75 protein-coding genes and 2 pseudogenes are annotated in these 83,378 nt (G+C 65.7%); 48 read left to right on the top strand and 29 right to left on the bottom strand.

Going from position 1 to position 83,378, the window contains the following annotated elements:
* Together NU1_RS33050 and NU1_RS33045 are read right to left on the bottom strand one after the other, a co-directional pair.
* The coding region (locus NU1_RS33050) for a hypothetical protein (protein WP_067527494.1) at positions 1–344 on the bottom strand (344 nt) is incomplete at its 3' end.
* Between the two features lie 57 nt (positions 345–401).
* Positions 402–1,244: an SDR family oxidoreductase gene (locus NU1_RS33045; RefSeq protein WP_067527522.1), complete on the bottom strand. Its 843-nt coding sequence runs from the start codon at positions 1,242–1,244 to the stop codon at positions 402–404.
* A gap of 247 nt (positions 1,245–1,491) precedes the next feature.
* On the opposite strand from NU1_RS33045, the gene NU1_RS33040 reads away from it, so the two are divergent.
* Together NU1_RS33040 and NU1_RS33035 are read left to right on the top strand one after the other, a co-directional pair.
* On the top strand, positions 1,492–2,412 hold the full coding sequence (locus NU1_RS33040; RefSeq protein ID WP_067527493.1) for a DUF2268 domain-containing putative Zn-dependent protease: 921 nt from the start codon (positions 1,492–1,494) through the stop codon (positions 2,410–2,412).
* A gap of 203 nt (positions 2,413–2,615) precedes the next feature.
* On the top strand, positions 2,616–2,813 hold the full coding sequence (locus NU1_RS33035; RefSeq protein ID WP_067527491.1) for a hypothetical protein: 198 nt from the start codon (positions 2,616–2,618) through the stop codon (positions 2,811–2,813).
* 166 nt (positions 2,814–2,979) lie between these two features.
* Here the strand turns inward: NU1_RS33035 and NU1_RS33030 are convergent, their stop codons facing one another.
* A complete protein-coding gene (locus NU1_RS33030) occupies positions 2,980–3,387 on the bottom strand; it encodes a hypothetical protein (protein WP_067527489.1) in 408 nt (135 codons plus the stop codon).
* A gap of 121 nt (positions 3,388–3,508) precedes the next feature.
* On the opposite strand from NU1_RS33030, the gene NU1_RS33025 reads away from it, so the two are divergent.
* The 11 genes from NU1_RS33025 to NU1_RS32975 all read left to right on the top strand — a co-directional run bounded on the left by NU1_RS33025 (position 3,509) and on the right by NU1_RS32975 (position 13,747).
* The gene (locus NU1_RS33025) at positions 3,509–4,195 is read left to right on the top strand and encodes a response regulator transcription factor (protein WP_067527487.1); all 687 of its coding nucleotides are present in this window, start codon (positions 3,509–3,511) and stop codon (positions 4,193–4,195) included.
* Entirely contained in the window at positions 4,188–5,528 is a 1,341-nt protein-coding gene (locus tag NU1_RS33020) for a sensor histidine kinase (protein WP_067527485.1), read from the top strand. The genes NU1_RS33025 and NU1_RS33020 overlap by 8 nt, the downstream gene beginning before the upstream one ends.
* Positions 5,529–5,908: 380 nt before the next feature.
* Positions 5,909–6,700: a helix-turn-helix transcriptional regulator gene (locus tag NU1_RS33015; protein ID WP_084522035.1), complete on the top strand. Its 792-nt coding sequence runs from the start codon at positions 5,909–5,911 to the stop codon at positions 6,698–6,700.
* Positions 6,697–8,157: a Fe-S cluster assembly protein SufB gene (gene sufB / locus NU1_RS33010; protein ID WP_067527483.1), complete on the top strand. Its 1,461-nt coding sequence runs from the start codon at positions 6,697–6,699 to the stop codon at positions 8,155–8,157. Before NU1_RS33015 ends, sufB begins: the two co-directional genes overlap by 4 nt.
* On the top strand, positions 8,157–9,335 hold the full coding sequence (sufD, locus tag NU1_RS33005; protein ID WP_067527481.1) for a Fe-S cluster assembly protein SufD: 1,179 nt from the start codon (positions 8,157–8,159) through the stop codon (positions 9,333–9,335). The genes sufB and sufD overlap by 1 nt, the downstream gene beginning before the upstream one ends.
* 85 nt (positions 9,336–9,420) lie before the next feature.
* Positions 9,421–10,194, top strand: coding sequence for a Fe-S cluster assembly ATPase SufC (gene sufC, locus NU1_RS33000; RefSeq protein WP_067527479.1), 774 nt, complete (start codon positions 9,421–9,423; stop codon positions 10,192–10,194).
* A gap of 5 nt (positions 10,195–10,199) precedes the next feature.
* A complete protein-coding gene (locus tag NU1_RS32995) occupies positions 10,200–11,453 on the top strand; it encodes a cysteine desulfurase (protein ID WP_067527473.1) in 1,254 nt (417 codons plus the stop codon).
* 3 nt (positions 11,454–11,456) lie between these two features.
* Positions 11,457–11,930, top strand: coding sequence for a Fe-S cluster assembly sulfur transfer protein SufU (gene sufU, locus NU1_RS32990; protein WP_067527471.1), 474 nt, complete (start codon positions 11,457–11,459; stop codon positions 11,928–11,930).
* Between the two features lie 2 nt (positions 11,931–11,932).
* Positions 11,933–12,385, top strand: coding sequence for a metal-sulfur cluster assembly factor (locus tag NU1_RS32985; protein WP_084522030.1), 453 nt, complete (start codon positions 11,933–11,935; stop codon positions 12,383–12,385).
* 141 nt (positions 12,386–12,526) lie between these two features.
* Positions 12,527–13,192, top strand: a complete 666-nt coding sequence (gene lexA, locus NU1_RS32980; RefSeq protein WP_067527469.1) for a transcriptional repressor LexA — start codon at positions 12,527–12,529, stop codon at positions 13,190–13,192.
* Positions 13,193–13,291: 99 nt separating this feature from the next.
* Positions 13,292–13,747 (top strand): DUF4189 domain-containing protein, encoded by a 456-nt coding sequence (locus tag NU1_RS32975; RefSeq protein ID WP_067527467.1) that lies wholly within the window; start codon positions 13,292–13,294, stop codon positions 13,745–13,747.
* Positions 13,748–13,750: 3 nt separating this feature from the next.
* Here the strand turns inward: NU1_RS32975 and NU1_RS32970 are convergent, their stop codons facing one another.
* The 4 genes from NU1_RS32970 to NU1_RS32955 form a co-directional block, all read right to left on the bottom strand.
* Positions 13,751–14,233 (bottom strand): hypothetical protein, encoded by a 483-nt coding sequence (locus NU1_RS32970; RefSeq protein ID WP_067527465.1) that lies wholly within the window; start codon positions 14,231–14,233, stop codon positions 13,751–13,753.
* 45 nt (positions 14,234–14,278) lie between these two features.
* Entirely contained in the window at positions 14,279–14,839 is a 561-nt protein-coding gene (locus NU1_RS32965) for a GNAT family N-acetyltransferase (RefSeq protein WP_067527463.1), read from the bottom strand.
* A 36-nt stretch (positions 14,840–14,875) separates the two neighbouring features.
* Positions 14,876–15,790, bottom strand: a complete 915-nt coding sequence (gene ku, locus NU1_RS32960) for a non-homologous end joining protein Ku (protein WP_170264155.1) — start codon at positions 15,788–15,790, stop codon at positions 14,876–14,878.
* Positions 15,791–16,095: 305 nt separating this feature from the next.
* Positions 16,096–17,193, bottom strand: a complete 1,098-nt coding sequence (locus NU1_RS32955; RefSeq protein ID WP_067527459.1) for a lycopene cyclase family protein — start codon at positions 17,191–17,193, stop codon at positions 16,096–16,098.
* Positions 17,194–17,291: 98 nt separating this feature from the next.
* On the opposite strand from NU1_RS32955, the gene NU1_RS43565 reads away from it, so the two are divergent.
* From NU1_RS43565 to NU1_RS32940, 3 genes are all read left to right on the top strand, one after another.
* Entirely contained in the window at positions 17,292–18,230 is a 939-nt protein-coding gene (locus NU1_RS43565; RefSeq protein ID WP_067527457.1) for a hypothetical protein, read from the top strand.
* 63 nt (positions 18,231–18,293) lie between these two features.
* Complete coding sequence (locus NU1_RS32945) at positions 18,294–18,860, top strand: TetR/AcrR family transcriptional regulator (RefSeq protein WP_067527455.1); 567 nt, start codon at positions 18,294–18,296, stop codon at positions 18,858–18,860.
* Positions 18,857–20,050 carry an NADH:flavin oxidoreductase gene (locus tag NU1_RS32940; protein WP_067527453.1) on the top strand — a complete coding sequence of 398 codons (1,194 nt, stop codon included), beginning with the start codon at positions 18,857–18,859 and terminating at the stop codon, positions 20,048–20,050. Before NU1_RS32945 ends, NU1_RS32940 begins: the two co-directional genes overlap by 4 nt.
* Positions 20,051–20,114: 64 nt before the next feature.
* On the opposite strand, the gene NU1_RS32935 is transcribed toward NU1_RS32940, so the two are convergent.
* Positions 20,115–20,879: an SDR family oxidoreductase gene (locus NU1_RS32935; RefSeq protein WP_067527451.1), complete on the bottom strand. Its 765-nt coding sequence runs from the start codon at positions 20,877–20,879 to the stop codon at positions 20,115–20,117.
* A 65-nt stretch (positions 20,880–20,944) separates the two neighbouring features.
* Positions 20,945–21,391 (bottom strand): NAD(P)-binding protein, encoded by a 447-nt coding sequence (locus NU1_RS32930; RefSeq protein ID WP_067527449.1) that lies wholly within the window; start codon positions 21,389–21,391, stop codon positions 20,945–20,947.
* Positions 21,392–21,599: 208 nt separating this feature from the next.
* On the opposite strand from NU1_RS32930, the gene NU1_RS32925 reads away from it, so the two are divergent.
* On the top strand, positions 21,600–21,833 hold the full coding sequence (locus NU1_RS32925) for a YtxH domain-containing protein (RefSeq protein ID WP_067527447.1): 234 nt from the start codon (positions 21,600–21,602) through the stop codon (positions 21,831–21,833).
* A gap of 506 nt (positions 21,834–22,339) precedes the next feature.
* Here NU1_RS32925 and NU1_RS32915 read toward each other — a convergent pair.
* Positions 22,340–23,515 (bottom strand): FAD-dependent monooxygenase, encoded by a 1,176-nt coding sequence (locus NU1_RS32915; RefSeq protein ID WP_067527443.1) that lies wholly within the window; start codon positions 23,513–23,515, stop codon positions 22,340–22,342.
* A gap of 119 nt (positions 23,516–23,634) precedes the next feature.
* Between NU1_RS32915 and NU1_RS32910 the strand changes: the two genes are divergently transcribed.
* Complete coding sequence (locus NU1_RS32910; protein ID WP_067527516.1) at positions 23,635–23,970, top strand: ArsR/SmtB family transcription factor; 336 nt, start codon at positions 23,635–23,637, stop codon at positions 23,968–23,970.
* Between the two features lie 771 nt (positions 23,971–24,741).
* Here NU1_RS32910 and NU1_RS32905 read toward each other — a convergent pair.
* The 3 genes from NU1_RS32905 to NU1_RS32895 form a co-directional block, all read right to left on the bottom strand.
* Positions 24,742–25,554, bottom strand: coding sequence for an alpha/beta fold hydrolase (locus NU1_RS32905; RefSeq protein WP_067527514.1), 813 nt, complete (start codon positions 25,552–25,554; stop codon positions 24,742–24,744).
* Positions 25,555–26,082: 528 nt separating this feature from the next.
* The gene (locus NU1_RS32900) at positions 26,083–27,510 is read right to left on the bottom strand and encodes an argonaute/piwi family protein (RefSeq protein WP_067527441.1); all 1,428 of its coding nucleotides are present in this window, start codon (positions 27,508–27,510) and stop codon (positions 26,083–26,085) included.
* Entirely contained in the window at positions 27,507–28,844 is a 1,338-nt protein-coding gene (locus NU1_RS32895) for a DUF4365 domain-containing protein (protein ID WP_067527439.1), read from the bottom strand. Before NU1_RS32895 ends, NU1_RS32900 begins: the two co-directional genes overlap by 4 nt.
* A 203-nt stretch (positions 28,845–29,047) precedes the next feature.
* Between NU1_RS32895 and NU1_RS32890 the strand changes: the two are divergent.
* A pseudogene (locus NU1_RS32890) lies at positions 29,048–29,556 on the top strand (GNAT family N-acetyltransferase); the annotation flags it as partial.
* Between the two features lie 668 nt (positions 29,557–30,224).
* Here NU1_RS32890 and NU1_RS42400 read toward each other — a convergent pair.
* The gene (locus tag NU1_RS42400; RefSeq protein WP_169815179.1) at positions 30,225–30,491 is read right to left on the bottom strand and encodes a hypothetical protein; all 267 of its coding nucleotides are present in this window, start codon (positions 30,489–30,491) and stop codon (positions 30,225–30,227) included.
* 109 nt (positions 30,492–30,600) lie between these two features.
* On the opposite strand from NU1_RS42400, the gene NU1_RS32875 reads away from it, so the two are divergent.
* Both NU1_RS32875 and NU1_RS32870 read left to right on the top strand, forming a co-directional pair.
* The gene (locus tag NU1_RS32875) at positions 30,601–32,139 is read left to right on the top strand and encodes a YiiX/YebB-like N1pC/P60 family cysteine hydrolase (protein WP_067527433.1); all 1,539 of its coding nucleotides are present in this window, start codon (positions 30,601–30,603) and stop codon (positions 32,137–32,139) included.
* Positions 32,136–33,329, top strand: coding sequence for a hypothetical protein (locus tag NU1_RS32870; RefSeq protein WP_067527431.1), 1,194 nt, complete (start codon positions 32,136–32,138; stop codon positions 33,327–33,329). The genes NU1_RS32875 and NU1_RS32870 overlap by 4 nt, the downstream gene beginning before the upstream one ends.
* Before the next feature lie 157 nt (positions 33,330–33,486).
* Here NU1_RS32870 and NU1_RS32865 read toward each other — a convergent pair whose 3' ends face one another.
* Both NU1_RS32865 and NU1_RS32860 read right to left on the bottom strand, forming a co-directional pair.
* Positions 33,487–34,893, bottom strand: coding sequence for an ABC1 kinase family protein (locus tag NU1_RS32865; protein WP_067527429.1), 1,407 nt, complete (start codon positions 34,891–34,893; stop codon positions 33,487–33,489).
* Positions 34,894–34,943: 50 nt separating this feature from the next.
* The gene (locus tag NU1_RS32860; RefSeq protein WP_169815178.1) at positions 34,944–35,615 is read right to left on the bottom strand and encodes a TetR/AcrR family transcriptional regulator; all 672 of its coding nucleotides are present in this window, start codon (positions 35,613–35,615) and stop codon (positions 34,944–34,946) included.
* 218 nt (positions 35,616–35,833) lie between these two features.
* Here NU1_RS32860 and NU1_RS32855 point away from each other — a divergent pair, with 218 nt between their 5' ends.
* The 8 genes from NU1_RS32855 to NU1_RS32820 all read left to right on the top strand — a co-directional run bounded on the left by NU1_RS32855 (position 35,834) and on the right by NU1_RS32820 (position 44,417).
* Positions 35,834–36,691: an SDR family NAD(P)-dependent oxidoreductase gene (locus NU1_RS32855; RefSeq protein ID WP_067527425.1), complete on the top strand. Its 858-nt coding sequence runs from the start codon at positions 35,834–35,836 to the stop codon at positions 36,689–36,691.
* A complete protein-coding gene (locus NU1_RS32850) occupies positions 36,688–37,548 on the top strand; it encodes an SDR family NAD(P)-dependent oxidoreductase (protein ID WP_067527423.1) in 861 nt (286 codons plus the stop codon). Before NU1_RS32855 ends, NU1_RS32850 begins: the two co-directional genes overlap by 4 nt.
* 7 nt (positions 37,549–37,555) lie before the next feature.
* Positions 37,556–39,100 carry a flavin-containing monooxygenase gene (locus tag NU1_RS32845; RefSeq protein WP_067527421.1) on the top strand — a complete coding sequence of 515 codons (1,545 nt, stop codon included), beginning with the start codon at positions 37,556–37,558 and terminating at the stop codon, positions 39,098–39,100.
* Positions 39,097–40,164, top strand: coding sequence for an alpha/beta hydrolase (locus NU1_RS32840; protein ID WP_067527419.1), 1,068 nt, complete (start codon positions 39,097–39,099; stop codon positions 40,162–40,164). Before NU1_RS32845 ends, NU1_RS32840 begins: the two co-directional genes overlap by 4 nt.
* 16 nt (positions 40,165–40,180) lie before the next feature.
* Positions 40,181–41,755, top strand: coding sequence for a flavin-containing monooxygenase (locus NU1_RS32835; RefSeq protein ID WP_067527417.1), 1,575 nt, complete (start codon positions 40,181–40,183; stop codon positions 41,753–41,755).
* 22 nt (positions 41,756–41,777) lie between these two features.
* On the top strand, positions 41,778–42,413 hold the full coding sequence (locus tag NU1_RS32830) for an SRPBCC family protein (protein WP_067527415.1): 636 nt from the start codon (positions 41,778–41,780) through the stop codon (positions 42,411–42,413).
* Complete coding sequence (locus tag NU1_RS32825; protein WP_067527413.1) at positions 42,410–44,017, top strand: flavin-containing monooxygenase; 1,608 nt, start codon at positions 42,410–42,412, stop codon at positions 44,015–44,017. The genes NU1_RS32830 and NU1_RS32825 overlap by 4 nt, the downstream gene beginning before the upstream one ends.
* A 199-nt stretch (positions 44,018–44,216) precedes the next feature.
* On the top strand, positions 44,217–44,417 hold the full coding sequence (locus NU1_RS32820) for a hypothetical protein (protein ID WP_067527410.1): 201 nt from the start codon (positions 44,217–44,219) through the stop codon (positions 44,415–44,417).
* Between the two features lie 79 nt (positions 44,418–44,496).
* On the opposite strand, the gene NU1_RS32815 is transcribed toward NU1_RS32820, so the two are convergent.
* From NU1_RS32815 to NU1_RS32800, 4 genes are all read right to left on the bottom strand, one after another.
* Positions 44,497–44,886, bottom strand: coding sequence for a hypothetical protein (locus NU1_RS32815; protein WP_067527408.1), 390 nt, complete (start codon positions 44,884–44,886; stop codon positions 44,497–44,499).
* 145 nt (positions 44,887–45,031) lie between these two features.
* On the bottom strand, positions 45,032–46,405 hold the full coding sequence (locus NU1_RS32810; RefSeq protein ID WP_084522025.1) for a glycosyltransferase 87 family protein: 1,374 nt from the start codon (positions 46,403–46,405) through the stop codon (positions 45,032–45,034).
* A gap of 47 nt (positions 46,406–46,452) precedes the next feature.
* The gene (locus NU1_RS32805) at positions 46,453–48,369 is read right to left on the bottom strand and encodes an arabinofuranosyltransferase AftB family protein (RefSeq protein ID WP_371859860.1); all 1,917 of its coding nucleotides are present in this window, start codon (positions 48,367–48,369) and stop codon (positions 46,453–46,455) included.
* A 434-nt stretch (positions 48,370–48,803) separates the two neighbouring features.
* Positions 48,804–49,553, bottom strand: coding sequence for a MerR family transcriptional regulator (locus tag NU1_RS32800; RefSeq protein ID WP_067527511.1), 750 nt, complete (start codon positions 49,551–49,553; stop codon positions 48,804–48,806).
* Positions 49,554–49,744: 191 nt separating this feature from the next.
* Between NU1_RS32800 and NU1_RS32795 the strand changes: the two genes are divergently transcribed.
* The 6 genes from NU1_RS32795 (at position 49,745) to NU1_RS32770 (ending at position 58,235) form a co-directional block, all read left to right on the top strand.
* Complete coding sequence (locus NU1_RS32795; RefSeq protein WP_067527404.1) at positions 49,745–51,643, top strand: S9 family peptidase; 1,899 nt, start codon at positions 49,745–49,747, stop codon at positions 51,641–51,643.
* Between the two features lie 298 nt (positions 51,644–51,941).
* On the top strand, positions 51,942–53,168 hold the full coding sequence (locus NU1_RS32790; protein WP_067527402.1) for an RsbRD N-terminal domain-containing protein: 1,227 nt from the start codon (positions 51,942–51,944) through the stop codon (positions 53,166–53,168).
* Positions 53,169–53,317: 149 nt separating this feature from the next.
* Entirely contained in the window at positions 53,318–54,775 is a 1,458-nt protein-coding gene (lpdA, locus tag NU1_RS32785) for a dihydrolipoyl dehydrogenase (protein WP_067527400.1), read from the top strand.
* Positions 54,776–54,786: 11 nt separating this feature from the next.
* Complete coding sequence (gene pdhA / locus NU1_RS32780; protein WP_084522024.1) at positions 54,787–55,914, top strand: pyruvate dehydrogenase (acetyl-transferring) E1 component subunit alpha; 1,128 nt, start codon at positions 54,787–54,789, stop codon at positions 55,912–55,914.
* A gap of 19 nt (positions 55,915–55,933) precedes the next feature.
* The gene (locus NU1_RS32775; protein ID WP_212761165.1) at positions 55,934–56,917 is read left to right on the top strand and encodes an alpha-ketoacid dehydrogenase subunit beta; all 984 of its coding nucleotides are present in this window, start codon (positions 55,934–55,936) and stop codon (positions 56,915–56,917) included.
* A gap of 16 nt (positions 56,918–56,933) precedes the next feature.
* On the top strand, positions 56,934–58,235 hold the full coding sequence (locus NU1_RS32770; RefSeq protein ID WP_170264156.1) for a dihydrolipoamide acetyltransferase family protein: 1,302 nt from the start codon (positions 56,934–56,936) through the stop codon (positions 58,233–58,235).
* 263 nt (positions 58,236–58,498) lie between these two features.
* Here the strand turns inward: NU1_RS32770 and NU1_RS32765 are convergent, their stop codons facing one another.
* Together NU1_RS32765 and NU1_RS32760 are read right to left on the bottom strand one after the other, a co-directional pair.
* Complete coding sequence (locus tag NU1_RS32765; protein ID WP_067527396.1) at positions 58,499–59,158, bottom strand: MspA family porin; 660 nt, start codon at positions 59,156–59,158, stop codon at positions 58,499–58,501.
* 85 nt (positions 59,159–59,243) lie between these two features.
* The gene (locus NU1_RS32760) at positions 59,244–59,912 is read right to left on the bottom strand and encodes an MspA family porin (protein ID WP_067527394.1); all 669 of its coding nucleotides are present in this window, start codon (positions 59,910–59,912) and stop codon (positions 59,244–59,246) included.
* A gap of 472 nt (positions 59,913–60,384) precedes the next feature.
* Between NU1_RS32760 and NU1_RS32755 the strand changes: the two genes are divergently transcribed.
* Positions 60,385–60,711, top strand: a complete 327-nt coding sequence (locus NU1_RS32755) for a YbjQ family protein (protein ID WP_218027872.1) — start codon at positions 60,385–60,387, stop codon at positions 60,709–60,711.
* Positions 60,712–60,833: 122 nt separating this feature from the next.
* On the opposite strand, the gene NU1_RS32750 is transcribed toward NU1_RS32755, so the two are convergent.
* The 7 genes from NU1_RS32750 to NU1_RS32720 are packed head-to-tail and all read right to left on the bottom strand — an operon-like array spanning position 60,834 to position 67,361.
* On the bottom strand, positions 60,834–61,274 hold the full coding sequence (locus tag NU1_RS32750) for a PaaI family thioesterase (RefSeq protein ID WP_067527392.1): 441 nt from the start codon (positions 61,272–61,274) through the stop codon (positions 60,834–60,836).
* A 2-nt stretch (positions 61,275–61,276) separates the two neighbouring features.
* Positions 61,277–62,977, bottom strand: coding sequence for a fatty acyl-AMP ligase (locus NU1_RS32745; protein WP_067527390.1), 1,701 nt, complete (start codon positions 62,975–62,977; stop codon positions 61,277–61,279).
* A 9-nt stretch (positions 62,978–62,986) separates the two neighbouring features.
* Positions 62,987–64,237 (bottom strand): cytochrome P450, encoded by a 1,251-nt coding sequence (locus NU1_RS32740; protein ID WP_067527388.1) that lies wholly within the window; start codon positions 64,235–64,237, stop codon positions 62,987–62,989.
* Complete coding sequence (locus NU1_RS32735; RefSeq protein ID WP_067527386.1) at positions 64,234–65,148, bottom strand: SAM-dependent methyltransferase; 915 nt, start codon at positions 65,146–65,148, stop codon at positions 64,234–64,236. The genes NU1_RS32740 and NU1_RS32735 overlap by 4 nt, the downstream gene beginning before the upstream one ends.
* Before the next feature lie 2 nt (positions 65,149–65,150).
* Positions 65,151–65,417 carry an acyl carrier protein gene (locus tag NU1_RS32730; protein WP_067527384.1) on the bottom strand — a complete coding sequence of 89 codons (267 nt, stop codon included), beginning with the start codon at positions 65,415–65,417 and terminating at the stop codon, positions 65,151–65,153.
* A gap of 25 nt (positions 65,418–65,442) precedes the next feature.
* The gene (locus NU1_RS32725; protein ID WP_067527382.1) at positions 65,443–66,393 is read right to left on the bottom strand and encodes an acyl-CoA desaturase; all 951 of its coding nucleotides are present in this window, start codon (positions 66,391–66,393) and stop codon (positions 65,443–65,445) included.
* A gap of 32 nt (positions 66,394–66,425) precedes the next feature.
* Positions 66,426–67,361, bottom strand: coding sequence for a PDR/VanB family oxidoreductase (locus NU1_RS32720; protein ID WP_067527381.1), 936 nt, complete (start codon positions 67,359–67,361; stop codon positions 66,426–66,428).
* A gap of 301 nt (positions 67,362–67,662) precedes the next feature.
* Here NU1_RS32720 and NU1_RS44490 point away from each other — a divergent pair.
* The 12 genes and pseudogenes from NU1_RS44490 to NU1_RS32665 all read left to right on the top strand — a co-directional run.
* Positions 67,663–67,986: pseudogene (locus NU1_RS44490) on the top strand (ATP-binding cassette domain-containing protein); the annotation flags it as partial.
* A gap of 18 nt (positions 67,987–68,004) precedes the next feature.
* Positions 68,005–68,730, top strand: coding sequence for an ABC transporter ATP-binding protein (locus tag NU1_RS44485; protein ID WP_443093788.1), 726 nt, complete (start codon positions 68,005–68,007; stop codon positions 68,728–68,730).
* Positions 68,731–68,757: 27 nt separating this feature from the next.
* Positions 68,758–70,122, top strand: coding sequence for an ABC transporter substrate-binding protein (locus NU1_RS32710; RefSeq protein WP_245720418.1), 1,365 nt, complete (start codon positions 68,758–68,760; stop codon positions 70,120–70,122).
* Positions 70,122–71,069, top strand: a complete 948-nt coding sequence (locus tag NU1_RS32705) for a carbohydrate ABC transporter permease (RefSeq protein ID WP_067527377.1) — start codon at positions 70,122–70,124, stop codon at positions 71,067–71,069. The genes NU1_RS32710 and NU1_RS32705 overlap by 1 nt, the downstream gene beginning before the upstream one ends.
* Positions 71,059–71,871 (top strand): carbohydrate ABC transporter permease, encoded by an 813-nt coding sequence (locus NU1_RS32700; protein ID WP_067527375.1) that lies wholly within the window; start codon positions 71,059–71,061, stop codon positions 71,869–71,871. The genes NU1_RS32705 and NU1_RS32700 overlap by 11 nt, the downstream gene beginning before the upstream one ends.
* Before the next feature lie 93 nt (positions 71,872–71,964).
* Positions 71,965–72,789: an MBL fold metallo-hydrolase gene (locus NU1_RS32695; protein ID WP_067527501.1), complete on the top strand. Its 825-nt coding sequence runs from the start codon at positions 71,965–71,967 to the stop codon at positions 72,787–72,789.
* 116 nt (positions 72,790–72,905) lie between these two features.
* The gene (locus NU1_RS32690; protein ID WP_067527373.1) at positions 72,906–73,838 is read left to right on the top strand and encodes a LysR family transcriptional regulator; all 933 of its coding nucleotides are present in this window, start codon (positions 72,906–72,908) and stop codon (positions 73,836–73,838) included.
* A gap of 67 nt (positions 73,839–73,905) precedes the next feature.
* Positions 73,906–74,541, top strand: a complete 636-nt coding sequence (locus tag NU1_RS32685) for an HAD-IA family hydrolase (RefSeq protein WP_084522033.1) — start codon at positions 73,906–73,908, stop codon at positions 74,539–74,541.
* Between the two features lie 45 nt (positions 74,542–74,586).
* Positions 74,587–76,374, top strand: coding sequence for an AMP-dependent synthetase/ligase (locus NU1_RS32680; protein WP_245720417.1), 1,788 nt, complete (start codon positions 74,587–74,589; stop codon positions 76,372–76,374).
* A 120-nt stretch (positions 76,375–76,494) separates the two neighbouring features.
* A complete protein-coding gene (locus NU1_RS32675; RefSeq protein ID WP_067527371.1) occupies positions 76,495–77,733 on the top strand; it encodes an NAD(P)/FAD-dependent oxidoreductase in 1,239 nt (412 codons plus the stop codon).
* Between the two features lie 32 nt (positions 77,734–77,765).
* Entirely contained in the window at positions 77,766–78,374 is a 609-nt protein-coding gene (locus NU1_RS32670; RefSeq protein WP_067527369.1) for an SGNH/GDSL hydrolase family protein, read from the top strand.
* Between the two features lie 25 nt (positions 78,375–78,399).
* On the top strand, positions 78,400–83,378 hold a 4,979-nt coding region (locus tag NU1_RS32665), incomplete at its 3' end, for a type I polyketide synthase (protein WP_067527367.1).

The raw sequence follows: 83,378 nt of genomic DNA, 5'->3' as shown, positions 1-83,378 counted from the left end.
CGGGGAACCTCGGTGAGGTCGGCCCCGGCGGGGAATGGCAGGGTGAACTCCTCCCCGACGTCGCCGATGGCGTCCGAGACCGCGGTGGTGACGATAATGTGGTCCGGATAGAGCTGCCGGATCCGCACGGTGTGGCCGCGGTAGTGGAATCGATTCAGCAGGAATCCCAGCCCCCGATGCTCGAGTGTCTCCTCGGCGGCGGACCAGTCGGAGACCGGGTCGAGAGGCGAGCCCAGGCGATCGACGGGGACCAGGTCGGGGGCCTGAGACTCCAGATCGATCCAACCGACAACTTCACCGTCCGCACGGCGGTGCGGGATCCAATGGCCGGGGATGTCAGTCATGATCAGGAGGCTATCCCGTCCGGTCGATACCCCTTCGCGTCGATCCTGCGCCCCGTGTCAGCGAGGCGTACCGAACGACTCCAGCATCGCCTCGGTCCGGTCGCGCGCGGCCAGCGCCATCTCGGGATGAGTTGTGGCGTACAACTTCCCGGACTCGACCGCCGCTATGATGACCTCCGCCGCCCGAGCCGCGGGCACGGTTTCCTTCGCCATCTCGGTAACCGCCTCCATCATGGGTGCCAATTTCGCCCTGATCTCCGGCGGTATCGCCTCCGACTCGGGTGCCGCATCGCCGGACGAATCGGCGAATTCGGCCAGACCACGGAACATCTGCGTATCCACCGGTCCCGGGCAGACCACCGTGACCCCGACGCCGGGCGCGATCAGCTCCAGCTCGCCCCGCAGCGATTCCGAGATCGAGATGACCGCCGCCTTACTCGCCGCGTAGGGCGCGCCGAACATGCCCACGGTCAGCCCCGCCAGCGACGCGGTATTGACGATATGGCCGCGGCCCGCGGCGATCAGGTGCGGAGTGAACACGTGCACTCCGTTGGTCACACCCCCGACGTTCACCGCCCACAGTCGGTCCCAGGTGGTGGGGTCGATCTCCCAGCTCGGACCCCCGGCACCCATACCCGCATTGTTGACGACCAGATCCACCCGGCCGAACGCGTCGAGGGTGCGGTCGGCGAGAGTGCGAACCTGGTCGATCTCGGCGACATCGGTGGGTACGGCGATTACCTTGTCGCCCAGCGAGATCGCGGTCTCCCGCAGCGACTCGGTATCGATGTCGGCGATCGCCACCCGCAGTCCCCGCGCCACCAGTGCCGCGGCGAGAGCCGCCCCGATCCCGTTCGCGGCGCCGGTGACGACGGCGACCTGTCCTGCCTCCAGTTCCATGAGTCCTCCGTTCGGCCGGACCACCCCGTTGGTGGGCGGCACCACCATCGTCGCGGTGCGGCGGGTCCCGATACATCGTCCTGTGGGGCGATCTCCTCTGGTACCGGAGAACTACAACGAGATGTCCTTCGGAGTCGACTCGGATCGAACCGCAGGTCGCACGCCGATCAGCCGAATACCATGCCGGACTTGTCCCGCAGCGTTACGACTTGCCCCTCACGCAACGTGAGGGTTTAGCTTCGGGCAGGTGACAATCACCGTTCTCGATTCCTACTCGGCCATGAAGCAAATCCTGCGGGCACCGGCCGGCGATCGCGAAGACATGCTGCGATCGATGCTCGACCCGATAGCCGGGATGTACCGATACTTCCCGGAAGAGGTCGACCTGGTGGCGTTCCATCGGCAGTCGGCCGGGTTTCCGCTAGACCGCGACGAACAGCGTTGCCTCGACGCGCTCGAAACACTCGCGGAGGCCGGAACCTGGGAGCGCGTGCAGCAGGCGCTCTATGCCGCAGCGGCCGAATTGCTCGCCGCGACACCAGGATTCCACGCCCCGGATATCACCGTGCTACTGCTGCTCGGCGATCCGGGTGACGCCAACTTCATGGGCCCCAGCCTGGGCGTCACCGGCTTCGGCGGCATCTCCGGCTACATCATGATCACGTTGTGGCCCTACCCGGAGAACCTGGAACGACTGGAGTGCACCGCGGTGCACGAACTCCACCACAATCTGCGCTACAGCCCCGGTGGTGTGGTGTGGGATCCGATGACGGTCACCGTCGGCGAGCATGTCGTGGGTGAGGGCCTGGCCGACGCGTTCGCCCGCCAACTCTATGGCGACGACCTCGGCTACGCCCGCCTCGGCGTACCCAGCCTGCACGACGACGCGGTATTCGCGAAAGTCGTTTCCGGACTGGATATCACCGGTATGCAGAACTTCACGGCCTGGGTGCACGGCGACACCATCGCCGAGCACCTCGGTGTGACTCCGGTCGGATTGCCGACGGGAGCGGGGTACTCCGCCGGCAACCGGCTGGTCGACACCTACCTCGCGGTCACCGGCAAAACCGCGGCACAGGCCCTGCACGCCGACAGCGCGGAAATCATCGCCACGGCGCTCGAGTGCACCGGTGGACGACCAGGGCGCGCTGCCCAATCCGCGACATAGACGGAACCACGGATTGCAGTGCGCGCCAGTGGAACGCCACCCAGATCGCCTCGCTATCGCGGTCGATAGCTGTCGGCCGTGCGGTGAAGGCATCGTCGGCAATGACAGGTACCTGGTTCGGGCACAACACAATTCGGTTGTGCGGCCCGATTCGATGTCGACTGTGTTCAGATCGGCTACTGAGCGACGTTCTAGGAGTTTGCATGTGCGCACTACGCGGAATCTTCGTCGGCGCCCTGATCGGCGCCGCGACCCTGATCGGCGGGGGTGCCGCCATGGCAGCCCCCCTTCCGCTCGAATCGCACACCGCGGCGGCTGAGTCCGTTGCCACGCCGGATTGTTCCGGGGTAATCCACCCGCTACAGCGAATGACCTGCCTGCTCAGCTCACTCTCGGGCTAGCGCCGGCACCTCGCCGACCGCTGCCGGGACCGGCCGCGGAACATCGCGCCGACCAGTTCGGGGTCGATCGATTCCCGGTCGGCGCAGGGGCCGGAACTCACACCGCCCCCGCTCGTAGGCAACGAGCGAGGGCGGGACAGTAAAAGGAGTCGTAGCCGCGGCCGTGTCAGCGAAGCGGAGCGGTCTGCGCGAATCCGGGCATACCCGGAGCGGGGAAGGCTCCCGCGTCCGAGCCCGGCAGCGTCGGCAACCCCGGGAGACCCGGGAGACCCGGTACGGCCGGACGCGCGGGTACGCCGACCACATCCGGGGCACCCTCGCGATGAATGATCACCCGATCGCCATCGCGCTCGATGGTCACCCGGCCGCCATCCAGCTGTTCGCCGTCGGGCCCCACAGTCACCGTCCGGCTCGGATCGTGGTCGCCATCGCGATGCACGACGATCCCTTGGCTGGGACCCAGATCCTGGGCCGGATGGGCCGAGGCCACGGCCATACTGCCGAGTCCGGCGGCGAGCACGGCGCCCGCGCCCACGGCAATGGCAGCGGTGCGGGCGGAAATCTTGGAACGCATATTTCTCCCTGGAATCGGTGCTCCGGACCATCCGGAACGTTCACGACTCTGGTCGGGCGCGGCTGAAGACTCCCTGAACGATCCTGAAGAAGTCTTCAGGTTGGCCTGTCAGGATCGGCGCGTGCGAGTACTGGTGGTGGAGGATGAGGCGCGGCTGGCCGGCGCCCTGCGGTCCGGTTTGGAGGCCGAGGGGTGGGCCGTCGATGTCGCATCGGACGGCCTGCGCGGACTGGAACTGGCGCAGACGTCGGACTACGACGTCATCGTGCTCGACATCATGCTGCCGGGCCTCAATGGCTATCGGGTGTGCTCGCTGCTACGGGAGGCGGGGGACTGGACGCCGATCCTCATGCTCACCGCCAAGGACGGCGAACACGACGAAGCCGAAGCCCTCGATTCCGGCGCCGACGACTATGTGACGAAACCATTCTCGTTCGTCGTGCTGCTGGCCCGGCTCCGCAACCTGGTGCGCCGCCGCCCCGCACCCCGCCCGACATTGCTGCGCGTCGGCGACCTGACCCTGGATCCGGCCACCCGCATCTGCACCCGCGCCGGCACGGATATCGCACTCACCAGCAAGGAGTTCTCGGTGCTGGAAATCCTGGCCCGCCGCCCCGGCGCACTGGTGTCCAAACGCGAATTGCTCAGCGGGGGATGGGATTTCGCCTTCGACGGTGATGTGAACGTCGTCGAGGTGCACATCAGCGCCCTGCGCCGCAAGATCGACGCACCCTTCGGGCGCAACAGTATTCGCACCGTGCGCGGCCACGGATACCGACTGATGGCCGAAGGCGGCGACCATGTCTGATCGAACCCGCGTGTGGCGCCCGCTCTCGGTCCGAGCTCGCACCACAGCCGCCGCGACTCTGGTCGTCGCCGTGGCACTCATCGCTGCCGGCTGGGTGATGATCCACCACTTGGAGAGCAACCTGACCCGTGGCGTGGACGAGGTTCTCAACCGGCAACTCGGTGTCGCCGCCACCGCACTCCAGGACGGCGCACCACTCCCGCTCGTCGACCGAGCCGTGACCATCCGAATCGCCTCACCGGACGGCGAACCCCTTTCCGCCCCATTGCCTCCGTTCGCACCGACAGCCGACCAGCCCGGTGAACCGCGCCGCATCGTCTTCGCCGCCCCGGTACAGCCGGCCCTACGCGAAGCGTCGACGACCGTCCCCGTCCCGGGCGAAGGCGCGGTCCTGATCACCGCCGACGCGGACACCCAATCCATCCGCGACGCCACCCGGGCCACCACCCACCTGCTCCTCCTGGCGGCACCCCCGCTGCTGCTTCTGGTCGCCGCCCTGACCTGGTTCGCCACCGGCCGCGCCCTGCGCCCCGTCGACTCCATCCGCGGCGAATTCGCCCGCCTCACCACCCAGAATCTCGGCCGCCGCATGCCCGTCCCCGCCACCGGCGACGAAATAGCCCGCCTCGCCACCACCCTCAACGACACCCTGGCCCGCCTGGAACAGTCGACCCGCCGCGAACGGCAATTCATCGCCGACGCCTCCCATGAACTGCGCAGCCCCCTGGCCAATGTGCGCACCCCGCTCGAGGTCGCCGCCCGCTACCCCGACCGCGCCGAGTGGCCCACCGTCGCTACCGGAGCCCTCGAAGACCTCGACCGCCTGGAAGCCCTCATCTCCGACCTGCTCACCCTGGCCCGCCTCGATACCGCCCCGGACCTGCCCCTGACCCCACTAGACCTCGGCACTCTCGTCCACGACGTTATCGACCGCAGACCCGCCACCGCGATCACCTGGACCGTCGAGGTCGCCGACGATGTCACGGTGGCCGGACATCGCACCCACCTCGCCCGCCTGATCACCAACCTGCTCGACAATGCCGAAGCTCATGCCGAATCCCAAGCGACAGTGCGGCTTTCCGCGACCGACGGCCACGCTGTCCTCGATATCGTCGACGACGGCCCCGGTATCGCGCCCGCCGACCGCGATCGCGTCTTCGAACGCTTCGCCCGCCTCGATACCGCGCGCACCCGCGCCCGCGGCGGCACCGGCCTCGGTCTCGCCCTGGCCCGAGATATCGCGACCCTCCATCACGCGACGCTGGCGGTCGCCGATTCACCGAAGGGCGCACATCTCGAGGCGCGGCTTCCGCTCCTCGGCGCACTTCCCTAGTGCAAACGGCCTGCGTGCGGGTACTTCTCTACCGGGTGGGGCCTCTTGTCCGGACAGCGAGGCTGCGAGGAATACCGCGCCGCCGCGACCCTCGACTGAGTGGTTCGACCCCCTCGAAACCTGGCTCGAGTGGGCCCGCGATGTCCGCGGCAAGCCGCTGCCCGGCGGCCATTTCCTCGCCGAGGAGAACTCGGAGGAGGTTGTCCGCGAACTACAGGCATTCTTCGATAACCCGCACAGCTGACCGCAGTTCTCTCGTTTACGCCCTCTACCGGGGCTGATGCAAGTGTGCAAAGTCTCACACTCCCAGGTCGGCCCAAGTCAGGTGACCCTTACTGGAACGGGGGAAGTAATTCCGTCACACTGGTGTTGTGAAAACCGTGGGTTTGCGGAATGTGGGAGCAGGCACCGGGCGCCAGGACGGCGCCCGGACTGTTGTCGTCGCCGAACCCGCAGGCGAGGGCCATACCCGCGAGGCCATCATCAAACTACTGCTGGAGGAAGGCCCGATCACCGCGACCGCTATCGGTAAGCGGCTCGGACTGACTCCGGCCGGGGTGCGCAGGCACCTCGACGCGCTCATCGAGTCGGGGGAGGCGCGTGCCGCCCACTCCGCCCCGTGGCAGCAGAAGGGTCGGGGTCGGCCCGCCAAGCAGTTCCAGCTGACGGCCCAGGGCCGGGGCAAGTTGGGGCATGCCTACGATGACCTGGCCGGTGCTGCCATGCGACAGCTGCGCGAGATCGGCGGCGACAAGGCCATTGTCGATTTCGCCCGCAAGCGAGTCGGCACCATTGTCACCGGAATCGACCGTCTCGCCCGGCATACGCCGGAGGAGACGAACGCCAAGGCCGAGGAGATCGCCGAGGCGTTCACCGGCGCCGGTTTCGCGGCCTCGACGCGCAAAGTCGGTGCGGGCGTGCAGATCTGCCAGCACCACTGCCCGGTATCGCATGTGGCCGAGGAATTTCCGGAGCTGTGCGCCGCCGAACTGGAGGCCTTCCGCGACCTGCTGGGCACCCATGTGCAGCGGTTGGCGACCATTGCCAACGGTGACTGCGCCTGCACCACCCATGTACCGCTTTTTATGCCAACCGTAAGAACCAATACCGCTGAACCAGTTGCACAGCCCGCAACGACATCTACACACGACTCCGGAAGGAGTGCCGAATGACGACGACCACCGCGGCGAGCCGCGCATCGGATCCAGCCCAGGTTCCGCCTCTCACCCAGGAGGAGACAATTGCCTCCATCGGGACGTACGGGTACGGCTGGGCTGACAAGGATGTCGCCGGTGCCAGTGCCAAGCGCGGCCTGTCCGAGGAGGTCGTGCGCGACATCTCGGCGAAGAAGAGCGAACCCGAGTGGATGCTCGACTTCCGTCTGAAGGCACTGCGTATCTTCGACAAGAAGCCGATGCCGAGCTGGGGTTCCGACCTCGAGGGCATTCACTTCGACAACATCAAGTACTTCGTGCGGTCGAGTGAGAAGCAGGCCGCCACGTGGGAAGACCTGCCCGAGGACATCAAGAACACCTACGACAAGCTGGGCATCCCGGAGGCGGAGAAGCAGCGCCTCGTATCCGGTGTCGCGGCGCAGTACGAGTCCGAGGTCGTCTACCACTCGATCCGTGAGGATCTCGAGAAGCAGGGCGTCATCTTCCTGGACACCGATACGGCGCTCAAGGAGCACCCGGAGCTGTTCCAGAAGTACTTCGGCACGGTTATCCCGTCGGGTGACAACAAGTTCTCCGCGCTGAACTCGGCCACGTGGTCGGGCGGTTCGTTCATCTACGTCCCGCCGGGCGTGCACGTGGATATCCCGCTGCAGGCGTACTTCCGCATCAATACCGAGAACATGGGTCAGTTCGAGCGCACCCTGATCATTGTCGACGAGGATGCCTACGTGCATTACGTCGAGGGTTGCACCGCGCCGATCTACTCCTCGGATTCGCTGCACTCCGCCGTCGTGGAGATCATTGTGAAGAAGGGTGGCCGCTGCCGGTACACCACCATTCAGAACTGGTCGAACAACGTCTACAACCTGGTCACCAAGCGGGCCAAGGCCGAGGCGGGCGCGACCATGGAATGGGTCGACGGCAATATCGGCTCCAAGGTCACCATGAAGTACCCGGCCGTGTGGATGACCGGCGAGTACGCCAAGGGCGAGGTGCTCTCCATCGCGTTCGCCGGTGCGGGCCAGCACCAGGACACCGGCGCGAAGATGCTGCATCTCGCACCGCACACCTCGTCGAACATCATCTCGAAGTCGGTGGCGCGTGGTGGCGGTCGTGCCTCCTACCGTGGCCTGGTCCAGGTCAACAAGGGCGCCTACGGCTCCAAGTCGACGGTGAAGTGTGACGCGCTGCTGGTGGACAACATCAGCCGCTCCGACACCTACCCCTACGTCGATATCCGCGAGGACGACGTGACCATGGGTCACGAGGCCACCGTGTCCAAGGTGTCCGAGGACCAGCTGTTCTACCTGATGAGCCGCGGTCTCACCGAGGACGAGGCCATGGCCATGGTGGTGCGCGGCTTCGTGGAGCCGATCGCCAAGGAACTGCCCATGGAATACGCCCTCGAGCTGAACCGCCTGATCGAGCTGCAAATGGAAGGAGCCGTCGGCTGATGACGGTAGAGAATGTCGCCGTTGCCGCCGAGGCTCGCGTCCCGGCCGTGAACAAGGGCGAGGCGTTCGCCTCGTTCGACGTCAACGCGTTCGAGGTGCCCTCGGCCCACGACGAGGCGTGGCGGTTCACCCCGCTGCGCCGACTGCGTGGCCTGCACGACGGCACCGCCGTGCGTGACGGCCGGGTGGTCGTCGAGACGAACACCGTCGAAGGCGTCACCGTCGAAACCGTGGATCGCACCGACTCGCGCCTCGGCGCGGGCGGTGTGCCCACCGATCGCGTTGCCGCACAGGCATATTCGGGTTTCGAGCAGGCGACCATCGTATCCGTCGGCGCGGAATCCGAGATCGCCGAACCGGTCGTGGTGACCATTACCGGTCCCGGCGAGGGCAAGACCGCGTACAACCACACCCAGATCCGCCTGGGCAAATTCGCGTCCGCGCACCTGGTCATCGACCAGCGCGGCAGCGGAACCTACGCGGAGAACGTGGAGTTCGTCCTCGACGACAGCGCCAAGCTCGATGTCATCGTCATCCAGGACTGGGCCGACGACGCCGTGCATGCCAGCGCGCAGCACGCCAAGCTCGGTCGCGACGCCACGCTGCGGCACACCAACGTCACCCTCGGTGGCGATCTGGTGCGGCTGACCGCGACCGTGCGCTACGACGGTCCCGGCGGCGACGCCGAACTGCTCGGCCTGTACTTCGCCGATGACGGTCAGCACTTCGAACAGCGGCTGCTGGTCGACCACTCGGCGCCGCACTGCAAGTCGAATGTGCTGTACAAGGGTGCGCTGCAGGGCGATCCGTCCTCGAAGAAGCCCGATGCCCGGACTGTGTGGGTGGGCGATGTGCTCATTCGCGCCGCCGCCGAGGGCACCGAAACCTACGAGGCCAACCGCAACCTGGTGCTCACCGATGGCGCACGCGCCGACTCGGTGCCGAACCTGGAGATCGAGACCGGCGAGATCGTCGGTGCCGGACATGCCTCGGCCACCGGTCGTTTCGACGACGAGCAGCTGTTCTACCTGCGTGCTCGCGGTATCCCCGAGGAAGTGGCGCGACGCCTGGTCGTGCGCGGCTTCTTCCACGAGATCATTCAGAAGATCGCGGTCCCCGAGGTCCGGGAGCGGCTCGAGTCGGCCATCGAGTCCGAACTCGCCGCCGTCGGCATCTAGCGGTTCGCCGCTGGTGGAATCTAGCGGCTCGCCGCTGGCGGCATCTGACACCACACTTACCCACCTGCAAAGGAATTCGAATTCGATGACCACCCTGGAAATCAAGGACCTGCACGTCGAGGTCGCGAACCCGGACGAAGCCGGCGAGCCCATCAAGATCCTCAAGGGCGTCAACCTGACGGTGAAGTCGGGCGAGACCCACGCGATCATGGGCCCCAACGGCTCCGGCAAGTCGACCCTGTCCTACGCCATCGCCGGCCACCCCAAGTACACGGTGACCTCGGGCTCCATCACCCTCGACGGTGAGGACGTCCTGGAGATGTCGGTGGACGAGCGGGCCCGCGCGGGCCTGTTCCTGGCCATGCAGTATCCGGTCGAGGTTCCGGGTGTCTCGGTCTCGAACTTCCTGCGCACCGCCGCCACCGCCGTCCGCGGCGAGGCCCCCAAGCTGCGTACCTGGGTGAAGGAAGTCAAGGAGACGATGTCGGCGCTGGAGATCGATCCGGCCTTCGTCGAGCGCTCGGTCAACGAGGGCTTCTCCGGCGGTGAGAAGAAGCGCCAGGAGATCCTGCAGCTGAGCCTGCTCAAGCCGAAGATCGCCGTCCTCGACGAGACCGACTCCGGCCTCGACGTCGATGCGCTGCGCATCGTCTCCAACGGCGTCAACGGGTACAAGGAGAGGGAGAACGGTGGGGTCCTGCTGATCACCCACTACACCCGCATCCTGCGCTACATCCAGCCCGACTTCGTGCACGTGTTCATCGGCGGCCGCATTGTCGCCGAGGGTGGCCCGGAGCTGGCCGAGGAACTCGACGCCAACGGCTACGTGCGCTTCACCTCTGCTGCGGTAGGAGCCTAGAAACTATGACCATCACGGTGCCCGCCTTGGATGTCGCCCGGATTCGGGCCGACTTTCCGATTCTGAGCCGTACGGTGCGCGACGGTAAACCCCTGGTCTACTTGGACTCGGGTGCCACCTCGCAGCGGCCGACGGCGGTGCTCGACGCGGAACGGGAATTCCTCGTCCAGCACAATGCGGCGGTGCATCGTGGTGCTCATCAGCTGGCCGAGGAGGCCACCGACGCCTACGAGGACGCGCGCGCCGATATCGCGCGGTTCGTGGGCGTGGCCGCCGACGAGATCGTGTTCACCAAGAACGCGACCGAATCGCTGAACCTGGTGACGTACTCCTTCGCTGACAGCCGGTTCCCGTTCCATGTCGGTCCGGGCGACGAAATCGTCATCACCGAACTCGAGCATCACGCGAATCTGGTTCCGTGGCAGGAGCTCGCGCGTCGTACGGGTGCCACGCTCAAGTGGTACGGCATCACCGACGACGGGCGTATCGACCTCGATTCGCTCGAATTGTCGCCCGCCACCAAGGTGGTCGCGTTCATCCACCAGTCGAATGTCACGGGCGCGATTTCCGATGTCGCCGAAATGGTGCGTCGTGCGAAGGAAGTCGGCGCGCTGACGGTCCTCGACGCGTGCCAATCGGTGCCACATATGCCGGTGAACTTCCGCGAACTCGGCGTCGACTACGCCGCGTTCTCCGGACACAAGATGCTCGGCCCGTCCGGTGTGGGCGTGCTCTACGGCCGTCGCGAAATCCTCGCTGACACACCGCCGTTCATTACCGGCGGCTCCATGATCGAGACCGTCACCATGGAGGCGAGCACCTTCGCGCCGCCGCCGCAGCGCTTCGAGGCCGGTGTGCCGATGACCTCGCAGGTCGTCGGATTGGGCGCGGCCGTGCGGTATCTGGAAGCGATCGGCATGGATGCCGTTGCGGCGCACGAGCATCGGCTCGTCGGCGCGACCCTGGAGGGGCTTGCCAAGATCGATGGCGTGCGCATTGTCGGTCCGACCGAGAATGTGAATCGCGGTGGCGCGGTGTCCTTTGTGGTCGAGGGCATTCACGCTCACGATGTCGGCCAGATTCTCGATGACGAGGGCGTCGCCATCCGGGTCGGCCACCACTGCGCGTGGCCATTGATGCGGCGCTTGGGAATTCCCGCCACCGCCCGCGCCTCCTTCGCCGTCTACAACACCCTCGACGAGGTGGATGCGTTGCTTGCCGCGGTGCGGAAGGCCAAGAGCTTCTTCGGAGTTGCATAGATCATGCGTATGGAGCAGATGTACCAGGAAGTCATCCTGGACCACTACAAGCACCCGCACCACCGCGGCCTGCGGGAGCCGTTCGGCGCGGAAGTACACCACGTCAACCCCACCTGCGGTGACGAGGTGACGCTGCGCGTACACATCGACGACAATGGTGATGTCGCCGATGTCTCCTACGACGGCCAGGGCTGTTCCATCAGCCAGGCATCGACCTCGGTGCTCACCGATCAGGTGATCGGTATGCCGGTGCAGCAGGCCCTGAAGGTGGTCGACTCGTTCAACGAGATGATCTCCAGCCGCGGCACCCTCGAGGGTGACGAGGACATGATCGGCGATGGCATTGCCTTCGCGGGCGTCTCCAAGTACCCGGCGCGCGTGAAATGCGCACTGCTGGGCTGGATGGCGTTCAAAGACGCGGTCGTGCGGATATCCTCCGCACAGGAGGCCACCAAGACTATGGGCAACGGGGAGTAGAGATGAGCGACACCGAACAGCAGGCCCCCGCCGCCGAGGCGCAGCCGGACAGCGCTGTGGCGCGGCCGGAGAACGCCGCAGCGCAGCCGACGGACGCCGCGGCACCGATTTCCGAGGCGGAAGTACAGCTGACGCCGGAGGAGGTCCAGCACCTGGAGGACCTCGAGGAGGCGATGCGTGACGTCGTCGACCCCGAACTCGGCATCAATGTCGTCGACCTCGGCCTGGTCTACGGCCTGAAGGTCGAGGAGAGCATCTGCAAGCTCGATATGACCCTCACCTCGCCCGCCTGTCCGCTGACCGATGTCATCGAGGATCAGGCCCGCAACGCCCTGGTCCGCAGCGGACTCGTGGAGGACCTGCACATCAACTGGGTGTGGATGCCGCCGTGGGGCCCGGACAAGATCACCGATGACGGCCGGGAACAACTGCGCGCCTTGGGATTCACCGTTTAGCACACTCTCCGGTCCTGCGGATCGAGAGGAAACGCCACCTGACAGCTGTCAGGTGGCGTTTTTCGTCAGCGTGGCACACGAAATCGCGGACGCGCCCGTACGACGGACCGCGCAGCCGCCGTCGGCCATTACGATGCCCCGGTGACCGGATACGACTACTCCGACGCGTTCGAGCATCTCGACACCTCGACGCTGCCGCCGCGCCAGCACCACATCCTCTCCGTGATTCGCGACCACGTGGTGCGGTACGGGTATGCGCCCAATACCCGGCAGATCGGGGAGCAGGTCGGGCTGAAATCCGCCTCGACGGTGTCCAAGCACCTGAACAGTCTCGAGGACAAGGGTTTCCTGCGGCGCAGCGATTCCATGTCGCGGCCCATCGATGTGCGCATGTTCCTACAGTCCGCCGCACCCGCACGCGAGACCTCCGAGGAGCAGGTGACGGTGCCGGTGGTCGGCGATATCGCGGCGGGCACCCCGATTCTCGCCGAGGAACACACCGACGATGTGCTGTCGCTACCGCGGGAGCTGGTCGGGCGGGGGACGGTCTTCGGTTTGCGGGTGCGCGGTGACTCCATGATCGACGCGGCCATCTGTGACGGCGATATCGTGGTCGTGCGCAAGGAGCACGAGGCGCATTCGGGCGAGATCGTGGCCGCCATGATCGACGGGGAGGCCACCGTCAAGGTCTATCGCCGCAGCGGAGGACATGTTTACCTGGAACCACGCAACCCCGCCTACGACGTGATCGACGGCGATGAGGCCGTGGTGCTGGGCAAGGTCGTCTCGGTAATGCGTAGGGTTTGAGACCAGGCACAATGGTGTGCGGAGCCGAAGGACTGGACATGTCGGTCCGGCTCGGCAATGATTCCGCTTGGGTTGTTACTTCTGTCACGGGAGAGTTGAATGTCGTTGCTGCGCAAGGCCGGTATCGGTTTCGCCGGTTCATCGCTCGCGGCGCTCAGTGTCGTCGCGGCGGGTCCTGCCGCCGCGGTGGAGAGCGGTTACACCGTGCACGGCGGATTCGTCGCCACCGGCGGTGATCTCTACGGCGCGATGGCGGTATCGCAGAGCGTCGGAAAAGTTACCTACGCGCTGAATTACACCGACTGGAACGGTGCGGACGCCGCGGCGGTCGAGGCCTGCGCCGCTGGTGACTGCCGCATCGTCGTGCACTTCTCCAATGCCTGCGGTGCGGTGGCACGCAGCGATGACGGCCGCTTCGCGGGCGGCTGGGGACCCACCAAGGTGGAGGCGGAGTCGGCGGCAGTCAGTGCGCTCGGCTCACAGGGCCCGAACCTGGGCTCCTCGCAGGCCGGTGGAAAGGTCGTCATGGCCGAGTGCACCGAGAACGCGCGCTGATTTCTAGTGCGTTGCCAGGCGCTGCGTCGATCCCTCGGCCAGCGCCTTCTCGACGTGGTCGATGCCGGCGATGACGCCTAGTCCGTAGGCGTCATCGCCGAGCGCGTCGAGGCGCTTCCGGGCGGCCGCGAGATGGGCGTGCGCGGTATCGAAGGCGCCCAGTCGCCGGTAGTTGTCGGCGAGATTCAGGTGCAGCGACGGATAGAAGCCGCGCACGCTCAGCGACGAGTCGTGCTGTCGCGCCCGATCGTCGGTGAGCGAGTCGGCGGCGTCCAGGGCTCGAATATCCCAGGTCAACGCATCAGCGGCATGATCGTGCAGATCGGCCAGATAGTGGGCGATGGTGCAGCGGTGTAGCGGATCGCCGGTGACTCCGACCGAATCCCACAGCGCGGCAAGCGCTTGTCTGGCCTCGGCGGAATCACCTTTGCGCCCAACGGTTACCGCATCATTGATGGCCATCATGGTCTGGTCTGCGACAGTCATGGGGGACACCGTAGGGGAGGGGGCCGACAGGATTCGTCCCGCTCGCTAGGCCTTCGCGCGACCGTGCCGGCCGTCGCCGGTAATGCGGCCACGGCGAATGAGATCGCGTTTGGTGCCGGGGCTGAGGCTGATCTGGTCGTCGCCTTCGGTGAGCGCCTCATCGGGATTCGGCCGCACGAACAGGGTGACGGTGGTGCCTTCGGTGAAGCCGTTCTTCCGCATCATGGCGGCCGAAGCATTGTTGTGCAGCTCCACATCGGTGACGATCCGGCGCGCACCGTGCTCGAAGAGGGTGTCGCAGCACGCGGTCATCAATTTGCCCGCCACACCGCGCCCCTGCATATCCGGCGCGACCGCGATCCACTCCAGGTAGGCCCAGTCATCGCGCAGTTCGAATTCCATGGACGCCAACACGAAGCCGACCACGCGATCGGAATCCACCGCCACCCAGCACGACCGCCCCGCACTGTCGAGGTGCTCGGCCACCGAGGTCAACGACCATGATGTGTAAGGCTTGGCGGAGGTGTCGAACACCTGATAACCCAGGTCGATGACCTGACGCAGATGTCCGAGTCCCATCGAGACGATGGCTATGTCGGATTCCATGCCGATCAGTTTGCCAGGTGGATGCCCGGTATTCGGTCACGCGCCCTTGCGTGCCTGCTTGGCCGGTGCCTTCTTCGCGGCCTTCTTGGTGGTCTTCTTCGCGGCGGCTTTCGAGGTGGCCTTCGCGGGATTCTGCTCGGCCGCGGGCGTGGCGGACTTGCTCGCCTTGCCTCCCGATGCCTCCAAACTCCGCTGCAATGCCGCGACCAGGTCTACGACCTCGGCGTCCATCTCCGGCGCGGTCTCTTCCGGAGCCCGGGTCACCTTGCTACTGCCATTGGCGATCGCCTCATCGAGCAGCCGCTTGAGTTCGATCTGGTACTCGTCGGTGTAGAGGCTCGGATCGAAATCGTCGGACATGGTGTCGACCAGTGTCTCCGCCATGGCGAGCTCCTGCTTCTTCGGCGCGGCCACCCCATCGAGCGATTCGAACTCCACCGACCGCACTTCATCGGGCCACAGCAGCGTCTGCAACAGCAGCACCCCGTCCAAGACCCGCAAGGCCGCCAGCCGGGTCTTCTGTCGCAGCGTGAAGTGCACCAGCGCGACCCGATTCACGTCTTCGAGGGTTTTGGCCAGCAGGACATACGCCTTCGGCGTACTCGAATCCGGTTCCAGGTAGTAGCTCTTCTCGTACAGAATCGGATCGATCTGCTCGACCGGCACGAACTGCAGAACCGGAATCTCGTGCTTCTCGGCCGCGGGCAGTTTCGAGAAGTCCTCATCGGTCAAGATCACCCGATCCCCGTCGGGTGACTCATAGGCCTTGTCGATATCCGCGAACTGCACCGACTTCCCGCAGACGCTGCACACGCGGTCGTACTTGATCCGCCCACCATCGACCGCGTGTACCTGATGGAACCGAATGTCGTGGTCCTCGGTAGCGGTGTAGACCTTCACGGGGACATTGACAAGTCCGAACGCGATGGAGCCCTTCCAAATGGACCGCATGTTCTCCACTGTACGGTTCGTCGCATTCGGTGTCGGGGCGAATCGCCGCCGATCAGGGGAGTCGCACCGACTTCTGACTCGGATCCGGGGCGACACTATCAATGCCGATACGTGAGTATGCGCATTTAACTATGTAATCCCGGCATTTTGTGACGCGAAGTCGCGGCGCAACCCCGAACAGAAGAAGGACGCACTTACCAAGTGAAATGTCGAGGAGGCCGACCGAACAGCCGCAAGAGCTGTCGGCTCGTCCGTCGGCGTGTGACGAGGGGACATAGGCAGCCCCGGTCGCGCGCGATGTCGCGTCAGCGCGACGCTCGGGTCCCGAGGGTCGCGAGTGCCAGCGTGCGGCGCAGCCGCCAGGGCAGGGCGGTGAACAGGGTGGTCATGGCGGCGGCGGTGGCTCGCAGGTCGTCTCGGCCGGAGAGGTAGGCGCGCTGCTGTTCGGCGGGGAGGGTGAAGAAGGTGTCGAAGAAGAGCGGGAGATCTCGTGGAGGTAGGGCCAGGAGTGCGCGGAGTCCAGCCAGGCGGAGGGCGTGGACGGCTCGGGCGGCGGGCGGCCAGATCGATTCTCCGGCCGCGACCGCATCGGCGGTGCGGAGGGAGGTGGCGACGCTGTAACCGGTGGCCGGGTGGGTGAGTGCGCCTGCCGCGCCGAAGGTTCGGCGGCCAGGGGTGCCGCCCTGGACCGGGAAGCGAACTCGTTCGACCCGGTCGTGGTCGGTGAATTCGATTCCACGGGAACGCAATCGGTGGTGCAGGCGGGTGCGGAGTTCGGCGGGATCGAGGGCGGGGCGGCCCGCGAGACAGGTTTCCTCGAGGAGCACGGTGTCGGGGGTCAGGGGCACCGCGTAGAGAAAGGAGCGGGGGGCGGCGGGGGATGCGCCATTGTCGAGGCGCCAGTCCATGAAGAGGGTTTCGGTGTCCGCGCAGCGGTCGCGGCCGACAATGAGGCCGTAGGCGGTTTGTTCGGCGTGGGCGGGGGAGCGGGGGAGACCGCGGGCGTCTATGACGCGGGAAGCGGTCAGTGTCGTGCCGGTTAACAGGCGTGCCGATTGCGGGCGATTACGTTGCGGGCGGGGGATTTCCGCCACTCGGTCCGCGATGATCCGGGCACCGGAGAGGGGGAGTGCGTGTTGGAGGGCGGGTGTGTCGAGGACGGCGTAGGGGCGGCGCAATTCGATGCGGCGCTCGGCCCACGCGGTCGGATTGTCGGTGGTGGTCGCAATGACGTTGGGCGGCAACCAGGTCGGGAGCTCATCGGCCCAGGCGGCGTAGGTCGCCGTCCAGGCACGGTCGGGGTTCGGGTCGACGACCGTGACCGAGAGCCCTCGGGCGAGGGCACGGTGTGCCAGGGCCCGACCTGCGGGCCCGAGCCCGCAGACGAGGAGATCGGAGCTCACCGGGTGATTGCATCACGTGCCGTGCGGACCGTTCGGTTGGGGAGTGTTTCCGCCGTTTGGGTAGGGTCAGGCGCACAGTTGGGAGAGGGAGTGCCGCGATGACGTATCCACCTGGTCAGGGGTTCGGTGGGGACCCGCACGGGTATGGGCAGCAGCCGCCCCCGCAGGATCAGGGCGGATGGGGACAGCAACCGCAGCAGCCGCAGCAGCCGCCGCAGGACCCGGCGGGTTGGGGTCAGCAGCCCGCCCCCGGATACGGCGCACAACCCGGCTGGGATCAGCAGCAGGGATATGGGCAGCAGCCGGGTTGGGAGCAGCAAGGTTTCGGCCAGCAGCAACCCGGTTGGGAGCAGCAGGGCTATCCGCCGCCGCAGGCTCCCAAGCCCAATACCGGTTTGATTGTCGGCCTGGTGGTCGCCGTGGTCGCCGCGCTGGTGCTCGTGGTCGGCGCGGTCGTGGTCGTCAACCGCAAGGACGACTCCAATCAGGCCGCTGACGCCTCCACGACCACGGAGACGACCACCGCCACGACGACCACGACCGCCGAGACGACTACGGCACCACGCACGACCACGCCGGCGGCCTCGGCCAAGCTCGGCTACGCCGAATACAGCGGCGACTGGGACTTCCGGGTGGGTGATGTCGCGTTGCAGGCGCAGTGGGTGTCGGGCAATGACGAAACCAGTTGCGCTCCCATCGAAGAGGGCGGCAAGCTCACCAGCCTGGGTTGCGAGTACGCGGCACGGCTGACCTGGAGTGCCGAGGGCGGCGAAGTTATTCTCACCCAGTTCATCGTCGGTATGGGCGATGCGGCGCACGCCTCCGCGGCGGTCGACGCGTTCGAGGACGCCGACGTGAAACTGGGTCCCGGTATGTATGTCGATCATTGGGAAACGGGTAAGTGGCGCAATGGCGCCGAGAAGGAGTTCCTCGTGATCACCTTCGCCACCGCGACGGCCACCGTCGCCACGGAGACCGTCGAGAAGTACCTGAGGTACCGGCACAACGACACCACCGGGGCGCTGCTCTTCCGCTGACCGTCGCAGCACCCGTTTCAATCAATGATTGAAACGCCGATTGAAACGTGTTTCACTTCTCCCATGGTCGAGAAGACGTCCACGCGCACGGCTACCCGCGATCGGCTGCTGACCGCCGCCGAGACACTGCTGCTCACCGAGCGCTACGACGATGTCTCGGTGCGCGGCATCTGTACCGCCGCGGGCGTGAATCCGGCTGCGGTGCACTATCACTTCGGCTCCAAGGAAGCACTGGTCGCGGCGCTCATAGAGGACCGCCTCGGACCGGTATGGGCCGACCGATTGGCCGTGGTGGACGACAACGCCTCGGTATCGGAGGTCGTCGACGCGGTGATCGAACCGTTCGTCGAACTGGCGGCCGATCCGGTGGGCCGCATGCATCTGCGTCTACTCGCTCAACTGGTGCTCGGCCGTCACCCGCTGACCTGGAATCTGCATTGGTTCCATATGGATTCATGGGTCGGGCTACTCCCGGACCTGAGTGTGGAGGACAGTCGTCGCCGTTGGAAGCTGGCCTTCGACCTGATCATCAGCCGCTTCGGCACCGGCGAGGAAATATCCGACCGATCCGCCGCCGCCCTCCGCGACTTCATGGTCGCCGGACTCACCGCGCCGAAAGTTCAGCAATGACAGACATTTTCGCCCCCGCTCAACTCGGCCCCCTCACACTGCGCAACCGCGTGATCAAGGCCGCGACCTTCGAGGGACGCACCCCCGACGCCCTCGTCACCGACGATCTGATCGATTTCCACCGCGAAATCGCCGAGGGCGGAGTGGGACTCACGACGGTGGCCTACTGCGCCACCGCGCCGGGCGGCCGCACCGACCGGCACCAGATCTGGATGCGGCCGGAGGCGGTGCCCGGTCTGCGGCGGCTGACCGACGTCGTCCACGCGGCCGGTGCTGCTGCCAGCGCGCAGATCGGGCACGCGGGTCCGGTCGCCAATGCCGCGTCCAATCGCGCCCCGGCGCTCGCGCCCAGCCGCCTGTTCAGTCCATTGGGTATGCGCTTCATGTGGGTTCCCGACGAGTCCGAGATCGCCCGCGTCATCGCCGATTACGCCACGGCCGCACGGCTGGCCGAGGAGTCCGGCTTCGACGCCGTCGAAATCCATTTCGGCCACAACTATCTGGTGAGTGCCTTCCTCAGCCCGCTACTCAACCGCCGCACCGACGGCTACGGCGGTTCGGCGGCCAACCGCGCCCGTCTGGCGCGCGAAATCGCCTACGTCGTCAGGGAAGCCGTCGGCGACCGGCTGGCGGTGATCGCCAAACTGAATATGGAGGACGGCGTCCGCGGCGGACTCGATCTGCCCGAATCACTGCGGGTGGCCGCCTGGCTGGAAGCCGACGGCGCGCTCGACGCCCTCGAACTGACCGCCGGCAGTTCCCTGCTCAACCCCATGCTCCTGTTTCACGGCGACGCTCCCCGCCGCGAATTCGCCAAGGTCCTTCCCGGACCGGCTCGTTGGGGGTTCCGCCTCGTCGGTCGCGGGTTCCTGAAGGAATACCCCTACCGCGAGGCCTACCTCCTCGACCGCGCGCGCCAGTTCCGCCGCGAACTCGCCATGCCCCTGATCCTGTTGGGCGGCATCACCAGTCACGACACCATGCGCCAGGCGATGTCGGAGGGCTTCGACTTCGTAGCCATGGGACGCGCCCTGCTCCGCGAGCCAGACCTGTTGCGTCGCATCCAATCCGACCTGTCGACCAGATCGGCCTGCATCCACTGCAACCAGTGCATGCCGACCATCTACACCGGTACCCGCTGCGTCCTGCGACTGGACCAGCCGGGCACACCGGCCGCCACCACGACATAGCGACCGCGGAGACGGCAACGCCCGCCGCTTCGAACGCGAAGTGGCGGGCGTGGGTGCTCGTCGTTCAGATACCGCCGGTGGACAGCAGCCCGCCGTCGACGCGCACCGTCTCGCCGGTAATCCACGAAGCCCCGTCGGAGACCAGGAAGGCCACCAGTGCCGCAACGTCTTCCGGCTTCCCGAGCCGCTTCATCGGGTACACGTTCGCGGCAGCCTCTTCATCGGCCGAGTACAGCGCGTCGGCGAACTTGGTCTTCACCACGCCCGGCGCGACCGCGTTCACCCGAATATTCGGCCCGAGCTGCCACGCCAACTCCTCGGTCAGGCGAATGAGCGCCGCCTTCGACGCGCCGTAAGCCGCGATCACGCCCGTGGACCGAATCCCCGCCACACTGGCGAGATTCACCACCGCACCACCGTTCTCACTCATCCACGCCTTGTACGCCTCCTGGATGTACCCCAGCGCCGCAACGACATTGATGTCGAAGATCTTCCGCACAGCATCCAGGTCGGCCTCCATCAGCGACCCGTACACCGGATTGATCCCCGTGTTGTTGATCAGAATGTCCAGCGATCCGAATTCGGCAACAGCGGTAGCGACCTGCTCCGCCCGCGCCGCGGCATCCCCGGAGTTTCCGGCCACCGCGACAACCTTGCCCGGGTGCCCCAGCCCGCGCAGCTGCTCGGCCGCCTCTTCCAATGGCCCCTGCTTCCGCGCCGTGATCAGCACATTGGCCCCACGCCCCAGCAGCTCCGCCGCCACCGCGAACCCGATCCCCCGGCTCGCCCCACTGACCAGCGCGCCCTTGCCCTTCAGATCATCACTCATGTGCTGGCACGTTACGTCAGTCACAAGATCTGATCGAATTTGCCCCATGTTAGGGGTTCATGCCGTCACACGATACCGGGTGCCGGTTCCGTCTGCGGCGGGATGGTGGTCGCAGTTGCTGCTCGTTGTGGGTTGCGGGCCAGTGGGGGTGTTTGTCCTGTAGTTGCTGAAAGTGCTTCGGTCACGCTGTCGCCGTCGGCCAGTGTGAGCCGCCGCAGATGGTGGGATTCGTCGAATTCGGCCGCACGAACCTCCGTGCCGAGGCGCAGGTGGCGGCGCAACCGATGACGGTCGGCGATGTCGTGCGCGTACTTCTGCAGTTCGGCCCCGGGGGCGAATATCCGCGACCAGTGCGGGTTCTGGGCAAAGCGAGAGGAGTAGGTGAACGACGGAATATCCACGGCCACACCGGGGTAGGTGTTGTCGCGCCAGGTGCCTCCGACATCGTCGCGGCGTTCGAGGACCACGAAGTCGTCGATGCCGAGTCGCTGGAGTTCGATCGCTGCGGCCATCCCGCAACGATCTGCTCGCGGCCGTGTTCGACCATGCACTGCAGAGCGCCACCGCCACGATGCTGGCAGCAGTCGAACTCGATGCCGATCCATCCCGCTTGACCCGGAGCGTCGTGACCGCCACGCTCGATCTCGCGGCGGACGGGCCGGGCATAGTCCGAATACTGTTCGTCGACGGTCCCAGCGACCGGTCCTGCGCGCGGAAGCCATGGCCCTTCAACTCACCCTGGAAGGCATGGTCAAACAGGTGTCGAGCGGCCCCGGCGCACCCGAGGGCATTGCCGCTGATCCTTCGCTGCTCGCCACCGGGGTCGTCGGCGCGGCCATAGCGCTCCTGGCCGCCTGGACCACTGGGCGCCTGGACACCACCCGAGACCGCATCGTGGACCTCGTCGTCGATTCGCTCGAAAACCTCACCCGGCGGGCACAACACCCGCGCTAGGCATGTCTCCCCATTGCTCGAGCCATTCGGCGGCGCAGCTCATGAGGAAGCTGGCGCGATAGACGACGGATCGCCATCGTTCGACCTTGTCGAAGGCGCATTCGACGACGTTGCGGGGGAGCTGCTGCGTAGGGTGCCACCCCAGAGCCTGGTGGCACGGATACCGTCGAGCGTCGCAGGAAATATTGGACTGTCGCCGGGGCCGATGAACGCACTCAACTGCCGATGAGCGAGCACGTCGAACTCGTCGGCGTTACCGTGCATTTGGGGATCACGACCGGCGCCCGGGTGAAGGTGCCGCACCTGCGGCACGCTATGACCGATCTGGTCCCCACCGCCAAGGCCCAACGCTGGGACCCCGCCGAAGTAGTGCGGGTGCTGCCAGCCGAAGAAAACGCCGGCCGGGACGCAGCCAACCTGCGCGCCCGCCGCGTTCCTCAGATGAGCCTGCAAACACATGCATTGGCACGTTGTAGCGCCGCTCGACCAGTTGCGATGCGCCGCCGTCATCCGTCATGGGTTCCAGCTGCAACACGGTCTTTCCCGTTTGCGGTTTCGCGAGAGGTGATCCGGTTTGTGCGACCGACCGCGCGGCCCACCGTGTTGCGTACCACGAGGCCTGGTCGGGTGCTGGGCACCATGAGTCTGGAGAGCACGCCGACGCGTCGCTGCCGCGGTCGCACTTCGCGGCGGAGCCGCGACTCGTAGGTGGCGAAGGCGCGGGCGTGATCGCCGTGGTGGGAGGCGAGTTCTTCCGCGAGGGCATACGCTCCTGCCATCGCCATGCTGGACCCGTCGCCCAGCAGGGCTGTGGCCGCCGCCGCGTCCCCGAGTAGTACGACCCGTCCGCGGGACCACGAGGGCATCCGGACGGTCGTCAGGGGGTCGAAGAACGGGGCTGGGTGGTCGAGGTACGCCGCCACGAGTTCCGGCGCCCGCCACCGCACGTCGGCGTACGTGTCGGCCACGGTTTGCTTGTGGAGAGCGATGTTTTTGCGGTCGTGGGCCGCCAGCGGTGCGGCCCGGAAGGTGAAGATCGCGAGCGGCGTGGTGCGCGAGGGGTGGACGACCAGCATCCGGTTCGGCACGGTCAGCATCGTCAGCTCGCTCGGGTCGTCGATGGCGTCGGGTTCCAGCGGGACGGTCGCGCCGTATAGACCCAGGTCGCTCACGAACTGCCGCTCGGGCCCGAACACCAGACGCCGTATGGTGGAGTGCATCCCATCGGTACCGACCACCAAGTCGAAACGCCGTGGCGGGGACCGTCGAAAGGTGACGTCGACCCCGCCTTCGTCCTGATCGAGTGCGGTGACCGTGTCGTCGAACACGAACTCAGCATCGCCCCGCGCCGACCGGTGGAGTACCTCGGACAGGTCGGCCCGGGTCACCTCGACCGTCGGCGACCCTCCCGAGGAGGCGGGAAGTCGCAGGACTCGTTTGCCGGCCGGGTCGAGCAGGGTCAGCGACCGATTGCGGGTGGCGAGCTCGCGCAGCTGCGGAAGGATGCCCATACGCTCGGCGACCGGTATCGCGGGCCCCTTCACGACGATCGCGCTGCCACCGGAGCGCAGCTGCCGGGCATGCTCGACGACAGTCGGCCGGTATCCGTTCCGGGCGAGCCAGTACGCGAGCGCGGGCCCGGCGATTCCGGCACCGACTATCAGCACCTCGGGCTTCTTCATGACAACACCTCTCGGAGCGTCGGCGGCCACATTTCCGGCCGTGTAGGTACGATTGATTTCGTACTCGAGTAGAGCACGTCCCTGAGGTACGATGCAAGACGTACCTGAAAGGGGTGTTCGTGGCCGGAACGAACCTGGTCGGTCCAGAGGTCGACGCGCTAGAGCTGGGCGTGGTGCTTCGCGCTCTCGCTGACGAGCACCGGCGTTCGGTGATGACGAAGTTGGCCGCCGACCGCACCGACAGCGAGCGAGGCTGTAACTCGTTCGATCTCCCGATCTCGAAGCAGACCCAGACCCACCACTTCCGAGTCCTGCGCGAAGCAGGCCTCATCGACGAGATCGACTACGGCAACCGCAAGGGCATCCGCCTACGACGCACGGACGTCGAGAGCAGGTTTCCCGGACTGCTCGCACTCCTGGAAGCCGAACACCAGGACGGTACTGTTCCTTGCTGAACGGAGCCCCTCGTCTCGCGGCCGGTGCTGGCTGAGCTCGGTCGTTCCACCACGAGCGTTGTTGCCGGTGGGCTGTGAAGACGTGGCCAAGCCCTTCGGGGCGATACAGCTGGAACATCTACGACGCCGCGGTGATGAGGTCGCTGTCGTTCACATTCAGTTGGAAGACAACGACATTCAAGGTCATATCCTGCGCCACGTGCGGTGACTGCATTCCCGGCGAATATTCAGCTTCTCGACGCCGACGGCAACGCAGTCGTCGACTATCAACCACAACATGAATGCCATCAACACCAATCGCCGTGTCGAGGCATCAGTCGAAGCGCAGGGACAGTAAGCGGTCATCTCGTCAGTGCCGTTCAACCCGTCCGTAGAGCGCTCCCGGAGACATGGTTCCGGGAGCGATCTGGTTTGCCTCGACAAGCGAAGCGCTGAGAGGTTCCCCGAGCCGAAGCCTGCTGGCTACGTCCGGTAATGGCACATGTCGCGCTGACCGAACCGGCCAGATTCGGATGTCAAGCTGAACCCCTGACGTCAGATTCCACCGATACGACATCCCGCCGGTCGGGGGTGACGTCAGGATTCACCGATCAACGTCGTCCGGATTCGCCGATGTAGCCACCCCGTTCTTCCTCAGCGGGCAATGCCGGAAAATGGTGTGTTGGGGCCGCAGCCCGCATGACATGCGTGTTGGCCGGTTCGGTCAGCGCAGATGGCGGCAACAGCGGGTGTTCACTCGGCTCAGACCAGAAACCCTTGCACTGCCATCAGTCAGCGGTCGGGTTGGTCTATGTGTGCCATATGACCTGCATTGTCGAGGACAACCGCTTCCGCATTCGGGAGCAGGCCGGCTGTCTGCTCCGCCAACGTCGCAGGGAAGGCCATGTCGTAGCGGCCGTGTAGTAGGAGAGTCGGTATCCCTGTCTCCGACAGGCGACGAAGGGGGTTATCGATCCGCGCCGAGGGCAGCGCTCCCGCACGTCGCGCACGGTCCCAGTCGGCGGAAAAACGCACTGCCCCTACGCGTCTGCGGTATTCGGGCAGGGCTTCTGATCTCCAGATGTTGGCGCGCGCACCAGCGAAGGCCGCCGCGCGCGTTCGTTCGGCCTCGGGCGCGCTCGGGCTCGCCCATACTTCGCGTTCGGGTGCGCACGCCAAGGCCCGCTCCGGCCAGTTCTGGTACGAATCGGCGGGAACGGGAAGGACGCTGCTGGAGGCGATGATCATCCTCCGTATCCGCAGTGGCGCGGTGATGGCCAAGCGTTGTGCCAACAGCCCACCGTAGGAGAAGCCCAGCACGTCTGCGGTAGCACCGTCGAAGCTGTCGAGGATGGTCAGGAGATCATCTACGACGGCATCCGGATGGTAATTCACGAGCGGCAGGCCACGTGCGGAACGGCCACAACCGCGCAGGTCCGGAAGCAATAGGCGATGTGTGCCAATCATTTTCGCCAGTGGTTCACGAAGGTAACTGTGGTCCCAGTCGGGTCCACCGTGGATGACGAGTAACCAGGGCAGATCACCACTCCCCGCATATGCGACGAACAACTCGACCTGCCCGCCCACTACGCACTCTTCCCACATCCGAATCATCTCCCACACACGATATTCGGCGTGATGACCAATTCGGCGTCGACAGACTGCCCTTGGGATTGCCTCCACCATCCCGGATTCTCCGGGATCAGCTAGTTAACCAACCCCTCGGCGTGCCGAACACTTGCCTCCCGCAACGCAATTGCTTTGTCGGTCAGCTCAGCGACGTTACCGGGACACCTGACACTCCTCGACTCACTCAACCACGCGGCTGCCTGGATACCGGCGACCAGCCAGAAGGTAGTCGTTCATGTTGGCCAAGATTCCGGCGATTCGTCCTGGTCCCCATCTCGCGACAGCGTCGTTGACGGTCAAGCTGGAGGCGACGAAGTTGAGGACCTGTATATCGCGCAGTACCAGGTACGGCTCGAGCAGTTCTGAGAAGTTGTCTGGCAGGTCTCGAACGCTGCTGTAGCCCCGCAGGAACTCCCTGGCGAACCCCTCGTAGGCGTGGTCGGTTTCGGTGATCCGGTGGAGGTGGAGGTAGCGCTGTCGTCAAAGGGGTTTGAGAGTGCCGCTCTACATGTAGAAGGCATATCGGCCCTGCGGCCGGTCCTGTGGACTCAAGTGGCGGAGGATCTGCCCGACCCTGTCTGCAGTTCGAAGCGTGATGGGTAGTCGTCCATCGAGCTGAGTCTGGTTCCAGTTCATCTTGGTCAGCGCGAGCAGTTCCTCGGCGAGTTGTTCTGGGCTGGATTCGGTTTCGACCATTCGGAACGGCAGTGGTGTGGGGATATACATGCCGGGGTAGGTGCCGTAGAAGGGCACGCTCCCTCGGGTGTACAGGACGTGCTGGCGTGCGCCGAGGCTTAGTAGTGTGCCGCGTAATGGCGGGTGTTCGGCAGACCGGAACATCCGCACGGGCTCCTGAGCGGGGAACCAGAGCAGTTCGATGGCATCGATGTCCGCGCCGTCGGCTGCGGTGCGGAATCCGTCCGTCTCCTCTGATGTGTACGACGAGGTCTTGTGTAGGACGACGCGCGCGGGCAGGTGCCGGTGTTCCTTGCGATACCGGCTGAGTGCGTCTTTGAGCAAGGCGTGGGCATCGGCTTGGGAGAGATGGGGTTGGCGATCGTGGTGAGAGACCTTGGCTGCTGCACCGCGAACTATGACTCCGTCACCGCGCTGGTTGAACACCTGGGCGACGCTGGTCTCCAACGTGGCGCTGTCGCCGCTGCGGTAGAAGGTGACTCCCACATAGCAGCTGTCCAAATCGGTCGACTGCCGTGGCAAACGCCATGGCACTCCTCCCGCTTTGTAGTACAAGGCGGTATGCAGGTTCCACGCGCGTGTGGCTTCGTCCTGGAGGCGGGGCTTATCTCCGGGCGGTGTGAAATTCGGATCCCAGGTGCTACGGCGGATGATCTGTATGGGGCGGCTGTAGCGCATAGCTCTGGCCTTCAGCAAGGCTCGGAAGTCCTCAACAGGCTCAGTGGGCGGGGCCTTCTTCCAGGGCGCTTCTGGGTCGACTTGGAGTGCTGGTCGTTCGGGGAGGTGTTCCGGCCGGGCAATCAGCACGACGTCGCAACCGGGCTCTTCGTCGAGAACATCGAGTTCGGAGGCGTACATTTCGACGGCGGCTTGGACCGCGTCCTGGGGCGTCAGGTCGGCTAGCTGTTGTAGGTCGCGGTCGCGGATCGGACGTTCCAGGCGTGTGTCCCATACCAGGGTCGAGCGGAAGCCAGCGCTCGTATCGAATCCGGGGAACGGTACGAACAGGCGACCGAGTCGGCTGCTTTTGGCGGCTATCGGTTGACGACAGGTATCGAGCCAGCATCGCAGGCCATGAATCGAAGCGGGGGTACCAATGATGCCGACCCGGATGGCGCGCACGGCGGTGTTGGTGGCGTCGGCGGGGCCATAGTCGGTGATGCCGTGACGCGGATCGATATGTGGTGCACCGCCGCCAAACTCGAGTGAGGGCTCGTCCAGGACAGTCAGTTTCACAGCTCCACCTCGAAGAGGGCCAGTTCATCGGTGGTTAGGGGGTCGAACTCTGAGTCGGTGTCGGTGTCGTTCTTCCGTGGGTCGGATAGCCAGTCAGCATCGTCGATTGCGCGGTTGGCCGTGAAGTTCACTAACTTGCCGTAGGTCAAGATCGTTTCTCTGGGCTCGAACACGCCTTCTTCCCCGTGTAGGTAGGTGGCCCACATCCGGGCGTGGCCGAGAACGGCCAAGTTTCGGTCGAGACGTTTGATACCTGTCAGATAGTCCGACAGGAATAGCGAGTCACGATGCCCGTCGCGTGTGTAGTGGTAGGTCGGCGTCAGTGCACAGAACCACTCGTCCTCGAGCCGCAGGAACTGCCATTGAAGCGCCGCGTGTTTGCAGTAACTGATTTCGCCAGGTGTCTTCTTCTTGAATTTCGGCTTGAAGACTTCCCTTTGCCGTCCACTGGCGCCGCGGATATTACGAGGCTTCAGGTCCGGAGTGGGACGGAAGAAGACAACTTTGCGACCTCCGTGCCAGGCGCAGTCAATGCTCACATCACGTTGCAATGCGTAGTTGAGTAGCTGCACTAGCCAGCGCTGCCTGGTCGGGTCGTCGCTCCATTCCGCAGTTTCCACCACATCGGTAGGACCGTTTGTGATGCGGCGGAGCGCGCTCTCCTCCGGAGGCAGCCAGCTGTAGACATGTCCGCGTCTCAGGATGTAGTCGTGCCGCACATCCTCATCCGCGCGTTCGCGTTGCCGAGCGATCACCTGGCGAGGGTCGGTGTACTCGGTCGGGGCACTGTAAAGAAGAGCTGGGATGGCGACTGGCAGAAGATTTGAGGTGAGGTCCTCGTTGCGGTGCTCGGCTACCGCGACATGTGCGCGTCCATGCGGGTCCGCGAGATTGAGCAGCCGTTGTGCTGCACCCTCGTCGAGGCGTTGAGTGCTCTTATCGAAGTCGACTCGGCCAGAGGCACGATGCCCGGGGTCGGCGAACCAGGGTTGAACGTGCACCCACCATGCCTCGCCGGTCTGGGGATGGGAGCAGACCAGCAGGACTGGATTGTCTGCGCTCATCCAGTAGTCAACGTCGGCACGCTTACACAGATAGTGGAACCCGCGGTCCGTCTCTCCAGGGAATAGTCGGTCACTGGCTTTGCTCTGCACGAACAGCACCCTGTTGGAGACTTCGCCGGTGGACGGATCTCGTAGTTCAATCTCTCCGTCGATACCGGCATCGAGTGCGCCGGCACGTTCGTGCCACACGTACCCCATCTTGTTGGTCATTTGGTGGATGAGGGCGATGCCACTGTCGCCGATGTGTGCACTCGTGCCGATCTTCTTCATTGACCCCTCCATCTCTGGTTTCGGACCGGGCGTCTCGTGCGCCTGAATAGAAGGAGCTTCGTGGGGAAGCGGGATCAACCATCTGCGCCATTGCCGTCGCGAGGAACGCTACGCCGAGGGACCGACAACGACTGCAGGGCAAAGACGGAACGATCCGGACCTGCCTTGGTTCGCCACTGTGGCCGTCGGGTGGATAGCAGCGCACCGTCGTCGCGGTCAATCCCTCCGGCTGCACCGTCTGCCCCACGCGGCCGACGCGGTGATGGGGGTACTCCCACCGCAGCCGTTCTGCCCCGAGGACATCCCCGGCGACGTCACCGTCCGCGCGATGACCAACGACGACTGGGATGCCGTACTCCCCATCTACGGCGAGGGAATCGCCACGCGCAACGCCACTTTCGAGACCGAGGTTCCCGCCCATGCGGACCTCGACGCGACATGGCTTGCCAGACACCGCTGGGTCGCCGAGCTCGACGGCGAGGTCGTTGGCTGGGCCGCGCTCGCCTCCGTCTCTACCCGCGACTACTACGGCGGTGTCGCCGAAACCTCCGTCTATGTAGAGGACGGCATGTGCGGCCGAGGAGTCGGCAAGGCGCTGGCCCGTACCCAGATCATCGCCGCTGATCAGGATGGCCTCTGGACTCTGCAGACCTCGGCCTTCCCCGAGAACCGCGCCAGCATTGCCCTGTATCGAGGGCTGGTGGACCGAACCGCCCTCCGTCGATGACCAGATCGTCACCGCCTTGCTCGCCTTCTCTCCGGGACTTTCCATGCCGTTCATCGCCGAGTGGATCAGCCGGGTCCCTAGTTGGATCGATTGGCGACGCGCCGGTGATCCTGTGCTCTTCCATCCCGATGACGTCATGACGTTACGGCGTACCTTCGAATCCCTTACCGGGAGCGCGGAAACAGTCGCTCGGGTACGGATTCGGGCGTTCACCGAGACCGGATGGCAATCTGTCACTGTCACCTCCCGGCGCTACCTCGGTGGCATCGGTGACCGTCTGCACGTTATCCGGATCGCCAAACCTGAAGGCTGATTGCAGTCAGCGACCTCATCCGTGGGTGCGAGTGCGGCTTGCGGATACCAGTTTTCGATTTCAGCTACTTGGGCCGTGTTCCATGTCGCAGCCCCAACTTCATACGCTCGTCACGCACCGTCTCCTGCATAACTGCTGAGTTGCCGAGGCGGCTGCCGACGGGATGCCTCAACGCTTCCGGAATCGTTTGTCTTGTTTGCCGGAGTGTCGCCACTGGTTTGGAATGGTCGGTTCGATACTGTTCGGACGCACATCCCGCCTGTTAACTGTCGGGGGCGGCGGGCCTGCTTGTCTGGGATGTGCCCTGATGAAGGTTATGAGGAGGGGATTTGAGATCTGTTCAGCGCCATCGAATTTCGGTGCGGCGCGCCCGACTGGTCCGTGCCGCCGCCGTTCTCGCGATGGTCACCGCGGTCGGCGCGGGCGCCATCGCGGCCAACGCCCAGCCCGGCACGACTGCGCCATCGACCACGTCCGGTGCACCGATGCCGTCCACGACCGCCTCAGCGCTGACCACTGTGCCGGTGACGACCGCACCGGCACCGGCCACGCGCACGACCGCACCGTCGACGACCGCAGCGCCCTCGACCACTGCTCGAGGAGACAAGCCGGCGACCACGCCACCGACGTCAACGACGACGACTTCCGTTCCAGCTCAACAGAGTTCGTGTCCAAACGGCCCGCGTAACGGCCGCAAGGATAGGCCGGACAAATGGGTGCCGACCAAGAACCCCAATCGCAAGGTCGATCCGGGCAAGATGCGCTCGGACTGCGAGGAGATCCCGGACGGATTCAGTAAGGAAGACGCCGACAAGGCCGAGACCATGGAGGCCGAACTCCAGGCCAATGGCGGGCAACGGTTGGCCGGGCAACGTCTCATGCAGCAGCGTGATCCGCAGTTCATCGCCGAGGGCGACTGCTCGGTGTACTGGCCCGCCCCGTACTACGTGTGTGGCGCGATCCGTGACAAGTACAACGAACTCGGCGGCCCGAACAGCTTCCTGTTGTGGCCCACCACCAACGAGTTGGCCAATCCCGACGGTGTCGGTGCGCGTTCGGTGTTCCAGAACGGCCCCATCTATTGGTCGCCGTGGGGCGGTGCGCATCCTGTGGCGAACCATTTCTTCGCCGCCTGGCAGCGCAACGGCTGGGAAGGCGGTGTGCTCGGCTATCCGACTTCCGATGAGTTCGTCAATTCCGACAACTTCGGTCGTCGCCAGTACTTCGATGGCGGCACCATCTACTGGAAGGCCAACGACGCCTACTATGTCGCCGGCGCGGTCCGCGCCCGGTGGGGTGAAATCGGCTGGGAGCAGGGGCTTCTCGGGTACCCGCTCAGCGATGAGACCGTCACTGCGGACGGCGTGGGACGGTTCAACCGGTTCGAGCGCGGCGTCATCTACTGGCACCCCGGCACTGGTGCCCACGAGGTCACCGGGCAGATCCGCGACAAGTGGGCCGCCGAAGGGCATGAAACCGGACCGCACGGGTATCCCGTCGACGCTCCACGCCCGGTGGATGGGACGGTGCGCTTCACGCAGCAGTTCCAACACGGAGAACTATCCGGGTATTCGGATGTGATAGCTCAAATCGCTGATCTCCTGCAGATACCTGATCTCGACGAGATCTACCGGACGGGTAAAGAGGTGATCGAGGAAGCCGCCCTCGCCACCGACGCTGGGTTCCAGTCGGTGCTGGACCGTGTGCAGGGTTCCTACGACGAGGTTCAGGAGATCTCCGACGGTGGCAACAGCACGAACTGCGATTTCATGCCTCCGGGGAACGACCGAACCAACCGTGGCGACGTCTTCTTCTCCGACGCGACCTCCTACCGGGTTGCGAATCATGGGCACAATGGAATATTCGTCAGGAATGATCACACCGGAGGCTCTGACGATATCTGGACGGTTGAAGCCGTGAACGCCGACCTGGGTGTCCGGCTGCTCAAAGGCGATGCCAGGAAGGGCGTATGCCGCCCGATCTACCTGTCGGTCAACACCGACAACGCGACGCGTGATGCTGCGGCGGCGTTCGCGGAGCAACAGGTCGGGAAGGGGTACAGCGGCAACTTCCTGGTCACTCGGACGAAGGTGTACGCGGATTCGTACAACTGCTCGCAACTGGTGTGGGCGGCATTCAAGCACGCCTCCGGCGGCGGCCTCGACATCGGCGAGCGATACGCGTACCAGCCACCCAACTTCGGCGTGTACCCGATCGACATCCTCAAGTCGCACAACACCCGGAGGTTCGAGTGAAGGCCTCCACCCGAATCAAGGTCGCGGCCGGCACGGCCGCAGCAGTCATGGCGATCGCCGCGGCCGGAACATACGTCTATCTCGAATACCGAGGTGACGATGGCCCCCCGTACACCGGACCACGGGATTGGGCCGGGATCTCCGCTGAGCTGAATCCGCCGATCGATCAACACGATCAGATCAGCCTGCTCACTGTCTCCGGACAAGGCCAGACCACCCTCGCGGGCAAGTACCCGATCGCCTTCGAACCGACGATGGAGCGCCTCGGCAGCGGATTCGCATTCCCCGCCGGAGACCGAATCGTCGTCGTGGACGAGTCGCTCCATGAGGTCTGGAACACCGAACTCGGCAGCGTCGCGGTCTTGACAAGGTCTGCGTCCTCGCCGGACGGGAACGACGCGGTGTTCGCTTTCAACGTTGGCATGAACAACAACGAGGTTCGACATCTACTGGTGAAAGTGTCATCGTCCGGTCAGGTTTCGCAGGAATACGTCGACGGGGATATCTCCGGGCTCTCGATCTGCCGAGCCGGTGAAGTTCAATGGCTTGCCGCGTCGTACGCCGCGAACCCTTCGACGGTCCGATTGAATCGCTGGACCGAAGAAGGTGGAGTTCAGGTCGGCCACCAATACGAGACAGGGGCGACGATGGCCCGGTCACAGAGTTCGGTGCTGTGTGGTGATACGCCGGATTCAGACCGCGGGTACGCGATCGTGATATCCGATTCCAAGGCGGACTACCGCATTGTCGAGATATCGCGTGACGGTGGAACACAGGCTGACTCCGAAAGGAATGTTCCCCGGCTTCCCGGTGATACCCAATCGCAGGCATGGGGGGTACACGACGGGGTGCTGTATTGGATTACCAGGGAGGGCAGCCTCAACTCGATGAGTTTGACAGGTGATTCCCGACCCAGCTCTGTCAGTCTTCCGATCGATGGTGACGTACCGATATCGGCAACCTTCGAAGGCAACGCCGTCTATATCATCCACTATCCCAACGATGATCGATCAGTGCTCAGACTGAGCGAGTTCGATCTGAGCCGTGGAATATGTAAGGGAGACACGCTCGAATTAGTCAACTGGAGATATCAGTCAACAATGGCCAACTTGAAGCGGGGAGGAGCTAGCTTCATCACCATCACCAGCATACTTCCGATAGACCGAGCCCATACCGTGCGATGCAGATAGCATCGCTGCACAGGGTACTGGCCAGCGCCCAACACGCGGAGGCTGTTGAATTGGCTTCCGGTTCCGTTGGCGGCTGAAGCCCGGCGGCGGCGCGGGTAGTTGCACCCCGCGCCCGTCATTCCGCCGCCTTTGGCCGGAATGATGAGGGCGCCGTCTATCAGCCGGTGGGATTCGCGTGGTTCGCCAGCCAATCCTGTTCCAGCACGCCCAGTTCGGTGCGCGGCGGCTCGCCGTAGCACCATTCGCGCCCGATGCGGTACCAGTTGCCGCTGGCGCGGAGTTTGCCGAGCAGGGCGAGGGTGCCGTACTCCACGCGCCGGGCGAAAGCGTGTTCGGCCGGCGCGTATTCGCGGCGCCAGCTGTCGAAGTAGCCGCGGCGCGGGTCGACGAAGGCGAGCAGGGCGTGCGCGGCGGCATCCTCGGCGACCCGGATCTCGGCATCGGTGAGCATCCAGCCCGAGACCTCGTGGATCAGCCGCAGGCACTGCTCGGCGGTGGCCGGTGAGCCCTGTTCCAGCAGGCCGTAATTCACGAAGAGAGCGCGCAGATCGGTGGCGCGGTACTCCGCGGCCATGCGCACGGCGTCGAGTTCGAACTCCACGGCGGCATCATCCATATGCTTGACCAGCCCGAAGTCGAGGAAGGCGACTTTCCCGTCATCCGCGAGCAGGATATTGCCGGGATGCGGATCTCCGGTGAAGCGCCGTTCCCGAATCATGGTCCCCATATAGAAGCGCATGAGGATCTCACCGATACGGTCGCGCTCGGCATCGGGCAGCGCCGCGATCTCCGGGAATCGCAGTCCGTCGACCAGTTCGGTGACGAGCACCCGTGCCGTGCACAGCTCGGTCACCACGCCGGGGATGCGAATGAACGGGTGGCCATGGAACATCTCGGCTATGAGCTCGTGGTTCGCGGCTTCGGTGCGGTAGTCGATCTCCTCGGCGAAATGGGTGGCGAGCTCGCGCAGAATCGCATTGTCGGCGATCGCCGGCGCGATCGTGCGCATCATCCGCATAACCAGCGCGAGGTTCTTGATATCGGCCCGGATAGCGATATCGATCCCGGGGTACTGGACCTTGACCGCCACCCGCCGGCCATCGTGCAGGCGGGCGCGATACACCTGACCGATGGACGCCGCACCGAGCGGTGCTGCGTCGAATTCGGCGAACACCTCATCGAGCGGGCGGCCGTAATCGCGCTCGATCACCCCGCGCATCTGCGCGAACGGCACCTGCGCGGACCGGTCGTAGAGTTCGGCCAGCTTGTTCTGGAATCGCTCGCGCTGGCCCGGGGGCAGGCGTTCGGCGGCGAAGATTCCGAGCACATCGAACATGGACAGCAGCTGGCCGGCCTTCATGGCCAGGCCCTTCATGCTGCCGAGCACGGTGACCAGGTCTTCGGCCGCCGCGGTGAGTGCCCGTTCGGTCCGGGCGATGTGTTCTTCATCGGTATCGCGAACCACCGCCAGCGTGACACCCGCGCCGCGAACAGCTTGTCCGGCAATGAGTTTGCCCATTTGCGCACCGCGCCGGGCCCGGGAGACAGGAATGTCCTTCGCCATCGACGACCTCTCTGCAGCGATCACCCGAGATTAGCAGACGTACCCGTCGACTAATTGGGTGTGAGCAGGGGGCGTAGCCCGGGAGTGAGCACGGCGACGGCGGTGTTGACGTAACGCTGCCGATCGGCGGCACCGCCGCCCTGCAGGGCGCGCATGACCGGCGGAATTGTCAGCGCCAACAGCATCCAGCCGACATCCTCGGTGTTCACGTCATCGCGCAGTACCCCGGAATCGACCGCGCGGGAAAGGAAGCGGCCGACAGTGGCGGACAGGATGCCACCCAGGCCGAGAATGCGGGTGTTGAGTTCCTCGTCGATGCCGGGCAATTCGAACAGCATCGCGTTCATCAGCGCCGGATCGGACTCGGCGATCCGGCACATTCGCTCGACCGCGCCGGACCAGGTTTCGATGAGTTCCTCGACGGTGAACTCGTGGTCCAGGGACGCGGGTTCGAAGACGCCACCGGCGATCTCGCTGAGCAGCCGGTCGATTCCGTAGTCCACGACATCGTCGAGAATCGCGCGTTTGCTGTCGAAGTACCGGTAGAACGTGCCGTAACCGACCCCCAGTTCGGCGACGATATCCGCGGCCGAGGCCGCGGCGTAGCCCTTGGTGGTGAACACCGTGTAGGCCGCCTCGATGAGTTCGCGGCGGCGGCGCTCGGTGTTGCGTTCGTCGCGCGGGCGGCCGGGTCCGCGAGTGCGCTTGGCTGGTTCGGTCATCGAGCACATCGTATGCGCCCGCACGGCCGTTGCCGCCGACCGCGGGTCTCGAATCACCCCTTGCGCTTCTGTCTGAGACGCCCTAGTTTAATGACATAGACGTCCGCTAATTGAGTGCAGATCAAGCTGGCATTCCGTCTGTGCGGACGTCCACGACAAGGGAGTCGATTCATGACGCATTCGAATCTGTCCACTATTCCGCGACAGGAGCGTCGACCATGACGGTGACGGTGGTGACCGGCGCGGGCAGCGGCATCGGGCGGGCGAGCGCACTGCGCTTCGCGGCCAAGGGTGCGACCGTGATCGTGGCCGATATCGACGAGCGCGGTGGTAACGAGACCGTGACGCGCATCCGCGCCGCGGGCGGGCGGGCCGAATTCCGGCAACTCGATGTGGCCGATGCTGCCGCCTGGGAGGAGTTCGCCGAGCGGATCGTGCAGGACCACGGCGTCCCGGACGTGGTGGTCAACAATGCCGGAATCCTGATCTCCGGCGGCTTTCTGGAGCAGAGCGGCGACGACTGGCGTCGCATGATCGCCATCAACATGATGGGACCGCTGTTCGGCTCGCGAGTGTTCGTGCAGCGCATGGTCGATGCGGGCAAGCGCGGTGCGATCGTCAATATCTGTTCGGTCGGCGCGTTCCTGCCCACGCCCTTGGCCCCGTCGTACGTGACCGCCAAGGCCGGTGCCTGGATGGGCACCCAGGCCCTGCGCGCCGAATACGCGGGTCAGGGCATTCGGGTGAGCGCGGTCTGCCCGGGGTTGATCAACACCGAACTCTCGGCCAATGGCACCCGCGCGGGTGCGGACACGTCGTCCGCAGCCGATTGGGCCGCGAAACTCGCTCGGGGACAACAGGTCTTCGGCCGTTCGCCGGACCGGGTCGCCGCCGCGGTCGATCGCGCGATTCGCTGGAATCTCGCGACCGTGCCGGTGGGTGTCGAGGCATGGGCCGGGTGGTACCTGTCTCGGCTCGCGCCCGGGGTGATGCGCGGGGTCACCGGGCTGGCGCAGATGCCGTTGGCGGAGAAAGTCGTTCAGATGTCGGGTCGGGTATTGGGTGGTCAGCGATGAGAACAGCGATCGTGACCGGCGGCGGGGCCGGTATCGGCCGGGAGATCTCCCGGCTGCTCGCCGAGGCCGGGTACCGGGTGGTTATCGCCGATATCGACGAGGCGGCCGCGCAGGGGGCGGCCGACGAGATCACCGCCGCCGGTGGGCGCGCGCATTCCTACCGGCTCGACGTGGCCGATGAAGCGCAGTGGGACAAATGCGCGGAGTGGGTGCGCGGGGAATTCGGCCCGGCGCATGTGCTGGTCAACAACGCCGGAATCATGGATACCGGCGGATTCGTCGAAACCGGTGCGGCGCAGTGGCAGCGCACCATCGACATCGACCTGATGAGCGTCATCTACGGCTCCAAGGTGTTCGCCACGCAGATGATCGACGCCGGCATTCGTGGCCATATCGTCAATCTGTCCTCCGGTGCGGCCTTCTTCCCGGCGCGATACATTCCCGCGTATGCCGCGGCCAAGGCCGCGGTGCTCATGGCCAGCCAGGCGCTGCGGGTGGAGTTGCGGGCCAAGGGAATCGGCGTCACCGCGATCTGTCCCGGTGCCATTCGCACCGACCTGCTCGCCCACGGCGAGCGCGCCGGTCTCGATGCCGAGGAGCAGGCCACCTGGCAGGCTCAGCTCGGCCAGGTGCAATCGATGGCCTTCGCCGGTCCGGACAAGGTCGCGCGCGTTGTCGAGCGCGCGATTCGCCGCAACTCGGCGGTCGTGCCGGTCAATCCCGAAGCCTGGCTCGGCTACGTCCTGTTCCGGCTCTCGCCCGGTCTGGTGCGCGCGGTCGGCAGCGTGGGTTCCTTCGATCTCGCCGACCGCCTGCTGCCTCGTATTCAGCCGCTGCTGAACCGAATCACGAAGTGAGACACCTATGACCAAACCTGACAATCCCGAGTACGAAGTCGCCGTCATCGGTGCCGGGCCGGGCGGTATCGCCGCCGCGGTGAAGCTGCGCAAGGCCGGAATCGACGATTTCGTCGTCCTCGAACGCGCCGACGAGGTCGGCGGCAGCTGGCACGAGAACCACTATCCCGGTCTGGGCGTGGATATTCCGGCGCTGGCGTATCAGTACTCGTTCGCGCGCAAGGCCGACTGGAGTCGGGTCTTCCCGCTCGGTCCGGAGGTCAAGCGGTACCACGTGGAGGTCGCGCACAAGTTCGGTGTGCACGAACGGGTGCGGTTCGGCGTGGAGGTCGAGCGCGAGCAATGGGACGAGGACGCCGGATACTGGAAGCTGCACCTGGTGGGCGGTGCGACGGTGACGGCCCGATTCGTCATCAGTGCGGTCGGGGCGTTCGTGCGTCCCAAGGCCGACGTCGGCATTCCCGGTGCGCGCACCTTCAAGGGCAAGGTGTTGCGCCCGAGCAGTTGGGACGACGAGTACGACCTCACCGGTAAGCGCGTGGGCATCATCGGCACCGGAGCCAGTGCGGTGCAGATCATTCCGACGATCGCCCCGCAGGTGGAGCAGCTGACCGTCTTCCAGCGCACCCCCGTGTGGTCGCTGCCCAAGCCCGATTTCCCAGTGCCCGTCGCGCTGCAACGCGTGCTGTCGCTTCCCGGTGTTCAGCCGCTGCTGCACGGCAGCGCGCTGGTGGTTGTGGATCTAGCCCTGCGCGCCATTGTCGGGGTGCCCGGCACCGTCGTGCACCCGGTGATGGACCGATTCGATTCCGTCTGCCAGGCCCTGTACCGGCGGTACCTGGCACGGGTCGTTACCGATCCCGAGACCCGGGCGGGATTGACGCCCGACTTCGGTCTCGTAGCCAAACGCCCCACGATGTCGAACGGCTATCTGCGCGCCTACAACCGGGACAATGTCGCACTGGTAACGACCCCGATCGAGAAAGTCACCCCCACCGGTGTCCGTACCGGCGATTCCACGCTGCACCGCTTCGACACGCTGATTCTGGCGACCGGCTACGAGGTGTTCTCGGACCCGGAGACCTATCGCCCGGGAACGGTGCTGGGTCGCGCCGGATTCGACCTGGCCAAGTTCTACAACGAGGAGGGTTTGCAGGCATACCAGAGCGTTTCGGTACCTGGCTTGCCCAACCGCTGGACCCTGGTCGGCCCATATTCCTGGACCGGGTCGGGCTGGCACGCCTTCGTCGAGATGACCGCCGATCACGCGGTGCGGGCCATCGGCGAGACCCGCCGCCGAGGGGCGGGTTGGTGCGAGGTGCGCAAGGAAGTCGCAGACGCCTACCACCGCGAGGTGTATCAGCGCGGCGAGTCGCTGCGGTACTACCTGGCCGACCTCAATGGCCACGTCCCGACCTATTACCGGAACTCGCAGGGCGACAGCACCTATGTGCGCCCTTCGGGATTCTTCGAAGCGCGCCGGGGTAATCGACGCTTCCCACTCGAGGATTACGAGTACGGGAACCGCGCGAAGGCGACGGTGCCGGCATGACGGGGCTCGCCGTCGATAGGCAGAGCGGCACAACAATTCCCGCGGTATCGGCGCGGGTCAATGTCGAACTCGCCAGCCGTGCCAGTGCGCGACTGCGAGTGGCGAACGCGGTGCTGCGCCGGATCCTACGGCCCGCGCTGTACTGCGTGTGCGTGCTGGGGGAGAGTGCCCCGCTGCGTGGTGACCGTGCCTTCCGCATCGCGAATCGCGTCGACGTGCTTGCCGCCCCCTTGCGGCCGGCGCGCGGCACCCGCAGGGAAATGGTGCGCTTCGCGGACTTCCGGGCCGAATGGCTCTGGCACCGAGACGATCCCGGACCGGACGCGGCCGAGCGGGGTGCGATTCTGTACTTCCACGGCGGCGGATTCGTAGCCGGTGGCCTGCACAGCCACCGCAGGCACGCCGCACGCATCGGGCGCGCCGCGAGACTGCCCGTCCTGAATGTGGACTATCGGCAACTGCCGAAGGGGCACATCACCGATTCGGTCGATGACGCCCTGACCGCCTACCGGTATTTGCTGGAACGCGGCAGAGCGGCCGAAAGCGTTGTCTTCGCCGGTGATTCGGCTGGCGGCGGTCTGGCCTTCATGGCGGTGCTCGCCGCCAGGGCGCGCGCGATCGCGCTGCCTGCCGCCGTGGTGGCGATCGCACCCTTCGCCGATCTCGATCCCAGCATTCGCAATGCCCATCCGAATGATCGCAGCGATTCGATGCTGTCGGCCCGGGCGCTCGCCATTCCGGCGATGATCGGTTTCGCCCGGGACGGCGTGCTCGATCCGGCGTGGTCGCCGGTGAATCACGATTTCACCGGCTTGCCGCCGGTGCTGATCCAAGTGAGCGATATCGAAGTGCTGTTGCCGGATTCGGAAGCGCTCGCCCGCCGCTGTGCCGAGGCCGGCGTCCCGCACACCTTGCAGATCTGGAACAACGCGATCCACGTCTTCCAGGCGGGCGCGGATCTGCTGCCCGACGCGCGGGCGGCCGTGGCCGAGATCGGGGCCTTCATACGCCGCGTGATCGACAGCCGGGCAAGCGAATTCGCGGACCGGACCACGGCCGCATGACCAGGGGCAGATTCCTATGAGTTCGAACAACATTCCCACCGTCGAGGTTCTCGTCATCGGCGCCGGTTTCGGCGGCATCGGTACCGGGACGGCGCTGCGCCGCGCGGGCATCGAGAACTTCCTGATTATCGACAAGTGGCACCAGGTCGGCGGCACGTGGAATGCCAACACCTATCCCGGTGTCGCGGTCGACGTGCCCTCGCCGATCTACAATTTCTCCTTTCAGCAGCGTTCGCGCTGGTCGCGATTCTTCGCACCTGGCAATGAGATTCAGCGCTATGCCGAGGAAGTGGTCGATCGGCAGGGTCTGCGGGGCAAACTCCGGCTGGGCTGCGGAGCGGCCGAGGCCCGGTTCGATGAGTCCGCGGATCTGTGGCGGGTACTCACCACCGACGGTGACGAGATCACCGCCCGTTTCCTGGTGAGCGCCGTCGGAGCGCTGGAACAGCCGAAGCCGCCCGCGATCGCGGGGATCGACAGCTACTCCGGCCGGCTCATGCACACCGCTCGCTGGGATCATTCCTACGATTACAGCGGTAAGCGGGTCGCGGTCATCGGCACCGGAGCCACGGCGCTACAGGTGATTCCGCAGCTGGCCGCGAAAGTCGAGCACCTGACGGTTTTCCAGCGCACCGCCATCTGGGTCGCGCCCAAGCCAGATTTCGCCATGGGCGCGCTGAGCAATAGAGCCCTGGACTTCCCGCCCGCCCAGCAGGCGGTGCGGTTCATCGGCAATGTCGCGGTCAACGCCTTCCTGGGTGTGGGGCTCGCGCTCTCGGACTATCCGCGCCTGACCTCGGCAGTACTCGGCACCGGAGAGGCGGCACTGAAGGCCTACCTGTTCACCCAGATTCGCGACTCCGAACTACGCCGCGCGCTCACCCCGACCTATCGGCTCGGCTGCAAGCGGCCCTCCATCTCCAACACCTACTTCCAGACCTACACCCAGCCACACGTCGACCTGGTGACCGACCCCATCGAGAAGTTCACCGCGGACGGCATCGCCACCGCGGACGGCACGGTGCGCGAATTCGACATGGTGGTCACCGCCACCGGCTTTCAGGTCATGGACAAGGGGGCGACTCCGCCCTATCCCGTATACGGCTGCGGTGGAATCGAATTGGGCGAATTCTGGGACCAGAACAAGTACCAGGCCTACGAGGGTGTCTCGGTCCCGGCGTTCCCGAATATGTTCCACATCTTCGGTCCCTACGGTTACGCGCCCGGCTCGGTCATCCCGCTCATCGAGGCGACCGCCGCGCACAGTGCCCGGGCCATCGGGGAGACGCTGCGTCGCGGGGCCACCCGCGCGGAAATCCGCCAGGAACCACACGACGAATACTTCGCCCGCATGTACGCCCGCAACAAGAACACCTACCTGTTCAAACAGGGCTGCGCCGACTCACGCACGTACTACATCAACTACCAGGGCGACGGTCCAGCCTTCCGTGCCACCACTCAGGCCGGAATGTACTGGAGTAACCGGCATTTCCCGCTGGACCACTACCGGTACACCGCCACCCGGCCGGTCGTATCCGACCCTCTGACTGCTAACGGTCGATCGACTCGGCGGCTCGCCGAACAGCCCTGACTTTCCACGGATTGGATGAGCAATGAGTATCACGTCGTTCCTGCATACCCAACACCCCGCCTCCCAACCGGCGGTCGATGACACCCTGTTCGACACCGCGGCGCTGGTGTTCACCATCGAGAAGACCTTCGACGCACCGGTGCACGCGGTGTGGACCGCGATAGACGACGAGCACGCGTGGAAGTGGCTGCCGTTCCCCGGTACCGGAGTGAAATACGATTCGGCCGCGCGTGGGGCCGGGATCGTGCGCGAGATGGGTTCGGTATTCGGGCCGTTCCGCGTGCTGTGGGTCGAGAAGGAGAAGTTCTGGCGGTATGAGCCGAACCAGCGCATCACCTTCGGTGTGGTGAGCGGGAATTGGATGCAGTACCTGCTGGTGCGCCAGTACGGCGAGGACAAGTTCTTCACCGATCTCGGCGACGGTCGGACCAAGGTCGTTTGGAAGGTCGCGGTCACGCCCCGGCTGCTGCTGCGTTTCTCCACCTGGTTCCCGCCCGTGTGGCGGGCCGCGTACCTGATCGGTGGCCTCGGGCCGCTGTTCAACCGCCGCGTGGCCGAGGTCGCGCGGACCACGAGACCGCAACCACGGTCGATGGATACCAATGGAATCGCTTCGGCCGAGCCGAGCAATCACCGGGCCGAGGAAGGCGCCAAATGAGCAGTAGGAATGGATCGGGCACCAAGCGGGTCAGCCCCCTGGCACAGCCGCAGCACGAGGTCGTCGTGATCGGCGCGGGTATCGGCGGCATCTGCGCCGGGGTCAAGCTGCAGGAGATCGGGATCGAGGATTTCCTGATCGTCGATCGCATCGCCGGACTCGGCGGCACCTGGTACAGCCACAGTTATCCCGATGCCGGCTGCGATATTCCGAGCACCACCTACCAGTTCTCCTTCGCCCGCAAACCCGACTGGGATCGGCTCTTCGCCAAGCGGGATCAGATCCTGGAGTATCTGGAGGAAGTCGCGGCCGACTACGACCTGCCGCGTCGAATGCGGTTCAACACCACCATCGTTCGCGAGGAGTGGGACGAGGACCACGCGCTGTGGCGACTGCATGTCGATACGGGGGAGGTCATCACCGCGCGCTTCGTCATCAGTGCGGTCGGTGCGTACATCAATGCCAAGACCACGCCGAACATCCCCGGATTGGATTCCTACACAGGTGTTTCCATGCACCCGGCGCAGTGGAATCACGACTACGACTTCACCGGTAAGCGGGTCGGCATCATCGGCGTCGGTGCGAGCACCATGCAGATCGCGCCCAAACTCGCCGCACAGGTCGAGCGGCTCGACATCTACCAGCGCACGCCACAGGTGTACCTGCCCAAGCCGGATTTCGTGCTGAAGCCGTGGATGCAGAAGCTGCTGGCGCTGCCCGGTGGATCGGCGGTCGCCAACGGCATTGCCCAGGCCGTGATCGACTCGCTGCTGCGGGTCGCGATCTACACCCCCGCGCCGCTGTGGCGGGGCGGGGCGCGCATCATCGACTTCGCCGGACGCAACGCCTACCGCGGGTGGGTGCGATACAAGGTGAAGGACAAGGAGATTCGCAAGCACCTACGTCCCGACTTCGGCATCGTATGCATTCGAGGCGGCGCGGGCGGGGACTACCTCCCCACACTCAACCGGAGCAATGTCGAACTCGTCACCGCCGGAATCGCCGAGATCACCCCGACCGGCATCCGCAGTGCCGACGGTGTCGAACGCGAGATCGACGCGCTGGTGGTGTCCACCGGCTACGAGGTCTTCTCCGACCCGGAGAGCTACAAGGTCGGAACCGTCCTCGGCCGTGATGGATTCGACCTCGGCGTCTTCTACAACACCGAGGAGTTGAAGGCCTACTTCAGCACCTCGGTGGCCGGCCTGCCGAACCGCTTCATCATGATCGGCCCGTACTCCTGGACCGGCACGGCCTTCCACTATTTCGTGGAGAACGCGATGCGTCACATCGCCACCGTCATCGACGAAACCCGTCGCCGCGGCGCCACCATCGTGGAGGTGCGCCCCGAAGCCCAGGAACGTTTCCATCAGGACATGCTGCGCAGCGGCCGAAACCTGGCCTATTACCTGGAAACTCGCTGCGAAGGCTCCAACAGCTACTTCGTCAACTCACAGGGCAAGTCACCGTACATCCGCGCCTGGTCGTTACTGAAGACCTACCGCAAGTCCGTCCGGTTCGACCGCGACGACTACAGCTACCGCAGTCCCGTGGAAATCGACGCCATCGTGGAATCGCTGACGGCGGAGCCAGCGCGCGGGTGACGCGGCGGCCGGTGGTGAAGCTCGGCCCCCGCAAGAACCCCCGGTCCCGGCGCGCTAGCGCGATCCAGTGAACGCGCGTATCCTCGACCGTCGTCGACATACTCGCAGTTGGAATGGACTTTGAGGGGTAATTGGCCATGTACGCACGCGAATTCGGTGAACGATCGTTCGCTGGCATTCTCTCGAATGTTCACGTCCGATGAGCACGATCAGCGAACTCGCGCGAGAACTGGGTCGCGCTGGGCGACGCAGTGGCCGCAGAATCTCCCGCGTCGGTACCGACGCCGTGCAGCGGACAGCCGCCGAAATTCAGGATCTCATGGCGGAGAGCGGTCACCTGGTTCTCGGCGCGGTACGCGCCAAGGCCGACGAACTGGGGCTGCGCGACAAACGATTCTGAGGTGTGGACGCCGAATCGGGCCGGTTGGCCCGGCGTCCCGATGAATGGTGACGAAGGTGGGCTGACGATCTGGGTTCGGTCAGCCCGGCCCGTGGGGATGAGCGAGATCGTAGGCGCGGGAGAGTTTCTCGGGAACGACCATGCGCCAAGCATCGACGACGAATTCACGAGCCTCGGTCGGATCCAGGGCTGCGAGGTCGGAGTGGATCCAGTTGAAGCGCATGCCCGAGTTCGCGGGGTGACCGGCGAAGTTCCACGCCATCATCGGGCCGGTCATGAACGCGCCGAGCGAGTGCCCGCCGCAGCACATCCTGGTGCGCTGCCCGGGCTCGGGAAGCAGATGCTCGATGACCACCCGCCAGCCCGTATTCGCCGAGGAAGTCCAGGTCTTGCGGGGTCTGATACCGGTAGCCGCGACCGTCGACCTGTCCGCCGCGGACGGCGAAGAGAATTCCGCCTGCGCCGACATCACCGACGCGGTCGTGATCGGTGTGCCCGATGCCGAGTTCGGTAGGTCATCGATGCCGAGATTCCACGCAACGCCAGCGGCAAGGTTCTGCGGGCGAAACTACACGCCCCGACCGGATCGTCCTGAACCCTCGAGGTCGTCGAGATCAATTTCCCTGCGTGGCAACAGTTTGCTGTCCAACCGGCGCGTGACGCACCGTTGCATTGACCTGCCGGACCGCATAGATGGCGGTCGCGAGGAAGAGCAGCAGGTAGCAACCCGAGTAGAACGGCACGGCGATATTGGCCCACCAGGTGGGCAGGTCATCGCGGGGCAGCATGAACAATCCGGTGCCGATCGGATGGGGTGCACCCTCGAGGGGTTCGCGGTTCGGATAGTTCCACCACCAGCAGAAGCTGATCAGAAGAACGATCGTGACCGGCAGCCGGCGGTAGCGGGTGTGGGCGGTGTGCGCGTGGTGCAGGGCGAGTATGAACAGGGGTACGAACCAGACCCAGTGGTGGCCCCAGGAGAAGGGGGACGCACATGCCGCGGACATTCCGGCCACGGTGACCGACAGCAGGATTCGGCCGGATCGATAGGCGCGCGTCGCGGCGTAGAGTCCGAACAGGACGAGCGGGGTGGCGACGGCCAGCCACAGCCAAGTCGGCGTGACGTACACCGTCGAGTTCGGACCGTGAACGGCGTAGCGATCCACCTCGTAGAAGCGCAGCAGTTGCGCGAGGAACCCGTTGACGGACTGGTTGGCCGGTGAATCCACCGCGCCGACTCGTGCGGGGGCGTCGAACTGCCGACCCCAGTAGGTGGTGGAATCCGTCGGCCGGATCAGGAAACCGATCCCGATCGTCGCGGCGAAGGTGGCTGTGGCGGCCCAGAATGTCCGCCACTGCCGGGTGCAGGCGAGATACACCAGGAAGAACGCGGGCGTGAGTTTGATGCCCGCCGCGATGCCGACCCCCGCACCGCGCAGCGTGGCGGTGTCGCGTCGGGTCAGATCCCAGACCACCAGCAGCACCAGGAGGATATTGATCTGGCCGAGCCATATGGTGGAACGCACCGGTTCGAACGCGGTGCACACCACCGCCAGCGCGAGCGCGAAAAGCCATGTGCGCGCGGTGTTCCGGTAGTTCAGCGCGCGCAGGCAGACCGCGACGAGTGCGATCAACGCGGCTATGATCGCCGCCCACCACAGCACCTTGGCCACCGCCGGGACGGCCAATGTGAACACCACGAAGAGCAGGGCGGCGAACGGCGTATAGGTGAATTCCATCTCGAAGAAGACCGGCGCGTCGTACAGGCTCGCCCCGTAGCGGATGGCCTCACCGCCGGCGGTGTAGACGTACTGGTCGACGTCATTGTTGAACAGGCCGTAGTAGGGGTTGTCGATCGGAATGGCGTAGACGTGCCACACCAGCGCGGACAGGGCACCGAGGATCGATACCGTCAGCATGGCGGTGGAGATGTCGTGCTGCTCGGGCGTTGCCGCGGTCGTCGTCATGTCGTGGGTTGTCGTCGTCATTGCCGATCTCGGTCCTCGCCTGTGTCGAGTGAGCGGTGCGGAACGGGTCAGTTCGGTGGTGGCTGGAGTCGGCAGCGCGCGATCTCGTAGGCGGGAATGCGATCGATGCGGGTTTCCGCGAAGGTGAGGGCCTGCACGATATTGCGCCGGAATCGAGTGACGGTCAGCGGCGCGCGCGAGGAGGCCAGCAGATCCTGAATCGCCGGGCAGGACATGGCCGTTCGCGCCTGCCGCACCGATCGCTCGTCGATGTGCGCGGCCAGCCAGGGATGCCGATCGACCACCCCGGCGTCGGCCACCACCCAGCTGATTCCCAGGTTCTTATCGTGTCCGATACGCCCGTCGGTCAGTCGATCGGAGTGCGCCGCCAACGGATAGGCCAATCCCACCGGATCGATGACGCGCACATCCAACGGCAGGTTCATACTCGTCATTCCGAGGTTCAGGAAGAACACCGTGTGCCCGGCCCCGTCCTCGTGGACGGGCTCGGGCGGCGGCACGACATACCAGTACGTCTGGTCGGGCAGGCTGACCAGCAATCCGCCGCGAGGGGTGTCGGCGATATCCCGGAGCATGGGCCGCATACGCGGAAAGTCCAGGTAGTCCTCGGCGCGGATGGGGTGATCGTGACCGGTGCCGAGCACGTAGTAGATGCGTTCGTCGACAATGCCGTTCGCGCGGATATCGGTGCCCTCGGTAATGGCGGTGATATGCGCGGCGGTCACCGCCCACCCCGCGATGCCGAGCAGGGCCGCGATCGTCACCAGGGAAACCCCTGGGACGGCGCGTATTCCGGACTTTCCGGACAGTCTTGCGGAGCTGGGCAGCCGCACCGGCAGCACCATCACCGGAAGCAACAGGCAGAACAATGGCGGCAGCAGCATGCGGCCGTGCATGAAATCCCCGCCGACGCGGATCTCGTACACGGTGAGTACCAGGCCGCCGCCGACCATGACCGCGACCACAGCAGCCGGGGACCGTAACCTACTGCGGCGTAGACAGATTCGCTGCCCAGCTCGGTCATCTGGTCTGTCCGCATCGATCAGCCGGTCGCGCCGATGCCGGATCAGCACCGCGGCGGCGGCCACTATCAGCAGCGGCACCCACAGCCGATACGGCCCCACCAGATCCCACAGGTAGATCCAGCCCTGCTGCCACTTCGCGCCACCGGCATCCTTGGCGACCGCGGTATTCGGGTAGGGGAGACCGTAGTACCCCATCCGCCAAATCTGATATCCGAGCGGAGCCACACCGGCGGCAGTGCCCGCGGATAGTCGGAAGACCCATGGGCGCAATCGAGTTCGCGGCACCGGCGCACAAATAAGTACGAGCAGGGCCGCCCCGCAGATCACCGTGAGCTCCGGGCGTACGAGCGGGGCCAACCCGGCCCACACCAGCAGCGCGACAAACCATCCCGGCCGTACCCGGTCGGCCTGTGACCATCGGATGAGTGAGTACCACAGCACGGCGAGCCAGCAGATGACCAGGCCGTTCTCCAAGCCGGAGGTGACGTAGTCCGCCGCGGGTGGCAGCGCGACGTAGACGACCGCTCCGGCGGGAAGCAACAGTGACGCCACCGGGCCGCCCCATAGTCGCGCCGCCCCCAGCATCGCGACGGCTATCGCCACCACGGACAGGCTCAGCGTCAGCCCGAGCACGACATACTCCAGCCGTGCCTGGGTCGCCCAGCCGAAGAACCACACCAGATAAGTCCACGCGGCGCTGGTATTGGTTTCGACACGCTCGTCAGCGTTGAATACCGGCCCATTGCCCGCCAACAGGTTTCGCACCGTACGCAGCACGATCAACCCGTCATCGGAGACCCAGCGCCGCTGCCACCCACCCACCGCGAATGCCGCCGCGGTCACCGTGATCGAGCCGAGCAGCACGGCATTCCGCGCTCGTCCGAGTCGAAACGCGGCAGCGCCGATATCGGCATCCGATCCCGCAACCGGCAGCGACAGCGAAACACTGACGCCGCGGTCGTGCCCCGCCGCAGGCGGCAATAACGATAACGACAACCGAGCCTCCATCCGTATACAGCGAGACGGCACCGGCCACAGCGCCCACGAGCTGGCTTTGGACAAAAGAATTCACCGGGTCCTCCCGGGCTGCCGCAGCTTCCCGAACCCCTGCCTGCGACCGCACCCGACGATAGCGGTTGGTTTGCCACTGCCTGGGATTGCATCGTGGGTGTCAGCTATTTGATCGGCCGACGGGCTCGATCAATACCCAGCCCTGGACTGCACCCGACGGCCCGACGGGTCCGGAAATACAGTGCGCTTCGGCTTTCGAACCTATGTGAGGCGCGGCTACGGCTGTCGGTCACCGGGCCTGAACCCGGTGGTGCGGCGGATCTGCGAGCGAAGTCGAAGCCCTGCTGTCGCGTGGGATGGTGTCACGGCCGCGCGTCGGGGTCGTCCTGCGACTCCTGGAACCTGCGGCCTATACGCCGCATGACGTCGAGCTGTGCCGGATTGTAGAGTTCCGCCGCCGCCAGTGCCATGGTCTGATTCGCGCGTCGCGCGCTGCCGGATGTATCACCGCGATCCGACAGACCGGGATGTTCGGCGAACTGATCGCGTATCTGGGGAAACAGGCGGTCGGCCAATTCGGCGCGGGTGCGTTCGTCGGCATCAGCGGGCAGGCGGTCCAACTCCGAGCCCGCCGGTATCGCGTCGGGATCCCGCAGCAGTTCGGTATAGGCGTCGAGTGCGGTGGGGCTGAGCACCCTGGTCGCGACGGTGAGAAACGCGCGGTCGGCGTCGGAGAGATCGGTCGCCGCGGTGGCCAGAGCCATCTCGGGCGGTAGGTCGGTCGGTGTCGCGTGATGTTGTAGGAGCAGCGCGATATCGGCGCGGGCCCGTTGCAACCGTTCGATGGTGGCGACCAACTCGGCGTCCAGCTCACGCAACGCCTGTTCCGGATGTTCGTCGGCGGCCCCCATGGCGGCGATCTGGGACAGCGAAAATCCCAGATGTGTCAGTCGTTTGATGTGCAGCAACCGCAGCAGGTGAGCCACGCCGTAGCGCTTGTACCCGTTGGCGGCCCGCTCGGGTTCGGTGAGCAGGCCGACCTCGTGGTAATGCCGGACCGTCCGCAGGCTGGTGCCCGCGAGTTCGGCGAGCTCACGGGTACTCCACGCCATGACGATCACTCCTCGGGGGCGGTGGCGTCGGCGCGGGTCGCGCCGACTCGATTGTCAGTCTCAGGTGTGCCGTTACGGCACAGTCAACTGTGGCGCGGCTGGCGTGTCGACATTTGACTGTGCCGTTACGGCACACGATGTCGTGGCGTCCGACGCGCGCACCCGGACGCGCGCACAGAGGGAGGATTTTCATGGCACTGCCGAAATACATATCCGTCGAGGAGTTCTTCCGAGCGCCGGACCGTACGGGTGCGGCCATTTCACCGGACGGCACCCGGATCGCCTACCTGGCCCCCTGGCGCAACCGGCTCAACGTGTGGATCGAGGACATCGATTCGGGGGCGGAACCGCGGTGCGTGACCGCCGATCACCACCGCGGCGTACACAGCTTCCATTGGACCGACGATCCGCGCTGGCTCCTCTACACCCAGGACAGCGACGGTGACGAGCAATGGCATCTGTACCGGGTCGATCTGGACGACCCGGCCGCGACGGTGGTCGATCTGACGCCGTTCCCCGGATCGACGACGATGCAGCTCGAGCTACCCGCGTATCGGCCCGGAAAAGCGCTGGTGCACTTGAACAATCGGCAGGTGGAGGCCTTCGACCTGTGCGAAATCGACATCGCGACCGGCGATATTGCCGTACTCGCCGAGAACCCCGGTCGGGTCACCTACTGGATGTGCGGTCCCGACGGCCGGATATTCACGCGCGGTTTGACCGACAACGGCGATATCGAGATCTCGCGGTGGGACGGCGGCGCACCACATCCCGTCGCGGTATTCGATGGCAGCGACTACCCGGTCGGCGTGCTGCCGGTTCAGCTCACACCCGATGGGGCCGGTGTGTGGATCGGCTCCAATCGCGGCACCGACCGCACCCGGCTGGCCCGGCTCGATCTGACCACCGGCGCGGAGTCCGAGGTCGACAGCCACCCCACCTTCGACCTCGACACCCGCGGCGCTGTCTCACCCGCCATCCCCGCACCATTGATCCTCGACCCGCGCACCGGGAATCTACTCGGGGCACGCTATCTCGGTGAACGCCAGGTAATCCACGCTCTGGACCCGCATTTCGCCCTGGTTCTGCAGAAGCTGGAACAGCTGTCCGACGGTGACCTGGGAGCTATTTCCTGCGATGGCAGCGGGCAGCGCTGGGTCGTCACCTTCACTCATGACCGCGACCCCGACGTCGCCTACTACTACGACCACCGCACCGGCGAGAGCCGACTGCTGTTCCGGCCGTACCGGCATCTGGATCCGGAATCGATGGCCCCGATGCGACCGGTATCGATCACCGCCCGAGACGGCCTGCGGATACCGGCGTATCTGACCTTGCCCGTCGGTATCGAAGCGAGCGGGCTACCGCTGGTCGTGATCCTGCACGGTGGGCCGTGGTACCGCGACAGCTGGGATTTCTACCCCGCCACCCAGCTACTCGCCAACCGCGGATACGCGGTGCTACATGTGAACTTTCGCGGTTCGACGGGGTACGGCAAGGCATTCGTCAAAGCCGCCATCGGTGAATTCGCCGCAGCGATGCACGACGACATTGTCGACGCCGTGGCCTGGGCCATCGACATGGGTTATGCCGATCGGGACCGCGTCGCCATCTTCGGTGGCTCCTACGGCGGGTACGCCGCCCTCGTCGGGGTCACCTTCACCCCCGATCTCTTCGCCGCCGCGGTCGACTACTGCGGAATGTCGAACCTCGTCACCTATCTGCGAACCATCCCCGCATACTCGAAACCGCACGTCGCCAATAACTGGCACCTGTTCGTCGGTGACCCCGCCGACCCCGAGCAGGAGGCCGATATGTTCGCGCGTTCCCCGATCTCGCGAGTGGATCAGATCCGTACCCCGCTGCTTGTGATCCAGGGATCCAACGATATTCGCGTGGTGCGCGCCGAATCCGACAATCTCGTCGAAGCTCTCCGAGATCGAGATGTCGAGGTCGAGTACCTGCTGAAGGACAACGAAGGCCATGGATTCGTGAACCCGGAAAATCAGGTCGATATGTTCGGTACGGTCGAGCGCTTCCTCGCCCGGCACCTGGGTGGGCGGGACGACCACAGCGGAGGGACCGACTGACCGGTTCGGATCGACGCGCCGGTCGATGCAGGGTTCGGCCCCGACACATGGACTGTTCGCTTGCACCTTGCCGCTGCGGAAGATGATCCGATGCCGTTGAGGTCGTTCGGCGTGGAATCGCGTTCGGCGATGATTTGGCGCGGTTCCTTGTCCGCGGTTTTGGTCTTGCGGTCGATGGCTTCCAGCTCGCCGATCAACCCGAGGACCAGGCGCCGCGGGCCGCGACCGTGCCCACGCCGCAGTCGCGGATCGTCGGCGTTGTGAGAGCCCTGGCACGCCCGGCGTAACGTGGGCCGATGTGGCGGCACCGCAGAACGGCGAGCCCGTGGCCAACTCACCGGAACTGGCCACGGCGCTCCGGAATGAGATTCCCGAACTGACCCAGCGGTTGATGGCGGCCGTCTTCACCGATAACCCGGAATGGACCGACTACTCGGCGGTGACCCGCGCGGACCTGCGGGATGGCTGCCAGCGGTTCCTCACGCGGGTCGTGGAGCTGCTGGGTGCGCAGGGTGTGGGGGCCGAGCGCGATGATGTGGCCGCGTCGATCGGTGAGTTGCGCGCGGAGCAGGGGGTGCCCCTGGAAGCCATGTTGCGGACCTTCCGGCTCGGTGGGCGGATTGTGTGGGAGGCACTGCTCGACAAGGCCGAGGACGCGCCGCCCGCGGCGTTCCGGGAGACCGGGACGACCATGTGGGCGGTCATCGACGGGATGTCGTCGGCGCTGGTCACCTCGTATCGCAATACCGAACTGGATCGGGTGCGGCGAGACGAACGACGTCGGCACGGGCTGATCGAGGATGTCCTTGCCGGGCGGGCGCACGACGCGCTGTTCGCGGCGCGGGCGGCGCGGGAGTTGAATCTGCCGGTGCACGGGGGCTATCTCGTGGTGGTGGCGCGCGGTGTGGCGCATCCGATGCACACGGGATCGGAAACGGTATTGGCTGCCATGGGCATTCGGTCGGCGTGGCACGATCGAGCGGACTCGACGGTCGGGCTGGTGGCGCTGGAACATCGAAAGGCCGAACCTGCCCTGCGACGGCTGCGGCCGCAGGTGCGTGGGCGGGCGGCGGTCTCACCCGTCGCCGCTGGACTGGCGGAGATCGATACCGCACATACTCTGGCGCTGCTCGCGCTCGATACGGTGCCGGATGATGCTGTAGGGGTGCTGGTTTCGCTCGACGACTGCTATCCCGAAGCGCTATTGCTGCGGTCGACCGACCTGACCCAACTCCTGGTGACGCACGCTCTCGGGCCGGTCCTCGAACTGCCGATCAAAGAGCGCGACGTTCTGCTGCGCACCCTGAGCGTGTGGCTGGCCGAGAACTGCTCGGCGGCCAATGCCGCGCCGCGCCTGCACTGCCATCGCAATACCGTCATCAATCGGTTGCAGCGCATCAGCACCCTGCTCGGTCGTCCGCTGGAGGGGCAGCGCTCCTATCTGGAGCTCTCCCTCGCGTTGGCCGCACTCGAACTCGGTCGATCAGCCCACGACCGACACGACCGGGAACCGGGTCCCGCCTGACCGGGATTGGGCGCAGCGCCCAGTTTGTGGCCTGGACTACTGGACTTCGAGGTCATTGTTTGTGCATCAGGTCGCCACAAAACTCGAATGCATGACCCGCACTCCAACCGAGGTGGGTTGGTTTCATTCGAGGATGAGGAGCACCACGAGTGCCGGATTTCGATCTTCTGGTGGTGGGCGGTGGACCCGGCGGGTACGTCGCGGCCATTCGCGCCGCCCAGCGTGGGCTGCGGGTCGGCCTGGTCGAGAAGGAGCGACCCGGTGGGGTCTGCCTGAATTGGGGCTGCATTCCGACCAAGGCCATGCTGCGGTCCGCCGAGATCTTCCAGACCGTCAAGGACGCAGCTGATTTCGGTATCCACGCCGAGAGCGTCCGCTTCGACTTCGCCGCGGTGCGTCAACGCAAGGACGGCATCGTCAAGGAACTCACCGATGGCGTCGCGGGCCTGCTGAAGGCCAATGGCGTCACCGTGGTCGAGGGACATGCGCGGTTCACCGGTCCGACCACCGTCGAGGTGTTCGAAGCGGGCACGTCACCGATCTTCCCCGGTGGGCCCCGCTATGCCGCGGCACCGACCGCCGTCGCCACCCGCACGATCAGTGCGACCGACGTGATTGTCGCGACCGGATCGGTCCCTGCCGTGCTGCCCGTTCCAGGCGCGGATCTACCAGGGGTCGTCACCTCCGATGGCGCGTTCGGCCTGACCGAGGTGCCCAAGCGACTGGTAGTGATCGGCGGCAGCGCGGTCGGTGCGGAATGGGCCAGCCTATTCGCCACCTTCGGTAGCGAGGTTACCGTCGTCGAGATGCAGGATCGCCTGGTTCCCTTGGAGGACAAGGAGATCGGCGTCGCCCTGGGTCGCTCGTTCGGCACGCACGGGATCACCGTGCTGACCGGTTCGACCGTCACCGGCATCGCGCGGGCCGACGATGGCCTACGGGTGAGCGTCGGCGGACCGAAGGCGCGCGGGCTCGATGCCGATGTGGTGCTGGTCGGTGTGGGCCGCCGCCCGAACACTGCCGACCTCGGCTTGGACGCCGCCGGAATCGGCGCGGACGCACGAGGTTTCATCCCCGTCGATGACCAACTGCGCACCAATGTCGAACACGTCTACGCCATCGGTGATGTCACCGGTAAAGCACTGCTCGCGCATGTGGCTTCGCATCAGGGCCTGACCGCTGCCGATGTCATCGCCGGTCATGAGGCCCACATCGACTACGCCGTGATCCCGGCCGCGACCTTCACGCACCCTGAAATCGCCAGTGTCGGCCTCACCGAGGACGCCGCCCGCGCCGCCGGACACCAGGTGATCACCGCCAAGTTCCCGTTCGCGGCCCTGGGTCGCGCGAAGTCCTTCGGCGCTCCCGAGGGATTCATGAAGATCGTCGCGGGACAAAAGCATAAAGAGGTGCTCGGCGTGCACATCATCGGCCCGTCGGCGAGTGACCTGATTACCGAAGGCGCACTGGCGATTTCCCTCGAGGCGACCCTCGAGGAGCTCGCCGACACGATCCACGCCCACCCCACCCTCGGCGAGATCGGCATGGAGGCGGCCCTGACCGGGCTCGGCCTGCCGGTACACATCGCCCCGCCCCGGAAGCGTTGAGGAGACCCCTCGTGACCACCAGCACCGCACCCCGCAAGTCCGCCCGCAAGGCGACACGCCCGGCCCGGACCATCGAGACCCCGGGCAGCGACCCGATCGCTGCCGACTCCATCGAAACCCGGATCGCCGCGGAAGATCCCGACACCCTGCGCGGCCTGTACCGCGACATGCTGTTCGTGCGCCGCTTCGAGGAGCGGACCGCGCAGAGCTACCAGCAGGCCAAGATCGGCGGCTACTGCCACCTCAACCTCGGCGAGGAGGCGACCGTCATCGGCATGGGCGCGGCCATGCGACCCACCGACTACCTGTTCACCAACTACCGCGAACACGGCTACGCGCTCGCCAAGGGTATCGAGCCCGGCCGCGTCATGGCCGAACTGTACGGACGCTCCACGGGCACCTCCAAGGGCTGGGGCGGCTCGATGCACATGTACGACACCGCGACTCGCATGCTCGGCGGATACGCCATTGTCGGTGGGCAGGTTCCCCTCGCGGTCGGTGCGGCACTGGCCATCGACTACCGCGGCGGTGACGAGGTGGTGATCTGCCAGATGGGGGAGGGCACCACCAATATCGGCGCTTTCCACGAATCGCTGAATATCGCCGCGCTGTGGAACCTGCCGATCGTATTCCTGGTGATCAACAACCAGACCGGCATGGGAACGACGGTCGAAAAGTCCTCCGCCGAACCGGATCTGTGGAAGCGCGCCTCCTCCTACCGCATGCGCGGGGAACGGGTCGACGGCACCGATGTGCTGGCCGTGCGCGATATGGCGAGCGAACTCATCGAGACCGCCCGGCGCGAGGGTCGGCCCGCGCTGCTGGAGGCGGTCAGCTACCGGCTCAAGGGTCACTCCGTGGTGGATCCGGCGAAATACCGCACCAGTGAGGCGGTTTCGGTCGCCCGTGAGAACGATCCGATCGTGCGCTGGCATACCGCCCTGCTGGAGGCCGGTGTGCTGAACGAGGATTCGGCCGCCGACATCGACAAGGATGTGGCCTCCGAGGTCGCCGCCGCCGTCGAATTCGCGGATGCCAGCCCGCATCCCGAACCCTCGAGCCTGTTCGACTTCAACTACGCGACGCCGGTCGCGGGCGATTCCCGCCGCCTGCCCGCCGATCCGCTCTTCACCCACTGAGGACATCACCGTGGCTGTCATGACCTATCGCGAAGCGCTGCGCGAAACCCTCCGCGAGGAGATGCGGCGTGATGACGACATCCTTCTGATCGGGGAGGAAATCGGCATATTCGAGGGCTCCTACAAGATCACCGCCGGGCTGCTCGACGAATTCGGTGAGAAACGGGTGCGCGACACCCCCATTGCCGAAGAGGGATTCGTCGGTGCCGCCATCGGCGCGGCCATGTTGGGTCTACGCCCCGTGGTCGAGATCATGACGATCAACTTCTCCCTACTGGCGCTGGATCAGATCGTCAATCACGCCGCCAAGATCTACGGCATGTTCGGCGGACAGACCAGCGTGCCGATGGTCATCCGCACCCCGGGCGGCGGCGGCCAGCAGTTGGGTGCGACCCACTCGCAGAATATCGAGCTGTACTACGCGTTCGTCCCCGGCCTGAAGGTGGTCGCGCCCAGCACGCCCGCCGATGCTCGCGCGCTGCTCAAGGCCGCGATCGAAGACGACGATCCGGTGCTGTTCCTGGAGAACCTGTCGCTCTACAACACCAAGGGCGAAGTGCCCGAGGACCTTCCGGCCATCGAGATCGGCAAGGCCGCGGTCACCCGCGAAGGTGCCGATATCACCCTGGTCGGATACTCCCGCATGGCGACGATCTGTACCCAGGTCGCCGAAAAGCTGGCCGCCGAGGGTATTTCGGCCGAGGTGATCGATCTGCGCAGCCTGCGGCCGCTGGACCGCGACACCCTGGTGCGGTCGGTGAAGAAGACCGGTTGCGCCGTGATCGGCGAGGACGACTGGCTCACCTACGGCATCGGCGCGGAGGTGGCGGCGTCCATCTCCGACGGCGCGTTCGACTACCTGGACGCGCCGGTACGCCGCGTGGCCATGGCGGAGGTGCCGCTGCCCTACGCCAAGCCCCTGGAGAAGCTGGCCCTGCCGTCCGTCGACTCGCTCTATACAGCCGCGCTGGAAACCCTTGCGGCCGTGGGCAAGCGACGCTGAGACCGGAGTATACGAAATGCCTGAAATCACCATGCCCCGGCTCTCCGACACCATGGAGGACGGCGTTGTCTCGGCCTGGCTCAAGAAGGTGGGCGACCAGGTCGCGCGGGGAGAGGTCGTCGCCGAGATCGAAACCGATAAGGCGCTCATGGAGCTCGAGGCCTATGACGACGGGGTGCTCGAACAGATCATCGTCGAGGCAGGTACCCGAGTGCCGATCGGCGAGCCGATCGCCATTGTCGGCGACGGTAGCGGATCGGCCGCGGCGGCGAACGGCTCGGTGCAGCCCGTTGCCTCGAACATCAGCAACGGCGATACGGCGAACGCAAGCGCTGCCACCGTTTCGGCCGGAGCTTCGAGGGCCCCTGCGGCTCCCACACCCGCTGCGAGTTCAGCACCCGCCGATTCCGGCGAGCGAAAGCGGTCGTCGCCGCTGGCTCGCAAGATCGCGCGGGAGCTCGGCGTCGACTACACCACCGTGGTCGGCACCGGTCCTGGCGGCCGGGTAACCAAGCAGGATGTCGAATCCGCTCACGCGGCGACCGAACTCGCCGCAGCGGACTCGGCACCAGCTGCCCCGCAGGTAGAAGTATCGGCCGGATTCCTCTCTCCGACACCGGCTTCGGGTGACTACGAGGAAGTTCCGCTGACGAATATTCAGCGAGTCTCGGCGGGCAGGCTGACCGAGAGCAAGCAGCAGGCTCCGCACATCTACCTGACCAGCGCCATCGACGTGACCGACCTGTTCGGTTTCCGCGCCCAGGTGAACGCCACGCTCGCCGAATCCGGTACCGGCAAGGTCAGCGTCAACGACCTGCTGGTCAAGGCTGTCGCTGTAGCCCTGCGAGCGAACCCGACGGTGAACGTGTCCTTCGCCGGAGACAAACTGCTCCAGCACAACGGCATTCACCTCGGCATCGCGGTCGCCACCCCGTCCGGGCTGCTGGTCCCGGTACTCCGCGACGCCGACCGCAAGAGCGTCTCCGCCATCGCCGCCGAAATTCGCGACAAGGCCGAACGCGCCCGCGACCGCAAACTGCGCGCCGACGAAATGAGCGGCGGCACCTTCACCATCTCCAACCTGGGCATGTTCGGCATCGAACACTTCACGGCCGTCATCAACCCGCCGGAAGCCGCGATCCTCGCCGTCGGCGCGGCCACCGACGAACTGCGATTGCAAGACGGTCAGGTGGTAAGCCGAAAGATCCTGCGCGTCACCATGTCCGCCGATCACCGCGCCATCGATGGAGCGGTGGCGGCCAAGTTCCTGGCACAGCTGAAGGAGCTGCTGGAACACCCCCTACGGATCCTCACGTAGACCATAGGTAGGAGGGCCAGACCGCACAGATTGGGTGCTGGTGCGGCTCCGAGACCGCGCACGTACTTCAGTCACCTCAGAGCGTCGAATACGCCCCAGTTGGGGCGCATCTACTACCGCTGAGCAGGTGCGACACCTCGCGAGCAGCGGAAACGTCGAGGCTATGTCCGTGGTGGTGGGACCCGTTGGGAAACGGTCGGGTCCCACCGACGGTCGGGTCCCACCGATCGTCGTGGCTGATATCAGGGGGTGGGGTTCGGAGGTCAGCCCAGGCTGAAGGGCTGGCCCCACAGGGTCACCGTGGTTTTGACGGTCTCGGTCTGTACCTTGACCTTGACGAACGCGCGGGCTTGCGCGTATCCGCCGCAGCCGGTGAGGCCGATCGTGGAATCGGACCAGGTCACACTGCCGTCGGTGCCTTTGAATGGATTGCGCGGACTGTGCGCCTCCTCGCCGAACCTATTGGCCACTTCCCGGTCGAGGATGACAAACGACGTCGCCTGTCCCGGACCGAGGCTCAGGTTCGCGCCGCTGGTGAGGCCCCCGGAGGCGTTGCCCTCCCAGTCGGACTTGCCTGACGCCCCACCATTGACGCCGCCGCCGGAGATATTGACCTGGCAGCCCACCACGTACCCGGGCTGGATCTCACCCTTCTGCACCGAACCCGACACCCGCGCCTCGGCGCGGCCCGACACCCAGGCATTGCGGTGCACCGGAGTCGAGCCCATGGACGGGCTGATGGTGGCCGACTCACTCACCAGCCGGACTGTCACGACGGTACCGTCGGTGAGGGTGCGGCTGATCTCGCCACCCGGCAATGGCACGAAAGTATCGGCCTGCGCGGGCGCCGCTGACAGCAGACCCAGTGTTGTTGCCGCGGTGCCGAAACCGGCCAGCCACGGCGAAACTTTGCGATTGATCACGGAAGATTTCCTTCAGTATTTCGCCCGCGCGTCAGCGCGGCACGAGGTGGAACTCGAGAGCGGAGAATGCGCGAGAAATGTCGTCTCAGCCGATGCTGAACGGCGCCCCGTACAGGGTGGTTTTGGAATAGTGGTCGCCGATAATCTCGACGACGCTGTAGGACCGCGCCTGGGCGTACCCCGCGCAGCCCTGGATCTGCATCTCGACGTCCTGGTACTCCAGCGAAACCACCCCGGGCTTCATAATGTCCATGAAATCGATCGCAACGAACTTCACGTCACCGGGACCGAGTTTCAGCCCGACGGAACCACCGGCCGACACCCCACCGGTACTGACTCCGCCTGAGATGCCGGCGGAGATGGCATTGTCGGCGATGCTGACCTGGCAGCCGACGATATAGCCGGTATTGACCTGCGAGGCACCGTGTGTCGACGAATTGTTCGTTCCAGGCTTGTTATTCGGATCGGTGTACGGACCGAGGTCGCCCTCCGGGGTCGCGGTCACATTCGCGGTGACCGTCCCCGACACCCACACGGACCGACCGGCACCATTGGCCGCCAGCGACGGCGACACCAGCGCGCTCTCCGCGGTACGCGTCAGTGTGACGCCGGGTGCGGACTTCTCACCGTCGGGTAGCGGCACGAAGGTGTCGGCATGGGCCGCGCCGGGTGAGAACAGGCCGAATGCCACGGCCGTGGCGGCACCCACGCCGACGGTCCGAGCTCCGCGGCCGACAGCACAATTGCTATTCATATATCCCTCATCAGATTTCAGTCATCGCCTCGATCACCGAGGACGGAGTGCTGGCCAACTCGGCCATATCCGCCCCTCGGAATCATTGAAACCAGATCGTCTCGACACCACCTTCACCGAAGGGCGGCCGGACCGCACGGCCGTGGTGGCGGCTTGATACGACCAATTGGCGTTGACTATCGCCGGGGTCGAAATGCGCTGATCTGGTCGAAACTGACCGCGTGATTTGTGCCGACAGTGGTCGACCAGAGCCGAAGGAGCAGTGGTGGCGCGGTTACGGATGATCGCCGACGTCAGTCGGGGATGGGTGTACGTCGGCGACGCCGACGCCGTACGCTCCGCAGCTGTGAGTTATCCGATGCCGCCACAGCAGCCATTCCCGCACCAATCGCAGCCGCAGCAATTCCCGCAGCAGCCCTACGCGCAGCAACCGCCGCAGGGTCCACAACCGCCGCCGGGTCCGCAGTTTCCGATCCTGGTGTCCACCATGAACGATATTCCCGGTCAGGAGATTGTTCAGGTGTTCGGGGAGGTCGCTGGGTTGACCGTGCGCAGCCGCAGTATCGGTACGAATATCGGTGCGAGCTTCCGATCGCTCGGCGGCGGCGAGATTCCGGAGTACACGCAGCTGCTCTATCAATCGCGCCACGAGGCGATTATGCGGATGTGCCAGCACGCCATGGCCTTTGGTGCGAATGCGATTGTCGCGATGCGTTTCGACTGCAATGAGATCGCGGGCACCATGAGCGAGGTGGCCGCGTACGGCACCGCTGTCCGCACCAAACCCGCCCAGGGCTGATTTCGAAGCCTGAAATCGCGGAACTCCCCGCTGAGTGACCAGGCCGAGTCACGCGCGCTGGTATTGGCGATGGAATCGCTTACGCCCGCTTCGTTATCGCTGCGGGCGGAGGAGGCGTTTGATCAGCCCAGCTCCACGTTGCGCATGGTGACAAGGGCAGTGGCGCAGAGAGTTTCGGTGTCGTCGTCGATGGAGAAGATGTCGGCGGCGGCGATCGTGATGAGGGCGCCCGGCTTGAGTACTCGGCCGCGAGCCAGAACGTGGGTGCCCTTGGCGGGGGCGAGAATCTTTACCGTGTAGTCGATGGTCATATTGACCCAACCTGGCCGGAGGAGGGTGCCTGCGGCGGAGCCGGCGGCGAAGTCGGCGAGGGAGCCGAGTACGCCGCCTTGGAAGTAGCCGTTGTGCTGGGTGAGTTCGGGGCGGTACGGCTGGCGGATGTCGACTTCGCCGGGAGCTACACGGGCGAATTCGAAGCCCAGGTGCTGGGCGGCGGGCATGGTGAGTACTACGGCGGGGACGACCTGTGCGAAATCCGGGTTCGGTGTCTGCCAGTTCTGCATGTTCAGCTCCTGTGCGTCTCGGTGAGTTCCTGTGGCGTCCACAGCACGAATTGGTTTGCGAGATAGCGGGTTCGGGCGGCGGTTCGCATGATCTTGCCGCTGCTGGTGCGTTGCACCTGACCGGGTGCGGTGAGTATGACGGCGGCCGGGGCGATTTCGTGTTCGGCGATGATGGCTGCCTTGATCGCGGCGGTCAGATCTGCAGTATCCGCGGCGTCGGCGTGCCGGAGCTCGTGCACCATCACCAGTTGCTCACCGTCGCGCCCGGGCACGGCGAATGCCGCACACGCACCTGACTGCAGGACCGGATGCGCGGACTGCGCGGTCTGCTCCAGGTCCTGGGGGTAGAAGTTGCGGCCGCGAATGATGATCATGTCCTTAGTGCGGCCCACCACATAGAGTTCCCCGTCCACCAGCATGCCGAGGTCACCGGTGCGCAGGTAGCGCCCCTCGATACCGAAGGTGTGCGCGGTGGCGGCGGGGTTGTGCCAATATCCCGAGGCGATATGGCCACCCGATACCCAGATCTCGCCAACTCGATCCGGCGGAGCTGGGTCGCCGGAGTCGGGGTGGACGATCCGGACGTCCTCGTCCGCCAGGACCCGCCCCGAAGACACCAGGGTTTTGGCCCGCTCCCCGATGGGCCGCACATACCGGCGCTCCCGCAGGGCCGCCGTGTCCACCTCGAGAAATCGCGGTCCCTCGCCCGGTGTGCTCCCCGTGACCAGCAGTGTCGCCTCGGCCAGCCCGTAACAGGGATACCACGCCCCGGGCTGGAATCCGTACGGGGCGAAGGCTTCCGCGAAACGGCGCAGCGTATCCGCTCGAATCGGTTCGGCACCGTTGAACGCCACCCGCCAGCTGCTCAGATCCAGATCGAGATCCGCTGCGGCGGCGCCGCGGGCGGTGCAGGCGTCGAAAGCGAAATTGGGGCCACCGCTGGTGTGCGCGCGATACCGGGAGATCGCCGACAGCCACAGCAGTGGGCGGCGAATGAACGCGGACGGCGACATGAGCACGCTGGTCGCGCCGACATAAAGCGGTTGCAGCACATTGCCGATCAGGCCCTGATCATGAAAGAAGGGAGCCCAGCCCACCACGGTGGACTCGCGGTTGTGACCGAAGCCCCGGCGAATCATCTCCTGATTTGCCACCAGATTTCCATGGGTAACCATGACGCCCTTGGGCGCGGCGGTGGAGCCCGAAGTGTATTGCAGGAACGCCACGTCGGCGGCGGAACTTCGCACCGGTTCGAATCCCGCCGCGGGCGTGGACATCCGATCGACAGCCAGCCAGTGCGCACCTGGGCACAGCTGGTCCAATGCCGCCGATAACGGCTCCACGAACAGCTCGAGGCTCAGTACCGCCGCGGGGTCGCAATCCCGCACGATGGACCGGGTGGCATCTTTAATCTGGTTGCGGCGCGGCGGATTCAACGGCACCGCGAGCATCCCGGCGTACAGGCAACCGAAGTAGGCGACAATGAACTCCGGGCACTGCGGAAACACCAGCAGCGCGCGATCGCCCGGCGCGCATCGCGATCCGAGTTCTGCGGCCACGGCGAGCGCCCGGGCGTGCAGTTCGCCATAGCTGAGTACGGCGGTCTCCGCGCCGTGGTCGTCGAGGAAGATGTAGGCGGTGCGGTCCGGTTCGGTGGCGGCGCGCTGCCGCAGGATCTCCGGAAGCAAAGTCGTTTGCGGCATATCGGTTCCCTACCGTGCGCCCTGCGCACCGCGGACCGCCGCCGGTAGGTGTGCGAGTCCGCGCACGATGAAACTGTGATCCTGCCATTCGAATTCGTCGGTCAGCGGTGTCAGCTCGAGTTCACGCAATTGCACGAAGGCGACCTCCGCCAGCAATTCGGCGAGCTGCCCGCCGAGGCAGCCGTGCAGACCGTGGCCGAACGCGAGATGGCCGAGGCCCCCACGCACCAGGTCGAATTCGTCCGGCCGCTCGAATACCTCGGGATCGCGGTTCGCCGCGCCCAGGCATACCAGCACCTGATCACCCGCGCGGATGCGCTGACCGCCGACCTCCACATCGCGGGTGGCGACCCGTTTGGTCAGCTGCAGCGGAGCATCGTATCGGAGTGCCTCCGTCACAGCGGCTTTCACCGTCACGTGACCGTGGCGTAGTGCGTGCGCCTGCTCCGGATGTCGAATGAGCGCCAGCACGCCATTGCCTATCAGCGATGTGGTGGTCTCATTGCCCGCGACGAAGGACATGATGCAGACGAAGACCAGTTCCTCCTCGCTGAGCGCATCCCCGCCGGCGGTCCGAGCGGCGAGCAGGCGGCTGATCAGGTCGTCGCCCGGCTCGCGCCGCCGCTGCTCCAACACCTCGGTGAGCGCGGCCGCGAATTCCTCGACGACCTCGCGCACCCGGATGAAATCGGCCTCCTGCATCAGGCCGGGCTCCAGCAGGAATCGAATATCGTGCGTCCACGGTCTGACTTGCTCGCGTAATGCGGCGGGCAATGCCATCCATTCGCAGAGCACCGAAACCGGCAGTGGGGCAGCGAGGTCGGCGATCACATCCATCTCGCAGTCGTTCCGCGCCCGGGCGATCCATCGAGCGGTGAGCTCGGTGGCCACCGGCCGCAGCCCATCCACCGCGGCCGCGGTGAAGACTCGATTCACCAGCCCGCGCAACCGTGCGTGATCCGGATTGTCGGTGAATACCAGCGACTTCCGGCCCAGCCGGGCAATGCGGTCCACATCGGTCTGCCTGAACCGCTCGGCCTGTTCGGCGACCAGTCGCGGGATCAGTCCGGCGCTGAAGCTGCGATCGCCGAGTACGGCTCGCACATCCTCGTGCCGAGTCAGCACCCACATGCCGAGGGTCTTGTGGACCGGCCGATGTTCGCGCAGCTCGCGATACATCGGGTAGGGGTCGCGCCGGAACTCGGCGCTGAACGGGTTGAATCGGATACGGGCCACCGCACCCGAGGCCGGGAGCGTCATTCGATCGCACGCCCCCGCGCGCCGAAGAATCCACTCGGGTACGGCCGCAGCACCAGCCGCAGCAGGGTGAGCTTGCCCATCCGGAAACCCATGGCCGACAGCGTGAGGTAGCGCAGATAGCGGGCCACCACCTCGGGTCCGACGAGCTCGGTGGCCGCTGCCTGATTGGCTCGCAGACGTCGAGCCCATTCGCTACAGGTCCAGGCGTAGTCGAGGCGGCCATTGGTGACCGCGCTGATCTCGAACAGCCCCTCGGTCGCCGTCGCGATTTCGGCCAGCATGGGGAGTTCAGCGTCCGGGAACACGTCCTGCTGCATGAAGGAATCAGCTTGAGCGGCAGTCATATTCGCGTAGGCAATAGTCTGAAGTGAAAGCGTGCCGGCCGGGTTCAGCCACTCGCGGCAACGGGTGAAGAATTCGCGGTAGACCCCGATCTTCTGTTCGACCGAGTCGTCGGGCCGGGCGAAGTGCTCGAATGCGCCGATGCTGATGATCCCGTCGAACGGCTCGTCCGGCTCGTACTTCAGCCAATCCTCGACTCGCACCTCGACACTGGAATACTCCTGTGCACGAACGTATTCCGCCTGCTCAGTACTCAGCGTCAAGCCGACCGAACAACCCACGCCCCGCGCCTGCGACAACTCGCGCAGGATCGCTCCCCACCCGCACCCGATGTCCAGTACGGCGCGGGCATTTCGGGCATCGACGGCGTCGAGGTGATGACGAAGCTTGTTGGCCTGCGCGACTTCCAAAGTGTCGCTCGGCGTTTCCCGCAGGCCGCAAGAGTAGCTGAGTGACGGGTCGAGCCAGAGCCGATAGAAGTCGTTGCCGACATCGTAGTGGTGGCGGATGGCCGCCGCCGCGGCATCGGACCGCTCGGTCACGGTCCGGCGGCTATCGATCGCGGCCATGCTCAGGCCACATTCGCACTGACCTGCTGGTGCAGGTGGGTGGCAACGGCGTCGAGGGTGGGGTGCTGGAAGAGATCCTCCGGCGAGATATCGACGCCGTAGCGCTCCTCGACCTCGATCAACAGCGCGACGGCCAGCGCCGAGTCCACGCCGAGCCGATCGAAATCCGCAGTGGGGTCGATCGAGTCCGCGGGCACCCCCAGTTGGGTGGCCAGATACTCCTGGCACCACGTGACAATGGCTTCTCTGCTCGTGACCTGCGTATCCATGGGTAAGCCTCTCTCGGTCAATGCTTCAGGCGGCAATGCGTTTGGCGGACATCCGTGTCTGCGACGGCACTTTGAGATCCCAGGCCAGCCCCGCCGCGGCCAGCGTGCGGATCAGCCAGTACCCGGGGTCGAGCCGATACCAGTTCAGGCCGAACGACGGGGATTCCGGGAAGGCATGGTGATTGTTGTGCCAGGATTCGCCCAATGTCACCAGGGCGAAGATGCCGCCATTGTGACTGTTCTCCCGGGATTCGTAGGGCCTCGTACCGAACATGTGCAGGAACGAATTGATCGCCCACACAATGTGTTCGAGCACGAAGATGCGGGCGAGGCCGCCCCAGAGCAGCCCGCTCACCGCGCCGGTCCAGCTCATGGTGACGAGCCCGCCGGTCACGGTGGGAATGAACAGCCCCAGCGCGACCCACCAGTAGTACAACCGGGCGACGCGCACCAGGCGGCGATCTTTGATCAGGTCGGGAGCGTAGTGCACGATATTGGGGTATTCGTGCCGCCGCATCCACAGGAAATGTGAATGTGCCAGGCCACGTAGGGCTCCCGCGAAGCCACTACCGGAGAGGTTGGGCGAGTGCGGATCTCCCTCGCGGTCACTGCATTCGTGGTGACGGCGATGCAGTGCCACCCAGGAGATCACGCCGCCCTGCCCGGCCATCGACCCGAGGACGGCGAGCACCGCGGCCACCGAGGGCGCGGCCTGGAAGGTGCGATGGGTGAACAGCCGGTGGTAGCCGACGGTTACCCCGAGACCGGTGAGCAGCCACATCGAGAAGAGCAGGGCGAATTCGAGCATGCCGAAGGGACGAACCCAGACGAACGCCAGGGCCGCTCCGGTTCCGGCGATGGGAAGAACGTCGAACAGCAGGAAATGCCGGCGTTGGAGACGATGGATGTAGGGATTGCTGATCGTTTTCTTGCGTGGTTCGGGTGTCCCGGTCGGGGTGCTCGAGTCGATGGCCATGAGCCGATCCGTCCTTCGAAAACTACGTGGGGTCAGAGGTCCAGGACCAATGTGTCGGAGTGGGCGCGGGAGACGCAGAGCATCATGGTGTTGCCGCGCGCGCGTTCTTCGGCGGTGAGGATCTCGTCGCGATGGTCGATGTCGCCGCGCAGGACCGCGGTTTCGCAACTGCCGCAGGTGCCTTCGCGGCAGGACGTGATGATGTCGATGCCCGCGGCCTCCAGCACATCGGCGATCGACCGGCGATCATCGATGCGATAGGTGACGCCGGTGCTGTCCAGTCGCACGTCGAAAGCACGGTTCTCCGTGGTGGCGGCGACGGGGCGGGCCGCGAAACGCTCGGTGCGGATCGTCGATCCCCTTGTCGCGGCCTGCTGTTCGATGGACGCGAGCATGGGTTCGGGGCCACAGCAGTAGATCTCCGCCTGCCCGGCCTCCTCGAGGATGTGAGGCAGGGGCAGTAGCCCGTCCACATCCTGCGGCACCAGCGTGACTTCCCGATAGCGCGCGCCGAGGTGATCGGCGAAGGCCATGTGGGCACGGCTGCGAGCTCCGTAATACAGCCGCCATCGGGCACCCGCCGCCTGTGCGGCCGCGATCATGGGCAGGATCGGTGTGATGCCGATCCCGCCCGCGATGAACACATACGACGATCGTGGTGTCAGCGCGAAATTATTGCGGGGCAGCGAGACCCGGAGCTCCGTGTCCGGAGTAGCCGTGCGATGGAGATGGGCCGAGCCGCCGCGGCCGTTTCGCTCGTACAGTACGGCGATCTGCCACAGCTGCCTGTCGGCCGGATCGCCGCATAGCGAATACTGGCGCACTCCGGCGTCTCCGGCGCGCACATCGATGTGCGCGCCGGGCGACCACGCCGGTAACGGGCTACCATCGGCGGCCGCCAGCACCAGCGAGAAAATATTCTCGGCCTCGTCACGGCGGCCGACCACTCGCACGGGAAATTCGGTCATGTCCGGCCCCTGTCGAATATCGAAACCCGATCGTCGTCGCCACAACTCTCACCGAGGTACGCCCGGCGCGCAGGGCCGCGGTGGTGACTCGATTCGTCCGATTGGCGTTCGCTATCGCCACCCTCGCAATGCCGACATCTGTTCCAGACTGACCCCGTGACTTGTATGCCGGCAGTGGTCGACCAGGCCTGAAGGAGCAGTGGTGGCGCGGTTATACCTGGATGCGATCTCCAAGCGATTCGCGGGGACCGATGCGGTGCGGGCGGTGACGCTGGATATCGCCCACGGCGAATTCCTGGTCCTGCTGGGTCCGAGCGGTTGCGGGAAATCGACGCTGTTGCGGCTGATCGCGGGGTTGGAAGAACCGACGGCGGGTCGAATCCTGCTGGACGGCAACGATATTTCCGATGAACCGCCACAGCGCCGAGATTTGGCCATGGTGTTTCAGAGTTATGCGCTGTATCCGCATTTGACGGTGGAGAAGAATATCGGGTTTCCGCTGCGGTCGCGACGGCAGCCGCGGCGCCAGATCGCCGACCGGGTAGCGGAAGTCGCCACGGTGCTCGGGCTCGGCGAACTGCTCGACCGGCGTCCGGCAGCGCTGTCGGGCGGCCAGCGGCAGCGAGTCGCCCTGGCCCGCGCCATGGTTCGCGACCCTGGCGCATTCCTGATGGACGAGCCCCTGTCGAATCTGGACGCCAAACTGCGCAGCGCCACCCGCGCGGAATTGATCGCCCTGCATCGGCGACTCGGCGCGACCTTCGTCTATGTCACCCACGATCAGGTCGAGGCGATGACCATGGCCACCCGGATCGCCCTGCTCAATGGCGGCCGGATCGAACAGGTCGGCACGCCGGAGGAACTCTACGACCGCCCCCGGTCCACCTTTGTCGCCGGCTTCCTCGGATCCCCGCCGATGAACCTCTTCGACGCCGAGGTCCGTCCGCATATCGACGGCCTGCGCGTGACGGCCGAAGGTATAGACGCCGCGCTGGGCATCGACGTCGACAGTGCCATCGACAGCGCCACCTCGACCCACGTCATTGCCGGAATCCGTCCCGAGCGACTGCGAATCACAAGCGATATCAGCGCGATTCGCGGCCAGGTGACCATGGTGGAGAACTTGGGCAGCGAGGAGCTCGTCCACGTGCAGATCGGTGACGCCGCCCCGACCGCGGCGAATCGAACCGTGGTCGCCCGGGCCCCGCGTCCGGCTGGAGTCCGCGTCGGCGACGCGATCGGCTTCGCCGTGGATCCGACCGATATCCACCTCTTCGACCCGGCTACCGGTCTGCGCCTGACCTGGCAGCGGCCGCCTTCGGACGTCCCACTCGGGGCCCACGCCACCGCGGCCGTCCCCGTCCCCTGATTTCACCACCCGATGAGGAGAAATACCGTGAAACGCACCGTGCCCATGCTGGGCCTGGTGGCCGCGTCCCTGGTCGCATTCACCGCCTGCGGCCTCGGCGCTACCAGCGAAACCGAGTCCACGACAGCCGTGCGGGTCCCGGAACTGGCTGCGGACCAGCAGGTCTCGATCGTGTTCGAGTCCTACAACTACGGCCTGGCCGGAGCTTGGACCGACACCTTCGACGCGCTGATCGCCCAGTTCCGGGCGGAACATCCGAATATCGAGGTCACCGCGCAAAAGCCGCAGGGCAATAGCCCCAACCCGACTACCGACACCATCTCCAGCATTCAGAGCCAGATCGTGGCGGGCACACCCCCGGATGTGGCCCAGCTCGGTTTCAGCGACCTGGATTTCACCATTCACCAGCTCGGCGCGAAGCCCCTGGACACCTTGGTGGGCGAGGCGGAGGTGCAGCGCAACTTCGATGGCGCGCAGCACCCATACGCTCCCACGGCGCGCACCTTGAGCGATTGGGACGGCCACACCTACGGGGTGCCGTTCGTGCTGTCCACGCCCGTGCTCTACTACAACGCTTCGCTTTTCGAGCAGTCGGGCCTGGACCCGGCAACTCCGCCGACGTCCTGGGCGCAGGTGGCCGATGCGGGCAAAGCGATCGCCGAGCGCACAGGTAAGGGCGGGGTCTACATCGACTGCCTCACCAAGTCCGCCAAGGACTGGTGCTTCCAATCGCTGGTGCGCTCCAATGGCGGACGCGTCATCTCCGAGGACCGTGGCAAACTGACCTACGCCGATCGGCCTGCGGTCGAGGTAGCCGAGATGGGGCAGCAGTTGGTCTCCACCGGTGCGATGCCCAAGCTCGATCAGAAGCAGGGGTACGAGGCGTTCACCCGCGGTGAGATCGGCATGATCCTGGAGTCCAGCGCCATTCAGGGCACCTTCATGACCGGTGCGAAGGGCAAGTGGGACCTGCGATCGGCCGCCATGCCCAGTTTCGACGGCAGGCCCACGATCCCCACGAATTCCGGTGCCGGACTGCACATCCTGTCCAACGACCCGGTCAAGCAGCGCGCGGCGTGGGAGCTGATCACCTTCCTCACCAGCGAGGCCGCCTACACCAAGATCTCGCAGGGGATCGGCTACCTGCCGCTGCGCACCGGCCTCCTCGACGATGCCAACGGTCTGGCGACCTGGTCGAAGGCGAACCCGCTGCTGGCTCCGAATGTGGCGCAGCTCGAGCGCATGGAGCCGTGGATCTCCATGCCGGGCAATAGTTATCTGCAGATCCGTGACGGCATGATGGAGGCGGTCGAATCCATCGTGTTCCAGGGCAGGGACCCGCAGTCAACTCTCACCGCCGCCCACGAGGCCGGCGCGCGACTGCTTCCGTGATGTTCGTCCTCGAAGCCCCGCAGGAGAGCGGTACCGCTGTCCCCGAACACGTTTCGGTGCGACGTCCCGCGCGTCTCCGCCTCCTGCGTCGTGTCGTGCCATACCTGTATCTGGCACCCGCGCTGGTTCTGTTGATCGTGTGGACCTATCGGCCACTGGCACAGGCCTTCGAACTGTCCACCTTGTCGTGGAACCTGCTGCCCACCTCGCCGATGCGGTCGGTGGGCACCGCCAACTATGAACGGCTGCTGGAACTCCCGTCCTTCAGTGCGTCGATCTGGCGGACCGTGCTGCTCATCATCGGTCTGCTGCCGTTCACCGTGCTCCTGCCGCTGCTGATCGCGCTCGCCAGTCGCCGGGTGTCGACACGGGCCCGAACCGCGTACCAGGCCTTCGCTTTCGCGCCGTTCCTGGTGGCTCCGGTCGCGGCGGCGGCGGTCTGGCGGTGGCTGCTGCATCCGGGTTCCGGTGCGGTGGACCGGGTGCTGGGCACCGACCGGAACTGGGTCTACGACGCCGAGACCGCGCCGTGGGTGATCATTGTCATCACCGGCTGGCACCTGCTCGGCTTCGCCATGCTGGTGGTGTGGGCCGGATTGGCCGGTATCAGCAATGACTACGACGAGGCGGCCCGCGTCGACGGTGCCGGTCCGCGTCAGATCTTCCGGTGGATCACGCTACCGCTGCTGTCGCCGACCCTGCTTTTCCTGGTGCTCACCACCTTCCTGCTCAGTCCGACACTCACTTTCCCGCTCATCGACTCGATGACCCAGGGCGGACCGGCGCAATCCACCACCAATATCTACTACTTGCTCTGGGACTACGCGTTCCACAGCTTCGACGCCGGGCTCAGCGCCGCGGCGGGGGTATTGCTGTTCCTCGGTTTCGGCGTGATCGCGGGCGTACTGGTGTGGATCTCGGAAAAGGTGGCCTTCCATGATGATTGATCGTCTGCGCGGCGTCCGCAGTCATATGATGCTGATCATCACCGCGGTGGTGTGCGTCTTCCCCATCTACTGGCTGTTCGCCACCGCGCTGCGTCGGCCCGAGGATGTGACCTCGCTGTCGCCGGTGCCGTGGCCGATGTCGCTGGCCAACTACGCCGACGCCGCACACAAGGTGGACATCGCCGGCCTGGTGGCGAACACCTTCTTCGTCGCGACCCTGTCGACGGCGGGGCAACTGCTGGTAGCGCTGCTGGCCTCCTACGCCTTCGCCATGTATACCTTCCCGCTGCGGCGGGTGCTGTACCTGGCGTTCGTCGGCATCTGGCTGGTCCCGTTCCAGGTCACCATGCTGCCCAACTACATTCTGCTCAATCGGATGGGGCTCGTGGATTCGCTGGTCGGCGTGGTGTTGCCGACGCTGTGTTCAGCTCTGGCCCTGTTGTTGCTGCACCAGCACATGGCCGCGTTCCCGAAGGAGCTGGTGGCCGCCGCCAAGATCGATGGCCGCTCCTCCTGGTCGATCCTGTGGACGGTGGTGGTCCCGAATCTGCGTCCCGCCCTGGCCGCTCTGACCATCGTGCTGTTCATCAACGCCTGGAACGAGTACTTCTGGCCCGCAGTGCTGTTGCGCGGGTCCAACAGCGTGCTGCAACTGGGATTACGCAGCTTCATGGGTACCGAGGGTGAGCAGTGGGGGCCGATGATGGCGGTCGCGAGCCTGGCCTGTCTACCCGTGCTGGTGCTGTATCTGCTCTTGCAACGCCAGATCGTCAACGCCTTCGTGCGTTCGGGGCTCAAGTAATTCCCGCTCATTCACTCAGACCACGTAATCCGGTCGACCTTTTATGTATTCGCGCGCCCTCGATTCGGCGCACCCGCGGAACGGAGAATGAAAATGCAACTCACTGTGCTCGGCTGCCGGGCCGGAATGCCAGCGGACGGTCAGCCCAGTTCCGGCTATCTGGTGGAAACCGGCGGTAGCCGGGTGCTGCTGGACTGCGGTCCCGGCATCGCGACCGCGCTCACCGCCGATCGTGATCCGGCCGGTCTGGACGCGGTGATCATCAGTCATCTGCATATCGATCACTGCTACGACCTGCTGCCGCTGGGCAAGATCCTGCTGGCCCCCTACGCACTGGCCAAGTACCCCGGCTTCGAATCCTGGTTCGAGAATCTCCCGGATCGAATGCCGCTGATACCGCTGTATGTTCCCGTCGGTGCCCGCTCCGTCCTGGAGAACCTGGCCTCGGCGCTGACCACCGAGTCGCTACCCATCCTGGACCGAGTCTTCGAAGCGGCCTTCGACATTCGCGAATACCAGCCCGACGACACCGTGACCATCGGCGACAATACCTGCGAGTTCATCGCCCTTCCGCATGCCAAACCCAATTGCGGACTGCGGATCTGCGGTCCGGACGGTTCGCTCGCCTACTCCGGTGACACCGGCGTCTCGGTCGCGCTGGAGCGCCTCGCGGCGGGGGTGGACCTGTTCCTGTGTGAGGCCAGTCTGGAGCACACGGACCGCAGTGCGCACGGCCACCTCTGTGCGGCCGACGCCGCCCGGGCCGCCACCGCGGCGGGCGCGCGCGAACTGTTGCTGACGCATATGCCGACCGGTGACGAGGTCTGGCTGAAGGCCCGCCTGGACGAAGCGGTGCAACTGTTTCCGGGCCGCGTGCGGCTTGCGTACCCGGGGATGGTCCACAAGATCGGGCGCTAGCCACGGGCGAATGTGACCGCGGCGGTATCGCCTACAGTTCATTTCGCCGTTCGGTAGGTTCACCCGTGGTTATTCGGGCCGGATACGCTGAGCCCCATCCCGAAGGGGAGGTAAATATGGAGCTCAGACTCTTGGCGTCTTTTGTGGCCGTCGCGGAAGAACTTCATTTCGGCCGCGCGGCTGCCCGACTACATTTGGCCCAACCCTCACTCAGCCAGCAGATTCAAAGGCTGGAGCGAAGTGTGGGAGTTCAACTGGTGGAGCGCAGCTCACACCAGGTCAATCTCACGCCGGCGGGCGCGGTACTGTGCGATCTCGCGCGCAATATCCTCACCCAGACCGAAGAGGCCCGATCGACGGTGCGCGAGGTGGCCCTCGGCCGCGCCGGTACCCTGCGAATCGGGTACAACTTCGCGTCCGGCCAGCGCATCCTGCCTGCCGCGTTGGCGCGCATGAACACCATTCTCCCCAATGTCACGGTCAACCTGATCGAACAGCGCACCGGCCCGCAGCTGGCCGCGCTCTCGGCCGGGGCCCTGGATGTCGGGCTCGTGTACGGCCGTCCCGCGGCCACCGAATTCCACAGCCGGCCGCTGCTACAGGTGCCGTTGGTGGCGGTTGTGGGCCGCGGGCACAGCTGGTCCCGGCGCTCGCGCACATCCTTCAGCGAGCTGGCCGGTCAGTCCTGCATCCTGTTCGAACGCCAGCAGTGCCCGGCCATGTACGACGCTATCCACCATGCCGCCGAACGCAGCGGGATCAAGCTCAATGTCGAGCATCACCTCGACGATCCCAATGCCACCGCCATCATGGTGTCGGTCAAGTCGATGATCGGGTTCGCGTCCTCGGTGCGGGCCGGGGCCGCGCCTACCGCGGGGTACAACCAGACGGTCATGGTGGCGCTGCACGACCCGGTTCCGACAGTCGAATTATGCGTCGTCTGGCGAGCCGACGATACCCGTCCGATCGTCCGATCGTTCCTCGGATGCATCGAATCCGCACGACCATTGGAATCGGCAATGAAGATGGAATCCCGTCTGGCGCAATAGGAATCACCAACCGTGCGTGTGGATTATCGGCCTTGCCGACCGGTTCACAGGCAGTGAGACTGAGTTCGTGATCGGCGAACTCGTCATCTGGTGCGACTTCGGTGGCGTGCTCACCGACCCGGTAGCGGAGGTGCTCGAACGGGTGGCCGCGCAATGCGCGGTGCCCGCCGAGACACTCCTGCTGGCCTGCTCGGCCGTCGCCGCCGAATACGGCGGCGACGAGCTCGCGCCCCTGGAACTCGGACTGCTCGGTGAGGCCGAGTGGGGCGAGCGGGTGACCGCTCAGCTGGCACCGTGGCTGCCGGCCGCCGATCTCGGCCGATTCAGCGAATTATGGTACGGCAACCGCAGTTTCAACGGCGAACTGTACGACGCCCTCAGTGGCCGCCTCGATGTGGAGTGCCGGCTGGCAATGCTCACCAACAGCGTGCGCGAGTGGGAACCCTACCGCGCCCGATTGATTCCCGAATCCGCCGTGTTCGAAGCGATTGTCCGATCGCACGAATACGGTGTCCGCAAACCCGATCCCCGCATCTTCCGCATTGCCGAACAGACCCTCGACGTGCCCGCTCGACGCTGCCTGCTCATCGACGACAGTGCGCGCAACTGCCTCGCCGCCGAAGCGGCCGGCTGGCGGGCGATCCGGCACCGCGGAAACTCCGAAACACTCGAGCAGCTCGATCGGATCCTGGCCGCGCAGTAGCGACCACATTCCGCCGGCGCGCTGCGAGGTCAACGAAATCCTCAGGTGGTTACCTTGTTGCTGTCCACATCCGTCGACGATCACGGCCTGTCGGCGATCTCCCGAGGCGATACCGATGCCGATGCCCTCCCGGACCGGGTCGGGCTGTTCCATGTAGTCGCCGAGGGTGCGCGCCACCGACCGGCCCGTGCGGTGCTGTGCCGCCATGGCGAGGCCGGGTGGATCGATATCGACTTCGCCCAATTTCACAGTGACGTGGTGGCATTCGCCGAATCACTGCTCGGCTCTGGAGTGCTGCACGGCGACCGGGTGGCGGTGCTGGGGCGCAATAGCTACGAGTGGGTGGTCGTGGACTACGCCGCGCTGAGCATCGGCGCGATCGTGGTCCCCGTGTACCCAACCGCCTCCGAGCAACAGATCGCCCACATCATCGCCGATTCCGGCGCGGTCCATGGTTTCGCCGAAACCGCCGAGCAGCGCGACATGCTGGCCCGGCTGGGTGAATCGCAGTGGCGGACGCCGGTCCGCATGCTCACCGACCCGCCGGTCCCCGCCGCCGCGTCGACGGCGGAGTCCTTTGTCGAGCGCAGCGCCGCCGTCCGCGCCGATGACATCGCGACCATCGTGTACACCAGTGGCACCACGGGAATGCCCAAGGGCTGCGTGCTGACCCACCGCAATATGTTCGCCTCCTCGGGGAACACGGTCCGGCATCTGCCCGAACTGTTCCGCGCCGAGGACTCGGCGACTCTGCTGGCCCTGCCGCTCTCGCACATCTTCGGGCGCACAGTGCTACTCGCCTGCCTGCACGGCGGGACCCGAACGCGACTGCTGGCCGGAATACCGGATCTGCTGGATGCGCTGCCGACATTTCAGCCCACCTTCCTGGCCCTGGTGCCCTACGCGCTGGAAAAGATTCGCAAGCGCTGCCGGAGCGCCATCGGCGCTGATGCCGAAGCTGTGGCCGTCGACTACGGCCGTGCGATGTTCGAGGCCGACGCCGTCGATCCGGAGCTGGCCGCCGCGCACCGTGCCCGCAACGATGACGAATTCGCCGCCGTCCGTGCGGTGTTCGGTGGCCGCTGCCGGTATGTGATCAGCGGCGGTGCGTCCCTGGACGCCACCACCGACGCCTTCTACGCCGGTGTGGGAGTACAGGTTCTCGGTGCGTACGGCCTGACCGAGTCGGCCACGGCCGTGACTATCAACCAGGTGCACGCCAATCGGCACGGCAGTGTGGGCCGCCCGGTGCCCGGCACCACCGTGGCCATCGCGGCCGATGGCGAGGTGCTGGTCTCCGGCGCGAATACGTCACCGGGGTACTGGCCGAATTTCGCCGAGAGCACCGGAACCTGGCTGCCCACAGGGGATCTCGGCAAGCTGGATGCCGGCGGCTACCTGTACATCACCGGCCGTCGCAAGGAAATCCTCATCACCACCGGCGGCAAGAATGTCGCGCCGACGCCACTCGAGGATCGCGTGCGCTTGCATCCGCTGGTGAGCCACTGCATGGTTCTCGGTGAGGCGCGCCCCTTCGTGTCGGCACTGGTCACTGTCGACCCCGCGGCGCTCGATGCCTGGTTGGTCAATCGAGGATCGGAAGCATCGCAACAGGATTGGCTGCGACACCCCGAACTGATGGCGGCGATCGCCACTGCCATCGAGGACGCCAACGGCTTGGTCTCGCGCGCCGAGTCCATTCGCGAGTTCCGGGTCGTCTCCGGCGATTTCACGGTCGAGAACGGTCAGCTCACCCCCTCGCTCAAATTGCGCCGAGCGGTTATCGAGCAGGCCTATGCGGACGATATTTCCGCGCTGTACACGCCGAGTTAGTACCGCTTCCGATCGAAAGCATCAATCGCGCAATCTGATTCAAGTTTCAGTCCTTGAGAGCTTCCTGTGGAGCTCCGAGAATCATTTATGTCGAATTCACGGCAGGTAGGGAGAATTTCCATGTACGACGTGATTGTGGTCGGCGCGCGGTGCGCCGGATCGCCCTTGGCAATGCTGCTCGCCCGGAAGGGGCATCGGGTCCTGGTGGTCGATCGGTCGACCTTCCCCAGCGATACGGTGTCCACCCACTACATGCACCAGGTCGGTGTGGCTCGGCTGAAGGAATGGGGCCTGCTGGACAAGCTGGTCGCCACCGGTGTGACTCCGATTCGCCGGTTGAACTTCTCCTACACCGGAATCACCCTGCGCGGCTTCGCCGAGGTCGAGGGTATCGACGAGGTCTACGCACCGCGCCGGACCGTACTGGACAACCTGCTGGTCGATGCCGCCCGGGCAGCCGGTGCCGAGGTGATCGAGGGCTTCACCGTCACCGGTCTGCTGTGGCAGGACGGTCGGGTGTGCGGTGTGAAGGGCACTGTCGCCGACGGCTCCGAGCAGGAATTCCGCGCTTCGTTCGTGGTCGGCGCGGATGGGCGCAATTCGACCGTCGGCGATCTGGTCGATGCCGAATACCATACCGTGCGACCGGCTTCCTGCTTCGTCTACTACAGCTACTACGACGGCCTGGATTGGGAATTTCACCACTGGACCGGATTCGACAAGCAGCAGTTCGGCGCGTGGCCGACGAATGACAATCAACATCTGGTCACCGTGATGCGCCCGCTCGACCGGTTCGCGGAATTCCGCACCGATGTGGATGCCAACTTCCAGCAGGTATTCGACCAGATCATGCCGGAATTCGGTGCGCAGCTGCGGGATAACGGGAAACGGACCGAGCAGTTACGCTCGATGCGTTATCCGGACAACTACTACCGTCGCTCGGCGGGCCCGGGCTGGGCTCTGGTCGGCGACGCCGGCTACCACAAGGACCCCTTCACCGGCTGGGGCATCTCGGACGCCCTGGTCTACGGCGAGGTTCTGGCCGATCAGCTGCACGCGGGCCTATCCGGTGAGCAGCCCATCGACGCGGCGGTGCGCGAGTACGAGCGGATTCGCGATGAGCGCAGCACCGATACCTTCAATTTCACCTGCATGATCTCCGAGCTGAAGGCTCCACCCTTCTACGAGACGGTCTTCCGGGCCGCGAGTGCCAGTGAGCTGGGTCTGACCCAGTTCTTCCGCCTGATCGGCGGCGGGCTGCACGGCAAGGAGTTCTTTGCGCCCGAACACCTGGACACCCTGTACACCGCGGCGGGCACTCCGGCGGGGGAGCGGATGTACTCGGCCGACGAATCCTGATCGCCCCCCCAGCCGAATCGGAGACACCCATCATGGCGACCATCAGACTCACCACGCTCGGTGACAGCTTCGTGGAAGGGCGCGGCGATGCCGCGCCGGGCGGCGGCTGGCACGGCTGGGTGCCCAGGCTGGCCGAAATGCTGTGGCTGCCCGGTGATTCCGTGCGCAACCTGGGCACTTTCCAGGCCACTACGCAAGACGTCGTCGACCATCAGCTGACCCGTGCGCTGACCAACAAGGCCCCGGTGATCGGCGTCATCGTCGGGGTGAACGACCTCGTGGGTGACTACGACCCGGACCGCTTCCGACGCAATCTCACCGCCATCTTCGAAAAGACCACCGGCATGGACACCGCGGTGTTCACCGCCACCTACGCCGACATACCGGCGAATCTCCCGGTACCCGAAACCTTCCGGACCCTGCTGCGGGACCGCTTCGCCCGGGCCAACGATGCCCTGCGCGACACGACCGCACGCACCGGAGCGCTATGCCTGGACGTCACCACCGTCCCCGAATGGGCCGATCCGGCCATGTGGTCGCCGGACGGCCTGCATCCCAGCCCGCGTGGACATGAGTGGTTCGCCCGCTCGGTCGCCGAGCTGCTGGCGAGTACGACCGGGATGTCGCTGGCCGCGGCTTAGGCCCGGTCACTCAGAGAGGAAAGACGTGAGCGAGGAAACGACGCGGATCGGGCGGCGACTGGCCGACAATCCGATCGCGATTGTCGGCATGTCCAGCCTGTTCCCCATGGCCCGCAATCACCGGGACTACTGGCAGAACATTGTCGACGGCCAAGACTGCACCACCGAGGTACCCGAATCGCGGTGGAAGGTCTCGGACTACTACGATCCGGACCCCGACGCACCGGACAAGACCTACTCCCGGCGCGGCGCGTTCCTGCCGGACATCGACTTCGACCCCCTCGAATTCGGTCTGCCGCCCAATCAGCTCGACGTCACCACCACCATGCAGACGCTGAGCCTGATGGTGGCTCGAGATCTGTTGAAGGACAGCGGCGCTGACACCTCGGACTGGTATCGCCCGGCCCGGACCGGCGTTGTGCTCGGCACCACCGGTCCGGTGCCGCTCATGCACCCGCTGGCCGCGCGACTGTCCACCCCGGTGCTCAAGGAGGTGGTACGGGCCGCGGGTCTGACCGCCGCCGACGCCGACGAGATCGCCGACCGCTACGTACGGGCCTTCGCGCCCTGGGAGGAGAACTCCTTCCCGGGCTTTCTGGCCAATGTGGTCGCCGGGCGGGTGGCGAACCGGCTCGACCTCGGCGGGCTGAACTGCACGGTGGACGCCGCCTGCGCCGCCTCGCTGGCGGCTATGCGCACGGCCATCGCGGAACTGGTGGACGGCCGCGCCGATATGATGATCACGGGCGGAGTCGACACGGAGAACACCATTTTCGTGTACATGTCCTTCGGTAAGGTCGGCGCGCTGTCGAAATCCGATCGGATCAGACCATTCTCCGATGACGCCGACGGCACCCTGCTCGGTGAGGGCATCGGCATGCTGGCACTGCGCCGACTGGCCGATGCTGAACGTGACGGGAACCGGATCTACGCGGTGATCCGAGGACTGGGCTCCTCCAGCGACGGGCGCGCCAAGAGCATCTACGCGCCGCGCGCCGAGGGCCAGCGCATCGCTCTGGACCGTGCCTACGAGGACGCCGACTGCTCACCGGCCTCGGTGGAATTGTTCGAGGCACACGCCACCGGTACCGCTGTCGGCGACCGTACCGAGCTGACCGCCCTGCGCGAGCTGCTCGCTGACAATGCGGCCCCGCGTCATGGTGCGGCCCTGGGCAGTGTGAAGTCCCAGATCGGGCACACCAAGGGTGCGGCGGGCACCGCGAGCGTGATGAAGCTGTCACTTGCCCTGTACCACAAGGTCTTTCCGCCGACCATCAATGTGGATCGGCCCAATAGCGGGATCGACTTCGACTCCGCACCGTTCTATGTGAGCACCAAACTCCGTCCGTGGATTCGCGATCCGCGCCGTGCGGTTCGCCGTGCGGCGGCCTCCGCAATGGGCTTCGGCGGCACCAACTTCCACATGGTGCTCGAGGAGTACGACGGCGACCGCTCTGCGGTGCGAAATCTGCACCGCACCGCGCGCGCCAACCTGTGGCACGCTCCGGACCCGGCCGCGCTGCTGGACCTGCTGAACTCGGGCGCACCCGCCGTCGACGGCGGCCCCGTGCCCGCCGCGCACGCCCGCGTGGGATTCGCTGCGGCCGATGATAATACCGCGGCGCGGCTGCGTGCCCTGGTGGCCGAACGGCTATCCGCTGACCCGGACGCCGAGCAGTGGTCGCTGCCGCAGGGCGTGTACTTCCGCCGCCAGGCGCCGGTCGGCGTGAAGGTCGGGGCGCTCTTCGCTGGGCAGGGCAGTCAATACCTGGATATGGGGCTGGAAGCCGTGGTCAGCGTGCCTACGGTGGCGGACGCCTTCGACGCGGCCAATGCGGCCTTCCCCGGTGAGGATCCGGGTCTGGCCGCGGCGGTCTACCCGCCGCCGATCTTCGACCCGAAGTTGCGCCAGCAGCAGGAGTCGACGCTGCGCCGCACCGAATACGCCCAGCCCGCCATCGGCGCGCTGGCGGCCGGACAGTTCCGGTTCCTGCGTGAGCTGGGCCTGCGCTGCGACGGCATGCTCGGCCACAGCTTCGGCGAACTCACCGCGCTGTGGGCAGCCGACGCCCTGACCGATGCCGACTACTTCCGGCTGGCGGCCGCGCGCGGCACCGCCATGGCACCGGTGGCCGACAGCGGCGACACCGGGGCCATGGCCGCCATTGCGGCGACTCGCGACATGGTCGAGGAGCTGCTGGCCGAGACGCCGGATGTGCTGGTGTGTAACCACAATGCCCCCGAACAGGTGGTCGTGGGTGGTGGCACCGAGGCAGTGGAGGCGCTGCTGGCCGAGTGCACCCGCCGCGAGATCACCGCGCGTCGGCTGCCGGTCTCCGCAGCCTTCCACACACCGTACGTCGGGCACGCCGTCGAACACTTCCGCGCGGCGTTGAACACGGTGGACATCGGCGCACCCGCCGTAGCGGTCTACGCCAACAGTCCCGGTGCCGCGTACGCGGCGGACTCGCAGGCCAATGCCGACACCCTGGCGAGGCAGTTGCTGCGCCCGGTGGAATTCGTCGAAGCGGTGCGCGCCATGCACGCCGACGGGGTCACCGTCTTCGTGGAGTTCGGCCCCAAACAGGTTCTCACCGGCCTGGTTCGGACCATTCTGGCCGACACCGATGTGGTCGCCGTCCCCACCGACAGCGGCCCGCTCGGCGACTCCGACCTCGCGCTCAAGCAGGCGGCGGTGCAGCTGGCGGTGCTGGGCGTCGACCTGGACGGCATCAACCGTTACGACGCACCTGCGCTCGCGGAACCGGCCCGCAAGGGCATGACCGTCAGCCTCTCCGCTCCCGAATACATCTCGCCCGCCCGGCGCGCCGCCTACGCCGACGGGCTCACCGACGGTTTCCGCGTCTCCGCACTCGCCACCCCGCCCGCACCCGCTCCGGCGGCCGTGCCGACTCCGGTCTACGGCAATGGGGCTGTGGCCCACCACATTCAGGAGGAACACCCGATGACCGTCCATCCGCAGGCCCGGAACCGATCCGAGGACGATCCGGCCACCCAGCACCTCGCGCTGCACTCGCGCTACCTGGACAGCCAGCTGAATGTAGCCGAGACCCTGATCGGCTTGATCGCCCAGCACGGGCTCGACGATCCGAATCTGCCGAACGTCATTGCCTCGGTGCGCGATCAGAGCGTCGCCATCGGACATGCGCATGAGCGGGCGGCGGAGGTGCTGGCGCGACTGTCGGAGCTGGAATCCGCCGTCGCACCGGCCGTGTGGAGCGAACCGGTCGAATACCGGCCCGCGCCGCCGGCCACCGCGGGCGTCGCTCCCCGGCCACTGACCGCCGCGACGCCTGCCGTCGCTCCGGTCCCCACCACGCCCGCCGCCGTCGTGCCCGCCCCTGTCGCCACGCCGCCGCCCGCCCCGGAACCTGCTGTTACACAGACGGCCCCGCAGATCGCGGTCGAACCGTCGAGTTCGAACGGTCATGTCCTCGACGCCGAGGCTGTGCGTGCGGCCCTGGTCGAGGTGGTGGCCGACAAGACCGGTTACCCGACCGACCTGATCGACCCCACCATGGACCTCGAGGCCGATCTCGGCGTCGACTCCATCAAGCGCGTGCAGGTGCTCGGCATTGTCCAGGAACGCTTCCCGGACCTTCCGGTCGTCGGCCCCGAAGTGCTCGGTGAATTGCGAACTCTCGATCAGATGGTGGACGTACTGGTCGGAGAGGCGGGTGGTGTCTACCCAAAAGCGCCGTCGCCGACCGCTGAGCCGAGCTCGGAGGTCGGTCCCGCGCCAACGCTGCGGCACCGGGTCGAACTGGTCGATCTGCCCGCCATCGACGTCATGGACGCACCGTTCCGAGACGATCCGGTAGCGGTCGTCGCGGACCACGGTGGCGTCGATGCCACGAAAATCGTTGCGGGCCTGGAACAACGGGGATGGACCGTGCGGCGGATCGATCTCTCCGGTGCCGCGGACGCGGCGTCGGTGGAGCGGTCGATCGGTGAAGTCTGTTCTGCGACGGTTGATCTCGTCCTTGCTGTCGCTGATGGCGAGCCGACATGGGCGGGTGCCGAACGACAGCTCACCGAGGTGATTCTGCTCGCCAAGTACGCGCTGGGGAGCCTGACGGGTACCGAGGGCCGTGCGGCGTTCCTCACGCTGACCCGGCTCGACGGCGGGCTCGGATGCACCGGTGCGGCTGCCCCGGAGGCCGGTCTGGTCGGGGGAGTCGGCGGCGTGGTGAAAACCCTTGCGGCCGAGGCGCCGCGGCTGTTCTGCCGAGCCGTGGACGTGCACCCGGATCTGGCGGACGATCAGCTGCTCGCGGCGGTATTCGCCGAACTCGACGATGCGGCCGTCGACACCCTCGAGGTCGGTGTGGACCTCAGCGGGAGGCGGCGCGCGGTTGTCCCGGGCCGCTACCCCCACCCGGTCGACACCTCCCCGGTCGGCCCGGAGACCACCGCCGAACCACTGATCGAACCCGATGACGTATTCGTGGTGACCGGCGGCGCCCGTGGCGTTACCGCACTGTGTGTGGCAGCGCTGGCCGAGTCCGGTTCGGCGGAGTTCATTCTGCTGGGCCGCACCGAGCTCACCGCGGAGCCCGAGTGGGCCGCCGGGGTGGTCGACGCCGATCTCCGTGCCGCGGTGATCGACCAGCTGCGGGTCGGGGGAGATCGTCCGGTCCCGCGCGACATCGCGCGCGTGCACGGTGAATTGGTCGCAAACCGGGAGATTCGCTCCACCCTCGACCGATTGCACGCGGCTGGATCCCGTGCGACCTACCTCGCGGTGGATGTCACCGACGCCGCCGCGGTGCGGGCCGCACTGGTCGATCGCGGGGTGAACGGCATCGTGCACGGGGCCGCCGTCCTCGCCGATGCGCTGTTGCCGGACAAGGGAATCGAACAGATCGACCGAGTCTTCGCACCGAAACTGCGTGGCTTGGCCGCGGTACTCGACGCCGTGGACACCGACCGGCTGCGGCATTTGGTGGTGTTCACCTCCATCGCGGGCCTGCTCGGCAATCC

This window comes from Nocardia uniformis NBRC 13702 (genome assembly GCF_001613345.1).
Taxonomy (GTDB): Bacteria; Actinomycetota; Actinomycetes; order Mycobacteriales; family Mycobacteriaceae; genus Nocardia; species Nocardia uniformis.
Note: the sequence above shows the minus strand (reverse complement) of the source record. Positions and strands in the feature narration are given on the sequence as shown.

Excerpts from the sequence above, each read along its gene's own strand:
- NU1_RS33045 (WP_067527522.1), bottom strand. The coding sequence starts at position 1,244 with ATGGAACTGGAGGCAGGACAGGTCGCCGTCGTCACCGGCGCCGCGAAC.
- NU1_RS33035 (WP_067527491.1), top strand. The coding sequence starts at position 2,616 with ATGTGCGCACTACGCGGAATCTTCGTCGGCGCCCTGATCGGCGCCGCG.
- NU1_RS33030 (WP_067527489.1), bottom strand. The coding sequence starts at position 3,387 with ATGCGTTCCAAGATTTCCGCCCGCACCGCTGCCATTGCCGTGGGCGCG.
- NU1_RS33020 (WP_067527485.1), top strand. The coding sequence starts at position 4,188 with ATGTCTGATCGAACCCGCGTGTGGCGCCCGCTCTCGGTCCGAGCTCGC.
- sufB (WP_067527483.1), top strand. The coding sequence starts at position 6,697 with ATGACGACGACCACCGCGGCGAGCCGCGCATCGGATCCAGCCCAGGTT.
- sufD (WP_067527481.1), top strand. The coding sequence starts at position 8,157 with ATGACGGTAGAGAATGTCGCCGTTGCCGCCGAGGCTCGCGTCCCGGCC.
- sufC (WP_067527479.1), top strand. The coding sequence starts at position 9,421 with ATGACCACCCTGGAAATCAAGGACCTGCACGTCGAGGTCGCGAACCCG.
- NU1_RS32995 (WP_067527473.1), top strand. The coding sequence starts at position 10,200 with ATGACCATCACGGTGCCCGCCTTGGATGTCGCCCGGATTCGGGCCGAC.
- sufU (WP_067527471.1), top strand. The coding sequence starts at position 11,457 with ATGCGTATGGAGCAGATGTACCAGGAAGTCATCCTGGACCACTACAAG.
- NU1_RS32985 (WP_084522030.1), top strand. The coding sequence starts at position 11,933 with ATGAGCGACACCGAACAGCAGGCCCCCGCCGCCGAGGCGCAGCCGGAC.
- NU1_RS32975 (WP_067527467.1), top strand. The coding sequence starts at position 13,292 with ATGTCGTTGCTGCGCAAGGCCGGTATCGGTTTCGCCGGTTCATCGCTC.
- NU1_RS32970 (WP_067527465.1), bottom strand. The coding sequence starts at position 14,233 with ATGACTGTCGCAGACCAGACCATGATGGCCATCAATGATGCGGTAACC.
- NU1_RS32965 (WP_067527463.1), bottom strand. The coding sequence starts at position 14,839 with ATGGAATCCGACATAGCCATCGTCTCGATGGGACTCGGACATCTGCGT.
- ku (WP_170264155.1), bottom strand. The coding sequence starts at position 15,790 with ATGCGGTCCATTTGGAAGGGCTCCATCGCGTTCGGACTTGTCAATGTC.
- NU1_RS43565 (WP_067527457.1), top strand. The coding sequence starts at position 17,292 with ATGACGTATCCACCTGGTCAGGGGTTCGGTGGGGACCCGCACGGGTAT.
- NU1_RS32945 (WP_067527455.1), top strand. The coding sequence starts at position 18,294 with ATGGTCGAGAAGACGTCCACGCGCACGGCTACCCGCGATCGGCTGCTG.
- NU1_RS32940 (WP_067527453.1), top strand. The coding sequence starts at position 18,857 with ATGACAGACATTTTCGCCCCCGCTCAACTCGGCCCCCTCACACTGCGC.
- NU1_RS32935 (WP_067527451.1), bottom strand. The coding sequence starts at position 20,879 with ATGAGTGATGATCTGAAGGGCAAGGGCGCGCTGGTCAGTGGGGCGAGC.
- NU1_RS32930 (WP_067527449.1), bottom strand. The coding sequence starts at position 21,391 with ATGGCCGCAGCGATCGAACTCCAGCGACTCGGCATCGACGACTTCGTG.
- NU1_RS32925 (WP_067527447.1), top strand. The coding sequence starts at position 21,600 with ATGGCCCTTCAACTCACCCTGGAAGGCATGGTCAAACAGGTGTCGAGC.
- NU1_RS32915 (WP_067527443.1), bottom strand. The coding sequence starts at position 23,515 with ATGAAGAAGCCCGAGGTGCTGATAGTCGGTGCCGGAATCGCCGGGCCC.
- NU1_RS32905 (WP_067527514.1), bottom strand. The coding sequence starts at position 25,554 with ATGTGGGAAGAGTGCGTAGTGGGCGGGCAGGTCGAGTTGTTCGTCGCA.
- NU1_RS32895 (WP_067527439.1), bottom strand. The coding sequence starts at position 28,844 with ATGAAGAAGATCGGCACGAGTGCACACATCGGCGACAGTGGCATCGCC.
- NU1_RS32865 (WP_067527429.1), bottom strand. The coding sequence starts at position 34,893 with ATGGCGAAGGACATTCCTGTCTCCCGGGCCCGGCGCGGTGCGCAAATG.
- NU1_RS32860 (WP_169815178.1), bottom strand. The coding sequence starts at position 35,615 with ATGACCGAACCAGCCAAGCGCACTCGCGGACCCGGCCGCCCGCGCGAC.
- NU1_RS32855 (WP_067527425.1), top strand. The coding sequence starts at position 35,834 with ATGACGGTGACGGTGGTGACCGGCGCGGGCAGCGGCATCGGGCGGGCG.
- NU1_RS32850 (WP_067527423.1), top strand. The coding sequence starts at position 36,688 with ATGAGAACAGCGATCGTGACCGGCGGCGGGGCCGGTATCGGCCGGGAG.
- NU1_RS32845 (WP_067527421.1), top strand. The coding sequence starts at position 37,556 with ATGACCAAACCTGACAATCCCGAGTACGAAGTCGCCGTCATCGGTGCC.
- NU1_RS32840 (WP_067527419.1), top strand. The coding sequence starts at position 39,097 with ATGACGGGGCTCGCCGTCGATAGGCAGAGCGGCACAACAATTCCCGCG.
- NU1_RS32835 (WP_067527417.1), top strand. The coding sequence starts at position 40,181 with ATGAGTTCGAACAACATTCCCACCGTCGAGGTTCTCGTCATCGGCGCC.
- NU1_RS32830 (WP_067527415.1), top strand. The coding sequence starts at position 41,778 with ATGAGTATCACGTCGTTCCTGCATACCCAACACCCCGCCTCCCAACCG.
- NU1_RS32825 (WP_067527413.1), top strand. The coding sequence starts at position 42,410 with ATGAGCAGTAGGAATGGATCGGGCACCAAGCGGGTCAGCCCCCTGGCA.
- NU1_RS32820 (WP_067527410.1), top strand. The coding sequence starts at position 44,217 with ATGAGCACGATCAGCGAACTCGCGCGAGAACTGGGTCGCGCTGGGCGA.
- NU1_RS32815 (WP_067527408.1), bottom strand. The coding sequence starts at position 44,886 with ATGTCGGCGCAGGCGGAATTCTCTTCGCCGTCCGCGGCGGACAGGTCG.
- NU1_RS32810 (WP_084522025.1), bottom strand. The coding sequence starts at position 46,405 with ATGACGACGACAACCCACGACATGACGACGACCGCGGCAACGCCCGAG.
- NU1_RS32800 (WP_067527511.1), bottom strand. The coding sequence starts at position 49,553 with ATGGCGTGGAGTACCCGTGAGCTCGCCGAACTCGCGGGCACCAGCCTG.
- NU1_RS32795 (WP_067527404.1), top strand. The coding sequence starts at position 49,745 with ATGGCACTGCCGAAATACATATCCGTCGAGGAGTTCTTCCGAGCGCCG.
- NU1_RS32775 (WP_212761165.1), top strand. The coding sequence starts at position 55,934 with ATGACCTATCGCGAAGCGCTGCGCGAAACCCTCCGCGAGGAGATGCGG.
- NU1_RS32770 (WP_170264156.1), top strand. The coding sequence starts at position 56,934 with ATGCCTGAAATCACCATGCCCCGGCTCTCCGACACCATGGAGGACGGC.
- NU1_RS32760 (WP_067527394.1), bottom strand. The coding sequence starts at position 59,912 with ATGAATAGCAATTGTGCTGTCGGCCGCGGAGCTCGGACCGTCGGCGTG.
- NU1_RS32750 (WP_067527392.1), bottom strand. The coding sequence starts at position 61,274 with ATGCAGAACTGGCAGACACCGAACCCGGATTTCGCACAGGTCGTCCCC.
- NU1_RS32745 (WP_067527390.1), bottom strand. The coding sequence starts at position 62,977 with ATGCCGCAAACGACTTTGCTTCCGGAGATCCTGCGGCAGCGCGCCGCC.
- NU1_RS32740 (WP_067527388.1), bottom strand. The coding sequence starts at position 64,237 with ATGACGCTCCCGGCCTCGGGTGCGGTGGCCCGTATCCGATTCAACCCG.
- NU1_RS32735 (WP_067527386.1), bottom strand. The coding sequence starts at position 65,148 with ATGGCCGCGATCGATAGCCGCCGGACCGTGACCGAGCGGTCCGATGCC.
- NU1_RS32730 (WP_067527384.1), bottom strand. The coding sequence starts at position 65,417 with ATGGATACGCAGGTCACGAGCAGAGAAGCCATTGTCACGTGGTGCCAG.
- NU1_RS32725 (WP_067527382.1), bottom strand. The coding sequence starts at position 66,393 with ATGGCCATCGACTCGAGCACCCCGACCGGGACACCCGAACCACGCAAG.
- NU1_RS32720 (WP_067527381.1), bottom strand. The coding sequence starts at position 67,361 with ATGACCGAATTTCCCGTGCGAGTGGTCGGCCGCCGTGACGAGGCCGAG.
- NU1_RS44485 (WP_443093788.1), top strand. The coding sequence starts at position 68,005 with ATGGTTCGCGACCCTGGCGCATTCCTGATGGACGAGCCCCTGTCGAAT.
- NU1_RS32705 (WP_067527377.1), top strand. The coding sequence starts at position 70,122 with ATGTTCGTCCTCGAAGCCCCGCAGGAGAGCGGTACCGCTGTCCCCGAA.
- NU1_RS32700 (WP_067527375.1), top strand. The coding sequence starts at position 71,059 with ATGATGATTGATCGTCTGCGCGGCGTCCGCAGTCATATGATGCTGATC.
- NU1_RS32695 (WP_067527501.1), top strand. The coding sequence starts at position 71,965 with ATGCAACTCACTGTGCTCGGCTGCCGGGCCGGAATGCCAGCGGACGGT.
- NU1_RS32690 (WP_067527373.1), top strand. The coding sequence starts at position 72,906 with ATGGAGCTCAGACTCTTGGCGTCTTTTGTGGCCGTCGCGGAAGAACTT.
- NU1_RS32675 (WP_067527371.1), top strand. The coding sequence starts at position 76,495 with ATGTACGACGTGATTGTGGTCGGCGCGCGGTGCGCCGGATCGCCCTTG.
- NU1_RS32670 (WP_067527369.1), top strand. The coding sequence starts at position 77,766 with ATGGCGACCATCAGACTCACCACGCTCGGTGACAGCTTCGTGGAAGGG.